Annotated in this window: 109 protein-coding genes and 9 pseudogenes (1 of these 118 only partly in view); 56 read left to right on the top strand and 62 right to left on the bottom strand. The window is 69.6% G+C overall.

What is annotated here, in order from left to right:
• Window positions 1-382 precede the first annotated feature (382 nt).
• Window positions 383-565 (top strand): annotated as a pseudogene (locus tag OHU89_RS03005) (ABC transporter substrate-binding protein); the annotation flags it as partial.
• Window positions 566-745: 180 nt separating this feature from the next.
• Here the strand turns inward: OHU89_RS03005 and OHU89_RS03000 are convergent.
• Window positions 746-1,438, bottom strand: a complete 693-nt coding sequence (locus OHU89_RS03000; protein ID WP_405639538.1) for a TetR/AcrR family transcriptional regulator — start codon at window positions 1,436-1,438, stop codon at window positions 746-748.
• A 101-nt stretch (window positions 1,439-1,539) separates the two neighbouring features.
• On the opposite strand from OHU89_RS03000, the gene OHU89_RS02995 reads away from it, so the two are divergent.
• The 5 genes from OHU89_RS02995 to OHU89_RS02975 all read left to right on the top strand — a co-directional run bounded on the left by OHU89_RS02995 (window position 1,540) and on the right by OHU89_RS02975 (window position 5,385).
• The gene (locus OHU89_RS02995) at window positions 1,540-2,475 is read left to right on the top strand and encodes an NADP-dependent oxidoreductase (protein WP_405639536.1); all 936 of its coding nucleotides are present in this window, start codon (window positions 1,540-1,542) and stop codon (window positions 2,473-2,475) included.
• A 28-nt stretch (window positions 2,476-2,503) separates the two neighbouring features.
• Window positions 2,504-3,184 (top strand): SDR family NAD(P)-dependent oxidoreductase, encoded by a 681-nt coding sequence (locus tag OHU89_RS02990; protein WP_405639534.1) that lies wholly within the window; start codon window positions 2,504-2,506, stop codon window positions 3,182-3,184.
• Between the two features lie 82 nt (window positions 3,185-3,266).
• Window positions 3,267-3,638, top strand: coding sequence for a DoxX family protein (locus OHU89_RS02985; RefSeq protein ID WP_405639532.1), 372 nt, complete (start codon window positions 3,267-3,269; stop codon window positions 3,636-3,638).
• 52 nt (window positions 3,639-3,690) lie between these two features.
• Entirely contained in the window at window positions 3,691-4,329 is a 639-nt protein-coding gene (locus OHU89_RS02980) for an NAD(P)-dependent oxidoreductase (RefSeq protein WP_405639530.1), read from the top strand.
• 15 nt (window positions 4,330-4,344) lie between these two features.
• Window positions 4,345-5,385 carry an LLM class flavin-dependent oxidoreductase gene (locus OHU89_RS02975; RefSeq protein ID WP_405639528.1) on the top strand — a complete coding sequence of 347 codons (1,041 nt, stop codon included), beginning with the start codon at window positions 4,345-4,347 and terminating at the stop codon, window positions 5,383-5,385.
• Window positions 5,386-5,504: 119 nt separating this feature from the next.
• Here the strand turns inward: OHU89_RS02975 and OHU89_RS02970 are convergent, their stop codons facing one another.
• Window positions 5,505-6,404: an aminoglycoside phosphotransferase family protein gene (locus OHU89_RS02970; protein ID WP_405639526.1), complete on the bottom strand. Its 900-nt coding sequence runs from the start codon at window positions 6,402-6,404 to the stop codon at window positions 5,505-5,507.
• A 184-nt stretch (window positions 6,405-6,588) separates the two neighbouring features.
• Here OHU89_RS02970 and OHU89_RS02965 point away from each other — a divergent pair, with 184 nt between their 5' ends.
• Window positions 6,589-7,242: a class I SAM-dependent methyltransferase gene (locus OHU89_RS02965; protein WP_405639524.1), complete on the top strand. Its 654-nt coding sequence runs from the start codon at window positions 6,589-6,591 to the stop codon at window positions 7,240-7,242.
• Between the two features lie 146 nt (window positions 7,243-7,388).
• Here OHU89_RS02965 and OHU89_RS02960 read toward each other — a convergent pair whose 3' ends face one another.
• Window positions 7,389-8,066 carry an SDR family NAD(P)-dependent oxidoreductase gene (locus OHU89_RS02960; protein WP_405639522.1) on the bottom strand — a complete coding sequence of 226 codons (678 nt, stop codon included), beginning with the start codon at window positions 8,064-8,066 and terminating at the stop codon, window positions 7,389-7,391.
• A 145-nt stretch (window positions 8,067-8,211) separates the two neighbouring features.
• Between OHU89_RS02960 and OHU89_RS02955 the strand changes: the two genes are divergently transcribed.
• From OHU89_RS02955 to OHU89_RS02940, 4 genes and pseudogenes are all read left to right on the top strand, one after another.
• Complete coding sequence (locus tag OHU89_RS02955; RefSeq protein ID WP_405639520.1) at window positions 8,212-8,913, top strand: TetR/AcrR family transcriptional regulator; 702 nt, start codon at window positions 8,212-8,214, stop codon at window positions 8,911-8,913.
• Between the two features lie 173 nt (window positions 8,914-9,086).
• Window positions 9,087-9,833 (top strand): IclR family transcriptional regulator, encoded by a 747-nt coding sequence (locus OHU89_RS02950; RefSeq protein ID WP_405639518.1) that lies wholly within the window; start codon window positions 9,087-9,089, stop codon window positions 9,831-9,833.
• A gap of 82 nt (window positions 9,834-9,915) precedes the next feature.
• Window positions 9,916-10,473: pseudogene (locus OHU89_RS02945) on the top strand (ferredoxin reductase); the annotation flags it as partial.
• Window positions 10,474-10,502: 29 nt separating this feature from the next.
• Window positions 10,503-11,201 carry a cytochrome P450 gene (locus OHU89_RS02940; protein WP_405639516.1) on the top strand — a complete coding sequence of 233 codons (699 nt, stop codon included), beginning with the start codon at window positions 10,503-10,505 and terminating at the stop codon, window positions 11,199-11,201.
• A gap of 110 nt (window positions 11,202-11,311) precedes the next feature.
• On the opposite strand, the gene OHU89_RS02935 is transcribed toward OHU89_RS02940, so the two are convergent.
• The 5 genes from OHU89_RS02935 to OHU89_RS02915 all read right to left on the bottom strand — a co-directional run bounded on the left by OHU89_RS02935 (window position 11,312) and on the right by OHU89_RS02915 (window position 13,594).
• Entirely contained in the window at window positions 11,312-12,025 is a 714-nt protein-coding gene (locus OHU89_RS02935; RefSeq protein ID WP_405639514.1) for a hypothetical protein, read from the bottom strand.
• A 49-nt stretch (window positions 12,026-12,074) separates the two neighbouring features.
• Entirely contained in the window at window positions 12,075-12,338 is a 264-nt protein-coding gene (locus tag OHU89_RS02930; RefSeq protein WP_405639512.1) for a PEP/pyruvate-binding domain-containing protein, read from the bottom strand.
• A gap of 91 nt (window positions 12,339-12,429) precedes the next feature.
• Window positions 12,430-12,753: an STAS domain-containing protein gene (locus tag OHU89_RS02925; protein ID WP_405639510.1), complete on the bottom strand. Its 324-nt coding sequence runs from the start codon at window positions 12,751-12,753 to the stop codon at window positions 12,430-12,432.
• Between the two features lie 33 nt (window positions 12,754-12,786).
• Entirely contained in the window at window positions 12,787-12,951 is a 165-nt protein-coding gene (locus OHU89_RS02920) for a hypothetical protein (protein ID WP_405639508.1), read from the bottom strand.
• Between the two features lie 10 nt (window positions 12,952-12,961).
• On the bottom strand, window positions 12,962-13,594 hold the full coding sequence (locus OHU89_RS02915; RefSeq protein ID WP_405639506.1) for a DUF5994 family protein: 633 nt from the start codon (window positions 13,592-13,594) through the stop codon (window positions 12,962-12,964).
• Window positions 13,595-13,848: 254 nt separating this feature from the next.
• Here OHU89_RS02915 and OHU89_RS02910 point away from each other — a divergent pair, with 254 nt between their 5' ends.
• Window positions 13,849-14,001, top strand: a complete 153-nt coding sequence (locus OHU89_RS02910) for a hypothetical protein (protein WP_405639504.1) — start codon at window positions 13,849-13,851, stop codon at window positions 13,999-14,001.
• A 393-nt stretch (window positions 14,002-14,394) separates the two neighbouring features.
• On the opposite strand, the gene OHU89_RS02905 is transcribed toward OHU89_RS02910, so the two are convergent.
• Entirely contained in the window at window positions 14,395-14,868 is a 474-nt protein-coding gene (locus OHU89_RS02905) for a DUF5994 family protein (RefSeq protein ID WP_405639502.1), read from the bottom strand.
• 307 nt (window positions 14,869-15,175) lie between these two features.
• Here OHU89_RS02905 and OHU89_RS02900 point away from each other — a divergent pair, with 307 nt between their 5' ends.
• Window positions 15,176-15,661 (top strand): DUF5994 family protein, encoded by a 486-nt coding sequence (locus OHU89_RS02900; protein ID WP_405639500.1) that lies wholly within the window; start codon window positions 15,176-15,178, stop codon window positions 15,659-15,661.
• A 6-nt stretch (window positions 15,662-15,667) separates the two neighbouring features.
• Here the strand turns inward: OHU89_RS02900 and OHU89_RS02895 are convergent, their stop codons facing one another.
• The 7 genes from OHU89_RS02895 to OHU89_RS02865 form a co-directional block, all read right to left on the bottom strand.
• Entirely contained in the window at window positions 15,668-16,426 is a 759-nt protein-coding gene (locus OHU89_RS02895) for a GAF domain-containing protein (RefSeq protein WP_405639498.1), read from the bottom strand.
• A 5-nt stretch (window positions 16,427-16,431) separates the two neighbouring features.
• Window positions 16,432-16,590, bottom strand: coding sequence for a hypothetical protein (locus OHU89_RS02890; RefSeq protein ID WP_405639496.1), 159 nt, complete (start codon window positions 16,588-16,590; stop codon window positions 16,432-16,434).
• A 304-nt stretch (window positions 16,591-16,894) separates the two neighbouring features.
• Complete coding sequence (locus tag OHU89_RS02885; RefSeq protein WP_405639494.1) at window positions 16,895-17,242, bottom strand: hypothetical protein; 348 nt, start codon at window positions 17,240-17,242, stop codon at window positions 16,895-16,897.
• A gap of 325 nt (window positions 17,243-17,567) precedes the next feature.
• Window positions 17,568-17,738, bottom strand: a complete 171-nt coding sequence (locus OHU89_RS02880) for a hypothetical protein (RefSeq protein ID WP_266898094.1) — start codon at window positions 17,736-17,738, stop codon at window positions 17,568-17,570.
• Between the two features lie 46 nt (window positions 17,739-17,784).
• Complete coding sequence (locus OHU89_RS02875) at window positions 17,785-18,141, bottom strand: PRC-barrel domain-containing protein (RefSeq protein WP_405639492.1); 357 nt, start codon at window positions 18,139-18,141, stop codon at window positions 17,785-17,787.
• 526 nt (window positions 18,142-18,667) lie between these two features.
• Window positions 18,668-18,841, bottom strand: coding sequence for a CsbD family protein (locus OHU89_RS02870; protein ID WP_267016922.1), 174 nt, complete (start codon window positions 18,839-18,841; stop codon window positions 18,668-18,670).
• A gap of 159 nt (window positions 18,842-19,000) precedes the next feature.
• A complete protein-coding gene (locus tag OHU89_RS02865; RefSeq protein WP_405639490.1) occupies window positions 19,001-19,198 on the bottom strand; it encodes a hypothetical protein in 198 nt (65 codons plus the stop codon).
• Window positions 19,199-19,587: 389 nt separating this feature from the next.
• Between OHU89_RS02865 and OHU89_RS02860 the strand changes: the two genes are divergently transcribed.
• Both OHU89_RS02860 and OHU89_RS02855 read left to right on the top strand, forming a co-directional pair.
• Complete coding sequence (locus tag OHU89_RS02860) at window positions 19,588-19,866, top strand: hypothetical protein (RefSeq protein ID WP_405639488.1); 279 nt, start codon at window positions 19,588-19,590, stop codon at window positions 19,864-19,866.
• Window positions 19,867-19,951: 85 nt separating this feature from the next.
• Entirely contained in the window at window positions 19,952-20,308 is a 357-nt protein-coding gene (locus OHU89_RS02855; protein WP_405639486.1) for an ANTAR domain-containing protein, read from the top strand.
• Between the two features lie 66 nt (window positions 20,309-20,374).
• On the opposite strand, the gene OHU89_RS02850 is transcribed toward OHU89_RS02855, so the two are convergent.
• Window positions 20,375-21,793, bottom strand: a complete 1,419-nt coding sequence (locus tag OHU89_RS02850) for a PP2C family protein-serine/threonine phosphatase (RefSeq protein WP_405639484.1) — start codon at window positions 21,791-21,793, stop codon at window positions 20,375-20,377.
• Window positions 21,794-21,835: 42 nt separating this feature from the next.
• Complete coding sequence (locus OHU89_RS02845; RefSeq protein WP_405639483.1) at window positions 21,836-22,486, bottom strand: hypothetical protein; 651 nt, start codon at window positions 22,484-22,486, stop codon at window positions 21,836-21,838.
• A gap of 361 nt (window positions 22,487-22,847) precedes the next feature.
• Between OHU89_RS02845 and OHU89_RS02840 the strand changes: the two genes are divergently transcribed.
• Complete coding sequence (locus OHU89_RS02840) at window positions 22,848-23,669, top strand: SigB/SigF/SigG family RNA polymerase sigma factor (protein ID WP_405639482.1); 822 nt, start codon at window positions 22,848-22,850, stop codon at window positions 23,667-23,669.
• A 399-nt stretch (window positions 23,670-24,068) separates the two neighbouring features.
• Here the strand turns inward: OHU89_RS02840 and OHU89_RS02835 are convergent, their stop codons facing one another.
• The 4 genes from OHU89_RS02835 to OHU89_RS02820 form a co-directional block, all read right to left on the bottom strand.
• Window positions 24,069-24,785 carry a GAF and ANTAR domain-containing protein gene (locus OHU89_RS02835; RefSeq protein WP_405639480.1) on the bottom strand — a complete coding sequence of 239 codons (717 nt, stop codon included), beginning with the start codon at window positions 24,783-24,785 and terminating at the stop codon, window positions 24,069-24,071.
• 79 nt (window positions 24,786-24,864) lie between these two features.
• Window positions 24,865-25,626 carry an ANTAR domain-containing protein gene (locus OHU89_RS02830; protein ID WP_405639478.1) on the bottom strand — a complete coding sequence of 254 codons (762 nt, stop codon included), beginning with the start codon at window positions 25,624-25,626 and terminating at the stop codon, window positions 24,865-24,867.
• Window positions 25,623-26,042 (bottom strand): hypothetical protein, encoded by a 420-nt coding sequence (locus OHU89_RS02825; protein WP_405639476.1) that lies wholly within the window; start codon window positions 26,040-26,042, stop codon window positions 25,623-25,625. Before OHU89_RS02825 ends, OHU89_RS02830 begins: the two co-directional genes overlap by 4 nt.
• A gap of 56 nt (window positions 26,043-26,098) precedes the next feature.
• Window positions 26,099-26,524, bottom strand: coding sequence for an STAS domain-containing protein (locus OHU89_RS02820; protein WP_405639474.1), 426 nt, complete (start codon window positions 26,522-26,524; stop codon window positions 26,099-26,101).
• Window positions 26,525-28,247: 1,723 nt separating this feature from the next.
• Between OHU89_RS02820 and OHU89_RS02815 the strand changes: the two are divergent.
• Window positions 28,248-28,565 (top strand): annotated as a pseudogene (locus OHU89_RS02815) (response regulator transcription factor); the annotation flags it as partial.
• A 78-nt stretch (window positions 28,566-28,643) separates the two neighbouring features.
• On the opposite strand, the gene OHU89_RS02810 reads toward OHU89_RS02815, so the two are convergent.
• The 3 genes from OHU89_RS02810 to OHU89_RS02800 form a co-directional block, all read right to left on the bottom strand.
• Window positions 28,644-29,501 (bottom strand): hypothetical protein, encoded by an 858-nt coding sequence (locus OHU89_RS02810; RefSeq protein ID WP_405639472.1) that lies wholly within the window; start codon window positions 29,499-29,501, stop codon window positions 28,644-28,646.
• A 107-nt stretch (window positions 29,502-29,608) separates the two neighbouring features.
• Window positions 29,609-30,475: a hypothetical protein gene (locus tag OHU89_RS02805; protein ID WP_405639470.1), complete on the bottom strand. Its 867-nt coding sequence runs from the start codon at window positions 30,473-30,475 to the stop codon at window positions 29,609-29,611.
• Window positions 30,476-30,480: 5 nt separating this feature from the next.
• Complete coding sequence (locus tag OHU89_RS02800; protein ID WP_405639468.1) at window positions 30,481-30,885, bottom strand: hypothetical protein; 405 nt, start codon at window positions 30,883-30,885, stop codon at window positions 30,481-30,483.
• Between the two features lie 259 nt (window positions 30,886-31,144).
• Between OHU89_RS02800 and OHU89_RS02795 the strand changes: the two genes are divergently transcribed.
• Entirely contained in the window at window positions 31,145-31,894 is a 750-nt protein-coding gene (locus OHU89_RS02795; protein WP_405639466.1) for an SDR family oxidoreductase, read from the top strand.
• Here OHU89_RS02795 and OHU89_RS02790 read toward each other — a convergent pair.
• Window positions 31,881-32,069, bottom strand: coding sequence for a hypothetical protein (locus OHU89_RS02790; RefSeq protein WP_405639464.1), 189 nt, complete (start codon window positions 32,067-32,069; stop codon window positions 31,881-31,883). The two genes, OHU89_RS02795 and OHU89_RS02790, sit on opposite strands and share 14 nt — an antisense overlap.
• A 153-nt stretch (window positions 32,070-32,222) precedes the next feature.
• Here OHU89_RS02790 and OHU89_RS02785 point away from each other — a divergent pair, with 153 nt between their 5' ends.
• On the top strand, window positions 32,223-33,062 hold the full coding sequence (locus OHU89_RS02785; protein ID WP_405639462.1) for a helix-turn-helix transcriptional regulator: 840 nt from the start codon (window positions 32,223-32,225) through the stop codon (window positions 33,060-33,062).
• Here the strand turns inward: OHU89_RS02785 and OHU89_RS02780 are convergent.
• Entirely contained in the window at window positions 33,052-33,435 is a 384-nt protein-coding gene (locus OHU89_RS02780; RefSeq protein ID WP_405639461.1) for a hypothetical protein, read from the bottom strand. The genes OHU89_RS02785 and OHU89_RS02780 overlap by 11 nt on opposite strands.
• Before the next feature lie 43 nt (window positions 33,436-33,478).
• Here OHU89_RS02780 and OHU89_RS02775 point away from each other — a divergent pair, with 43 nt between their 5' ends.
• The 6 genes from OHU89_RS02775 to OHU89_RS02750 all read left to right on the top strand — a co-directional run bounded on the left by OHU89_RS02775 (window position 33,479) and on the right by OHU89_RS02750 (window position 38,390).
• The gene (locus OHU89_RS02775; protein WP_405639459.1) at window positions 33,479-34,066 is read left to right on the top strand and encodes a TetR/AcrR family transcriptional regulator; all 588 of its coding nucleotides are present in this window, start codon (window positions 33,479-33,481) and stop codon (window positions 34,064-34,066) included.
• Window positions 34,067-34,178: 112 nt separating this feature from the next.
• On the top strand, window positions 34,179-34,913 hold the full coding sequence (locus OHU89_RS02770; protein ID WP_405639457.1) for an NADPH-dependent F420 reductase: 735 nt from the start codon (window positions 34,179-34,181) through the stop codon (window positions 34,911-34,913).
• A gap of 301 nt (window positions 34,914-35,214) precedes the next feature.
• On the top strand, window positions 35,215-36,555 hold the full coding sequence (locus tag OHU89_RS02765; RefSeq protein ID WP_405639455.1) for an NtaA/DmoA family FMN-dependent monooxygenase: 1,341 nt from the start codon (window positions 35,215-35,217) through the stop codon (window positions 36,553-36,555).
• 507 nt (window positions 36,556-37,062) lie between these two features.
• Window positions 37,063-37,266 (top strand): cold-shock protein, encoded by a 204-nt coding sequence (locus tag OHU89_RS02760; RefSeq protein ID WP_034275260.1) that lies wholly within the window; start codon window positions 37,063-37,065, stop codon window positions 37,264-37,266.
• Window positions 37,267-37,625: 359 nt separating this feature from the next.
• Window positions 37,626-38,030 (top strand): CBS domain-containing protein, encoded by a 405-nt coding sequence (locus OHU89_RS02755; RefSeq protein ID WP_405639453.1) that lies wholly within the window; start codon window positions 37,626-37,628, stop codon window positions 38,028-38,030.
• A gap of 51 nt (window positions 38,031-38,081) precedes the next feature.
• Window positions 38,082-38,390: an SCO5918 family protein gene (locus tag OHU89_RS02750; RefSeq protein WP_405639451.1), complete on the top strand. Its 309-nt coding sequence runs from the start codon at window positions 38,082-38,084 to the stop codon at window positions 38,388-38,390.
• A gap of 97 nt (window positions 38,391-38,487) precedes the next feature.
• On the opposite strand, the gene OHU89_RS02745 is transcribed toward OHU89_RS02750, so the two are convergent.
• The 3 genes and pseudogenes from OHU89_RS02745 to OHU89_RS02735 all read right to left on the bottom strand — a co-directional run bounded on the left by OHU89_RS02745 (window position 38,488) and on the right by OHU89_RS02735 (window position 41,038).
• Window positions 38,488-38,850 carry a hypothetical protein gene (locus OHU89_RS02745; protein ID WP_266898186.1) on the bottom strand — a complete coding sequence of 121 codons (363 nt, stop codon included), beginning with the start codon at window positions 38,848-38,850 and terminating at the stop codon, window positions 38,488-38,490.
• A 16-nt stretch (window positions 38,851-38,866) separates the two neighbouring features.
• Window positions 38,867-39,001: pseudogene (locus tag OHU89_RS02740) on the bottom strand (ATP-binding protein); the annotation flags it as partial.
• A 1,089-nt stretch (window positions 39,002-40,090) separates the two neighbouring features.
• Entirely contained in the window at window positions 40,091-41,038 is a 948-nt protein-coding gene (locus OHU89_RS02735) for a methionyl-tRNA formyltransferase (RefSeq protein WP_405639448.1), read from the bottom strand.
• 247 nt (window positions 41,039-41,285) lie between these two features.
• On the opposite strand from OHU89_RS02735, the gene OHU89_RS02730 reads away from it, so the two are divergent.
• The 8 genes from OHU89_RS02730 (at window position 41,286) to OHU89_RS02695 (ending at window position 61,310) form a co-directional block, all read left to right on the top strand.
• Complete coding sequence (locus OHU89_RS02730) at window positions 41,286-42,650, top strand: lysine N(6)-hydroxylase/L-ornithine N(5)-oxygenase family protein (protein WP_405639447.1); 1,365 nt, start codon at window positions 41,286-41,288, stop codon at window positions 42,648-42,650.
• A gap of 29 nt (window positions 42,651-42,679) precedes the next feature.
• Window positions 42,680-43,747 carry a FecCD family ABC transporter permease gene (locus OHU89_RS02725; protein ID WP_405639445.1) on the top strand — a complete coding sequence of 356 codons (1,068 nt, stop codon included), beginning with the start codon at window positions 42,680-42,682 and terminating at the stop codon, window positions 43,745-43,747.
• Window positions 43,744-44,826: a FecCD family ABC transporter permease gene (locus OHU89_RS02720; RefSeq protein ID WP_405639443.1), complete on the top strand. Its 1,083-nt coding sequence runs from the start codon at window positions 43,744-43,746 to the stop codon at window positions 44,824-44,826. The genes OHU89_RS02725 and OHU89_RS02720 overlap by 4 nt, the downstream gene beginning before the upstream one ends.
• Window positions 44,827-44,865: 39 nt before the next feature.
• Window positions 44,866-45,705 (top strand): ABC transporter ATP-binding protein, encoded by an 840-nt coding sequence (locus tag OHU89_RS02715; RefSeq protein ID WP_405639441.1) that lies wholly within the window; start codon window positions 44,866-44,868, stop codon window positions 45,703-45,705.
• 112 nt (window positions 45,706-45,817) lie between these two features.
• Window positions 45,818-46,879 (top strand): iron-siderophore ABC transporter substrate-binding protein, encoded by a 1,062-nt coding sequence (locus OHU89_RS02710; RefSeq protein ID WP_405639439.1) that lies wholly within the window; start codon window positions 45,818-45,820, stop codon window positions 46,877-46,879.
• A 2-nt stretch (window positions 46,880-46,881) separates the two neighbouring features.
• Entirely contained in the window at window positions 46,882-48,669 is a 1,788-nt protein-coding gene (locus tag OHU89_RS02705; RefSeq protein WP_405639437.1) for an ABC transporter ATP-binding protein, read from the top strand.
• A 61-nt stretch (window positions 48,670-48,730) separates the two neighbouring features.
• Window positions 48,731-59,623, top strand: coding sequence for an amino acid adenylation domain-containing protein (locus tag OHU89_RS02700; RefSeq protein WP_405639436.1), 10,893 nt, complete (start codon window positions 48,731-48,733; stop codon window positions 59,621-59,623).
• Complete coding sequence (locus OHU89_RS02695; protein ID WP_405639434.1) at window positions 59,610-61,310, top strand: ABC transporter ATP-binding protein; 1,701 nt, start codon at window positions 59,610-59,612, stop codon at window positions 61,308-61,310. The genes OHU89_RS02700 and OHU89_RS02695 overlap by 14 nt, the downstream gene beginning before the upstream one ends.
• An 8-nt stretch (window positions 61,311-61,318) precedes the next feature.
• Here OHU89_RS02695 and OHU89_RS02690 read toward each other — a convergent pair whose 3' ends face one another.
• Window positions 61,319-62,422 (bottom strand): alpha/beta hydrolase-fold protein, encoded by a 1,104-nt coding sequence (locus OHU89_RS02690; RefSeq protein ID WP_405639432.1) that lies wholly within the window; start codon window positions 62,420-62,422, stop codon window positions 61,319-61,321.
• 95 nt (window positions 62,423-62,517) lie between these two features.
• Between OHU89_RS02690 and OHU89_RS02685 the strand changes: the two genes are divergently transcribed.
• The gene (locus OHU89_RS02685) at window positions 62,518-62,733 is read left to right on the top strand and encodes an MbtH family protein (RefSeq protein ID WP_405639430.1); all 216 of its coding nucleotides are present in this window, start codon (window positions 62,518-62,520) and stop codon (window positions 62,731-62,733) included.
• Window positions 62,734-62,822: 89 nt separating this feature from the next.
• On the opposite strand, the gene OHU89_RS02680 is transcribed toward OHU89_RS02685, so the two are convergent.
• Window positions 62,823-63,428, bottom strand: a complete 606-nt coding sequence (locus OHU89_RS02680; protein WP_405639428.1) for a TetR/AcrR family transcriptional regulator — start codon at window positions 63,426-63,428, stop codon at window positions 62,823-62,825.
• A 90-nt stretch (window positions 63,429-63,518) separates the two neighbouring features.
• Between OHU89_RS02680 and OHU89_RS02675 the strand changes: the two genes are divergently transcribed.
• A complete protein-coding gene (locus OHU89_RS02675) occupies window positions 63,519-64,178 on the top strand; it encodes a class I SAM-dependent methyltransferase (protein WP_405639426.1) in 660 nt (219 codons plus the stop codon).
• Window positions 64,179-64,362: 184 nt separating this feature from the next.
• Here the strand turns inward: OHU89_RS02675 and OHU89_RS02670 are convergent, their stop codons facing one another.
• The gene (locus tag OHU89_RS02670) at window positions 64,363-64,950 is read right to left on the bottom strand and encodes a hypothetical protein (RefSeq protein ID WP_405639424.1); all 588 of its coding nucleotides are present in this window, start codon (window positions 64,948-64,950) and stop codon (window positions 64,363-64,365) included.
• Window positions 64,951-65,065: 115 nt separating this feature from the next.
• The gene (locus tag OHU89_RS02665; RefSeq protein ID WP_266898208.1) at window positions 65,066-65,455 is read right to left on the bottom strand and encodes a helix-turn-helix transcriptional regulator; all 390 of its coding nucleotides are present in this window, start codon (window positions 65,453-65,455) and stop codon (window positions 65,066-65,068) included.
• A gap of 134 nt (window positions 65,456-65,589) precedes the next feature.
• Between OHU89_RS02665 and OHU89_RS02660 the strand changes: the two genes are divergently transcribed.
• Together OHU89_RS02660 and OHU89_RS02655 are read left to right on the top strand one after the other, a co-directional pair.
• Window positions 65,590-67,572 (top strand): heavy metal translocating P-type ATPase, encoded by a 1,983-nt coding sequence (locus OHU89_RS02660; protein ID WP_405639421.1) that lies wholly within the window; start codon window positions 65,590-65,592, stop codon window positions 67,570-67,572.
• On the top strand, window positions 67,569-67,973 hold the full coding sequence (locus OHU89_RS02655) for a (2Fe-2S) ferredoxin domain-containing protein (protein ID WP_405639419.1): 405 nt from the start codon (window positions 67,569-67,571) through the stop codon (window positions 67,971-67,973). Before OHU89_RS02660 ends, OHU89_RS02655 begins: the two co-directional genes overlap by 4 nt.
• 23 nt (window positions 67,974-67,996) lie before the next feature.
• Here OHU89_RS02655 and OHU89_RS02650 read toward each other — a convergent pair whose 3' ends face one another.
• A complete protein-coding gene (locus OHU89_RS02650; protein WP_405639417.1) occupies window positions 67,997-69,322 on the bottom strand; it encodes an MFS transporter in 1,326 nt (441 codons plus the stop codon).
• Between the two features lie 130 nt (window positions 69,323-69,452).
• On the opposite strand from OHU89_RS02650, the gene OHU89_RS02645 reads away from it, so the two are divergent.
• The gene (locus tag OHU89_RS02645) at window positions 69,453-69,812 is read left to right on the top strand and encodes an ArsR/SmtB family transcription factor (protein WP_405639415.1); all 360 of its coding nucleotides are present in this window, start codon (window positions 69,453-69,455) and stop codon (window positions 69,810-69,812) included.
• A 254-nt stretch (window positions 69,813-70,066) separates the two neighbouring features.
• On the opposite strand, the pseudogene OHU89_RS02640 reads toward OHU89_RS02645, so the two are convergent.
• From OHU89_RS02640 to OHU89_RS02605, 8 genes and pseudogenes are all read right to left on the bottom strand, one after another.
• Window positions 70,067-70,300 (bottom strand): annotated as a pseudogene (locus OHU89_RS02640) (ArsR family transcriptional regulator); the annotation flags it as partial.
• The gene (locus tag OHU89_RS02635; RefSeq protein ID WP_405639413.1) at window positions 70,287-70,685 is read right to left on the bottom strand and encodes a (2Fe-2S) ferredoxin domain-containing protein; all 399 of its coding nucleotides are present in this window, start codon (window positions 70,683-70,685) and stop codon (window positions 70,287-70,289) included. The gene OHU89_RS02635 and the pseudogene OHU89_RS02640, both read right to left, overlap by 14 nt.
• Window positions 70,686-70,922: 237 nt before the next feature.
• Entirely contained in the window at window positions 70,923-71,936 is a 1,014-nt protein-coding gene (locus OHU89_RS02630; protein ID WP_405639411.1) for a CobW family GTP-binding protein, read from the bottom strand.
• Complete coding sequence (locus OHU89_RS02625; RefSeq protein ID WP_405639409.1) at window positions 71,933-72,223, bottom strand: hypothetical protein; 291 nt, start codon at window positions 72,221-72,223, stop codon at window positions 71,933-71,935. The genes OHU89_RS02630 and OHU89_RS02625 overlap by 4 nt, the downstream gene beginning before the upstream one ends.
• Before the next feature lie 14 nt (window positions 72,224-72,237).
• Entirely contained in the window at window positions 72,238-72,648 is a 411-nt protein-coding gene (locus tag OHU89_RS02620; RefSeq protein ID WP_405639407.1) for a Fur family transcriptional regulator, read from the bottom strand.
• 195 nt (window positions 72,649-72,843) lie between these two features.
• Window positions 72,844-73,872 (bottom strand): thioredoxin-disulfide reductase, encoded by a 1,029-nt coding sequence (gene trxB / locus OHU89_RS02615; RefSeq protein ID WP_405639405.1) that lies wholly within the window; start codon window positions 73,870-73,872, stop codon window positions 72,844-72,846.
• A 5-nt stretch (window positions 73,873-73,877) separates the two neighbouring features.
• Window positions 73,878-74,297 carry an arsenate reductase ArsC gene (locus tag OHU89_RS02610; RefSeq protein WP_405639403.1) on the bottom strand — a complete coding sequence of 140 codons (420 nt, stop codon included), beginning with the start codon at window positions 74,295-74,297 and terminating at the stop codon, window positions 73,878-73,880.
• 49 nt (window positions 74,298-74,346) lie between these two features.
• Window positions 74,347-74,982: a low molecular weight phosphatase family protein gene (locus tag OHU89_RS02605; RefSeq protein ID WP_405639401.1), complete on the bottom strand. Its 636-nt coding sequence runs from the start codon at window positions 74,980-74,982 to the stop codon at window positions 74,347-74,349.
• A gap of 102 nt (window positions 74,983-75,084) precedes the next feature.
• Here OHU89_RS02605 and OHU89_RS02600 point away from each other — a divergent pair, with 102 nt between their 5' ends.
• Genes OHU89_RS02600 through OHU89_RS02590 form a run of 3 tightly spaced genes read left to right on the top strand, consistent with a single transcriptional unit; the run spans window position 75,085 to window position 77,280 of the window.
• Window positions 75,085-75,399: an ArsR/SmtB family transcription factor gene (locus OHU89_RS02600; protein ID WP_405639399.1), complete on the top strand. Its 315-nt coding sequence runs from the start codon at window positions 75,085-75,087 to the stop codon at window positions 75,397-75,399.
• Window positions 75,400-75,436: 37 nt separating this feature from the next.
• Window positions 75,437-76,213 (top strand): aquaporin, encoded by a 777-nt coding sequence (locus OHU89_RS02595; protein ID WP_405639397.1) that lies wholly within the window; start codon window positions 75,437-75,439, stop codon window positions 76,211-76,213.
• A complete protein-coding gene (locus tag OHU89_RS02590; RefSeq protein ID WP_405639395.1) occupies window positions 76,210-77,280 on the top strand; it encodes an ArsO family NAD(P)H-dependent flavin-containing monooxygenase in 1,071 nt (356 codons plus the stop codon). The genes OHU89_RS02595 and OHU89_RS02590 overlap by 4 nt, the downstream gene beginning before the upstream one ends.
• Here OHU89_RS02590 and OHU89_RS02585 read toward each other — a convergent pair.
• Window positions 77,246-77,794: a DinB family protein gene (locus tag OHU89_RS02585; RefSeq protein WP_405639393.1), complete on the bottom strand. Its 549-nt coding sequence runs from the start codon at window positions 77,792-77,794 to the stop codon at window positions 77,246-77,248. The genes OHU89_RS02590 and OHU89_RS02585 overlap by 35 nt on opposite strands.
• Before the next feature lie 29 nt (window positions 77,795-77,823).
• A complete protein-coding gene (locus OHU89_RS02580; RefSeq protein WP_405639391.1) occupies window positions 77,824-78,183 on the bottom strand; it encodes an ArsR/SmtB family transcription factor in 360 nt (119 codons plus the stop codon).
• A gap of 83 nt (window positions 78,184-78,266) precedes the next feature.
• On the opposite strand from OHU89_RS02580, the gene OHU89_RS02575 reads away from it, so the two are divergent.
• Window positions 78,267-78,623 (top strand): ArsR/SmtB family transcription factor, encoded by a 357-nt coding sequence (locus OHU89_RS02575; RefSeq protein WP_405639389.1) that lies wholly within the window; start codon window positions 78,267-78,269, stop codon window positions 78,621-78,623.
• Between the two features lie 49 nt (window positions 78,624-78,672).
• Here OHU89_RS02575 and OHU89_RS02570 read toward each other — a convergent pair whose 3' ends face one another.
• A complete protein-coding gene (locus OHU89_RS02570) occupies window positions 78,673-78,906 on the bottom strand; it encodes a hypothetical protein (protein ID WP_405639387.1) in 234 nt (77 codons plus the stop codon).
• Between the two features lie 352 nt (window positions 78,907-79,258).
• Here OHU89_RS02570 and OHU89_RS02565 point away from each other — a divergent pair, with 352 nt between their 5' ends.
• The 4 genes from OHU89_RS02565 to OHU89_RS02550 all read left to right on the top strand — a co-directional run bounded on the left by OHU89_RS02565 (window position 79,259) and on the right by OHU89_RS02550 (window position 83,167).
• Window positions 79,259-80,638, top strand: coding sequence for an FAD-dependent oxidoreductase (locus OHU89_RS02565; RefSeq protein ID WP_405639385.1), 1,380 nt, complete (start codon window positions 79,259-79,261; stop codon window positions 80,636-80,638).
• A gap of 27 nt (window positions 80,639-80,665) precedes the next feature.
• A complete protein-coding gene (locus OHU89_RS02560) occupies window positions 80,666-81,136 on the top strand; it encodes an ArsI/CadI family heavy metal resistance metalloenzyme (RefSeq protein ID WP_405639383.1) in 471 nt (156 codons plus the stop codon).
• 7 nt (window positions 81,137-81,143) lie between these two features.
• Window positions 81,144-82,352: an MFS transporter gene (locus OHU89_RS02555; RefSeq protein WP_405639381.1), complete on the top strand. Its 1,209-nt coding sequence runs from the start codon at window positions 81,144-81,146 to the stop codon at window positions 82,350-82,352.
• A gap of 254 nt (window positions 82,353-82,606) precedes the next feature.
• Window positions 82,607-83,167 (top strand): DM13 domain-containing protein, encoded by a 561-nt coding sequence (locus OHU89_RS02550; RefSeq protein ID WP_405639379.1) that lies wholly within the window; start codon window positions 82,607-82,609, stop codon window positions 83,165-83,167.
• Between the two features lie 50 nt (window positions 83,168-83,217).
• On the opposite strand, the pseudogene OHU89_RS02545 reads toward OHU89_RS02550, so the two are convergent.
• From OHU89_RS02545 to OHU89_RS02535, 3 genes and pseudogenes are all read right to left on the bottom strand, one after another.
• A pseudogene (locus tag OHU89_RS02545) lies at window positions 83,218-83,370 on the bottom strand (peroxiredoxin family protein); the annotation flags it as partial.
• Window positions 83,371-83,527: 157 nt separating this feature from the next.
• Window positions 83,528-83,743, bottom strand: a pseudogene (locus tag OHU89_RS02540) ((2Fe-2S)-binding protein); the annotation flags it as partial.
• Between the two features lie 512 nt (window positions 83,744-84,255).
• Window positions 84,256-84,762, bottom strand: coding sequence for a MarR family winged helix-turn-helix transcriptional regulator (locus OHU89_RS02535; RefSeq protein ID WP_405639377.1), 507 nt, complete (start codon window positions 84,760-84,762; stop codon window positions 84,256-84,258).
• A gap of 138 nt (window positions 84,763-84,900) precedes the next feature.
• On the opposite strand from OHU89_RS02535, the gene OHU89_RS02530 reads away from it, so the two are divergent.
• Window positions 84,901-86,262, top strand: a complete 1,362-nt coding sequence (locus tag OHU89_RS02530; protein ID WP_405639375.1) for a pyridoxal phosphate-dependent decarboxylase family protein — start codon at window positions 84,901-84,903, stop codon at window positions 86,260-86,262.
• Between the two features lie 253 nt (window positions 86,263-86,515).
• On the opposite strand, the gene OHU89_RS02525 is transcribed toward OHU89_RS02530, so the two are convergent.
• A complete protein-coding gene (locus tag OHU89_RS02525) occupies window positions 86,516-87,355 on the bottom strand; it encodes a DUF2182 domain-containing protein (RefSeq protein WP_405639373.1) in 840 nt (279 codons plus the stop codon).
• A gap of 428 nt (window positions 87,356-87,783) precedes the next feature.
• Between OHU89_RS02525 and OHU89_RS02520 the strand changes: the two genes are divergently transcribed.
• On the top strand, window positions 87,784-88,437 hold the full coding sequence (locus OHU89_RS02520) for a DUF1326 domain-containing protein (protein ID WP_405639371.1): 654 nt from the start codon (window positions 87,784-87,786) through the stop codon (window positions 88,435-88,437).
• Between the two features lie 115 nt (window positions 88,438-88,552).
• Here OHU89_RS02520 and OHU89_RS02515 read toward each other — a convergent pair whose 3' ends face one another.
• Both OHU89_RS02515 and OHU89_RS02510 read right to left on the bottom strand, forming a co-directional pair.
• Window positions 88,553-89,485, bottom strand: a complete 933-nt coding sequence (locus tag OHU89_RS02515; protein WP_405639369.1) for a Ppx/GppA phosphatase family protein — start codon at window positions 89,483-89,485, stop codon at window positions 88,553-88,555.
• A gap of 348 nt (window positions 89,486-89,833) precedes the next feature.
• Complete coding sequence (locus OHU89_RS02510; protein ID WP_405639367.1) at window positions 89,834-91,363, bottom strand: hypothetical protein; 1,530 nt, start codon at window positions 91,361-91,363, stop codon at window positions 89,834-89,836.
• Between the two features lie 128 nt (window positions 91,364-91,491).
• Between OHU89_RS02510 and OHU89_RS02505 the strand changes: the two genes are divergently transcribed.
• The 4 genes from OHU89_RS02505 (at window position 91,492) to OHU89_RS02490 (ending at window position 96,434) form a co-directional block, all read left to right on the top strand.
• Window positions 91,492-92,172 (top strand): response regulator transcription factor, encoded by a 681-nt coding sequence (locus OHU89_RS02505; protein ID WP_405639365.1) that lies wholly within the window; start codon window positions 91,492-91,494, stop codon window positions 92,170-92,172.
• The gene (locus OHU89_RS02500) at window positions 92,159-93,670 is read left to right on the top strand and encodes a sensor histidine kinase (protein WP_405639363.1); all 1,512 of its coding nucleotides are present in this window, start codon (window positions 92,159-92,161) and stop codon (window positions 93,668-93,670) included. The genes OHU89_RS02505 and OHU89_RS02500 overlap by 14 nt, the downstream gene beginning before the upstream one ends.
• Before the next feature lie 389 nt (window positions 93,671-94,059).
• Window positions 94,060-96,027 (top strand): nitrate- and nitrite sensing domain-containing protein, encoded by a 1,968-nt coding sequence (locus OHU89_RS02495; RefSeq protein WP_405639361.1) that lies wholly within the window; start codon window positions 94,060-94,062, stop codon window positions 96,025-96,027.
• Window positions 96,024-96,434: a roadblock/LC7 domain-containing protein gene (locus tag OHU89_RS02490; RefSeq protein WP_266898236.1), complete on the top strand. Its 411-nt coding sequence runs from the start codon at window positions 96,024-96,026 to the stop codon at window positions 96,432-96,434. Before OHU89_RS02495 ends, OHU89_RS02490 begins: the two co-directional genes overlap by 4 nt.
• Before the next feature lie 746 nt (window positions 96,435-97,180).
• On the opposite strand, the pseudogene OHU89_RS02485 reads toward OHU89_RS02490, so the two are convergent.
• The 3 genes and pseudogenes from OHU89_RS02485 to OHU89_RS02475 form a co-directional block, all read right to left on the bottom strand.
• A pseudogene (locus OHU89_RS02485) lies at window positions 97,181-97,570 on the bottom strand (transposase); the annotation flags it as partial.
• Window positions 97,571-97,836: 266 nt separating this feature from the next.
• Window positions 97,837-98,148, bottom strand: a pseudogene (locus OHU89_RS02480) (alpha/beta hydrolase); the annotation flags it as partial.
• 63 nt (window positions 98,149-98,211) lie between these two features.
• A complete protein-coding gene (locus OHU89_RS02475) occupies window positions 98,212-99,435 on the bottom strand; it encodes an RNA-guided endonuclease InsQ/TnpB family protein (protein WP_405639358.1) in 1,224 nt (407 codons plus the stop codon).
• Window positions 99,436-99,720: 285 nt separating this feature from the next.
• Between OHU89_RS02475 and OHU89_RS02470 the strand changes: the two genes are divergently transcribed.
• Window positions 99,721-99,990 carry a hypothetical protein gene (locus tag OHU89_RS02470; protein ID WP_405639356.1) on the top strand — a complete coding sequence of 90 codons (270 nt, stop codon included), beginning with the start codon at window positions 99,721-99,723 and terminating at the stop codon, window positions 99,988-99,990.
• A 40-nt stretch (window positions 99,991-100,030) separates the two neighbouring features.
• On the opposite strand, the gene OHU89_RS02465 is transcribed toward OHU89_RS02470, so the two are convergent.
• From OHU89_RS02465 to OHU89_RS02450, 4 genes are all read right to left on the bottom strand, one after another.
• Window positions 100,031-100,759 (bottom strand): spermidine synthase, encoded by a 729-nt coding sequence (locus OHU89_RS02465; RefSeq protein ID WP_405639354.1) that lies wholly within the window; start codon window positions 100,757-100,759, stop codon window positions 100,031-100,033.
• 103 nt (window positions 100,760-100,862) lie between these two features.
• On the bottom strand, window positions 100,863-102,548 hold the full coding sequence (locus OHU89_RS02460; RefSeq protein ID WP_405639352.1) for a ribonuclease J: 1,686 nt from the start codon (window positions 102,546-102,548) through the stop codon (window positions 100,863-100,865).
• Between the two features lie 444 nt (window positions 102,549-102,992).
• Window positions 102,993-103,664, bottom strand: coding sequence for a response regulator (locus tag OHU89_RS02455; RefSeq protein WP_405639350.1), 672 nt, complete (start codon window positions 103,662-103,664; stop codon window positions 102,993-102,995).
• Window positions 103,639-104,814, bottom strand: coding sequence for a sensor histidine kinase (locus OHU89_RS02450; protein ID WP_405639348.1), 1,176 nt, complete (start codon window positions 104,812-104,814; stop codon window positions 103,639-103,641). The genes OHU89_RS02455 and OHU89_RS02450 overlap by 26 nt, the downstream gene beginning before the upstream one ends.
• A 203-nt stretch (window positions 104,815-105,017) precedes the next feature.
• On the opposite strand from OHU89_RS02450, the gene OHU89_RS02445 reads away from it, so the two are divergent.
• Window positions 105,018-105,233: a hypothetical protein gene (locus OHU89_RS02445; RefSeq protein ID WP_405639346.1), complete on the top strand. Its 216-nt coding sequence runs from the start codon at window positions 105,018-105,020 to the stop codon at window positions 105,231-105,233.
• A gap of 5 nt (window positions 105,234-105,238) precedes the next feature.
• On the top strand, window positions 105,239-107,422 hold the full coding sequence (locus OHU89_RS02440; RefSeq protein WP_405639344.1) for an MMPL family transporter: 2,184 nt from the start codon (window positions 105,239-105,241) through the stop codon (window positions 107,420-107,422).
• Window positions 107,423-107,639: 217 nt separating this feature from the next.
• Here the strand turns inward: OHU89_RS02440 and OHU89_RS02435 are convergent, their stop codons facing one another.
• Window positions 107,640-108,179 (bottom strand): NAD(P)H-dependent oxidoreductase, encoded by a 540-nt coding sequence (locus OHU89_RS02435; RefSeq protein WP_405639342.1) that lies wholly within the window; start codon window positions 108,177-108,179, stop codon window positions 107,640-107,642.
• Between the two features lie 143 nt (window positions 108,180-108,322).
• Complete coding sequence (locus tag OHU89_RS02430; protein ID WP_405654266.1) at window positions 108,323-109,282, bottom strand: aldo/keto reductase; 960 nt, start codon at window positions 109,280-109,282, stop codon at window positions 108,323-108,325.
• A gap of 111 nt (window positions 109,283-109,393) precedes the next feature.
• Here OHU89_RS02430 and OHU89_RS02425 point away from each other — a divergent pair, with 111 nt between their 5' ends.
• Window positions 109,394-109,972 carry a hypothetical protein gene (locus tag OHU89_RS02425; RefSeq protein ID WP_405639340.1) on the top strand — a complete coding sequence of 193 codons (579 nt, stop codon included), beginning with the start codon at window positions 109,394-109,396 and terminating at the stop codon, window positions 109,970-109,972.
• Between the two features lie 829 nt (window positions 109,973-110,801).
• Here OHU89_RS02425 and OHU89_RS02420 read toward each other — a convergent pair.
• Window positions 110,802-111,308, bottom strand: partial view of a DinB family protein gene (locus OHU89_RS02420; RefSeq protein ID WP_405639338.1) — the 3' portion only. The gene runs 57 nt beyond the window's last position; 507 of the gene's 564 nt are visible here — the last part of the coding sequence; its start codon lies off the right edge, out of view; the stop codon is at window positions 110,802-110,804.

Here is a 111,308-nt window from a genome sequence, read left to right as displayed (position 1 = left end):
TGGCGTGGGTGCCGCGCCCCCAGGCGTCGGGGTGGGCTGAGATCGGCGGGGCGACGGGGGCACCGCGGTCGGGCTGAGGCTCAGTTCGCTCGTCGGGGGTGGCGTCGGACTGCTCGACGCTGCCCGCGATGGACCCACCCGTCCGGCGATCCGCAGGGCCCGCGGGGTGCTGCCACTCGGCTGGGCGATCCGATTCCGCTCTGCCGGTCGCGCCCTGCATGATCGGTACGGTGATGCAGGGGCGAGTGGAGGGGGCGCAGCCGTGGATGGGGAAGTGGAGCTCGGGACGGTGAAGGAGGCTGCCGCCCGGGTGCGGATGCCATGTGGTGCAACGGGCCGTCGTCAGCCGATGGGTACCGGTGAGCCGCTTCCGCAGCGGGCCGTCACCCCACCGACGGGTCTGAAGCCCATCCGGCAGTACCTCAACGCCAACCTCGACGGCTTCCCCCGCTTCATGGCCGACCGCGCCGCCGTCGAGCGCTGGAAGCAGACCTTCGCCCTGTGCTTCGGCGAGGTCAAGCGCGACCCGTCGCCGGGCTCGCTCGGGCTGCACCCCGGAGCCTGACGCGGATCTCGGCGAGGAGCCGGCGCCGGTCCGTGGCCCGAGCTGGCACCCTCCTCGCCGCATAGGAAGCTGTCCGGGCCATGGGCCGCTCCGAGCCTGCTGTGGCGGAGCAGAGCGGTGCGCGTAGGCGACAGAGGTTCGTCATGGCGCGAACGCCTACCGCGGGCCAAGGCCGCCGTTCTAGCTGGGGCACGGGTCGGCTCGTGACAGGCGGACCATGGCTCGGTAGAGAGCGGAGGGCCTAGGGGCCTCGGGCAGTGGGGGGATCGGTGCGCCGGGCGTGGCGTAGGAGCGGATCATGTGGCCGACGAGGCGGCGCCAGGTGTCGGGGGCGTCTTCGCCGGTGGCGGTGACGACTCCGGCGTTGGCGATGAGCAGGATGACGACGTCCTGGTGGGTGAAGTCGTCGCGCAGGTGCCCGGTGTCCTTGGCGTGGGTGATGAGTTCCAGCAGCCGGTTGTATGCCTCGGCGCGGCGGGTCTCCAGGTTCTTGGCGGCGGGGAAGGCCATGGTGAGGACGTCGGCGAAACCGCGGTCGGCGGCCTGCATGGCGCAGATGGCGTGGAGGTAGCCGATGAAGCCGTGCCAGGGGTCGGGGTCGGCGAGTGCCTCGGTGACGGCCTCGGCGTAGGCGTCCATGCGGTCGGCGAAGACCGCGTTGACGAGTTCTTCCCGGGTGGCGAAGCGTCGGCCGAGCGTGGCCTTGCCGACGCCTGCCTCGCGGGCGACGGAGGCCATGGAGACGCTGAGCCCTTCGGTGGCGTAGAGGCGGCGGGCGGCGGCCAGGATGCGGTCGCGGTTGCGTTCGGCGTCGGCGCGCAGTCCCGTACCGGGCTGCGGGCACGGCGTCTGGTCGGAAGGTGGCGAGGTCATACCCCCACTCTACCGAAGTGGAACGGGTGGCCCGGTTCTCGTGTACGGTGGGCTGCCATGAAAGTGGGCCGCACGGCCCACTTAATCGAGAGGTTGTTTTTATGCGCGCTGTCACGCTCGAATCCGTCCCCTCCACCCCGGACGTGACCGAGGTGGACACGCCTCGCCCGGAGGCCGGGGAACTGCTGGTCAAGGTGGCCGCCGCCTCGCTGAACGGCTTCGACATCGCCGTCATGGCTGGCTACGTACAGGGGATGATGGAGCACCGGTTCCCGCTGGTACTCGGCCAGGACTTCGCCGGCACCGTCGAGGCACTGAGGGAGGGCGCGGAGGGTTTCGGCGTCGGTGACGCGGTCTTCGGTGTCGTGATGAAGCCGTTCCTGGGCGCCGGGTCGCTGGCCCAGTACGTCACCGTGCCCGCCGGACACGGAGTCGCCCGCATCCCCGCGGGCGTGACGACGGGGGACGCGGGCGCGCTGGGCGTCGCCGGGGCGACCGCCCTGGTGAGCCTGGACGCGGTGGCTCTGGCCGAGGGCGAGACCGTGCTGATCTCGGGGGCCTCCGGTGGGGTGGGCGCGCTGGCGGTGCAGCTCGCTGCCGCCCGTGGCGCGACGGTGATCGCGACCGCCCGGCCCGGCGCGCAGACCGACTTCGTCACCGGCCTGACCGACGCCGCGGTCCACGTCGTCGACTTCACCGGTGACCTTCAGGCTCAGGTCCGCGCGATCGCCCCTGACGGTGTGGACGCGGTACTGCACCTGGCGGGCGACGGTGCGGCGCTGGCCGCTCTGCTGCGGCCGGGCGGACAGCTCGCCTCCGTCATCGGACTGAGCCAGGACGACGTCAAGGGCCACGACGTCACCGTCCACACGATCATGGGCAGCCCCGATGCCAAGATCCTGACCTCCCTGGCCGAGCAGGTCGCCGCCGGTGCGCTGCGAGTGCCGGTCACCGCCACCTACCCGCTGGAGCAGGCCACGCAGGCGTTCGCCGCCTTCGCCGGGACCCCGGGCAAGATCGCCGTCTCCTGCTCCTGACCCACGGCCAACGGAAAGAGGAACCACTGTGCCCACCATTGCCATCGTCGGCGCCGGCCCCGGCATGGGCCTGGCCATCGCCCGCACCTTCGGCGGCCGCGGCTTCGACGTCGCCCTGATCTCCCGCACCAAGGAGAAGCTTCAGACCCTGGTCGACCAGCTCGGCCAGCAAGGCATCACCGCCGAGGCGTTTCCCGCCGACGTCCTGGAACGGGACTCCTTGGCCTCCGCCCTGGACGCCGTGAAGGCTCGCTTCGGCAGCATCGACGTACTGGAATACTCGCCGGCCCCGCAGTACCCGTCGCCCGGCGCCACCCTGGCCGCTCCCTCGGAGTCCACGGTGGACAATTTGCAGCCGCAGATCGAGTACATCTTCTACGGCGCCGTAGCCGCCACCCAAGCCGTGCTGCCCGCCATGCGTGAGGCGGGCGCCGGCACCCTGCTCTTCACCACCGGCGGCGGTTCGGTGGATCCCGTCCCCATGCTCGGCAACGTCAACGCCGCCGGCGCGGCCCTGCGCAACTGGGTGATCAACCTGGGCAAGGAGCTGTCCGGCAGCGGTGTCCATGCCGCGCACGTGGCGATCAGCGTGTGGATCGGCGACGGCGGCCCGGAGGGCTTCCCGACGGCCACACCCGAACAGATCGCCCCCCTGTACTGGGACCTGCACGAAAGCCGCGACCGCTCCGAGGCCGTCTTCAAAGCCTGACCTGACCGGCCGGTCCATCCCGCTCCAGGGAGGGGGCAATCGCCCCCTCCCTACCCCGTCCCCTCCCCGAAGGAATCCGTACGTGAACGTCTTCTTGTGGATAGTCCAGGCCGTGCTGGCCGCCATGTTCGCCATGGGCGGCGTGATGAAGTCGACCCAGCCCAAGGAGAAGCTGGTCGGCCAGTTGCCCTGGACGGCCGACTTCTCCCAGGGCACCGTCCGCTTCATCGGGATCGTGGAGTTCGCCGCCGCTCTCGGCCTGGTCCTTCCCGCGGCGACCGACATCGCCCCCGTGCTGACCCCGCTGGCCGCGACCGGTCTGGTCGTGGTGATGGTGCTGGCCGCGATCACCCACGCCCGTCGCAAGGAACCCGCCGGGATCGCCTTCAACGCCGTCCTGCTGATCCTGGCCGCGCTGGTGGCATGGGGCCGCTTCGGGCCGTACAGCTTCTGACCCTCTCCGTCCTGCCCCCAATCTTCCGAACGCCACCACGAGGAACCACCTGATGCGTGTCACTGTCTTCGGCGCGACCGGCGGCATCGGCCGCCTGGTCGTCCAGCAGCTCCTGGACGGCGGCCATCCGGTCACCGCCCTGGTTCGCACCCCGGCCAAGCTCGACCTCACCCACTCTCAACTCACGGTTGTCACCGGGCAGTTGTCCGACCGTGAGGCCGTCGAGCAGGCCGTCAGTGGTGCCGAGGCGGTCATCAGCGCGCTCGGACCGTCTCTGAAACGGTCCATGACCGGCACCCAGGTGACCGACGGCACCCGCACCATCGTGCAGACCATGCGGGCTCAGAAGGTCGACCGGTTCATCGGCCTGGCCACGCCCTCACTGGCCGATCCGCGGGACAAGCCGCACTGGAAGCACAAGGTACTGCCCGTCGCGGCCGGGCTGATGTTCCCCAACGCGCTGGCCGAGTTGAAGGGCTTGACCGAGGCCGTCACCGGCTCGGATCTCGACTACACCATCGCCCGCATCACCAACCCCACCGACAAGCCCGCCACCGCCCGCATCCGCTCGGGATTCCTCGGCCACGACAAGGTCGCCTCCGCCATGAGCCGCGCCGACATCGCCGCGTTCCTCGTCTCGCAACTCACCGACGACCGCTACCGGCGTGCCATGCCCGCCATCAGCAACTGAGGCCAGGACCCCACCATGACCTTCGAACTCGGCGTCTACTCCTTCGGTAATACCCCGCGTCTCGCGGATGGCAGCCGCGGCCCCACCGCCCAGGCCCTGCGCGATGTGCTGGAGGCCATCAAGCTCGCCGACGAGGTGGGCCTGGACTTCTTCGGGGTCGGCGAGCACCACATGCGGGCGATGCCGCTGTCCTCACCCACCTCCGTGGTCAACGCCGCCGCGGCCGCCACCCACCGGATCAAGCTCAGCACCGCGGTCACCGTCCTGTCGACCGATGACCCGATCCGGGTGTTCCAACAGCTCGCGACCGCCGAGTCCCTGGCTCCGGGACGCATCGAACTGGTCGCCGGACGCGGCTCGTCGACGATCATGTTCCCGCTGTTCGACCACGACGAGCGCGACTACGACATGCTGTACGCCTCCAAGCTCGCCCTGCTGATGGCGGTTAACGCCGGCGAGAGCGTCACCTGGAACGGCCCCCACCGCAGACGGCCGTTGGAGGGTGTCACTGTCTTCCCCCGCCCCGAGGAGCCGCTGAGGATCTGGCTGGGCACCGGCGGCAGCCCGGACTCGGTGTACCGAGCCGTCGAGTTGGGTCTGCCGATGTTCCTCGGCATCCTCGGCGGCACCCCGGAGCACTGGGCGCGCTACGGGCACGCCTACCGCGCCGCCTGGGCCGAGGCCGGCCACCCCGCCGAGCGGGCCGACATCGCCGTCGCAGTGCACGGCTTCGTCGCCGAGTCCGGCGCGCAGGCCCGCTCGACCTACCTGGAGTACGAGCACCGCATGATGGCCGAGGGCATGGCCGAACTGGGCCGCCCCGCCCCCTCACGCGCCGACCGGGCTGCGGCCGTCGAACCCGGCGGCATGGTCTTCGCCGGCAGCCCCGACGAGATCGCCGACCGCATCCTCCACCTGCACGGACTGCTCGGCCACACCCGCCAGATCCTTCAGATGGACGTCGGCGGCATGCCCCAGCGTGACTTCCTGCACGCCATCGAACTGCTCGGCACGAAGGTGCTCCCTCAGATCCGGGCCGAGCTGGCGAAACCATGAGCTGGAGTCATCCCCGCGGCGCGGCCACCTGCCGCGTCGTAGTCCCGGTGTGGTCTGCGCACCCGACCGGTGAGGCAGGCGAAGGGTGTCCCGTCTCGCCCTACGATCGGGGTGGGACATCACACCATGGACTCCATCGAATCCAGAATGCGGTCGAGTGTGCGGCGCCCCATTCTGCTCATCGTCGGATTGCTCTCGACGTAGTACCAGACCACACCCATCGCCTGTTCGAACGCCCAGGCCTTGCCGCGCTCCCACTCCAGATCGTCACAGTCCAGTGTCCGCCGGAGCACGTCCCGCGGGCCTGGCTGCAACAGGTGCCAGGCGCTGACCAGATCCAGCGCGGGGTCGGCCGGGCCGAAGCCGCCGGTGTCGAGTACGCCGCTGAGGCGGTCTCCCTCGACGAGTACATTGCCGGGAATCAAGTCACCATGGTTCATCACGTCGGCATCCGTGCGTGGCAACTCCCGAAAGTGGCTCCACAGTTGGCGCAGCCGGGGCACGTCGAGCAGCCCCTTGCTCTCCTCGAAGCACTCCGCCATCCAATCGTCGTGGTGAGCGAGAACGCCGCCACGGTTGTCGCCGTTGAAAAGCCGCCCCCGCGTGTCAGCGCCCCGCAGGCCTGCGATGAAGGCCGCGAGGTCCTCGGCGAAAGCGTCGGACCCACTCGGGTCGGCCTCCGAGGCGACCGTTCCCGGCAGCCATGTCTGGACCGACCACGGCATGGGGTAACCCGCGCCAGGCTTTCCCAGGGCGACGGGTTCCGGGACGGGGATCCGAGACACCTGTGCCAGCTCCGCGCCGGCCTGGGCTTCCTGTTCCAGAACCGCCAGCGCCTCGGCAGCATCGGCTAGACGCAGCGGGAAACGCGCAGAGAGGTCGGTGCCGATGCGGAAGATGGCGTTGACTGTCCCGGTCGATGACAGGTGTCGGATTGCCTTGCCGCTCCACTGAGGGAACTGTTCTTGGATCAAGGTCGCAACAATGTCGGCGGTCACGTCCACTTGGTCATCGTGCATGGTGATTCGCGCAGGCCCTTCCCCTAGTCCAACGCGAAACGCTGGAAGCAGACCAGAACTACTGAGACAACAGCCAGTATTCATAGGCCAGGGTTCGGATCAACTGAGATTTTCCCGAAGCCTCGCGGTCAAGGGGTGGCAGATTCCCATGTGCCCTCGGTGAACCTGCCACTAGGTTTGCGGGGTGACTGACACCGTCTACCTCGCCGCGGTCCGGGAGTCGTACGACACCGTGGCGGCCGACTACGCAGCAAGCGTCAAGGCCCCCGCCGAACTGGATCCGCTGTCGCGCGCGATGCTCGCCGCGTTCGCCGAACTCGTACAGGCAACAGGGGACGGGCCGGTCGCGGACGTGGGGTGCGGTCCCGGGAAGGTGACAGCGCACCTGACTGGACTGGGGCTCTCGGCATTCGGTATCGATGTGTCCCCGAAGATGATCGAACTGGCCCGGGAGGCCTACCCGGACCTGCGGTTTGCCGTGGGCTCCATGACCGCGTTGGAGATCGGCGACCACGATCTCGGCGGCATTCTGGCCTACTACTCCACTCACCACACGCCGCCGGAGTTGTTGCCGGTCGTGTTCGCCGAGTTCCACCGCACCCTGGCGCCGGGGGGCCACCTGATGCTTGTCTGCCGGGTGGGGAAGGGCGAGCACCTGCGTCGGACCCTTGCCTATGGCGACCGATCGGCGCCCTTCGAGTCCTATCGGCTGCCGGCGGATCGCATCTCCGAACTGCTGGAACAGGCTGGGCTCGTTGTCACCGCGCGACTGGTGCAAGCGCTCGACGAAGGGGCGAAGGGAACGATCGCCAGCTTCATGGTCCGCAAACCGGAGTAGCCCGGACTTGGTGTGATCCCGGCCTCGGTCCTTGATGGACCCTTCCCTGGATCGCGCCGCCGCGGCAGGGCGACAGGAAGCGCGGTGGCGCGATCCGGCTCCGGCAAAGGCGGGAGAGGCTGTGCTGCGGTTCCAGGGGCTGAAGTTCAGCCCCTGTAGACGATCTCGCCCTGGTCGCGCTTGGTGGTGTGCAGCTCCCAGTAGACGGAGGAAACCTCCTCGGGCGTGGCCGCCTTGAGTGTGGGGTCGATCGAGCCGCCGCCGAGCGCCACGTCGATGGCGATGTGAGCGGCCTGGATTCCGGTGCCGTCCAGCTCCTTGTGCAGGTTGACCACCCAGTTGCGCAGCGCCGCCGCGGCGGCGTTGACGTTGCCGACCATCGGCAGCGGGTCGAGGGAGCCGGCGCCGGTTGTGTAGAGCAGGGTGCCCGCGCCGGCCTCGCGCATCGCGGGCAGGACCGCCTTGGTCGCGGCCATGGCCCCGTACAGCTGGACCTCGATCTCGTGCTGGATGTGGGAGGGGTCGCTCTCGGCCGGAGTGGCCAGCACGGTGGATTCCATGGCGAGCGGGGAGTACTCCAGGACGTCGATGCCACCGAACCTGGCGGCGGCATCCTTGAGCGCCTGGCTGAGCGCGTCATGGTCGAGTACGTCCGCGGGGAACGCGGCGGCCGTGATGCCCTCGGCGGCGAGAGTGGCGACGAGGCCGTCGAGCTTGGCGCGGTTGCGGGAGATGAGGGCGACGTCGAAGCCCTGGGAGCCGAAGGTGCGGGCGATGGCCATGCCCATCTGAGGGCCGGCTCCGATGATGGCGATGCTGGTCACAGCGATCCTTTCGTAAAGCTGGTCGAAGCAAGCAAGTATTCGGATAGGTCTATCCGAATCAATTTCCGGATAGGCCTATCCGGTTCAGTGCTGTAACCGTACCACCAAAAATGGATAGGGCAATCCGGTTGCTAGGATGACCGGTATGAACCCAGGCGCCCAGCACTCCGACGTCCCCGCTGCTCAGCCGTTGCGCAGCGATGCCGAGCGCAACCGGGAGCGGATCATCGCCGCAGCGCGTGTGGTGTTCGCGCGAGACGGTCTGGGTGCCTCGATGGCCTCGGTGGCCCGTGAGGCGGGGGTGGGGATCGCCACGATGTTCCGCCGCTTCCCCACGAAGGCGGAGCTGGTCGACGCGGTCTTCTTCGACCGCATGGACGCCTACGCCAACGCGGTCGCCGCCGGGCTGGACGACCCCGATCCCTGGCACGGATTCGTCGGGTACATCGAGACCGCCTGTGCGATGCAGGCCGCAGACTCTGGCTTCGCCGACGTCCTGACCACGACCTTCCCCACTGCCAAGGCCCTGGAGCGCCGCCGCAACGAGGCCTACGAGGGGATGGTGGAGCTCATCGGCCGGGCCAAGGCGGCGGGCCGGCTGCGCGAGGACTTCGACTCCTCGGACCTCGTGCTGCTGCACATGGCGAACGCCGGCGTGGTCAACGCCACCAGCGGCGCCGCCCCCGACGCATGGCGCCGCGTCGTCGCCCTGTTCGTCCAGTCCTTCGAGGCCCCGGGCCGCGGCCCCCTGCCCGCCTCGCCTGAGCATGACGCCCTCTACAAGGCCATGCTCCGTGCCGGCCCGGCGGGCGGTGCGGCACCGGAGTCGAGCGCGGGCAACGACTGACCTGGGGGCTGGAGTCCGCTTGCGGTGCTCGACTCAGGGTCAGGTCGACGCCGTGGACGAAGCGGTCGTCGAAGCTCTCCTCGGTGAGGTGCGAGATCGTCCCTGTCCATGTGTCTGCGGACATGGACCTGCGAGGTCCCTGAGCCGATCATGTCTGTGGGAGGACACCACGGATGGGTGAGTCAGTTCTGTCTCGGGCGGTGCGGATCCTTGAGGTGTTCACACCCGAGGAGCCGGCTCTCACCGTCTCCGAGATCTCCCGACGCACGGGACTGCACCTGGCGACCGCGTCGCGGTTGGTGGCCGAACTGGTCACGCACGGTTTCCTGGCACGGGACGCCGACCGCCGGGTGCGGGTCGGCATGCGGCTGTGGGAGCTCGGGACGCGGGCATCGCCCACCCTGTCGCTGCGGGACACGGCGATGCCCTTCCTGGAGGGCGTGCACGACGTGGTGGGGCACCACGTCCAACTCGCCGTGCTGGAGGGCGAGGAGGTGCTGTTCCTCGAACGGCTCTCGGCGCCGGGAGCGATCATCAACTTCACCCGGATCGCGGGCAGGTTGCCGCTGCATGTGTCGTCGAGTGGCCTGGTACTGCTCGCGCACGGTCCCGTCGCACTCCAGGAACGCATCCTCACCGGACCCTTGAAGGCGTACACGCCGCACACCATCACCACCCCCACCGCGCTGCGCTCCACCCTGGCGGCCGTCCGGCGCCAGGGTTACGCGTTCTGCCCGGGATATGTGCACGAGGACGCCCTCGGCATCGCCGCCCCGGTCCGTGGACGGCAGGGGGAGGTGGTGGCCGCGTTGTCGGTGATCGTCCCGAACGAGGCCGCGGCGGCCTCCGTCGTACCCGTGGTGCGGACCGCGGCGCGCGGCGTCTCCCGGGCCCTGACGGCTCGCGGCCTGCCCGGCTGAGGAATCCCGCACCTTCGTCTCTCATTGAATGAGAGTCCCCTCGGGCCTCCCACTCACTTCCGCGCATGCTTCCCGCAATCCGATGACGGGAGGCGACGACGTGGTCGTGACTCTGGAAATCTCCGCCAAGGAGACCGTGGCCGAGGGCGTGGTCGCACTGGACCTCGCGCATCCGGCGGGCGCGCGGCTGCCGGACTGGACTCCCGGCTCCCACATCGAAGTCGTGCTGCCCGGCGGGACGATGCGGCACTACTCGTTGTGCGGGAACCGGTGGGACGCCTACACCTACCGGATCGCCGTCCTGCGCGAGCCGCACGGACGCGGCGGATCGGCGTTCGTCCACGACACACTGCGCCCGGGCGACCGGATCGGTGTCGGCGGACCGCGCAACCACTTCCCGCTGGCGCCCTCGGAGAGGTACCTGTTCATCGCGGGCGGCGTCGGCATCACCCCGCTGCTGTCGATGGTCCAACAGGCCGAACTGCTGGGCGCGGAGTGGCAGTTGCTCTATGGCGGACGAACCCGGGCCTCCATGGCCTTCCACGAAGAGCTGACGGCCGCCCATGGCGAGCGGGTGCACCTCGCCCCTCAGGACGAGGTGGGACTGCTCGACCTCGCGTCCTGGCTCGGCACCTCGCCTTCAACTCCTTCGGACCCGTCAATGACCTGGTGAAGGCCGACGCCCACCGAGTGGCCGAGCTGTCGGCGTGGGTGAGGGCCCAGTGCGCCCGCGCGGCACTGGCCGAGGACGGGTTCGGGGCGAGGATCTGGGCCGCCGCCGACCGCGGGGACCTGACTCACGTGCAGGCGCCCCTGGTGGTGCGCTCCCTGCTCACCGCCGGCGTCGACACCACCGTGCACGGGCTGGCGGCCTGCCTGTACGCCTTCGCCACCCATCCCGAACAGTGGCAACGACTGCGGGAGCGGCCGGAGTTGGTACGGGTCGCCTTCGACGAGGCGGTGCGCTGGCAGTCGCCGGTGCAGACGTTCTTCCGTACCGCCACCACCGATGTGACCATTGCCGGCACCGTCGTCCCGGAGGGCACGAAGATCCTGATGTTCCTCGGCGCGGCCAACCGCGACCCCGACCGCTGGGACGATCCCGATCGCTTCGACCTCACCCGCGACCCGTCCGGGCATGTCGGCTTCGGCATGGGCATCCACCAGTGCGTCGGCCTGCACGTCGCCCGTCTGGAGGCCGAGGCCCTGCTGACCGCCCTCGCTCGTCGCGTCGCGCACATCGAACTCACCGCGAACCCGCGCCGACACCTCAACAACACCCTGCGCTCCTGGGCGTCCCTGCCCGTTCGCGTCCGTCCGGGGGGCGCTGAGTCGACGACGATCGCCCACATCAGTTCTCCCTCGTGATCCGCCTCCACGCCCTGTCGCCTCCGTGGGGGAGCGAAGGACAACGGCGTTGAGATACGCCTCACCTCCATGATCGAGGTGGCGGGCGTGGGAAGCCGGCGTGCGGGGCGTCAGCGATCTACCGGCACTACGCATAGGAGGAGGTCGTCACCGCGCACGACCTCGACCTCGCGGCAGCGGTCACGGGCCGGATCGCCGTCAGGTACGCGGGAACCGGGGCTCCCGCTCGGCGAGGTCGGCCGGCAACCCCCTGCCGTCCGCCGCCTCGACCAGTTCCTTCCAGCGCAGCAGCACCAGTGGGGAAGACCCGAACCCGCACTCACCGGCGCCGACCCGCAGAGCGATCCGGTCCGTTGCGGCAGCGGCGGGCGGTCGCCGAGGGTCGGCGGCAGCAGGGCCAGCAGAACGGGGTGGCGTTCCAGGAGCTGCTCGTCGCTCAGGCCCCTCCTGCGGCCTTCCATCAGTTCGGCGAGCGCTTCGCCCGCCGCGGTGGCGCCGCTGCCCGCGCCGAGCAGTGCGCCAGCCAGGTACTCCTGGGCGTGCAGCGAAGAGAGCACCTGCCGACCCCACGCGATGGCGTCAAGGAGTTGGCCGCTGAGCATGTCGCCAGGCGGCGGAAAGTCGGCCGGCTGCCGGTCCACGTTCGCCATCAGGTCGACGGCCAGCAGTGGGAGCGCGGAACGCAGCCGTCCGATCCGCCAGGCGGACGCGCCCGCCCGGCGGGCCCCCGGTGCCGGGTTGATGAAGTCCAGGACCGGGTGGGCGGATGGGATGGCGCCCAGCAGTTGCAGATCGGCGGCGGCCCGTCCGTCCACGATGGTCACCACCGGCGATGTCGGGGGCGAGGGTGAGGCTGTGGGGCATCGGGGCCACTCACAGGTTCTCCAGCAGCTGGAGCACCCCGGGCAGCGTCTCGGCGACCGGACCGGGGTCCAGCAAGCGCGCTCCGCGCAAGGGCCGGGCCGCCATCGCGGTGATAGGCCGGGCCTGGAACAGCCACAGCTTCCCGGCGGCGTCGAATCCGAACTCCATGTCCTGGGGGCCGCCGAATGCCCGCTCGGTCTTCTTGGCCAGGTCCACCAGCCGCACTTGGCGCCGATGGGAGCAGGAGTCCTCCGGAACCAGGGCATGGCACATTTGGCGCGACGTGTGCTCTGTTCCGTCGTGAACGGTGCCGCACCGTCCGCTCACGCATCGCTCACGCAAGAAGGCTGGTTGAACAGCTCTTTCAATGCGGCCGAGAGAGGAGCACCCGATCGGAGCCGGTGTCCGCGAGGAGCCGTGCGGTCTGCGGGGAGGGGTGGTGCAGCTGCAGGGACGCACGGGCCTCGGCGGCGTGCCGCGACGCGTCGAGGAAGACGCTCAGGCCGCTGCCGTCACAGAGGCCGACGGTGGTCAGGTCGATGTCGATGACGGTGATGCCGTCATACAGGCACTGCTCCAGCGCGGCCTGCACCTGGGGCGCGGTGGCCGGGTCGATCTCACCGGCCAGGGTGATCAGCGCTCGTGTGCCCCGGTCGTGCCGGTAGATGTTCAGCTGCGGAAGAGTCATGACGCCTCGGATCGTTGGCCCGTCGGGCTCCTGTCACCTGTGGTGCTGCGGCGTGCCGCGTCCGCGGCGGACGGGCAGGGCGGCGCTGTACCGGTACAGGGCGATTCTGTCGGTCTGCTGGAGGTTGAGCCGGTGGATCACGTATGCCGCCGCTGCGATGAGGACGATGAAGGCGGTGGCCGTCAGGAAGGTGTTCATGGCTGCCGCCTCACATGCCGACGATCAGGCGACTGGGCGGACCGGGCTGTTCCGGGACGGCCACCGCGGAGACGCCGTGCCGGGCCTCGTCCGCGGCGATGAGCGCGCTCGCGGTCAGAGGCGGGCCGTCGCGGTCGGACGCGGCGGCCATCAGCCGGGCCGCCGGTTCCGCCCCGGTCTCCGGCGGGATGATCAGCAGGTCCCAGCGGCCGGTGCCGTAGGAGAGGAGCAACAGCTTGTGCGGGTCGATCTCCGGGGTGAACCAGCCGACCCTGACGACGTGGCCGTGCACGGGAACCTCGCGGGGGATGACCGGCCAGTGCTCCGGGTTGACGGCGATACGGGTGATGCGGCCCCACAAAGGGTCCAACACGTCGGTCAGTGCGGGCAGTTCGCGAAGCAGATCCCGGGAACGGGGCCACCAGGCACCGTCCAGGAGGCCATGGGAGGCGCCTTCGCTCTTCAGGGCGAGACGTACGTCCGGGGCTGCGACGGGCACGGGATGCGGCAGGGTGGGGTACAAGGTCGCCGACATGATGCCGACCCGTCTCCGGGCCACCTCTGCGGCAGCCCGGGTTTCATCTCTCGCCGAGGACGACCCGGCGTGGAAGCCGGTGTGCGAAATGCCCTGGGTAGTGTCCACACTACTCCGCGCACCGGAACAGCGCGGAGCAGTGGCCGTCCAGAGGTGGAGCAGTCGCTGGGTGATCTCCCGGTACTGCCGCAGTGCGAGCCGGAGATCGTCGGACTGTGTGTCGGGATCCTGGTCCTGCCACCCGGCGCGCAGGACACGCCGCCGTTCCGCGAGGGCGTTTGCGAGCTGGGCGGTGGCTTCGTCGTAGGCGCTCTCGGCCTCTTCCAGCGCCTCGCGTGGGGTGTCGGCGAAGGTGTGAGGGCGTGCCGGAGGCGCTGGAGGATCTTGTCCTGTCCGTCCGACGGGAGCAGCGGTTCCGGGCCCGGCCTGCGGCGCTCGGCGGGGCGCAGGGCTTGGCCCGTGGGCTCCGGGCGCGCGTCTGGTCGTACATCATCGAGTGCTTCCGTTCCGCCTGAAGGCGTCCTCGGTCTTCTCGACGGCCTGTTTCAGGCTTACGGAGTCCCGGTCGGTCCTGCCCCGGCGTCGCAGTCGCCTGTTGCGGGTGACCCGGCCGAGCTCTTCGGTGACCCTGCCCCTCATCGTCTACGTCTGGTTCCTGACGGTCCGTGAAACGGTCATGCCGGCCTCGCTGTTGTCCGGTGGGTGGGTTCTCGCGGGCTCCGGGCGGGGTGGGTCGGCGGAATCTTCGCCGTGTGTTCCGGAGTCGCACGGCCCCGCACCGTGCTGCCGGTCCGTGTCGACGCGGTGGCCACGTGATCCGGGCCGCCTGGTCACGACCGGAGCGGTGACGCAGGCAGTCACACCCCCGCCGCCGGCCGGCTGGGCCGTCCGGCATCGGCGTCGCACGGCTAGGAGGCGTGGTCGGCTTGTTCCGCCGCCATGAGAGCGGTCGCTGTCGACCGCGGGGCGGTGCTCGCGCCTGCCACGGCCATCAGCCGGGCAGCCGAGGGGGCGGTGGTCTCCGGGGGAACCACCAGGAGGTCCCAGCGGCCCGACGTACCGGACAGCAGCAGGATCTTGTGCGGATCCAGCTCCGTGGTGAACCAACCGACCCTCACCACATGGCCGTTGACGTAGATCCTGGGCGGAATCACCGGCCAGTAGCGGGGGTTGACGGCGATACGGGTGATCCGTCCCCACAGCGGGTCCAGCACGTCGGCCAGCGCGGGGAGTTCGTGGGTCAGGTCACGTGAGCGGGGCCACCACGCGCCGTCCAGTTCGACACGGCTCGGAGAAGGGTTCACGGGTTTGAGGGCGAGACGCGCGGTCGGTGCCCTGAAGGGCACGGCGCGCGGCAGGAGAAGGTCGGTGGTCGCGGACATCGTGCGAACCCGTCCCCGGACCTCTGCGCGTGAGCAGTTGTCCGGTGTCGTTGCTCACCAGGAACGACACCGGCAACGGGGCCGGTGCACGAAGTACTCCCGATGCCTTGACGCTACTCCTCGAAGAGGCCGGACGGACCGCTGGTCGTTCCCCTTGGGCACGGAACCACGGACCGGATCTTTCCCCCTGCTCCGGCGTGACCCGCGGTCGCCGTGTGTGACCAGCGAGCGTTCCGGCCGCTGCGGGTCCGCGGAGTACCGTGAAACGAGGAAGTCACTTCATATCTCTCGCAGACAGGCGAGCGTCATGTCCGACTCCGGTTCCCCGCGGGTGACCCGGCTCCTGCCGGACTCCGTCCACCAAGCCGTGAAACCCGGGACGGCCGTCGTACGGCTGGAGACGACGCACGACCGCCGGGGCCTTCTCGACGGAGCGTGGTGGCCGCGCTCCCGTGACATCTCCACGGAGCTTCCCGCCCTGATCACCGCGCTCACCGACTACCTGGGTCCGATCACACGGGTCGGCCTGGACGCCGCAGCCTGGGACGCGCTGCCGACCCGGCTGGTCATCGAGGACCGGGTCGTCCGCATCGACTCCTTCCCGGTCGGCGACGACACCGTCCTGGTCACCCGGGGCGAGGCGGACCACTTCTCCCTCCTCGTGGTCCCGCCGCAGACGGCACCGGACACGGCCCGCGCCGCGATGGCCGAAGCGGTACGCGCCGACAACCTCACGCAGGCCGAGCAGATCCTCATCGACACCGGCACCGGATGGGCCGCGCCGAGGACGTGACGGCGGTCAGCTGTGGTGATCCCGGAGCTCGGCCGTCGCGGGGGCCGGGATGACCGCGGTGTCGAAGTCGCCCGCGATGATCTGCGCGGCGAGCTCCGACAGGCGCAGGTGACGGGCGCGGGCGTACGACCGGAACGCATCGAAGGCGTCGTCGACGGAGGTGCTCCAGCGCTCCGCCAGGACGCCGTTGACCTGCTCGACCAGGATGCGGGAGGTCAGCGCGTTCTCCAGCCGGTTGTTCTCGACGTACGACTGCTCCAGCGTGCGCTGCTGAAGGATCGCGATCGTGGCCACGTCGGCGAGTGCCTGGGCGAGCGCGATGTCGTCCTCGCCGAGCTTCCGCGGAGTGTTCTGGCAGAGATGGAGGGTGCCGACGACGCGGTTGCGCAGGCGCAGCGGGATGGCGTGGGTGGCCGCGTGCCCCGTTTCGCGGGCGCGGGCGGCGAAGCGCGGCCAGTCGGTGGCCGACTCCGGCCGCGCCAGGTCGATGTTGGTGCGGGCGGCGCCGGTGCGGTAACACTCGACGGACGGGCCCTGGTCGTGCTGGAGCGCGAAGAGTTCCAGCAGGCGGGCGTGCTCGTCCGAGGCGGCGACGATCTGCAGTTCGCCCTGCGTGTCGGCGAGCAGGGTCCCGGCCGCCGACACGTCGAGCAGCTCCAGGCAGCGCGCGGACAGCCGGTGCAGCAGGTCGATGACGTCGAAGTCCTCGACGAGGGAGTCCGCGACCTCCACGAAGCTCTCGGCCAGACGTCGCTCGCGGGCCATGGCACTCACCCCGTTCCACCGTCGGGCGAGTACGGCCCGTCCCCATCGTCGTCGAAGTCGTCGTTGAAGCGCAGCCTGCGGGCAACCACGTCCGCCGCGATCTCGCCGAGGAGGCGCCCACCGCTGTACGCGTGGGCGCGCAGCCGCAGGAGGCCCTCCTCCATGGACACTGATCATCCCCGTGCTCTGGTGCACGACCGCGCGGCGCAGCCCCGCCGGCGGCTCCAGGGAAATGCCGAACCCGGGAATGCGCCCGTCCCCGCCACGTGAGCCGCCGTCCACGAAAGCGCTGGTCAGCACGGATGTCAGAGCGGTTGCGCCCGAGTACTGCTGATCACTCAGCCGCCGACCCCCGTCGCACGACGCGGTCAGTTCCCCGACCCGGATCGGCGACGGGCGAGCCCGTGCGGGTCGTGTACGGACCCGGGCCCTCACCCGGCGTGAACCGAAGCTCCTCGAACCGCGCGCTCAGCTCGGAATGGGACCGCCTACTTCGCCCAGGCTCAGCGACCGCAGGACCTCGGCCATGCCATCGCTGATCACCGGTCTCCGCCCGCGCCGACTGCGGGACTTCAGGGCGGGGCGCCGTCGGCTTCCGCCGTACATCACGCGGGCCGGGTGCGCCCCCGCACGGTCCGCGGGTACGCCCTGCCAGGCGTCCTCGGTGCTCGCGTACCGCGGGAAACGGTCCTGCAGTCCGCCGGCCCGGAACACGAGACTCGCGCCTGGCCGGTGGTGCACGACCCGCATCCACCCGAGCCGCCCATGACAGTCCTCCCACGCCGCGCACAGCGGATCCAGCGCGCTCCCGTCCATGAACGGGACACCGCGCAGATCTACGACGAGGAGCAGCCGCCCGCTGCCGAAACTCGTCGCACAGGTCGGGACGCGACTTCACGTACCCCATCCCCTCCGTCACCGGCGTGGATTTCGCCTTGCGCAGGGCCTCTGTTGCGCGGAACTGGACAGCACGGAGAGGGCCGGGGCCACGGGTGGGCCGTATGACGAGCCTACTGCCCGCAGGAATCGGCCGATCGGCCTTTCTCCAGGCATCCACGAGGGCGGTCGAAAGTGTCGCCCCCGGTCGGTTCCTGACGGAATCGAGAGCGAAGGTGCAAGAGAGTGGTGCGGGCTGCCGGTGCTATCGGACGGGGCGACGACGGGAGCGCTGGGACCAGCGCGCGGCGGTGAGAGCCAGCGCGGCCACGAGGACCACGATGCCGATGATCAGCAGGTAGCTCAGCCCATCCGCTGCGACCCCGATGATTCCCAGCACGACAGCGACCAGAACGAGAAACAGCAAGAGAGCCATGACGCGAACACCTCCCTGGGGCCTTGGGCGGCTGAGCGCCGGACGGTCAGCGGCGCGCGAGTTGCCGCTCGCCGCCTGCGCCCGTCCGGTAGGGCATGTCGTAGTGCTGGAAGATCGCTTCCTCCGACTCGACGGGCAGGATGTCGTCCACGCCGAGCGAAGGCGCCTTTTTCACCAGCGCCTTGGCGTAGGAGACCTTGACGTAGCCGGGCCCGAGGGTCACCTCGTCGAGGGGTACGAAGGCCAGGCGGTGGCGGGTGGGGAGCCCGGTGCGAACCGTGGCCATGGCCGGTTCGTCGGTGGCGGTGTCGACGTAGACCGCTTCGAATATGCCGATCTTGTGGCCCTTCGGATCGACGACGCTACAGTTGCGCCACTCGCGGATATCGGCTGCATGGATCATGGCCTGCCTCCCGAGCCGTCGATCCGGGCCGGTACGCCCTGTGTCCTCCCAGGTTAATCCGGGAATCTCCGCGTCGCGCCCGCGCGTGGCGCATATTGAGAACGAGCCGACGGGCAGGCGCCGAGAAGACGGGGGACCCGCTCCACGGAGAGCCGGCGCTGGTGCCGTCGTAGCCCCACACCGTCGTGCTGGTGAGGGCCGTGCGGTCTGCGCGGCGGCAGCTGCGGGGCTGTACGTCAGCACCGACCGCCGGGGTCGGAAGGAAGGGCCGGGTCGGTCGGCTGTTCGGTGCGGCGTGCTGCGGTGATCGGACGAACTGCTCCTGGACAGCAGCCCATTGAGGACCGTAGTGCTCGCGCCGTCGTGGCGGGCGACAGCAAGGGCGTACTCGGGGCCGGAGCACCGCATCAGCCCGCGCCCGCGTCCGAGGTCGAGGAGGTGTCCGTCAATTCCCGTCGGCCCATTGAGCATTGAGGCCAGCCGGGTGGTGTCGAATCGACGTGGGTACCACCCGGGGCGCATGTGGTCAGCGCCTGAAAGCTTCCTTGGCCTTGTCTCCGGCCTGCTTCAGGCTTCCGGAGGCACGGTCGGTCCTGCCTTCGCGCTGTAGTCGCTGGTTGCGGGTGGTCCGGCCGATGCGTTCGGTGATCCGACCCTTGAATTGCTGTGTCTTGTACTTGATCGTCTGTCCAACGCTCACGACTGCTCTGTGTCGGATCAGCAGAAGGGAAGAATCCAGAACATCGCCGGGCCTCCAGATCGCGGGGATTTCCTGATTCCGCGGGGTCCGGGCGAAGCAGAAAGGTGGAATGCGTCGCCCGAGTGATCCGGAGCGGCATGGCCTACGCCGTGCTGTCAGTCAATGCGTGGCGACTTCCCTTGTCAACGCGGAGTCGGCACTGGGGAGTTCTGCGGGCTGGGCAGGGACCGCCGGGACAGACAAAGCCTCGGCGGGAGTGTCGACGGGTTCGGCCGGCGCCGCCGGCAGGATGTGGTCCTCCCACCAGGACAGGCCCATCACGGTGGCGAGCAGGACGAAGGGGACCGAAGCTGGCACGATCAGCGCGTACATGTGTACCGCCTGTTGTGGGATGCGGCGGCGGGCAGCAGAAGGGTGCCCGCATGGAGCGCATCGAGGCTGCGCCGGGATCGCGTAGCGACGGCGAGTGCAGGAGCGGCCCGTTGGCGGACGCGGCAGGTTCCGGCACCGATGCGCAGGTGCGCCCTCGAAGGGACGCGAGAGGTGATCGACGCTGCCGGGGGCTCGGGCCGTACCGCGCACGCTAGCCCTCGCCACACCCCCTGAACAGACGGCAAGTGGCCATCCGTTCCCAGCGGAAGACGCTGACGTGGGCCGCTGTCCGCGACCTCTGGGGAGAGCTACGCTGTGCGCACAGGCCCCGGCCCCCGGCAGTGATGCCTTGTTCTGCTCCGGGGAGGCCCGCCGTGTTCGTATCGCTTCTCGTCCTCATCGTGGTCTTGTTCGGCCTCGGCTTCCTCAGCCCTCTCTGGTGGGTGGCCGCAGCCGTGTTGGCCTACGGCGCCACCCGCCACGGCCGCGATCGAGGGGGAGGCTGGATCCGCGGCGACGGTTCCGATCTCACGGATTACCGGGACTACGAGAACAGCCGGGACCGTCAGGACCGCTGGAACCGTCGCTACAGCCGACGGAACCGGGCGCGCTGGCGGCGTGAGGACCGCCGCGACCATGAACGCCGCGGTTGACCGATGAAGTTGTCCGACATCCAGAGGCTCCGGGGCGGCTTCGGCCAGGCCCGGACGTGCCGAGATCGTGGAGAGGGTGCGTGCCATGCATCGCACGACCATGCTCCCAGAGGACGGATGGCATTTGGCGGCCGGGGCGCTGACAGGGAATGCGGTCGGTCAGGACGTCGAGGCACTGCGCGCCGAGAACGATCAGCTGCGGCGGGCGCTGGCCGGCCGGGCGGTGATCGACCAGGCACGCGGCATGGTGATGGTCCTGGCGCCGTGTTCCAGCGAGCGGGCGTGGGATCTGCTGGTGGGCGTGTCGCAGCACTGCAACATCAAGCTGCGGGACGTGGCCGCCGCCCTGGTCGCCACCACACGGGACGAGACGCTCCCGGAACCGATACAGCGGGAGCTGCGCCGGGAGCTGCGGCGCCTTCACGCGGCGGACCGCGGGTGACGGAGTGCGCGTCCGCCGGACGGCACGGGGAGCTGTGCACTCAATCCTCCGGTGCCTTCGTCCAGGTCACGCGCTGTCGGGCAGCGGAAAGGGCAGGCTGGTGTGCGCGGTGCCCGAAGCGCCGGAGGGTGCCGTGACGGGTGTCGCCGAGGTCGCGCTGAGGGCGAGGAGCGCGACGTCGTCGGCGGGTCCCGCGGGGAAGGTGTCCAGCAGCGAGGTGAGGTCGCTGATGATCGCGGCGGCCCCGAGGGCCCGGTTCGTGGCGGCATGGTGGGTGAGGTGGGCGGCCAGGCCGCTCTCGCCGAACCGGGCGCCTCGGGCGGTGCGGGCCTCGGTGAGTCCGTTGCTGTAGAGGAAGAGCGCCTCGCCGGGCAGGAGTCGAACGGCTCGGGAGACGAAGTCCGCGTGGCGCAGCGCGCCGACGAGCATCCCTCCGGCCAGGCTCACCGGCTCGGTGCGGGCGGCCGCCCGGTCGGACCCGTCGCGCCGGGCGGGGCGCAGATGGTGGGCCGGGAGATGGCCGCCGCCGGCCAGGGTGAGGACGAAACCGCCCGTGGGCTCGGGGGCGAGGGTGCCGAAGACCAGAGTGCAGAAACCGGTGCCGTCGGACGATGCCGACAGCAGTTCGGAGTTCAGCGCCCGCAGTACGGCACACGGGTCGCGCTCCAGCAGGGCAGTGGTGCGCAGGGTGTAGCGGATCAGCGAGGTGAGCGCGGCGGCGGGTGCGCCCCGGCCGCTGACGTCACCGAGGAAGAACGCCCACCGCTCGGCGCCGAGCGGGAAGACGTCGTAGAAGTCGCCGCCGACGTCGTGGACCGAGGCGGTGCTGTAGTGGCAGGCGGCTTCCAGTCCGGGCACTTCCGGCAGTGCCGGGGGCAGCAGGGTGCGTTGCAGGGTGGATGCGTACGCGGCGATCTCCGACCGGTCCCGCTCGGCGCGTCGGCGTGCCGCGTGCTCGACCTCCACCAGTTCCCGCTCCACACGGAGCATGCGCAGCGCGGACAGCCGCAGTTCGAGTTCGTCCATCACCAGCGCGGCCAGGTCGGTCAGGGCGGTGGCCTGGTCCGGTGTGACGCGGCGCGGTCTGGTGTCCAGGACGTCCACGGTGCCCAGCCGGTGGCCGTCGCCGGTGGTGATCGGGGCCGCGGCGTAGAAGCGCACCCGGGCCGGACCGGTCACCAGACAGTGGGCGCGGGCGACCGGGTCGTCGAGGGTGTCGGGCACGACCAGAGGGCCGCCGGCGAGGATCGCCGAGGTGCACAGACCCGGGTCCCGGCCGATCTGTGTGACCCCCGCCAGGCCGTACACGGCCTTGAACCAGACCCGGTCGGTGTCCACGATCGTCACCGTGGCGGCCGGAGCGTCGAACAGGCGGGCGGCCAGCGCGGCGATCCGGTCGAAGGCACCGTCGGGCGGGGTGTCCAGGATGTCGTAACGACGCACCGCGGCGATCCGCCGCGCCTCCTGCTCGGGAGACAGATCCACCCGCTCCTCCACGCCTCGGTCGCGGCCGGCCGGTGCGGGTGGCTATTCGGGCCGTTGGGTGCGGTCGTTGTGGGTGAGGCCGTCCGGATGGTCCTCCGTGCGCTCGCCGAGCGGAAGAACCATCACCTGGAGGGTCGTCGGGCCGGGCATGCGCTGGATCCGTCCCGCCTCCTGCCAGCCCCGGTCCTTGTAGGCGGCGCGGACCGATCCGGCGGACCGATCCACCAAGGTGACGCCGAGCGAGGACTGGTGGTCGGCGAGCAGACGCTCCTGGAGCCGGCGGGCGAGCCCGTGGGCGTGCCGGTGCGGATGGACGACGGTCTCGAGGATCGCGAAGACATGCCCGGAGGCGGTCAGTTGCTCCAGGTTCTGCGGCATCGGCCCGTCGAACCCCTCCCACCAGGAGCCGTCGCGCGGCACGGGAACCCCTGAGACACAGCCGGTCAGGCCCTCCGCCTCGGCGACCAGCATGTCGAACCCCGGCAGTTGTACGTCGTGCTCCAGCCGGCGCAGGAACTCCTGTCGGTCACGGAACTCTTCGCCGGGCGGGGTGACGGACGACTCCACGTACAGATCCGCGAGGTCCTCCCGCATGCCTTCGGCCTGCCAGCGGTTCAGCCGGCGCAACCGCACCGTGTCCAGGACGGGACGCTCCGAGCCTTGGGGTTCGTGCGGGTGCCGCGGGCTGCTCATGGGGCGCCTCGGTTCAGAAGACCGGGAGTTGTACGGGAGTGCCGTCGTGGCCGACGGGCGGTGCGGCGCCTGGGGCCGGGACGTCCACAGCAGCATAGCCCCGGATCGGCGCCGTCCCGGGGCCCGTCGGGAGCACGGGGCCGCTGGGGCGCAGGCAGCTGAACGATGGTGCCGTATGCCCTCCGTGGGCAGCCGCGGTCGGGATGCGGAAGCCTGTTTGAAAGCGGGCTGTCCGGGAACCCGTCCGCGGTGCTTCAGACCGGAGGCACCCCCGTGGGAGCGGTTCTCGCTGCTCCCCTGTGTGTTGCGGTCTGCCGGCTCCCACGGTGAGTGACGCCACCGATCAGGGAGCAACGTGCCCATGCCGTACGTACGCACGCAGAGCCCACGCAGCGCGCACCGCTACGCCGACGCACCGGACACCGACGCGGCCTTCCGCCGTATCGCCGCGCTGCCGGACGGCCCGGAGCGGTCCGCGCTGCGCCAGGACGTGGTGTGCGCCTGGATGCCGATGGCCGTACGGCTGGCCCGGCGCTTCCGCCATCGCGGTGAGAGCTTCGAGGACCTCCAGCAGGTCGCCCAACTGGGCCTGGTAAAGGCGGTGTCCCGCTTCGACCCGGGTCTGGGCACCGCCTTCCCGAGCTTTGCCATTCCGACGATCCTCGGCGAGGTGAAGCGGCACTTCCGTGACGAACTCTGGATCGTGCATGTGCCGCGGCGCGTACAGGAGCTGCGTGGCCAGGTCCGCTCCGCCGACCGTGAACTGAGCGCTTCGCCGGGCGGATCGGCACCCGCCGTCCACGAGATCGCCGCGCACACGGGACTGACCGAGGCGGACGTACTGCTGGGCCAGGGGGCGCTGGAGAGCTTCACCGCCCAGTCCCTGGACGCCCTGCCCGGCCGCTCCACGGACGGTCACCCGCTGACCGACACCCTGGGCCGCATGGAGCCCGGCTTCGACCTGGTGATCGACCGTGAGGCGCTACGACCCCTGCTGCGGGCCCTGCCCGAACGCGAACGCCAGATCCTGTACATGAGGTTCTTCTGCGAGATGACGCAGGCCCGCATCGGCCTGCAGCTCGGTATCTCCCAGATGTACGTCTCCCGTCTGATCACCCGCACCTGTGGCCGCCTGCACGACCAGGTGACGGCCGACCCGCGCGTTCCGAGAAGTCCCGCGTGACGACGTCCTGGGTGCACGGGCGGCGCCTGCGAACGGCCCTGTTCCGCTTCGCATGTATCTGCTCTACGCTCCACGCAGGGAAGGCGGCACCGCGACCGTGTCAGGTACCAGCAGGTCTTCCCCACCAGGCTCCCTGCCCCCGAGTCGGAAACCAGGCCCGGCCGGAGCCGCATCGTCGCAATGCGCGGCTCCAGCCTCCGTCCTCCCGGCATTTCCAGACGGGGTGTTCTCATCGAATCCCGCCGCCACGGAGGACAGCGCGCGAGGACACGGTGGAGGGGGGCCTCCCAGCCTCGCGCCACGTACGGCCGCCGCCGCACCGTGGCGGCGGCCGTACGGACCGCGAACCCCGGTGCGGGGGCCGCGGTCGGCGGCGCGCCGACTGTGGCGCCCAGTGGCTCAGGACCCCAGGCCGGGGAGGGGTTCGGAGTCGTCGATGAAGGCGCGGGCCAGGTCGGACAGGCGACGGTTGTGCGCGCGGGCGTAACCACGCAGCGCGGTGAACGCCCGTTCCATGTCGATGCCCTGGCGTTCGGCGAGTTTGCCCTTGGCCTGTTCGATCAGTACGCGGCTGTTCAGTGCGGTCTGCAGCTGCTCGTTGAGGATGTTGCTGCGGTGAGCGGTGCGTTGTTGCAGGAGGCTGATGGTGGCGACGTCGGCCAGGGCCTGGGCGACGAGTGTGCCCGCCGGGTCGAAGGGCCCGGGGGCGGCGCGGAAGAGGTTCAGGGCGCCGACGACCTCGTCCCGCAGGCGCATGGGCAGCGCCTGGACCGCCCCGAAGCCGCCGCGGTGGGCAGCTGTGACGAAGCGCGGCCAGCGGGCGGCCTCCCGGGTCAGGTCGGGGACGATCACGGGGGTGCCGGTGCGGAAGCACTCCAGGCAGGGGCCCTCGTCGTTCTGGAGCTGGAAGAGTTCCAGCAGCCGTACCTGTTCGTCGGAGGCGGCCATCACCCGCAGTTCGCCGTCCCGGTCCGCGAGCAGCACCCCGGCGGCACTCGCGCCGAGCAGCCCTACACAGCGGTCGGTGAGCAGGCGCAGGAAGTCGATCAGATCGAAGTCGGCGACCAGGTTGTCCGCCAGCTCGACGAAGGTCTTGGCCAGGAGCTGCTGATTCATCGTGTCACCCTCGATGGAGACTGGGCCCGCCGGGAAGCGGCGGGAGGTATGGGCGCGTCAGTGGGATGGCACCGGTGCATCAGGACTCCTCTTCGGTCCGTCGGGGTTCCGAGTCCGGGGAGAAACGGAGCCGGCGGGCCACCACGTCGGCGGCCACGTCGGCGAGCCGGCGTCCCTGCACGAAGGCGTAGGCGCGCAGCCGGACGAAGGCCTCGTCGATGCCGACACCGAGCTGGACGGTGAGGATGCCGGTCGCCTGGTCGATCTCCGCCCGGTACGCGCCCAGATCCTCGAAGCCGCGGTCCGACGACGCTCCGCCGGCCGGCGCGCCCGTCTCCTCGATCCGCGCGTCGAGCAGGAGCAGCGTCGCGAGATCGGCGAAGGCCAGCGCGTCCGCCAGTTCCTCGGCGTCCAGCACGGTCGGCACGTCGGCGTACAGGTCCAGGACTCCCGGGCTGATCGCCCCCATCTGCAGGGGGAGCGCGAAGACCGCGCGTGCCCCGGCTTCCAGGGCCGCATCCGCGAACACGACCCAGCGATCCTGCAGCGCACCGGTCAGCAGATCGGGCGTCAGGACGGCCGAGCCATGGGTGAAAGCATCCACACACGGCCCCTCGCCCAGCATGAGCTGCAACTCCTCCAACTGCTCACTGATGGTGTCGGTGCTGCACAGCGGATGGCTCGCCGTGGTCCGGGACATCGCCGACAGTCCGGCCCCGCCGACCGGGAGCGCGGCCACGGCCGCGGTGCACACGTCCACCACACCGACCCGGGCACCGCGTCGCGCCGCCTGCGTGGCGACCAGCGCCTGGATCCGCGCCGAGCGGCTGTCGGACCTCATCCCGGCCACCATGTCCAGGCACCGTGCGCACGTCCTGCCGACCGAGCCGGGGTTCGTTCCCCGACCTGAAGGACCAGCATCCGGAGCAGTGTGGCTTTGACCGGCCTCCAGATCTCTCCCACGTCCAGCCATCCCCAGGAGCGGAGCGCGGCGAGGGCCTGGTGATCGAACCGGTCCACCAGGGTGGCGCCGAGCGCCGCATGCTGGTCGGTCAGCAGCCGCTCCTGCAACCGGCGGGCCACGTCCCGGTCCTGCGGGTGCGGGCGGACCAGGACGTCGGTGATCGCGAAGACTCCACCCGACTCGGTGAGCCGCTCGATACCGCGCGGCAGCGCCCCGTCGAACCCGAGCCACCAGAAGCCGTCACTGCGCACCGGGGACCGGAACACGCCTCCCACCAGGCCGTTTGCGTCCATGGTGGCCGACTCGCTGCCGCAGGGCGCTCGTTGCCGGCCCCGCTCCGACCGGGCCGTCATCGCGCATCACCCGAGACGACAGAGCCCAGCGGCACGGGCCGGTGCGGCGTGGCCTGGGCGGTTGGGGTGGGGACGGCCCCGACGAGAGGTGCCCGAGGCCCGAGCGGCGGGCCGAGGAGCAGGGGCCCGCAGCCGGTGAGGTCGAGTATCCGGCCCAGTGTCGGTGGCGGGTGGTGCAGTCGCAGGGTCCCGCCTGACTCGGCGGTCTGCTGCGCGGCGTAGAGGAAGGCGTTGAGGCCGGCGCAGTCGCAGAAGGTGACGGAGGTGAGATCGACATCGACGGAGCGGATGCCGTCGCGCAGGCACCGCGCCAGTGCCGTGCGCACCAACAGGACCGATTCCAGATCGATCTCACCAGCCAGAGTGACCAGCGCCCGGTTCCGTCGAACATGTCGGTAGACGGTGAGCTGGGGGAAGGGCATGACGCCTCAGTTCACAAGACCATCCGGCGGTGCACGCGGTGACGCCGGTGTTCCCGGCTCTCTCGGCGCACTCCCGGTAGGCGCGTACATTCGACGGAGGCGGAGCGATGGCCGGCCCTGCAGCTTGTACGACAGGACAGCGGACCCACCCAGTTCCCTCCAGGGATGCGCCGGGTGACGGACGAAAGGTCCGCTCCCCGCAGCCATCTGTATCGAGCAACGACAAGCCGTCGGGGTCTGGGACGTCCATACAGCAGCATAGTCCTCAACCCGCTGCGGCTGACGCCTCGAAGCCCTGCGATCCCGGAATGCGGACGGTACCGAAGGCCCGGGGTGCGCTCATATCCGGTGCGCTGAAAGGCACTTGGGGGAGCGGCACCAAGGCGACGGCCGACAGCCACTCAGGCACGGCAGTCCGTTGTTTCGGCCCCCTGTCCAAAGCGGCTGGAGCCGCATCGCCGACAACGCAGTTCCAGCCCTTCGTCCTCCCCAGCCTTGTTCGAGTCCTTCAGCCGCAGCCGGTGATCCCGGCAAGCGGTTTGTCCGCCCTCGGTGTCCTGGTGCGCGGAGGAGGTACATACGACCAGCGGCCGTTCCTCCGCTCCGGCCGGCGCCCGCCACGCGGAGCGCACCGCGTCCTCCCCGGTGGCCGCCCAGGGCGCGCGGTCGGCGGGCACCAGCACGAACCCCGGCAGCACAGGCAACCCCGCCACGGCGGCACGGGCCAGGTTGGCGGCTTTCGCGCCGGAGGTGTCCTGCGGCGAACCACGCCAGAAGGGGTACGGTCACGGCCGGCAGCGCTGCGAGCCAGGGGCTGCCCCCGGTCGACGTTCCCGCCGCTGTCGCGGTCAGCGCGGTGAGCAGTACGGTCACCCGCGGCCAGGTCTTCGTGGTGGTGGTGAACACCACGAGCACCATCAGCACGTACCAGCCCGCGGATGCGCCGGGCAGCGCCAGGTAGTCATCGAACAAGGAGGCCTCACGCACCGGCCATCCCCGCACCACGGCGAGGACAGCGAGCCCGGCCGTGCCGGACAACAACAACGCGATGGCCAGGCGCAGATAGGCCTGCTGATCCCGCCGGGCCAGCCAGAGCAGACTCAGCACCGCCAGGGGCAGCGGGGCGAGGGCGAGGATCCAGGTCAGCGTCTGTGCCACTTCGTGGACGAACGCCGCTCCTCCAGCCACTGCGGCGGTTCCATAGGTGCGCAGACCTTCGGCGGCGGATGACGTCCAGCCGGCCTTGACGAAGGGTTCCTCCTCACGGACGGACACGGCTAGGAGGCCGGAATACACGAGCAGCGTCACCGCCAGACCCGCCATCGTGCGCCGCAGGCTCCGCCGGACGTGCGCCTCCTTCGACGCGGTCCGGCTGACAACCGGAGCGCGCCGGGAGCCGCGGCTGCGAAGACCGCAGGCGGCGACGCAACTCACCGGGTCGCCCCGCCATCGTGCGCCATGCTCCTCAGGCGCCTCGTCCTGGCCGCTTCCCACAGCGGCACGACGCGTTCGGTCTTCTTCCTCGACGCGCTCGACTGCAGGGATATGCCGTCCCGAAGGGCTGCGGACTGGGTCACGGCAGCCTCCTGATCAGTCAGGGGCGCGTCATCCGGGGGCGCGCCGGGTATTCCTGCTCATTGATCAAGATAAGTGGGAATCCCGGTCCATTTATTTCTTGCGTCGAGTGTGATGTGCAGTCGTGGCGCCCGACTCGGGCGACCAGCTGGTCGGCCTCGCCGACGTCACCCGTCCGCCCGGCGGCGGCTCCGAGGCTTTGTACGGCTCCCCGGGCCGCGCCGAACTCATCGAACGGCTGGCCACCTTGACCGTCCGGGAGCTGGAGATAGCCGAGCTGGTCGCGCAGGGGCTCACCAGCCAGGCCATCGCGGACCGGCTCTACGTCAGCCGGCGCACAGTCGAGACCCATGTCTCGCGCGCCTTCCGCAAAACCGGGGTCTCCTCGCGTACTGCCCTGGCCACGCTGATGGCCCGTCGGCGCGCCGGGAGCCGTTTCGGGGACACCCGCGCGGAGCAGGACTGAGCCTGACCCGGGTGCCCCCTCGGCGGTGATCAGTGGGCCTCTGCAGCCCGGCGACCGTGGTCTCGGTGGGGTAGCGGCCTACTTGACGTCGACGAAGTCGCCGGTCGCCTTCGCGGTGCCGGTCGTGGTGGTGCCGGCGAACGCGAAGCGGTAGTAGCCGTCGGAGCCGGCCTTGGTGGTGGTGCTCAGGGTGCCGGTGCTGCTCGTCTTGACCGTCTTGAGCGTGGTGTAGGTGCTGCTGCCCTTCTTGCGGAACTGCAACTGCACCGGCTGGGTCGCGTATCCCGCGTACTTGCCCGTGGTCCAGTTCGCGCGGCTCAGCTTGCCGGTGACCGTGATGGTCTTGCCCTTCTTCACCGGCTCCGGGGAGGCGTTTGCGGTCAGCTTGGCAGCGCGCTTGATCTTGGTTCTGGCGACGTCGTCGTCGTAACTGGCGTTCGCGTAGAGGTCGTAGGCGCCCAGGAAGAGTTTCCAGGTGCCCGCGGTGCCGTTGCCGTCCTTGAAGGCGACCGCGGGGTCGATGGTGAAGACCGTCTTGCAGCTGTAGCTGTAGCCGCCCTGGACCGGCGTCTCCGTGCAGGTGGGGTAGTCGTCCGACTCCAGGCCGCCGGTGATGGTGTCCGTGCTCGAACTGTCGGTGCCCTGCCACAGGAACGCCTGGGTGATGGCTACGCCTTCCACGTCGAAGGCGGTGAACGTGACGGGAACAGCCTTCTTGCCGGTGACGCCGAGAACGATGTCCTTGCCGGCGTTGACGACCCCGTCCGTGAAGGTGGTGCCGCCCAGCGCGTCTCTCGGCTGAACGCTCTGCGAGGTGAAGGCGAAGAGATCCGTCGCCGCCCCGGGGTGCTCCGCCGCCTGGGCGGCACCCGGAAGAACGAACGCCGAGAGTACGACGGCGCCGGAAAGGACAGTGGCAGCAGCGCGTATGCGCATGTGATTCCCCAAGGTGAGGTCGGGCGGCCCTGCCGAACTGTCTTTGCGACAGGGCCTGTTGATGTGGTGAAGAGGTCGGTGCACGCTCGGCTTCCCGCCCAAGAGGCTCAGGGCTTGGGAGAGCGCAGGACGTCGTCGATGTCGAAGCTGATGTCGGGCGATGGGTAGAGGTCCGTCGGGTAGAGGTCTGTCGGCTGGGAGCCCGGTGTGGGTATATCGGCCGGGTCGGCGGTGGGCTTGCCGTCCGGGCTGCACACCTGCGGTGCCGAGGGCTCGGACAGTTCGTAGTCGGCGACTCGCTTCGACCGGAAGTCCACGTTGGTACGCCCCCAGAGGTCCTCGTCTGCGCCGACCGCGATCTCCTTGGGCAGTTCCTTGCTCGTCAGCGGCTTGCCCACGGTGATCGAGAGGAGGGCGCCTTCGCAGAAGCTGCGGTCGGTCGCGTAGAGGGACGTGGGCAGGGCGATCTTCCGCTCGTTGCTCGCGTCGGCATGGAGTTCGATGCGTTTCACCCGGCGGATGTCGAAGTAGTAGACGGGTTTCGTTCCGTCCGACAGGCGTTCCCCGTCGGCGCCGTCCGCGACGCCGTACACGAGCTTCCAGAACTCGACCTGCACGGTGATCTTGCGGCAGAGCGGGCCGTTGTACCCCGGCAGGCTGACCACCCTCACCTTGTCGTCCTCGTAGTTCTCCTTGGGCGTGTCGAAGACGAGCCGAACCCAGTCTCTGGATTCCTGGGCCGTCCACCCCTTGTTGTCGTGGCAGCCGGACGCCGCGGTCGGATACGGGGGAGTGAGGGACGGGGTCGGCGAAACGCTCGGCGACTCGGACGCCACCGTCGCGCTCTCGGACGGGTCCCCGGAAAGGGACGTGCCGTCGGCGCTGGAACAACCCCCGGTGAACAGGACGGCCACGGCGAGGGCCGCGACGACAGGTACGACGGAGTCTTTCGCCTCGGGTATGCGCCTCGGCATGTACCTCACCGGCCGAACCAGTTCCGGGCTTCCGCGGAGCTGAAGCCCCGCAGCATGCCGAGCGCGAAGGCGATGCCCGGGAGAACCGAGGCGCCGCCCCCCTTCAGCAGGCCCACCACACCGCTCAGCAGGCTCAGCACCTCGATGACGATGACCGTGACCCGTATCCCGTTCGACCGCTTGCCCGCGAAAACGCCGCACAGCAGGAGCGCCCCCGCGATCAGCAGCGACAGCACCGCCACGAACCGGAGCAGGCCTGCCCCTTCGTCCTGACCATGATCCGCCGCGTTGTTCACCACGGCCAGCAACAGGGCGCCCGCCGCCAGGTTCAGCAGGGCCTGGACCCATACCCCCACCACCGCCAGCCGGACATTCCTCGGCATCGGCGCCTTCACGCTCGGTGTCGTCATGAGCGCAAGGAAACGGCACAGATGTCTGGGGCACATCGGTAGGAGTACGTAATCCGTGTACGTATGTGCCAGCGCCGACTGTCCGTCGCGACCTCAGGGCCGTGATGAGGATTGGTCCGGGCGGCTGTGGCGCCTTCTACGGCTCAGCCAGAGACCGCCGATCCATGGATAAACCTTCCTCTCCCGCCCCAGCGAGGGCGCTTCTACGGTCGAGGCTGCGGGCGCTCACCGGCCCGCCGTACCGAAGGAGCAAGACCCGATGAAGATGACCGGCAACACGATCCTGATCACTGGCGGAACCTCGGGCATCGGCCTCGGTCTGGCCCTGCGTCTGCACGAGGCCGGCAACAAGGTGGTCGTCGCCGGCCGGCGCAAGGAACTCCTCGACGAGATCACGGCCGAGCACCCGGGCATCGACGCCCTCGTCCTCGATGTCGCGGACCCCGACTCGATCGCGCGGGCCCGTGAGACCGTGGCGGTGAGCCACCCGGGGCTGAACGTGCTGGTCAACAATGCCGGCATCATGCTGCGGGAGAATCTCCTCGACCCGGCCGAACTCTCGGTCTCCGAGGATCACGTGACGGTCAATCTGCTCGGCACGATCCGGATGACGTACGCCTTCCTGCCGTTGCTGGTGGGCAAGGACGACGCGGTCGTCATGAACGTCACCTCCGCGCTGGCGTTCGTCCCGTACCAGAGCACCCCGACCTACAGCGCGACCAAGGCCGCGCTGCACTCCTTCTCCGAGAGCCTGCGCATCCAGCTCGCCGGTGCTGACGCCGGTGTCCAGGTGATAGAGGTGGTCCCGCCGGGCGTGCGCACGACCCTGCTGGGCCAGCAGGACAGCGACCAGTCCATGCCGTTGGACGACTTCCTCACCGAGACCCTCGACCTGCTGCGTGAGAAGCCCGATGCGAAGGAGCTTGTCGTCGAGCGCGCCAGTTTCATCCGCGACGCGGTGGCCAACGGCTCCTACGACGACATCCTCGCCATGATCAGCAGTAGCTGACCGACCTGGGAAGCATCTTCGGCTTCGCTCCGGGCGTCGCACTGGAGGCGACCGGCTCCGTCGCGAGTGCCGAGGGGCACGCGAAGGCCCCGGCCGACACGGCGAACATCGTCGTGTCGGCCGGGTTGGGCGACGAGGCTCGTTGGACGTCGTCGACGGGGGACCGTCGCCGCATGCCGTCTTCCATACCGGCGGCCTGTGGCGCACCACCGTTGGGGGTGCCTTCGGCGTCGGCCCCCTGAGCAGCTTCACGCGGGCGGGAGAGGAGCGCTCATCCACGGATCGGCGGTCTCTGGATAGGCGGGCGGGATGCGGCGAGGATGGGGGAATGGACAAGAAGGAACTGGCGGCATTCCTGCGCCACCGGCGTGAGACGCTGCGGCCCCGCGATGTCGGGCTGGTCGGGGGGCCGCGCAGGCGCACGCAGGGGCTGCGCCGCGAGGAGGTCGCGCAGCTCGCCGGCATGTCCACCGACTACTACGTCCGGCTGGAGCAGCAGCGTGCTCCGCAGCCCTCCGTCCAGATCACCGCGGCTCTCGCCCGGGCACTGCGGCTGTCCCTGGACGAGCGTGACCATCTCTTCGTGCTCATCGGCCACAACGCCCCGGCCCGCTTCCACCGCTCCGAACATGTCAACCCGCCGCTGATGCGGGTTCTGGACCGCCTGGACGACACCCCGGCCCTAGTGCAGACCGACCTGCTCGACACTCTCGCGATGAACCCCTTGGCCGTCGCGCTGCTCGGCGACCAGACCCGCCACACCGGTCTGGCCAGCAGCGGCTACTACCGCTGGTTCATGGACCCCGCCGAGCGCCTGATGGTTCCCGAGGAGGCCCGCGAACTCCATGGCCGTGCCCAGGCAGCACGCCTGCGGGCCGCGCTGACAGCCGGCAGCGACACCCCCCGAGCCGCCCGGATCCTCGCCGAACTCCAGGAGCACAGCCCCGAGTTCGTCCGCATGTGGGAACTTCAAGAGGTCGCTCAACGCTTCGAGGACTGCAAGACGATCCTCCATCCCGAACTCGGCCGCATCGATGTCGACGCTCAGGTCCTGTTCACCGAGAACCGCGCTCAGGCTCTGGTGGTGTTGACCACTCGCCCCGGCACGGAGAGCCACAGCAAACTCGAACTGCTCTCCGTCATAGGGCACCAGCAGCTCACCCCCTGATGTCCTGGGCCGGGGAGGGGTTTCGCGTGTACGCGGCCATGCCATCGTCGATGCCCTCGGTCCGCTCGCCGTGGTGGCCGTGCTCGCGGACGGCGGTTTGGCGCTCGAGGGGCTTCTCGCGGATGTACTTGCGCTCGGACTCGGCCATGCCGCCGAAGGACGCGAGGAGGACGGTGCCGTGTCCGGGAGGGTCGGAGACGCCTTGGCGGGGGTCGGTGAGCAGCTCGAGCGGGATGTCGTGGTGGCACAGGTGCTCGGGGATGGCCAGGCGCTCAGCGGCGTCACGGCCCAGGCGCTTCCTCTTCGTGATCGGGCCGCCGGTTTGACCGGACGCCGCCTCCGTTTTACTCTCGAAGGCATACGGAGGCAGCATCCGCTTTGATGCGGCCGCAGGATCACGGCAGACAGGAGGGCACATGAGCGCCAGCGAGCAGCGAGGACGCAGGCCCCGCGCGGACGTTCAGCGCAACCGAACGGCCCTCCTGGAAACCGCGCAGCGTCACTTCCTGCAGCACGGGGTCGGCACCTCCCTCGAGGCGGTGGCCAAGGAGGCGGGCGTCGGGCCGGGCACCCTGTACCGGCACTTCCCCACCCGGGAAGCGCTGCTGGCGGCCGTGCTCCAGACGCGCTCCGAGGAGCTGGTGGCCCGCCAGGCGGACATCGATCAGCTCGGCGACCCGGCCGAGGCGCTGGAGCAGTGGCTGCGGGCGATGGAGGAGTACTTCAGCGCCTTCAGCGGGCTGCCGGACCCGCTCATGGCCGCGGCCCGGGCGCAGGAGCCGGACAACCCGCTCACGATTCCCTGCGACATCCTCATCTCCGCCACCGATCAGTACGTGCGAGCCGCACAGCTCGCGGGGCGCGTGCGCGCGTCGGTGCGGGGGAACGACCTGTTCCTCGCCGCCTGCTCCGTTGCCTGGATCAAGGGCACCGGTACTGAGGAGGAGTCGCTCGACCGGCTCCGCACGCTCATCGCGAGCGGCTACCGCGAGCGGGACACCTAGGCGTAAACCGCCAGACACCCCGCCCCGACCCTCGCAACGCCAGTCAGCACCACCACACGGCCATCACATCGCGCTGCCCTCAGGGGCGGCGCAACCTTGCAAGGAACAAATCATGAAAATCACTGTCATAGGTGCCGGTGCCATCGGCGGAAACCTTGCCGCCAAGCTGAGCGCGGCGGGTCACGACGTCCAGGTGGCCGTCCGCGGGCCCGAGGGCGTCCGGGCGGAGGTGCTGGAGTCCGGGGCCCGCGCGGTGGACCTCGCCGACGCCGTCCAGGGCCGGGAGGTCATCGTCCTGTCGATCCCGTTCGGGGTGGCGGACCAGCTGGCGGACCTGTTCGCGTCGGTCCCCGTCGAGACGGTGGTCATCGACACCGCGAACTACTACCCCGGCATGCTCAGCGAGCCGATCGAGGCGGTGGACAACGGCCAGGTGGAGAGCGTGTACACCGCCGAACTGCTCGGCCGCCCCGTGGTCAAGGCGTGGAACGCCGCGCTGGCCGAAACCCAGCGGACCAAGGGCGTCCCGGCCGGAACGCCCGGCCGCCTCGCCATCCCCGTCGCCGGCGACAGCGATCAGGCGCGGAAGGTGGCCATGAGCCTGGTGGACGACACCGGCTTCGACCCCTACGACGTCGGCACGCTGGCCGACTCCTGGCGTCAGCAGCCCAACAGCCCCGCCTACTGCACCGAACTGACCCTCGACGAGCTCCCGTCGGCCCTGGCCGCCGCCGACCGCGCCAAGGATGCGGCCGTCCGCGACAGCCTCCCGGAACGCTTCGCCGCCCTCGGCGCCAACCCCACCGTCGACGACGTCGTCGAGATGAACCGCGCCGCCCACCGCTGAACCACCCGACGCCGCTCTCATGCACGCAACCGAACGAGAGCGACAGCGCCAGCACGCCACGAACCCACACGACGAACACGAGATCGCACAGTCCCCCCGCTGCAGCCCGCAGTCTCGGCATGCCGCTGCCTGCGAGCATCCGCCTGCCTGTCGGTACCCGCAAAGGTGCATCCCGAGCCCGGCCCTTGCGTCGGTTGCCTCGTCGCCTGGCCCGCCGTGCTGCGTTGTGCCGCGGCCGCCGTGGCGGTGACTGCGACGGAGGCATTCTCCGTTTTTCATCGCCTGGTCTGGAGAAGTAACCGTGACAAGCCGACAGATGGTCCTGGGCATGCAGTTCAGCGGCGGATACGGGGCTGCACCCGGGGCCTGGCGGCTGCCGGGTGCGAACCTGCACAGCTACACGGACATGGACCAGTTCGTGCGCTACGCGCAGGCCGCCGAGCGCGGCAAGATCCAGCTGCTGTTCATCGCCGACACCCCGGTCCTGGACGTCGACCTCGACCACCATGCCCCGCACCACATGATCGACCCGCTGCTGACCCTGACCGTTCTCGCGCGCGAGACCGAGCGGATCGGCCTGGTCACCACCGCCTCCACTACGTTCACCGAGCCTTACAACCTCGCCCGCCAGTTCAAGGCCCTGGACGTGATCAGTCACGGCCGGGCCGGCTGGAACGCGGTGACCACCTCGGCCCCCGCCGCCGCGGCGAACTTCGGCGCGACGATCCCGCCGCGCGCGGAGAAGTACGAGCGGGCCCACGAGGTCATCCAGATCGTGCAGGGGCTGTGGGGCAGCTGGGAGAAGGACGCCTGGCTTCTCGACGTCGACGGCAAACGCTTCGCCGACATGGACAAGATCCAGCCCGTCAACCTGCAGGGCAAGCACGCCGCCTCCCGCGGCCCGCTGCCCATCCCCCCGTCCGAGCAGGGCCAGCCGGTCATCTTCCAGGCGGGCGGCGGCACTTACGGCCTGGAACTCGCGGGCCGTTACGCCAGCGGCGTTTACGCCAACCCGTACACCATCGAGGACGCCCGGGCCCAGCGCCAGGCCCTGCGGGACGCCGCCAAGCGCGCCGGACGCGACCCGGACGAGGTGAAGATGCTCGTCGGCTTCATGCCGACCCTCGCCCCCTCCCACCAGGCCGCCCTGGAACGGCGACGCTTCCTGGACGAGGTCGTCGACCTGAACCAACGCGTCGCCTACCTCGGCGCCATGATCGGCCTCCCGCTCGGCCCCGCCCAGCTCGACGAGCCGCTGACCGCGGACCAGCTCGCCGACGCCATACCCAGCCCGCACGACCCGCGCTCCGTCCGCGCCCTCGAAGTGGCCCAGCAAGGCTGGAGTCTGCGCGACGTGCTCGCCCACGGCGTCATCGACTACCACCCGGTGGTCGCCGGCACCGCCGCTGACGTGGCCGACCACATGCAGCAGTGGTTCGAGGCAGGGGCCTGCGACGGCTTCTCGATCGCCATCGACAGTTACCACGACGGCTTCGACGCCTTCGTCGACCAGGTCGTCCCCATCCTGCAGGAACGCGGCCTGTTCCACGACGACTACGAGGGCCCCACCCTGCGCGAGAACCTCGGCGCCCACGAGCAGTACGGCCTCGACCCGCGCCTCACGCAGCCGGCCCGGGCGTGACCACCACCACGCAGCCCACCACCGCCCAACGTCCGACACCGCGGCCCCGCAGACGTTCCGCGACGCCATGACAGCCGCCGCCATCAACATGGTCGGTGCGCTCGCGTAGGACCTCAGCGACGTGACGCCCCGTGTCCGCCCAGGTGAGGCCGTCGCTTTGCTGATCGCGGTGGGAGGCAACCGGGAACGGCTGGACAGTGAGGCTTCCTTCGCCGCGCTGTGCGCCAATATCTGCACTGGTGACGGGAGAGTCTTACGGGCCGTGCAGTGAGAGTTATTGCAGCCACGTCCGGAGCGGAATTGTTCGACGTACGCAGGTCGTTGCGGCGTGCTACTGTCGATCTCAGTTGTTGCAGTTGTGGTTCCCGAAACTCCAAGTGCCCTGCCTCGGTTCTTACCGAGCGGAAGCACTTTTGTATTTCCGGTCATTCCGGGCGGGGCAATCATCGCGGCGACACGGTGTCCGCGCAGTGCGGATTCCATGTACTGCCCCAAAGGAGATATGACATGGCTACTGGTACCGTGAAGTGGTTCAACGCGGAAAAGGGCTTCGGCTTCATCGAGCAGGACGGTGGCGGCGCTGACGTGTTCGCCCACTACTCGAACATTGCCGCTCAAGGCTTCCGCGAGCTTCAGGAAGGCCAGAAGGTCAGCTTCGACGTCACGCAGGGCCAGAAGGGCCCGCAGGCCGAGAACATCGTTCCGGCCTGACGCTGACGCACACTTCGTAGCTGGGGCCCGCATCCTTCGGGGTGCGGGCCCCAGCTGCACGCATTTCCCGCAGTGGTTTCACCTGCGGGACAACGCGGCTCGCCCTTCAGGGGTGCATGCGCGTCCTGAATGAGCTGCACCGCGGTCATCGTCCAGGTTCTACTTGCCTCTCGCGTCACTCATTTCTGCACCGGCACCCGGCGTATATTTTCGCCGACTGGAGCTATTTTCTATTTCCGGTCCAGATCTGTAATTCTCTGTTCTGCTCATCGCTGCGGGAATTCTTTGATATGTGCCGTAACGTGGTGGCCTAAACCTTCGTGATCAGGAAGCTGACGCATCTCTGCAGGAGGCACCTTGTGACGCTGGTCCAGATGCAGTCCCGTCCGGCGAGCTCCGACCTCACGCGTGGGACGGTGGTTGACGTCATGGAGGCGGGCGGACCGCAGGTCTGTGACGACATGAGCGTCGAGGTGGCGCTTTCCGTCATGGACGCCGCCCGCACGGGTCGGCTGGTCGTCTGCGACCTGGACGGTCAGTGCGCCGGCCTGGTCACCCAGACCGAACTCACCGCCGTCCGCGACAGCTCCGCTTCCACGGACCGCGTCCGCCTGCGCGACATCCTCTGCGACCACGGGTCCTCCGTGTCGCCCGTGACCGCTGCGGCCGAAGCCGAGCACACGATGCGCTTGCTCCGGCTCGGTGCCGTGCCGGTGGTCGACGAGCAAGGCCGCGCCCTGGGCGTCCTCGCCCTCTCCCGCTGAACCGCCTCACCCTGGTCGGACCATCCCCCTTCTTCTCTCCTGTGAGGTCACATGCGCTGCGTCATCGCCCGCTTCCCCTTTGAACTCACCAAGAGCGGCGTGCTGGAATCGATGAAGGGCATCAAGCCCGAGCCGGGAACCGGCGAATCTGTGATCGTCGGCCGCCGCCTTTACCCCGTCAAGCAAGTCGGCCAGGTCATCACCCGTCAGGACCGCCGTGACTTCAGCGCAGCCGAAGTCCTCCGCGCCATGGCCCAGCTCGGCTTCACGTGCCGCACCCTCCCCGAGGTCGCACCCGTCCGCGCCCTAGATGCGGTTCAGAAAGCTTCCGCGATGCTCGGTAGCCCCGTATCCGTCTGACCGAGGGAACAAGCGCACACCGGCGTTGAACAGCAGTGGGGCCCACCGGCGCACGCCGGTGGGCCCCACTGCTGTTCAACGCCGGTGGTCTGGTTGCTCAGTGATCGGAATAGCTGAAGTCGCCCACGGTCCAGGCGTTGATGTCCTCGATCGCGACGCGGTACATCCCGCCGGTTTCCGGGATCCCCACCGTGCCCTGCAGGATGCGGGCGACGTGGAAGTGCAGATGCGTGGGCGGCCCGTTCTTCTTCTCCGCGGCGGTATCGAAGATGACGGAGAACTCTCCCAGGCGGGTGGAGTCCGTCAGGACCTCCGAGACACGCTGGCGCCACGCTGTTTCAGGAGCCAGCCGACCGGTGATGACAGCGCCACCGGTGACGACGGTCAGGGACATCTGATTGCTCTGCCCGGACTCCACCAGGGCGGCGATGGCGACGAGCAGTTCATCATGCTTCGACATGGGTGAAGTGTATTCGCAGGTCGGGAGCGCGTATGCGTGGAGGCTGCGGACCGCGGTCACGTGCGGCTACCTCGGCGCTGCCCGGGTGTGAGGCCAGGTCCAGAGTGCAGGTACCGCCGCCGTGGCGCAGTGCGTTGGTCACGAGTCCCGAGAACGCCTTGTTCCCACCCCCCCATCACTACTCGAGGTCGGTTGTCTCGCTGCTGAACATGCAGAAATCTGCATCGACGAGAGTAGACATTGGGTGGTGTGGTGGTTACGGTTTCTCTCGTAACCGAGATCAAGCAGGGCCCGGCAGAGATGAACTGCCGGGCAGCAGTAGCCGCTAGTGCAGTACGCAGGACGGTGCGGTGGTGGAGTTCCGAAGCCAGGGTTGTTGCAGGACGGCGACGGGACTGACGACCGGACCGGGTGGCCCGCAGTGATCAGGGGCCGCCATGAGCAGGACCGCAGTTCACGCAAGTGCAGTACTGATAAGTGCAGTTCGCAGTACCCAGCAGTGAAGGCAAGAGAGCAGTACCTCGGTGAAGGCGTCGGCTGCGGGCGCGCGCACCGGGAGGTTCGGCAGTGGGGTTCTAAGCCAGAGCAGACGTAGAAAGGGCGACGGGGCTGGCTGCCGAAGAGTGGCGCTTACTCAGGTCACCAGTAGTTCGCATCACCAGCAGGGCAGAGCACCACGCAGTACCAGCAGTACGCTGTCCCGTTCGGTGAGTAGTTGATCAAGAGGGAAGAACGGAGGAGCCTCGCGCCATCAGGATCGCCCGGGCGGAGTGGCAGAGCCCGGGTACCGCAGGACATCGATAGTGAGGTGGTCTCCGGTCACGCAACCGCGATCCCCGCATTCCCCCTCTCCCAGGTGGGTGTGCGGAAACAGAGGGCCGGCGCAGTATCAGGGCCGGCAGATGGTGTAGCAGTCCCTTCGGGGCCCGGGTGCCAGTACGGCACCCGGGCCCCTCCATGCGTTCCACGGAGAGGTGCAAGTGATGGCGGCGCGGAGCGTCGCCGCACTGGTCCGGCGGAGCCGGGCAATGTGTGCTCGCCACCCGTGGCCCGGAGCGCCGCGAGGGCTGCTCCCGGCTGAGCCAGCCGATGCGGAGGGCGAATCTGGCACCGGACTGACCTTGAGCTGCGCCAGTGTCGTCGCCGGAGTGCTTCACGGCCCTTCCCCCTTCTCCCGCTTGAATGGCCGACTTGCGATCAGGGAAGGGCGAGGCAGAGCAGGTGCCCGGTCCGCGGTGACTCAGGCGTGGCTGGTGAGGTAGCCGCCCATGGAGGTGAAGTACTCGGTCGCGCCCAACTCCCGCCCGTCTTCCGTGCGTACGCGCGTGATGGCCAGGCCGTGATTGCGGCCGGTGCGGGCGTCGGCACCGGCGACGATCACCACGCCGTCGCCCTCGCGATAGAAGATGCGGCCGGGGGTGCCGCCGTAGAGGCCCTCGGAGACCACGGCGGCGAGGATCTCGAGTCGTTTGCCCTTGTGGAAGGTGAAGGTGCTGGGGTACGGCTCGGACTGGGCGCGGACCAGACGCTGAAGGTCCTGCGCAGGCCAGGTCCAGTCGATGCGGCTGTCCTCGATGGACCTCTTGTGGAAGAAGCTGGCCTGGGAACGGTCCTGCGGGGTGAACTCCGTCTGGCCGGCGGCGATGAGGTCGAGTGCGCCGATGGTGACCGGTGCGATGAGGGCGACGGTCTTGTGGAAGAGATCGGTCGCGGTGTCCGTCGGTTCGACCGGCACCGACTCCTGGCGGACGATGTCGCCCGCGTCGAGTTCGTCGTCCATCATGTGCGCGGTGACGCCCACTTCGGGCTCGCCGTTGATCAGGGCCCAGATCAGCGGGGAGAAGCCGGCGTACTTCGGCAGCAGCGAGTCGTGCACGTTCAGGGTGCCGTGGTGTGGGAGGCCGAAAATGTGCGGAGGGATCCAGGTCCGCCAGTTGTTGGCCACGATGACGTCCGGGTCGGCCTCCTTGAGGCGCTCGAACAGCTCGTCGTCGTCCGGGCGGTTGCGGATCACCACCGGGACGCCGTGCTCTTCGGCCAGGTCGGCGACGGAGTCGCTCCAGATCTTCTCGTACGCATGCTCGCTCTTGGGGTGCGTCACGACCAGGACCACGTCGTGTTCGGAGTCCAGGAGGGCTTGCAGGGTCCGGTGCCCCCAGGTCTGGTAACCGAACATGACGACCCGCATGGGCTTCCTCCTCAGAGCAGGGATTGACCGAGAGAAGTAAAGCAAGGCTTGCCTTAGTGCACAACGGGTGTGTATGAACGGACAGTTGAGCGATTTTTGACACCTCGTTGCTCGTTCGGTCCTATCGACAGCCTCACAGGTTTAGCTTAGGCTCACCTAAGTTCCCGGTTTGGCGCTCCGTCAGCGTGCCTGATTTTCCGTCCTTCCTCACGCCTGACAGGCGACTGCCCCGCACGATGGGAGAGACATGTCACGGGTTCTTCCTGGTGACGCAACACCGGTTCACGACCTCATCGGCATCGGCTTCGGACCTTCCAATGTGGCCATGGCGATTGCGCTCAGCGAGCACAACGCAGGTGCCGACAGGCAGGAGTCGATCACCGCTCACTTCTTCGAGCAGCAGCCGAGCTTCGGGTGGCACCGCGGCATGCTCCTCGACGACGCGACCATGCAGGTGTCCTTTCTCAAGGACCTGGTGACGCTTCGGAATCCGACCAGTGAGTTCAGCTTCCTCTGCTACTTAAAGAGCAAAGGGCGGCTGATCGACTTCATCAACCACAAGAACCTCTTCCCGCTGCGGGTCGAGTTCCACGACTACTTCGAGTGGGCCGCGGCCCAGGTCGAGGACATGGTCTCCTACGGTCACGAGGTCGTCGGTGTCGCGCCCGTGATCCGTGACGAAGCCGTGGAATACCTGGAAGTGACGGTCCGTTCGGGGGAAGGGCTCGTGGTTCACCGCGCCCGCAACCTCGTCATCGGTACCGGGCTGCGTCCCCGCATGCCGGATGGTGTGGACCGCGGCGACCGTGTCTGGCACAACTCCGAACTGCTGACCAGAGTCGATGAGTTGGAGGCGGTCACCTCGCCCTCGCCCACCCGGTTCGTCGTCGTCGGAGCCGGTCAGAGTGCCGCCGAGAACGTCGCCTATCTGCACCGCCGTTTCCCCGAGGCCGAGGTCTGCGCGGTCTTCTCCCGCTACGGCTACAGCCCCGCCGATGACAGCAGCTTCGCCAACCGGATCTTCGACCCCGAGGCGGTCGACGAGTACTTCGCCGCGCCCGAGCACGTCAAACGTCAACTGATCGACTACCACGGCAACACCAACTACTCCGTGGTGGACATGGATCTGATCGACGACCTCTACCGGCGGATGTACCAGGAGAAAGTCCTCGGTACCGAGAGGCTCCGCTTCCTCAATGTTTCCCGGCTCAGCGACCTCAAGGAGACACCGGACAGGGTTCGGGCCACGGTCACGTCCCTCGTCAACGGCGAGGAGACCCTCCTCGACGCGGATCTGGTGGTCTTCGCCACCGGCTACCTCCCCGCCGACCCCCTCGGCCTCCTCGGCGAGGTCGCCGACCGCTGCCTCCGCGACGACGAGGGCCGCGTCCGTGCCGAACGTGACTATCGCATTGCCACGGACCCCGAACTGCGCTGCGGCATCTATCTGCAGGGCGGCACGGAGCACATCCACGGCATCACCTCGTCCCTGTTGTCCAACACCGCCATCCGGGTCGGCGAGATCCTGGACTCGCTCCTGGATCGAGGGCTCAAGTCTGCTTCGGACGAGGCCCGCACGGTCGCCGACGGAACCGGCAGCGCCGCCCGCTAGTCATCGAGCAGGGGATAACGTACGTCGACATGGGCACGACTGCAGTCGAGCGCCCCGCGTCCAGGGGTACATCAGGCACAACTTCCGTCCGTCGGCGGCGGGTTGTGGGCCTGGGCATGCTTGTGATGGTCCTGGTGATCGCAGGCGTGGTGTCGTTGGCCGTCGGGGCGCGCGCGTTGAGCCCGGCCGAGGTGTGGCACGGGCTCTTCGCGGCGCCGGAGTCCGACCGGCGGCTGACCGAGATCAGGCTCATCGTGGAGACCGTCAGGGTGCCCCGGACGGTGCTCGCGATCGTGGCGGGCGTCGCCCTGGGCGTCGGCGGTGCCCTGATCCAGGGGTACACGCGCAACCCGATCGCGGACACGGGCCTGTTGGGGGTGAATGCCGGCGCCTCGTTCGCCGTGGTGACGGTGATCGCCGTGTTCGGGTTCACCGACCCGTTCCAGTACGTCTGGTTCGCCTTCCTCGGGGCGGCGGTCTCCGGTGTGGTCGTGTTCGGGCTGGCCAGCATCGGCCGGGGAGCCGGCAATCCGCTGACGCTCGCCCTGGCCGGACAGGGGATCGCCGTGTTCCTGGCGGCGATGACGACAGCGATCTCGCTCTCGGACCAGGCGGCGTTGAACGCGCTGCGGTACTGGAACGCGGGCTCGTTGGCCGGTGTCGGGTTCGATGTCATCTGGCCGGTGACCGGATTCATCGCGGTGGGGCTGGTGCTGGCGCTGATCACACTGCCCGCCATCAATCTGCTCAACCTGGGTGACGACGTGGCGCGGGGTCTGGGAGTGAACATCGCCCTGAGCCGGACCGTCGGCATCGCCGCCATCACGCTGCTGGCGGGAGCGGCGACGGCCGCGTGCGGTCCCATCGCGTTCCTCGGGCTCATGGTGGCCCATGTGGCCCGGTATCTGACGGGGCCGGACTATCGCTGGCTGGTGCCGTACGCGGGTCTGCTCGGCGCCATCGTCCTGTTGGTCTGCGACATCGTGGGGCGTCTGGTGGTGCGGCCGGGAGAGTTGGACGCGGGCGTGGTCGTCTCCCTTCTCGGAGCCCCGTTCTTCGCGGCTCTGGTCTGGCGCGGAAAGCTCAAGAACGCATGAGTGGGGCAGACGTGAAGCTGATCGGGGCGGAGACGAAACCGTCTGTGCTGCCGGGCGTGCGGTTCAGGGGGGTGTCGTTCGTCTGGCGGCCCTGGCTGGTGCTCGTCACGCTCCTGCTGGCTGTGGCGACCTTCCTGTTGTTCTGCTTGTCCATCGGCGTGGGGGACTTCCCCATCGGTCTGTCCCGGGTGATGGCCACGATTGTGGGGCGGGGGGAGCAGGTCGACGAGTTCGTGATCATGGATCTGCGGATGCCGCGGGCCCTGGCCGGACTTGTCGTGGGCATCGCGCTCGGGGTGTCCGGGGCCATCACCCAGTCCATCGCGCGCAATCCGCTGGCCAGCCCGGACGTCCTGGGGATCACCGGGGGCGCCAGTGTGGTCGCGGTCTTCCTGGTGACCGTGTCGGGCGGGACCGCCGCCGCGATCACGGACTCCGTGGGGCTGTCCGCGGCGGCGCTCATGGGCGGTCTGGGCACAGGGCTGCTGGTGTATCTGCTGGCGTGGCGGCGCGGCATCGACGGCTTCCGGCTCATCCTCATCGGCATCTCGGTGACCGCGGTGACCCAGGCGATCACGACGTGGCTGTTGGCCACGGCCGACATCAGGGACGTGGCCCGGTCCCAGGCATGGCTGATCGGCTCGCTGGACAACCGGTCCTGGGGCGAGGTCCGGGTGGCGTCGTGGTGCACGCTCGCCCTGCTGGTCGTCGTGGCCTGCGTCGCGTTCCAGTTCCAGCCCCTGCACCTGGGCGACGAGGTCGCGGCCGGGCTGGGCGTGCGCTTCTCGGCTGTCAGGGCGGTCATGCTGCTGTGTGCGGTCCTGCTGGCCGGCGCGGCGGTGAGCGCGGCCGGCCCGGTGCCGTTCGTCGCGCTGGTGGCGCCGCAGGTGGCGATGCGGCTGGCGAGGTATCCGACGCCGCCGATGGTGGCCTCCGGCCTGGTGGGGGCGTTGCTGCTGATCGGCTCGGATCTGGTCGCACGGGCGGTACTGCCGGTCAGCCTGCCGGTCGGCGTGGTCACGGCCGCGATCGGTGGCCCTTTCCTTGTCTATCTGCTGGTGCGGGCAAACCTCAGATAGCCGGTGCAGACGTCAGGAAGCGTAAGAGGAGGGGGCATTGTGGTCGCTCAGGACATCACCGAGATCAAGTCCGAGGTCGTCGGCACCTCACGACTGGAGGCCAGAGGCGTCACGGTCGGGTACGGCGACAGGACGGTCATCGACGATCTCGACGTGGCGATCCCGTCGGGGTTGGTCACCACGATCATCGGCCCCAACGGCTGCGGGAAATCAACCCTGTTGCGCACCCTGTCGCGCCTGCTCAAGCCTGCCAGGGGGACAGTCGTCCTCGACGGCGACGACATCGCCAGGCTCAGGACCAGGGAGGTGGCGAAGAAGCTCGGCCTGCTGCCGCAGGCGCCCGTCGCGCCGGACGGGCTGACGGTCGCCGACCTCGTCGCCAGGGGCCGTCATCCGCATCAGAGTTGGCTGCGGCAATGGTCCTCGGACGACGCCGGCGTCGTGGAACGTGCGCTGGTCATGACCGGTGTGGCCGACCTTGCCGACCGCCCGGTGGACGAGCTGTCCGGCGGCCAACGCCAGCGCGTCTGGATCTCCATGACCCTGGCCCAGGGCACCGACCTGCTGCTCCTGGACGAGCCGACCACCTACCTGGATCTGGCGCACGCCATCGACGTACTCGACCTGGTGAACGACCTGCACACGTCGGGGTGCACCGTCGTCATGGTGCTGCACGACCTCAACCTGGCCACGCGCTACAGCGACAACCTCATCGTGATGAGGGAGGGGGAGATCCTCGCCCAGGGAGACCCGCGTGACGTGATCACCGCCGAGCTGCTGCACGAGGCGTTCGGGCTGCGAGCCCAGGTGATCGACGATCCGGTGGGCGACCGGCCGCTGATTGTGCCGATCGGCCGCGTCAACGTTCAACTCCCGTAGATCACTATAAAGTTGGAGAAGTTAGGCTAGGCTTACCTCATCCGCTCACGCTAAGGTTTGCCTGCCCTTATACGGGGGTGTAGCGGACAGCATGAAAGCAAGGGGATTACGGATGCTCCTCCACAGAACGACGCGCAGGAAGCCCTGGGGGCGGTTGGCGGCGGTGCTGTCCGCCGCGGCCCTCGGCGTCGGCCTTCTCGCGGGCTGCGGCGACGACTCGTCCGACTCGGCGGACAAGGCGAGCGACAACACCTCGACCACCGCAGCCGGCGCGTTCCCGGTCACTGTGGAGCACGCGTTCGGATCCACGACGGTCACCAAGACGCCCGAGCGGGTCGTCACCGTCGGCTACACCGACGACCAGACCGTCCTGGCCTTCGGCATCAAGCCTGTCGGCATGACCGACCAGTACCCCAACCCGGCCGGTCAGAGCCCCGACGTCAACACCCAGTGGCCCTGGACGAAGGACAAGTGGGGTGACACCAAGCCCGAGGTCATCATGAAAAACGGTGACTCCGGCCCCAACTTCGAGAAGATCGCCGCCCTGCGCCCGGATCTGATCATCGCGGTCTACTCCGAGGTCGATCAGACCGCCTACGACAAGCTCTCCAAGATCGCTCCGACGGTAGGCCGAACCAAGGCCGAGAAGGAGCCGTTCAGCGCGCCCTGGCAGGACAACGCCCTGCAGATCGCCACGGCCCTCGGAAAGGCCGAGGAGGGCGAGAAGATGATCGCGGACATCCAGGGGCAGCTGGACGCGGCCAAGAAGGCACACCCCGAATTCGCCGACCAGAAGGCCGTCGTGCTGTCCTGGTACGAGGACTCGGTGGCGCCGTTCACCTCCACCGACGTCCGAGGCCGACTGGTGTCAGGCATCGGCTTCCCGTACCAGACCGAGATCGACAAGGTCGCGGACGGCAGCTTCTACACCAAGCTCTCCCCGGAGCGCATCGACCTGGTCGACGTCGACCACATCTTCGTCATCAACGACAAGGCGGACACGGAGGCTTTGAAGAAGTTCAAGCTGTTCGCCAACCTGGACGCCGTGAAGAAGGGAAACGTGTCCTACCTCCTGGACAGTGAGGGCCCGGCGATCGGCGCGGCCATCTCCCAGGGCACCCTGCTCTCCATGCCGTACGCCATCGACGAGCTCGTGAAGTCGGCGGCCGAGTAGGTGTGAGCAGCACCGACACGCGCGTCGCCCCGGCGAAGCTGCACACGGCGACCGGACGCGAGGCCACCCGATGGGTCACCGCCCACTGCCGTGAAGTGCCCTGGCCGGCGGTCGCCACCGTGCTCACCACGGTGGCGGGCGCCGCACTCCAGGTACTCCCCGTCCTTCTGCTCGGCCGGGTGGTCGACGGGGTGGTCGAGGGCGAATCGCGCTCGGTCCTGGTCACGATCGGGGCGTTGACGGTGGCCGCCGCCCTGTTGGGCGCGGCCGCCACCGCGGTGTCCACCTACCTGATCGGACGGCTCGGCGCCGACCTGCTCGCGCGGCTGCGCGAAGGCGCCGTCCGCGCGGTGCTCGGGATGCCGAGCGCCCGCATCGAGCAGGTCGGGCGCGGGGACGTGCTCTCCCGGGTCGGCGACGATGTGGCCGTCATCTCCAAGGGCATCCGCATGGCCATCCCGACGGTGTTCTCGGCGGGCGTGCTGGTGGTCATCGCCACGGTCGGCATGTTCGGGCTGGACTGGCGGCTCGGCCTGGCAGGCGCCGGCGCGCTGCCCGCGTACGCACTCGCCCTGCGCTGGTACCTCCCCAGGTCCGCCCCGCTCTACCAGCAGCAGCGGGCGGCCCAGTCCGACCGCGCCCAGGCACTGATCAGCGGCCTGGACGGGATCGACACGGTCCGGGCCTACCGCCTGGAGGAAGCCTTCCGCGAGAAGGTCACCGCAGAGTCGTGGCGGGTGCGCAATCTCGGCATCGACGTCTTCCGGTTCTTCGGCCGGTTCGTCGGCCGGGAGAACCGCGCCGAGTTCATCGGCCTTGTCCTCCTCCTCGTCGTCGGATACGCCCTGCTGGAGGCCGACGCGGCGACCCTCGGCGAGGTGTCCGCCGCCCCGCTGCTCTTCCACCGGCTGTTCGTTCCACTGGGCGCCATCATGTTCACCTTCGACGAGGCGCAGAAATCGGGTGCGAGCCTGACCCGGCTGGTCGGAGTGCTGGGGGAGGCGGCGGAGGAGCGGCTGGTGGGCGATACGGCCGTGTCGGCAGCGGGAGTCGGCTCCTATCCGGTGACGGTGGAGAGCCTGACCTTCAGCTACCCCGACACCGAGGAGCCGGTTCTCAAAGACGTCACTCTCTCGATCCCCGCCGGGAGTTCGCTCGCCTTGGTGGGAGCGACCGGCGCGGGCAAGACGACGCTGGCCGCACTGATCGCCGGCATCGGGACCCCGCAGGCCGGATCGGTGCGCATCGGGTCGACCGACCTCGCCGCTCTGGACGAGGCCGGGGCACGGGCCCTGGTGAGCATCCTGACCCAGGAGACGCATGTGTTCTCCGGCCCGCTCGCCGACGACCTGAGACTGGCCGCCCCGGAGGCGACCGACGCCGAGCTGACGGACGCGCTGCGCACGGTCGGCGCCGATGCATGGGTCGACGCCCTGCCCGACGGGCTGAAGACCCTGGTGGGGGAGGGCGGCGAGCGCCTCGACGTCACCAAGGTCGCCCAAGTCGCTCTGGCCCGGCTGGTGTTGGCGAAGACGCCGGTAGTAGTGCTCGACGAGTCCACCGCCGAGGCAGGCAGCGCGGGCGCCGCCGAACTGGAGCGCGCGGTGGTGGCCGCCTGCTCCGGCCGCACCACCCTGCTCGTGGCCCACCGGCTCACCCAGGCGATGGCCGCGGACCGGATCGCGGTCCTGGACGCGGGACGCGTCGTGGAACAGGGGACACACGAGGAACTGGTGGCTCTGGACGGCCGGTACGCACGGCTGTGGCGGGCCTGGCGAGAGGGCAGTTGAGCACCCCCCCGGATGTGAGTTGGGCCGACCTTCGTACGGTGAAAGGAACGCGGAGTCTTCGATGACCGATCCGAGCGCTCGTCACGTACTGCTGTCCCCCGAGCAACTGGCCGACGTACGCCGCCGAACCGGCGACCATTCCGACCGGACCATCACCGAGGCGTGCGCCATCGGACTGGCGTACTGGGCGACGGGGCTCGGCCCCGACGGCATCGATCTCACCCCCGGCACCTTGTTCACCGAAGTCCTCGGCTGGGTCGACAACGGCGGTGACGGCCCCGGGGGTTGGGAGGTCGGAGCGGAGGGCCGGAGCATCGGCGTTCCGGACGGGGTCCAGGTGGCCGACGCGCAGCTCGCGCTGGATGATCTGGCCGACTTCCCGGACCGGCCCGTCGGGACCATCGGCCCGTCCAGTGTGGCAGCGCGGCTCGAAGCCCTGGCCGAGTGGAACGACACTCGGGCCGACCGGGTGCGCCCGACGATTGTGGAGATGTTCCGTGAGCAGGTGCGCACCAGGCCGGACGCGGTCGCCGTCGTCGACGAGCACCGATCACTGACGTATCGCCAGACCGCCGAACTCTCCGGTCAGTTGGCCCATCATCTGGTCGAGCGCGGACTCACCGCCGAACAGGTCGTCGGCATCTCGCTGGGGCGCTCCGCCGACATGGTGATCGGGCTGCTCGCCGTGCTCCAGGCCGGGGGCGCGTTCGTGCCGCTCGATCCGCAGTGGCCGGCCGCACGCAGAGCCGTCGTCATCGAGGACGCCCGGGTCGTGGTCCAGTTCAACGAGTCGGGCGAGCACACCCCGGACGAACCGGAAGCCGTGGCCGTCGACCTGGACGACTGGCGGTTCGACTCCTATCCCGTCGAGGGGCCCGAGGTCACCCTCCTCGGCGACGCCCTGGCCTACGTCATCTTCACGTCCGGTTCCACCGGGCGGCCCAAGGGCGCGATGATCCGGCACGAGGCGATCAGCGAGCGGCTGCTGTGGCAGGTCCACGAGATCCTGGGCTTCGGCCACGACGACGCGTCGCTGTTCAAGGCGCCGTTGTCCTTCGACATCTCCATCAACGAGATCTTCCTGCCGCTGGTGTCAGGCGCCCGGCTGGTCGTCCTGCGGCCCGCCGGCGAACGCGACCCGCACCACCTGCTCGGCGTCATCGCCGAGCAGCGCGTCACCTTCACCTACCTGGTGTCGTCGATGCTGGACGTGCTGCTGGAGATCGCGGGCGACTCCGGGAAGCTGGACAGCCTGCGCCATGTGTGGTGCGGCGGCGAGGTGCTGACGCCGGAACTGTACGAGCGGTTCCGCACCCAGCTCGACATCCCCATGTACCACGGCTACGGCCCGGCCGAGACGACGATCGGCGTCTCGCACGTCATCTACCGGGGCGCGGCGGAACGCCTGTCGACGTCGATCGGCAAGGCCAACCCCAACACCCAGCTGTACGTGCTCGATGACGAGTTGCGCCCGGTCCCGGCCGGGGTCGGCGGCGAACTCTACGTGGGCGGGTTCCTCCTGGGACGCGGGTACGTGAACGCGCCCGGCCTGACGGCTTCCCGGTTCGTCGCGAACCCGTTCGCGAACGACGGGTCCCGGCTGTACCGGACCGGTGACCTCGCGCGGTTCGCTCCGGACGGGTCGCTGGACTTCCTCGGCCGCGCCGACAACCAGATCAAGATCCGCGGTATGCGGCTGGAGATCGAAGACGTCGAGGTCGGTCTCGCGGAGCATCCCGGCGTACGCCATACCTGTGTCGTCGCGAAGAAGAACGCGGCGGGCGGCACCTACCTGGTGGGGTACGTGATCCCGGCCGCCGCAAGCCAGGAGCTGCGGGCAGACGAGGTCAAGGCGTGGGCCGCCGCGCACATGGTGGAGTACATGGTGCCCGCCCACATCGTGGTGATGACGGAGTTCCCGCTCACCGCGAACGGCAAGCTCGACCGCAACGCGTTGCCGGAACCCGTGCTGACGACGGGCTCGTTCGTCCGGCCCACCACCGAGAACGAGCGCGCGGTGTGCGCGGCGGTCGCGGCGGTGCTGCGGCTGGACGAGGTCGGTGTCGACCAGGACTTCTTCCAACTCGGCGGCGACAGCATCCTGGCGATCTCGCTGCTCGGCGCGCTCCGCGATGCGGGACTCCATGTCACGACACGGCAGATCTTCGCCAACAGCACCGTGGGGACACTGGCGGCGGTGGCGAGCCGCCAGGAGGCCGCCGCGGCGGACCCCCGCGATGTCGCGACCGGTCCCGTCGTGGGATCACCCATCGTGCGGTGGCTCGGCGAGACGACGGACGCCATCGACGGCTTCGTCCAGTCGGTCGTGCTGAACACCCCGGCCGACCTGACCGCCGACGCCCTCGACGCGATCCTCACCGCCCTGGTCCGGCACCACGACATGTTGCGCGCCAAACTGGTGCGCGGGGACCACTGGAGCTTCGACATACCCGAGGCCGGCGAGGCCACCGTGGCCTGGCGGGAGAGCGACCGGCCGCTCGACGAGTGCGTCGCGCTCGCCACCGACGGTCTGGACCCGGTGGACGGTGTGATGCTGCGGGCCGTCTGGCGCCGCGAGGCACGGCAACTGGTCCTGGTCGCCCATCACGTGGTGATCGACGGTGTGTCCTGGCGGGTCCTGATGGAGGACCTGGCCACCGCCTGGCGGCAGTTCACCTCGGGCACACCGATCGAGCTGCCCGCGGTGGGCACGTCGTTCCGGCGCTGGACACGGTTGCTGGAGCGCACCGCGTTCGACGCGGACAGCTCCTACTACCGGCGTGACCTGCCAGGAGCGGACCAACCGGTGGGCAGGCGCGCGCTGTCCGCGGCCGACACCGTCGCGCGGGAGCGGATACGGACCATCACGGTCGGCCCGGAGGTCACGGGCGCGCTGCTGGGCGAGATCCCCGCGAAGTTCCACGCGGGCGTCAACGACGTACTCCTGACCGCGCTCGCCGTCGCTCTCGCCCGGTGGCGCCGCGACCTCGGGCAGGAGCAGACGTTCGCGCACATCGAGCTCGAGGGCCACGGCCGCGAGGCACGGTTCGTGGCGGGCTCCGTCGGCTTCGAGCCGGAACTGTCGCGGACCGTGGGCTGGTTCACCACCCTGTTCCCGGTGGTCGTGGATCCCGGGGCCGCAGCCGACTTCACGGCGCCCGACTATCTGACCACCGCGCTCAAGGCGGTCAAGGAGAACCTCGCCCAGGTGCCGGACAACGGCGTCTCCTATGGCGCCCTGCGCTACCTCACCCACTGCGAGTTCGCCGCGCCCGCACCGCAGGTGCTCTTCAACTACCTGGGCCGCTATGACGCGGGCGCCGCCGGCGAGTGGCAACTCGCGGGCAGCACAGGTCAGCTGGGCGAGCGGCGCGACCCGGAGATGTGTCTGCCGCGGCCCTTGGAGTTCAACGCCATTGCCGAGCCCGCCGCCACCGGCGGGTACGAACTCGTCACCAACATCTCCTGGCCCGACGGCATGTTCACCGACGAGGACATCGTGACCCTCGGCGACTACTTCCGGGTGGCACTGGCCGGACTGGCCGGACTGGCCGCGCTCGAGCGGGGCGGCCACTCGCCCAGCGACTTCGCCCTGGTACCGCTCACCCAGGCCGACGTCGACGACCTGGACGGCCCGGATCTGCGGGACATCCTGCCGCTGACCCCGTTGCAGGAGGGCCTGTACTTCCACTCCGTCTTCGACGACGACTCGGCGGGCGCCTACGTCGAGCAGCAACTGCTCACCCTGGACGGCGAGGTGGACGCGGGCCGGCTCGCGGCGGCGGCCACCCGTCTGCTCACGCTGTACCCGAACCTGGCCGCGCGGTTCGTGTCCCTCGCCGACGGCCGCGTCGTCTCCGTACTGGAGAGCGGCGTGGAGGCGCCCTTCACCACGCTGGACCGGCCCGGCATCACCGACACCGAACTTCGCGAGCTCGCCGAGCGGGACCGACGCGCCGGGTTCGACCTCGCCACGGGCCCGCTGATGCGGTACACGCTCATCCGCGCCGGCTCCGGCCGCAGCGTCCTGGTGCAGACCGTGCACCACATCCTCGCCGACGGCTGGTCGGTGCCGCCGATGCTCCGCGCGCTGCTGGCCGAGTACCACGCGCCGGGGACCGTGTTCCCGGTCGGCGGCTTCCCCGACTACGTGCGCTGGCTCGCCGGACGCGACGACGACGAGAGCGACGGCGTTTGGCGCGAGCAACTCGCCGATCTGCCCGGCCCCTCGCTGGTCGCCGAGGGGCACACCCCGTCCGAGCGATTCGCCGACACGGCCGTGGCGCCGGAGGGCGACATCGACGCGGCCGCCCGCACAGCCGACGTGCCGCTGAGCGTGGCCGTGCACAGCGCCTGGGCACTCACGCTGGGCTCCCTCCTGCACGGCAGAGATGTGGTGTTCGGCTCCACGGTCTCCGGGCGGGACGCCGAGGTGCCGGGCATCGAGAACTTGGTGGGTCTGTTCATCAACACGATCCCCGTGCGCGCGCGTTGGGCCGCCGACACCACCGCGCGCGACCTGCTCGCCTCGGTGCGCGAACACCAGAGTGCCGTGCTGCCGCACCAGCACGTCTCGCTGGCGAGGACGGGCCGCCAGGCCGGCTCCGGCTCGCTGTTCGACACCCTGGTGGTGTTCGACGTGGCGACCGACGTGGACGCCCTGCGGCGGCCCGGTGACACGCTGGTCATCACCGACGTCGTGAACGAGGGTGCTCCGCACTACCCGTTGACGCTGGTGGTGGAGCGCGCGCTCGACGGCCGTCCCCGCTTCAACCTGATCTATGACGGCGAGCTGCTGCGAGAGACGACGGCCCAGGCGGTCCTGCACACCTTCACCCGGACCCTCACCGGCCTTCTCACCCGGCCGGACGCCCTGATCGACGACCTCGCGACCAAGAATGCCCGGCCTCCCGAGCGGATCACTCCGACGACCCTGGGCGCGCTGTTCGACGCCGCCGCCCAGCGTGACCCGGCGGCCACCGCCGTCACGCAGTGCGGCCTGGAAGGTGGCACCCGTTCCCTCACCTACGGCGAACTGGCCGACACGAAGAACGAGTTGGCCTCGGCCCTGCGCGCGGCCGGTGTCGCGCCGGGCAAACGGGTCGCCGTCGCCGTCCCGCGTTCCGTCGAGCAGGTCGTCGCCCTGGTCGCGATCGTCAGCGCCGGCGGCGCGTACGTACCGCTGGATCTGGCGTACCCGGACGAACGGCTGGAGTACATCCTCGCTGACGCCGCTCCGCAGGTCGTCCTCGTGGACCGTGAGCAGCGCGACCGCTTCACCGAGCTGCTGGCCAGGGCGGGTGTGCCGGCCCTGGTGCTGGTGCAGGGAGACGAGTTGCCGTCGGCGGAGACCGCCGCGCCCGAGGTGAGCTGGCACGACGCCGCGTACGTGATCTACACGTCCGGGTCGACCGGGAAACCCAAGGGCGTCGTCGTCCCGCACTCCAGCGTGGTGACGCTGCTCGCCAACACCCAGCCCGACATGGACTTCGGACCGCACGACGTGTGGGTCCAGTTCCACTCCTTCTCCTTCGACTTCGCGGTCTGGGAGCTGTGGGGCGCGCTGGCGTACGGCGGTGAGCTGCTGGTGCCGGAGTACGGGCTGACCCGGTCCCCGGTCGACTTCCACCGGCTGGTCAGCGAGCGCGGGGTGACCGTGCTCAACCAGACTCCGTCGGCGTTCTACCAGTTCATCGAGGCCGACCGGCAGGCCGACGAGCCCCTCACCGCACTGCGCCGGATCATCTTCGGCGGCGAGGCGCTGGACCTCGGGCGGCTGCGCGGCTGGGCCGAGAGGTACGGCACCGGTTCGCCCGAGCTGGTCAACATGTACGGCATCACCGAGACCACGGTCCACGTCACCCACCGGGTGCTGACCGACGGCGACTTCGCACTCGGCGACGACGCCAGCCCGATCGGCGGCCCGATCCCGGGTCTGGTCACGCACCTGCTCGACGACCGGCTCCGGCCGGTGCCGCCGGGCCGGGTGGGTGCCATCTACGTCGCCGGCGACCAGGTGTCGCTCGGCTACCTGGGCAGGCAGGGGCTCACCGCGGGCCGGTTCGTGGCGGATCCGTTCGCGGGTGACGGGTCCCGCATGTATCACACGGGTGATCTTGCCCGCCGTACGCTCGACGGCGAGCTGGAGTTCGTCGGGCGTGCCGATGACCAAGTCCAACTCAAGGGGTTCCGGATCGAGTTGGGCGAGGTGGAGTCGGCGATCAGGGACCTGGACGGCGTGGTGGACACGGCCGTCACCGTGGCGGACGGCGGCGACCACCTGGTCGCGCATGTCGTGGGCAGGGTTCCTGATGCCTTCACTGAGCTGCTGTCCGCCAAGCTGCCCGTGCACATGGTGCCGGGCCGGGTGCTGTCGGTGGACGCACTGCCGCTGACGGTCAACGGCAAGCTGGACCGCAAGGCCCTCATCCAGCAGGCCGCACAGGACGACACCCCGGTGGCCGGGAGTGATTCCGCGCTCGCCGCGCTCGTCGACATCTTCGCCGAGACACTGCCCGGTTGCGCCGCGGACGGCGACACCGACTTCTTCCGAGCCGGGGGCGACAGCATCGTCGCCATCACCGTCGTGAACCGGGCCAGGGCCCTCGGTCTGCCGATCGCGCCTCGGGACGTCTTTCTGCGCCGGACGCCGCGCGCGCTGGCCGAGAACCTGGGCACCCACGCACCGCAGCCCGCCGCGCCCGTCCCCGTCCGCCGCGAGGACGGACCGCTGACGCCGACGCCGATCATCCTGCGCCAGCGCGAGCTGGACGGATCGCTAGCCCTATTCGCCCAGGCCAGGACGCTATTCGCCCCCGAGGGCACCGGCTTCGCCGACGTTGAACGCGCCGCGAACGCCATCGTGGCCGCGCACCCGGTGCTGCGGCTGCGGCTGCGCGTCGAGCACGGCATCTGGGCCCTGCGCACCGAACCGGCCCGCGCGGTCACCGTCGTACGACCGCACACGACCGACGCGACGACGGCGGCGAACGAGGCCGCAGGCCGCCTCGACCCCGAGGCGGGAGACGTCATCGCGTTCTCCTGGCTGGAGACGAGCCGGACCCTGGTCGTCACCGTCCACCACCTCGCCGTCGACTCGGTGTCCTGGCTGGTCCTCCTCGACGACCTGACCACCGCCCTGCGCGGGGAGCCCTTGGCGCCGCCGACCACGTCCTATGCCGAGTACGCCGAAGCACTGACGCTCCAGTGCACCCACGCGACCGACGACCTCGGGCACTGGATCACCACCCTGCAAGCTCCCGCGCTGCTGCCCACGGTCGACGGCCTGCGCGAGACCACGGTCGTACTCCCACCCGAAGCGAGCGACCGCGTAACCCGTACCGCACCCGCCGCCCTCGGAGTCGGCCTCACCGAGCTGCTGTGCGGCGCCCTGCGCACCGCACTGACACGGATCCAGCCGATGCCCACCGACCTCGCGATCGACCTGGAACGACACGGCCGGGTCCCGGTCCTCGAACACCACGACTACACCCGTACGGTCGGCTGGTTCACCTCCATCGCGCCCGTACGGATCGCCGCGCACACCGATCCCGTCGTGGCCGCCCACGAGATCGCCGAACGCCAGCCGGACGAGCGCGCGCACGTCGCCTACGGCCAGCTGAAGTACCTCCACCCGCAGACGGCTCCGCTGCTGCACGCACGCCCGCAGGTGCTGTTCAACTACCTCGGCCGAGGCAGCGAGTCCCAGGCACTGCACATCACCGGCGGCGAACAGAGCAGCCCGTACGCCGTAGAGGTCAACGCGTGGCTGGACGAGGCCACCGGAGGCCTGCACGCGGCCTTCACCCTCGCCGAGGGCATCGGCGACGAGATCACCGAGCACTGGCTCAGCGCACTGCACGCCGTCGCGGACGCCTCCGCGACGGCCGAGCGCACGGCACCGGTCACCCCGCTCCAGCGCGGCCTGTACTTCCAGGCACAGATGGCGGGCACGGCCGGACACTACGTCGCGCAGAGCTGGTTCACCTTCGACCGGCGCCTGGACACCGACGCGCTCGCCGAGGCGATGGCGCACGTGATCGCTCGGCACCCGGTCGTGGGCGCCGGCTTCACCACCGACGACGACGGAAGCCCTGTCCAGGTCCTCAAGGCGGGGCGCCGCGTCCCTGTCCGTACCATCGCGCTGTCCACGGACGCGGAGGTCGAAGCCCTGCGCGCCCGGGACCGCGACACCGGATTCGACCCCGGTGAGCCACCGCTGATCCGGATGACCGTGGTGCGCCGTCCCGACGACCGCGACGGCCTGCTGCTCAGCTACCACCTGCTGCTGTGGGACGGCTGGTCCCGCGAGATCGTGCTGCGGGATCTGTTCGACGCCTATCAGGCCGTCCTGACGGGCGACCTGCTCGATCCGACCCCGGCCACGCCGAGCTTCGAGGAGCACGCCCGGGCACTCGACGCCAAGGACGCCGCCGTAGCGGAACGCTTCTGGGCGGAGCACCTGGCGGGCGTCCCCGGCCCGACGCTGCTCGCCGGTCCGGCACCATCCCTCTCGGACGACCTGCCGAGCGCCCTTGTACACACGCTCTCCACCGAGCAGTCGGACCTGCTGCGGGAAGCGGCCAAAGCGCACGGCGTCACGCTGAACTCGGTGCTGACCGGCGGGTTCGGTCTCTTGCTGGGCGCTCTCACGGGCCGCAGTGACGCCGTGTTCGGTGTGACCGTCTCCGGCCGGGAAGACGAAGGGCTGGACGGAATCGTCGGCGTGCTGCTCAACACCGTGCCGATGTGGACACGCGCCCGGCCGGACGACACGGTCCGGGAGTACCTGGCGGCCGTGCAGGCGGCCAGGGTCGAGGCGATGGAGCATGAGCACCTGGGGCTCGGCGAGATCCAGCGGGCCAGCGGGCACGACACCTTGTTCGACAACCTGTTCGTGCTCCAGAACTTCCTGGACATGGACGCCTTCGCCGAGATGAACGCCAAGCACGGCATCACCTCGGTGAAGGCCGACGACTCCACCCACTATCCGTTCACCTGGGTCGTCACGCCCGGCGACCGGCTCACGGTCAAGCTGGAGTACCGCGACGACGACACCGACAACGCCCGGTGTCTCCTCGACGGCTACCTGCGTGTACTCGAGGATCTGGCGCGGGCGACCGGACCGGTGGGCGCGCTGCGGGGGTTGGGGCCGGAGCCCTCGCCGGGCGAGCGTACGGACGTCGGCACGGACACTGTCGTCGACCGGTTCGACCAGGCGGCGGATCGCGACCCGGAGCGGATCGCGCTTGTCGCCCATGGTTCCACCATGACCTTCGCGGAGCTCCGGGACCGCAGCCGTGCGGTGGCGGGGGTGCTGGCCGGGCGCGGTATCGGCCCCGAGACGACCGTGGGTCTCGCGGTCCCGCGCTCCCTCGACTCGATCGTGGCGCTGTTCGCCGTCCTGCGTGTCGGCGCCGCGTATGTGCCGCTGGAGTTGGATCACCCGGACGAGCGGATCGCCGTGATCGTCGAGGACGCCGGCCCGGACGTGATCCTCACCGTGAGCTCTGTGTCGCCCCGTCTGACGGGCGAACTGATGGAGCTCGACCGTCCGCTGCCGGAGGCAGAGCCGTTCGTGACGTTCGCGCCCGACGATCCTGACCGGCTGCGGCACCCCGCGTACACGATCTACACCTCAGGATCGACCGGCAAACCCAAGGGTGTGGTGACCGAGTACGCCGGGCTCACCAACATGCTGATCAACCACCAGCGCCGCGTCTTCGAACCGGTGCTGGCGGAGCACGGGCACCGGGTCTTCCGGATCGCGCACACCGTGTCGTTCGCGTTCGACATGTCCTGGGAGGAGCTGCTGTGGCTCGCCGACGGGCACGAAGTGCACATCTGTGACGAGGAGCTGCGCCGTGACGCGCCCCGGCTGGTCGAGTACTGCCTGGAGCACGGCATCGACGTCATCAACGTGACGCCGACCTACGCGCAACAGCTGGTCGCCGAGGGCCTGTTGGACGATCCGGAGCGACGGCCGCCCCTGGTGCTCCTCGGCGGCGAGGCGGTCACCCCGACCCTGTGGCAGCGGCTCGCCGAGACCGAGGGGACTGTCGGCTACAACCTGTACGGACCCACCGAGTACACGATCAACACCCTCGGCGTCGGCACCTTCGAGTGCCAGGACCCGGTCGTGGGCGTAGCGATCGACAACACGGACGTCTACGTGCTGGATCCGTGGCTGCGACCGCTGCCGGACGGAGTCCCCGGGGAGCTGTACGTGTCGGGCATCGGCATCGCACGCGGCTATCTCGGCCAGTCCGCCCAGACCGCGCACCGCTTCGTCGCATGCCCCTTCGGCGCACCCGGCGAGCGCATGTACCGCACCGGCGACCTGGTGATACGGCGGCCCGACGGCAACCTGATGTACCTGGGCCGCACCGATCAGCAGGTCAAGATCCGGGGCCACCGGGTCGAACTCGGCGAGGTCGAGGCCGTGTTCGCGGCGCACCAGGCGGTGCGCTTCGTCGCCGCGGTCGCCCAGCCCGACCCGCAGGTGGACGGCGCGTACCGGCTGGCCGCCTATTTGGTGCTGGATGGAGCGGAGTTGGCGACGGTCGCCGCACAAGTGGGCGCCGGGCTGCCGGACTTCCTGCGCCCGACGCACTACGCCCAGGTCGACAGCATCCCGCTGACGGTGAACGGGAAGGCTGACACGAAGGCGTTGCCGGAGGCCAAGCCCCTCGGCGCGCTGACCACGGCGGGGGAGCGGGGCCCGGAGACCGAGACCGAGACCGTGGTGTGCGAGTACTTCGCCGAGGCACTGGACCTGGACGACGACGAGGTGAGCGCGGTGAGCGACTTCATGGCCCTGGGAGGGCATTCCATGCTGGCGGTTCGGCTGACCGGGCTGCTCCGCCGTGAGTACGGTCCCGTACTCACTATCCGAGACCTGTTCACCCTGCGCACCCCGGAAGCGATTGCCCGCCACCTCGATGACCACTCCTGACACGCAGCGGCCCCGCCCGGGGTCCGACATCCTCCGCACCGCCCTGCGGCGCAACCGCGCCGCCATGGTCTGGGGCACCGTGCTCATGGGCCTGTACCAGGCGGGCGAGACGGCCTTCCCCATCGCACTCGGCCTGATCGTCGAGCACACGCTGAGAGACCGGAGCCTCGGCTCGCTCGGCCTGTCGATCGCCGTGCTGGCCGTGATCATCACGACCGTGTCGCTGTCGTGGCGGTTCGGGATGCGCATCCTGCAGAAGGCCAACACGACCGAGGCGCACCGCTGGCGGGTGGAGGTCGCTGCCTGCGGACTCCAGCCGGTGGCCAGGGACACCGAACTGAAGTCCGGCGAGGTGCTGACCATCGCCACCGAGGATGCCGACCAGACCGCCGACATCATCGAGGTGGTGCCCCTGCTCATCAGCTCGCTGGTCGCGGTGGCCGTCGCGGCCGTCGCGCTGGGCCTGGCCGACCTCCGGCTCGGCCTGCTGGTGATCGTGGGAACCGCCGCGATCATGTCGATCCTCAGTGTGCTGTCCAAGCGGATCGGCTCCAGCACCCAGGAGCAGCAGGCCCGGGTGGCGCGGGCGGGCGCGAAGGTCGCCGACCTGATCACCGGCCTGCGCCCGCTGCACGGCTTCGGCGGCAACCACGCGGCGTTCCGGTCCTACCGGAAGGTCAGCACGGAGGCGAGGCACCAGGCCATCGCCGTCGCCAGGATCAACGGTGCATACGCGGGCGCCTCATTGGCCCTGAACGCGGTCCTCGCCGGTGCCGTGACCTTGACGGCGGGCTGGCTGGCCTTCGACGGTCAGATCAGCATCGGGGAACTCGTCATGGCCGTGGGGCTGGCGCAGTTCATCATGGAACCGCTCAGGCTGTTCTCCGAGATGCCGAAGTACGTGATGATCGCGCGCGCGTCGGCCGAGCGGATGGCGCTGGTGCTGACCGCGCCGCCGGTCGCGACCCCTGGGCCGGAACGTCCGGCTGCGGGCGGGGACGTGGAGATCGACGGCGTCCGGCACGGAACCCTGCGCAAACTGAAGTTCCAGGTGGCCGCAGGGGAGTTCGTGGCGATCGCCGCCTACGAGCCGCGTGCGGCGGCAGACCTCGCGTCCATCCTGGCCGTGAACGTCTCGCCCGATGCGTACGAGGGTGTCGTCCGGGTCAGCGGACAGGACCTCGCGGAGTTGTCGATCGAGGCGGTACGAGAGCACCTGCTGGTGAACCCGTACGACGGGGAGATCTTCGCGGGCAGCCTCCGCACGAACATCGACCCCTCGGGCACCAGCCGGACGGTTGCCGAGGCGGTCGAGGCGTCCCTGCTGACCGACGTCGTCGCCCTGCACCGCGAGGGTCTCGACCACCCGGTCCGCGACCGTGGCGCGAACCTGTCGGGGGGACAGCGCCAACGGCTGTCCCTGGCCAGGGCGTTGGCCGCCGACACCGACATCCTCGTGCTGCACGATCCGACGACAGCCGTCGACGCGGTCACCGAACAGCTCATCGCGCGCAACGTCGCGAAACTGCGCAGGGGCCGCACCACGATCGTGCTCACGAGCAGTCCGGCCCTCCTGGACGTCGCCGACCGCGTCCTCGTCCTGGACGACGGGGTCATCACCGCAGAGGACACGCATCGCAACCTCCTGGCCACCGACGAGGGTTACTGCCTGGCCGTGGCCCGGTGACCCGACCGCTAACCGAGTGCCCAGGCGACATCCCTGAGCAGGGCGTGCCGCCAGCCCGCCCGGTCGTGGCCCGCGGCCGACCGGGAGACCCGTACGGTCGCACCAGCCTGTTCGGCGAGGGACTCGGTGAGTTCGCAGTGGGGCAGCATCCCTGTCTCGTGCTCCCCGACGTCGAACGCGATCCGCAGACCGGACAGTCGGGGATGCTCCCGCAGACGCGCGGCGATGCTGCCGCCGACCGGGCCGCTCATCGGGTCCGGCAGGTCCATGGCGTCGGGCGTCCACCAGAACGACCCCGACTGGCAGGCGACACGGGACACCAGGTCCGGGAAGTCCAGTGCCGCGTACAGCGCGCTGAGCCCGCCGAGGCTCTGCCCGGCGACCACCAGCCGCTCTGGGTCGGCGGGTACGCCGGACTCCGCGACCAGCGGCAGCAGTTCGTCCCGGATCGCCTCCCACAGCACGGGCCGGCACCCGAACTCGGCCGCCCTGTCCTTGGCCGGCAGGAAGACGAGCGTGACCGGGGGCATCTCGCCACTGGCGACGGCCGAGTCGAACGCGGTCATGGCCGGGTGCAGGTACAGCCAGTCGTCTCCGTCGAGCAGCAGGACCACCGGTCCACCGGCGCCCGCCGGATGGACTGCTACGGTGCGTCGCCCGCCGAGTCGTTCACTGGCCCAGCGGATCCGATTGCGGGGGAGTGGCAGGACGTCGGTGGCGCCGATGACGGGCCAGTGCGGCTGGTCCGGGGCGTCCGGGGTCGCGGCGATGGACCGGTCACCGCCCGCGCCGACCGGGTTGAACGGGTCGGCGTACGCCGCGTCACCCGCGAGGAACTGATAGGTCACCCGCAGCCTCGCGGGCATGCGCACCTCGGCGTACCAGCAGTCCGTGTCGCCCCAACGGCGCAGGGGAACCGGCGTCGACCAGCTCTCGAAGTCGATGCTCGCCGCTTCCGAGCCTCGCCACAGGAACAGGGTGGTCCAACCGCCGTCGTCAGCAGGCACCGACGCAGGTGTTCCTGCCGCCGCCCAGAACTCGTCGGTGCCGGGTTTGCCAGGCCGTCCGAACGCGGCGAAGGGGTTCTCCATGTCGGCTGCGACCGGGCGCATGAACGTCTCCTTGTGAGAGGGAAACGGCGACAGCTAAGCTGCTGGCAATTAGGTCAGGCTAACCTAATGTTGACGTTTCTGAGGAGGCGCCGAGTATGAGCACCAACCCCTTCGACGACAACGAAGGCCGTTTCCGCGTCCTGGTGAACGACGAGGGCCAGCACTCCCTCTGGCCGGCTTTCGCGGAGGTGCCCGGCGGGTGGACGGTCGCCTTCGAGGAGAACACCCGAGAGGCTTGCCTGGAATACGTCGAAGCCCACTGGACCGACCTGCGTCCCCGATCCCTGCCAGGGCGGATCGCAGCGCTCTGACCCGCGCGTCAACATGGTGGCCCTGTGCTTCGCTCTCGGCCTGACAGCGGCGCTGACGGGACCGACCTGAAATCGGGATTCCAGCCGGCCTAGTGGCCGGTCAGCGTGTCCAGCGTCATGGCCACCAACTGGCCCTCCAGTCCGGGCTGTTCCGGCATGAAGGCTGCCCGGAAGGTTCGGGCGTGCAGCAGGGACAGCAGCCACCAGGCGGCGGCGTGCGGGTCGAGGTCGGTGCGTAGAGTGCCCTCCCGCTGTCCCGCGCGGACCAGCTCGGCGAAGGTGTCGGCGAATCGCTGGTGCGCGGCCCGGACCGCCTCCTGCAGTTCCGGCTCGCCGCTCAGGGCGAACGCGTCCGCGAAGAGGAAGCCGAGCGACCCACGGGAGTGGAAGCGGGCCATGTGGCCCGGCTCCAGGAACCCGGTCAGCAGATCGGTGACGGACTGGCCGGCCGCCACTGCCTCGGTGAGCGTTGTGCAGACATGGGACACCGCCCGGTCCAGGACCGCCTGGTACAGCGCGGCCTTGGTGCCGAAGTTCTGGAAGACCACCGGTTCGCTCACGCCGACGCGGGCCGCGATGACGGAGACCTTCGTGCGCTGGTAGCCGGTCTCGGCGAAGACCTCCGTGGCAGCGGTCAGGATCGACTCCCGGCGCTGGGCGGGAGTCAGCCGTACCCGCTTCGTCGACTCGCTCACACCGGCATCGTACGGCCTCTTGCCGCTCTTACTTAGTCGCGACTAAGCTCGAAACATGTACTTAGTCATGACTAAGTAAGGAGCTTCGTCGTGAGGAATCTCGGACAACTTCTCCAACACGGACATCCCCACCCCGACACCGAGGGCGTGACCATCGCCCACCCCCGCGGCTACGAACTCTGCGGTGCCGTCTGCTTCGGCGGCCTGCGGCCGTGGGCCTACAGCCGCCTGGCCCGGCTCAGCGGCGCCCGCCCCGGCGACCGGGTCCTCGATGTCGGGTGCGGCACCGGCTATCTGACCCGGCGCATGGCGAAGGCCGTCGGCCCCACCGGCGCGGCGCTCGGCATCGACCCGGCCACCGAGGTCGTCGAGTACGCCCGAGGCAGGACACGCGAGGCGCACTGCTCGTACGAGACGGGGGTCGGCGAGGCGCTCAGTGCGGCGGACGGCTCCTTCGACGTCGTCGTCAGCTGTCTCGCCGTACATCATCTGCCCGAAGACCTGCGCCCCGCAGCCCTCCGCGAGATGTACAGGGTGCTGCGCCCCGGCGGGCGGCTGCTGGTCGCCGACTTCCGGGCGCCGCGCACCCGGCCCGTACGGCACGTCATCGCCGCGACCACCGGACACGTCATGGCCGACTACCGCGTGGACCTGCTCGACGGGCTCATCGCGGACGCGGGCTTCGAGGTGCGGGGGTGCGGGGACGTGCGGCCGTGGCTGCGGTACGTGCAGGGGGTGCGCCCCGAGTAGTCAATTCCGGTCGGACGGTGACGCGGGCACGCTCTTTGCCCCGTGCCATCGCGGCAGGGTGCCGCGTGTGGTGCCGGTGGTCGTCGTGCGGGCGGGGCAGCGCAGCACTGGCGCTGTCGTAGCGGACGCTGCGCGCCGCCCTGCTGCTTACTGGTGGATTCCTGCCGTGACGGCACACTGCGCCTCAGCGGGGTAGGGCGGACGGTTCGTCGCAGCTCGGTGCCTCGGGGGCGTCCTTCGCGTGTCGCGTGAGGTCACAGACCGTACGTAGCGCGATCTTCCAGGCGTCGTCCTGAAGGACGGCCGCTCCCGGGCCCCGGGTGTCGAGTCGTCGGCCATCGCGGGTGAGCGTGTAAGCGACATCGGCGTTCAAGTCGGAGGTGTACGACACCGAGGTCACGTCGGCGCGGAGCTTGCTGCCGAGGGGGTCGCGGAAGAGGTTGTCGATCATCAGGGCGTTCTCGTCGCCGCTCTCGACGACCTCGCTGCGCTCGGTGAGGGAGGAATCCGGGGCGAAGAAGACCTGCCAGGCATCCCTGATGCCCTGCTCGGCCTGCTCCCGGTCCTCCGGTGCCGTGTCGGTCGGGACGGCGGACTCCGAGACCGACGGCGAGGTGCCGGCCTCGGTCGGTGAGGAGGAGGCGGTGGCAGCCGGGCGGCTCGTCTGCGGCGCGCCCTTGCCGCCATCGCCGCCACTGTCGCAGGAACTGGTGAGCACCAGCGCAAGGATGGCCGCCATCGCGCAGGCCTCGCGTCGTGTCGTAGCGGGCATGGAGCTTCACCTCCGAGTTGGCCCTTCGTCCGGGCTACCCGATGCCGGCCGGTTCATCCGAGATCGGCGGCACGCTCGCCGACCGCTACGGCTGGTGGCTGTGCCGGGGTGAGGCTCAGTGGGCCCCGGCGACCTCCGCCGGGGTCTTTGTCGTCGTGTCGCGCAGGCCGAGGCGCAGGTGTTCGACGTGGTAGAGGGCCTGCTCCAGGAGTTCGGCGACGTGGTTGTCGTACAGGGCGTAGATGACCGAGCGGCCCCGGCGTTCGCCGATGACCAGGCCGAGGTTGCGCAGCAGGCGCAGTTGGTGGGAGCAGGCGGACTGTTCCATGCCGACGGCGTCGGCGAGTTCGGTGGCCGCGCAGGGGCCCTCCTGGAGGCGGGCGAGGATCCGCAGCCGGGAGGGGGTGGCGAGGGCCTGGAGTGTGGCGGCCACGTCGGCGGCGCCCACGGTCTCCAGGCGTTCGCGTGCGGTGGCGGTGGTCTTGGCGTCAGCTCCGTGGCCCATGGCCCACATCCTACGGAGAGACGTCCATGAACGTATGAATGGGTCTTCATGTGGTCCTGTACGGTGGAGTGAGTGGCGCCGGATGTTCCGGCTGCCGGTACTTCGTCATGCCGTCGTGAAGGACTTCCGCTCCGATGACCTCCACCCTCACTCCGCCCGCGGTCGACCCGGCCGCGCCCCCGCGCCGCAGCGACGCCTCCGGGCGCCGCACCCGGGTCCTCGCCCTGCCCGAGGCGCGCTGGGCGGCCGCCGCCACCGCCCTCTTCCTGCTCGCACTGCCTCTCCAGCTGACCGGTGCTCCGGCCTGGACGTGGGGTTCGCTGTACGCGTTGTCGTACGCGACCGGCGGCTGGGGGCCCGGCTGGGAGGGGCTGAAGGCCTTGAAGGAGAAGACGCTCGACGTCGACCTCCTGATGATCGTCGCCGCGCTCGGGGCCGCCGCGATCGGGCAGGTCATGGAGGGCGCCCTGCTGATCGTGATCTTCGCTACGTCCGGCGCCCTGGAAGCGCTCGCCACCGCCCGGACCGCCGACTCGGTGCGCGGTCTGCTCGACCTGGCCCCGGCGACCGCCACCCGCGTCGAGGACAACGGCAATGAGGCGACCGTCGCGGTCGAGAGCCTGTCCGTCGGCGACACGATCCTCGTACGCCCCGGCGAACGCATCGGCGCCGACGGCCGCGTCCTCGACGGGGCGAGCGACGTCGACCAGGCCACCATCACCGGTGAACCGCTCCCCGTGACCAAGGAGAAGGGCGACGAGGTCTTCGCCGGAACCCTCAACGGCACCGGCGCGCTGCGGGTACGGGTCGAGCGGGACGCCTCCGACACGGTGATCGCCCGGATCGTGCGGATGGTGGAGGAGGCGTCCGAGACCAAGGCGCCGACCCAGCTCTTCATCGAGAAGGTCGAACAGCGCTATTCGCTCGGCATGGTGGCGGCGACCCTGGCGGTGTTCCTCGTGCCGCTCGCTTTCGGTGCGGACCTCACGGACTCGCTGCTGCGGGCGATGACGTTCATGATCGTGGCATCGCCCTGCGCGGTGGTTCTGGCGACGATGCCGCCGCTCCTGTCGGCCATCGCCAATGCCGGCCGCCACGGCGTGCTGGTCAAGTCGGCCGTGGTGATGGAGCGGCTCGGGCAGGTCGACGCTGTGGCGCTGGACAAGACGGGCACGCTGACCGAGGGCACCCCGCGGGTCACCGACATACGGCCGTTCCCGGGATCCGGACTGGACGAGGGTGAGCTGCTGGCGCTCGCGGCGGCTGCGGAGAACCCGAGCGAACACCCGCTGGCCAGGGCCGTGGTGACCGCGGCCCGCGACCGGGGGCTCGCCCTCGCGCCGGCGGAGGACTTCACCTCCACGCCCGGAGTGGGAGTGACGGCCACTGTCGACGGCCACGTGGTCGCCGTCGGCGCCCCGGCCCGGCTGCTGAGCGGAACCGCCAGTGCCGACTCCGCCCGCGCGGCCGTACTCGCCGGCGAGTTGGAGGAGGACGGTCGGACCGCGGTGCTGATCACCCTGGACGGTGTCCCGGCCGGTGTCTTCGGCATCGCCGACCGCCTCCGCCCCGACGCGCGGGAGACCGTGGCATCGCTCGCCACCCTCACCGGCACCGCACCCCTCCTGCTGACCGGCGACAACCCTCGTGCGGCCGCCCGCCTGGCCGCCGAGGTCGGCATCGAGGACGTGCGGGCCGGGCTGCTGCCGGAGCACAAGGTGCAGGCGGTCCGGGAGGTGGAGGGCGGCGGGCGCCGGGTGATGGTCGTCGGCGACGGCGTCAACGACGCCCCGGCGCTGGCCGCCGCACACACCGGGGTCGCCATGGGTCGGGCGGGCTCCGACCTGGCACTGGAGACCGCCGACGTGGTGATCGTCCGCGACGAACTCGCCACCGTCCCCGCGGTGATCGCTCTGTCGCGCCGGGCCCGTACGCTCGTCGTGCAGAACCTCGTCATCGCCGGGGTCTTCATCACCGGCCTGGTGATCTGGGATCTCGTCGGTCACCTTCCGCTGCCGCTCGGCGTCGCCGGGCACGAGGGTTCCACCGTCATCGTCGGCCTCAACGGGCTGCGGCTGCTGCGGGAGTCGGCCTGGCTGCGGGCTGCCGCCGGATGAGCCGCCGTAAGACTGCGAAGGCCGCCGCAGAGGCGGCACCCCGGTGCACGGTCACCGTCTGCCGGGGCTGCTGCTGCGGCACGGCCAAGGTCCCCGGCGTCGACCACGCCGATCAACTCGCGCAGCTGAAGGTGGAGTTCGGGTCTGTCGCGCAGGTCCGGGCGGTGAACTGCCTGGACGCGTGCGAGCAGGCCAACGTCATCGTTGTCCAGCCCTCGCCCGAAGGGCGGGCCGCGGGAGGCCGACCGGTCTGGCTGGGGCTGGTCAACGACCCCGATGCGACGGCCGACATCGCCGCGTGGGTCCGTTCCGGTGGGCCGGGCCTCGCCGAACCGCCCGCGATCCTGGAGCTGTACGAGTTCGGGCCGTCCCGGCGGGTGCGGCGGGTCCTGGAGGGCTGAGCGTGACCCGGAGGAGCCCCTCGTCACATGTGTGCGTGCAGCGTGTCGGTGAGACCGGCGTGGCTGTGCCGCCAGCCCGCCCGGACCCGCCGGGCATCCCGCAGGTGGGGGTGTCCGACCGGCAGGTCGGCGTGGACGTGTGCGGCCCGCGTCGGCCACAGCCGCACCGCAAGCAGCGAAGCGCCCAGCGCGATCGAACCCAGGGCGACGACCGCCCACTGGAGACCGCCCGCCATCCCGAGCCAGCCGGCCAGCGGATACGTCAGCAGCCAGCAGCCGTGTGAGAGGGAGAACTGCGCCGCGAACGCCGCCGTACGCTGTTCGGCCGGCGCCGAGCGGCGGATGAGCCGCCCGGCCGGGGTGAGAACCATCGAGCACGCCGCACCGAACGCGGCCCAGACGACCAGGAGCGCGGGCCAGCGCCAACCTCCGTCCCGCACGGCCGTGATGGCGCCGAGCCCGGCGAAGACGGCGGTGAGCGGCAGGGCGCCGCGCAGCATCACCGTCCGGTCGGAGACCCTGTCCAGCGCGCGCGGCAGGACGAGCGCCACGACCATCGACCCGGCGCCGTATGCGCCGAGCGCGAGGGCCACGGCGCCCGCCGACAGCCCCAGGACGTCGCGGACATACACGACGGAGTTGACGGTCACCATCGCGCTCGCGGCGGCGACCGCGAGGTTGAGGGCAAGCAGCGCACGGAGTTGCGGGACGGAGAAGAAGAGCCGCGTGCCGGCCGTCGCCTTGGCGTGCGCACGGCCGGTGCGTGGGGCTGCCGGGGCGGGCTTGGGGAGTACCGCCGAGACCACCAGCGCCGCCGAGGCGAGGAAGCCGAGCATCGTCCCCGTGAACAGCCAGTTGTAGGTGATCACCGACAACAGCGCGGCCGCGAGGGCGGGGGAGAACAGGCTCTCCAGGTCGTACGCGAGCCGGGACATCGACAGCGCCCGTGTGTAGTCCCGTTCCTCCGGGAGTACGTCCGGGATGACTGCCTGGAACGTCGGTGTGAACGCCGCCGAGGCCGACTGGAGGAGGAAGACCAGGACGTACACCTGCCAGACCTGGTCCACGAACGGCAGGAACAGCGCGACTCCGCCGCGGGTGAGATCGGCGCCCACCATCAGGGCCCGGCGCGGCAGCCGGTCGGCGATCGCGCCGACGGCCGGGGCTATCGCGACGTACGCCACCATCTTGATCGCGAGCGCGGTACCGAGCACCGAACCGGCGTCGGCGCCCGCGATGTCATACGCGAGCAGGCCGAGGGCCACCGTCGCCAGTCCGGTGCCGACGAGGGCGATGACCTGGGCGGCGAAGAGGTGGCGGTAGGTGCGGTTGCGCAGCACGGCGAGCATGCGGGCGGCTCCCTGGGCGCGGCTGGAGGGTCGGGTTCGACTCGGTTCCGACAAGTGTAGCCTTCATGTGCGCACCTGCGCACATGAAGGCTGGAAGTGGCCGGCTTCCCGGTGGCTCTAGGCTGAGCCCATGCCTGAAAGCCACTCCGTCTCACCTGCGGCCGATGCGCATTTGCGTGCCCTGGACAGCGTGCGGCTCGCCGAGGCCGCCGGGGTGTTCGCGATGCTCTCGGACGCCACCCGACTCCATCTGCTGTGGCTGCTGGCGCAGGGTGAGTCGGACGTCGGCTCGCTCACCGAGCGGATCGACGCCTCACGCACGGCGGTCAGCCAGCACCTGGCCAAGCTGCGGCTTGCCGGACTCGTGGACACCCGTCGCGACGGGCGCCACATCTACTACCGGCTCAGCGACGGGCATCTGCGGCGCCTGGTCGTCGAGGCGCTCAGCCACGCCGACCACCGGGTGAGCGGGAAGGCTCCGCACGACTGACCTGCGCGGGCCCTTGGCCACCGAGATGACTCGGCGGCCACTCGCCGTTCTCGTCCAGCTCGATCCAGCGGCCGGCACGCCCGTCGCTGTAGGACTGCAGTGGCTTGAACGCCAGCTCCTTCGTGTCCGGCAGCTGGCGTACGGCGATCGAGTACTCGGCGTTCACACCGGCCTTCTCGACGTTCTCCGCGAGGGCCTGCGCCTGAGCTAGCCCGGGTCGCGGATGCCGGGCGTAGATGCTCGATGTGGTGGTCCAGGGCGCGCAGCAGCCGTAGCTGGTGGGAGACGGCGGACTGTTCCATGCCGATGGCGGTGGCGAGCTCGGTGACCGAATACGCGGCGTGGCGCAGCGTCGTGAGGATCAGCAGCCGGGACGGGGTCGCCAGGGCCTGGAGCGTGGTGGCCACGGAGGATGCTGTGGCCTCATCGAGACGGGCGGCCGCGATGGTGTCGCGGCCGCCTCCCGACTCGGGCTCAGCGGCGTGCACGCGACCGGGCCTCGCGCGGTGGAGCGACGAACTGCAACTCCAGCGTGGGTGGCGGTACCGCGACACCCGGTCCGCCGTCGGCGGCCCAGATGAGCAGGTCGTCCGTGCAGGCGTCGTCCATGGCGAAGCCGATCCAGATGGCCCGGCCACCGGCTCTGCGTCCTGCGGTGGAGGGCTGGACGACGATGACGTTGGCCTGGTCGCAGGGGCCGAGGCAGTCCGTCGTACGGACCTGGAAGCCGTGCTCGGCGGCCCCGGCCCGCAGCCGGTCCAGCTGCCAGGTGTGGTCGGTGCCGGGGTACTTGCGCGGGTTGCCGCAGCAGCAGCCTCGGCACACGACCAGGGTGCAGGGGCGGTTCACCGGCCGGAGCACCGAGCGGTTCACAGCGTGTGGGTCCGGTGACCGCCAAGCGCACGGCGGTGGGGGCGAGCTCGACCTTCAGGGCGCCGCTCGGCAGCTCGAGCGCTCCCATCTCGGCGCCCATTGCCGCGTCCAGGACCCGTACGGTCCCTTCGGCACCGGCGACGGCCACGAGGTCGCCGCGCGCGCTGAGCGAGGCGGGCGCGTCGTCGACACTGATTTCCCAGGCGGGGGACAGTGCGTGGTCGGCTGTTGCGATGCTCACGCGGCGGCCCCCGCCATGACCAGGCAGTCGGCGAAGTCGCGCTCCAGCTCGTCGCGGTCGAGGTTGCGGCCGATGAAGACGAGCCGGTTGCGGCGCGGTTCGTCGGTCCGCCACTGGGCGCCCTGCTCGCCCATCAGCAGCATGTGGACGCCCTGGAAGACGTACTGCCTGTTGGACCCTGCGATCGCGAGGATGCCCTTGGAGCGGAAGATGTCGGCGCCCTTGGTGCGCAGCAGGGTGCTGAGCCAGGCGTTGAGGCGGCGTTCGTCGACCTCGCCCGCCAGTTCGATGCCGACCGAGGTGACGGTGGTGTCGTGCTGGTGCTCGGTGTCGGTGAGGAAGGACGGGTCGTCCTTCAGGACCCGGTCCAGGTCGAAGGCGCCGACGTCGAGGATCTGTTGGAGGGCGACCTCGGCGTGCTTGGCGCGAAGGATCTGCACGGGCGCGTTGATGGCGCGGATCCGAGACTCGACCTCCTCGAGCGCGGCCTCGTCCACGAGGTCGGTCTTGTTGAGCACGATCCGGTCGGCGAAGGCGATCTGTTCGACGGCCTCGTTCTCCACGCCTTCCGGTTTGACCTCGTCCAGGTGCTGGAGGACGTGGGCGGCGTCGACGAGGGTGACGATGGCGTCCAGGCGCAGTTGGGCGGCGATCTCGTCGTCCATGAAGAAGGTCTGGGCGACGGGCGCGGGGTCGGCGAGGCCGGTGGTCTCGATGAGGATGTGGTCGAACTTCTCGCGACGCCGCATCAGGGCGCCCAGGATGCGGATGAGGTCTCCTCGGACGGTGCAGCAGATGCAGCCGTTGTTCATCTCGAAGATTTCTTCCTCGGCGTCGAGGACGAGGGCGTCGTCGATGCCGATCTCGCCGAACTCGTTCTCGATGACGGCGATACGCAGACCGTGGTGCTCGGTGAGGATGCGGTTGAGGAGGGTGGTCTTCCCGGAGCCGAGGAAGCCGGTGAGGACGGTGACGGGGACGCGGCCGTCGGTCGGGGCGGGGGTGCTCATGCGGGGTGGGCTCCTTCGGGTGCGGTGGTGAGCAGGGCGGCCCTGAGGTCGTCCTCGGTGATGTCGTCGGTGGGCTGGTGCAGGGTCCAGCGGCGGGCCGGGCCGTTCATGGGCAGGGCGGCGACGACCGTCTCCAGGGGCGGGCAGCCCGGTTCGGTGCAGGCGAGCTGGCGGATCACGACGGCGGTGTCCTCGTCGAGGTCCAGCAGGATGCGCACGGTCTCTTTCAGTTTGCGCAGGTGGGGGCTGGGTGTCGCGGGATGTCCCGGCCCGAATGCCAAGGGCATGGCGGCGGTTCTCCTCAGTTCGTGGCGGGTTGGCAGTCGGTGCAGACGCCGGTGAGTTCGACGATGTGCTCCACTCCGGCGAATCCGGAGTCGGCGGCGATCCGTCCGGCCCACTCCTCGACGACCTCGGCCTCCACCGGCCGGTTGAAGCCGCAGGCGCGGCAGATCAGGTAGTGGCGGTGCCCGGTGCCGGGCCGCCAGCGGTAAAGCCGTTCCCCGGCCGCGGCTTGGGCGACGTCGACCTCGCCCGCGGCTTCCAGGGCGCGCAGCGCGCGGTACACGGTGGTCAGCCCGATCCGCGTTCCGTCGCCGGTCATACGGGCGTGCAGGTCCTGTGCGGAGACGAAGTCACAGCAGTTCGCGAGGGCTTGCACGAGAGCCGACCGCTGACGGGTCGGTCGCTGTCCGACGGTGGGGGCGCTCACACCGGGTTCACCTCCAGCACGGGTGCCGAATCGCTGACACCGGAAACGCTAGATGAAAATGAATCCCATGTCCATATGAATGTTGACTCATGCGTCTCGGCGAGCCCCAGTCCGTGACCGGACAGGCCTGCGCCCGAAACAGGGCAGCACTTTGCCCCGGCAGAGTGTGCTCTCTGCCGGGGCAAGTGTTGGTGCTCAGCTGACGGCGCTCTCGAGGTCGAGATCTGCAGTCGCGGGGGTGGTGTCTGTGTTGTCGGCGAGAGCTGCGAGGTGGCGCTCGGCCTCGAGGGCGGCCTGGCAGCCGCTGGCGGCGGCGGTGATGGCCTGGCGGTAGGTGTGGTCGACGACGTCGCCGGCGCCGAAGACCCCCGGGATGTTCGTGCGGGTCGACGGCGACTGCACCTTCAGGTAGCCGGCGTCGTCCAACTCCAGCTGGCCGGTGAAGGGTTCGGTGCGCGGGTTGTGGCCGATCGCGATGAACAGGCCGGTCACGTCCAGGTCGCGGGTCTTGCCGGTGAAGACGTCGCGCAGTACGACTCCGGCGAGTTTGCCGTCCATTTCCTTGATCTCCGCGATCTCACTGTCGAAGGCGAAGGAGATTTTGTCGTCGGCGAAGGCGCGGTTCTGCATGACCTGGGAGGCGCGCAGGGTGGAGCGGCGGTGGACGACGGTCACCGAGCGGGCGAAGCGGGTCAGGAAGGTGGCCTCCTCCATGGCGGTGTCGCCGCCGCCGACGACCACGATGTCGCGGTCGCGGAAGAAGAAGCCGTCGCAGGTCGCGCACCAGGACACGCCCCGGCCGGACAGTTCGTCCTCGCGTGGCAGGCCGAGCTTGCGGTAGCCGGAGCCGGTCGCGACGATCACGGTCTTCGCGCGGTGCACCGTGCCTGCGGTGTCGGTGACGGTCTTGATGTCGACGGTGAGGTCGACCTCGACGATGTCGTCGTCGATCATCTCGGCGCCGAAGCGCATCGCCTGGGCCCGCATGTTCTCCATGAGGACCGGGCCGTCGATGCCTTCGGGGAAGCCAGGGAAGTTCTCGACCTCGGTGGTCGTGGTGAGCGCGCCGCCGACAAAGATCGCGCCGCCGAATACGAGGGGCCTGAGCTCGGCGCGGGCGGTGTAGAGGGCGGCGGTGTATCCGGCGGGACCGGAGCCGATGACGATGACGTCACGTATGCCGTCACTGTCGGCCGCGTCGGTCCTGCCGGTTCCGTCGGTCACTGGGATCACGCCTCCTGCTTCGCGTCGATCTCGGCGATCAGGGCCTCGATGCGCGTCTTGATCTCGTCCCGGATCGGGCGGACGGCCTCGACGCCCTTGCCTGCCGGGTCCTCCAGGGCCCAGTCGAGGTACGTCTTGCCGGGGAAGATCGGGCAGGCGTCGCCGCAGCCCATGGTGATGACGTAGTCGGACGCCTGAACGGCCTCGGTGGTCAGGATCTTCGGCTCGGCTGCGGAGATGTCGACGCCGATCTCCTTCATCGCCTCGACCGCGGACGGGTTGACCTGGTCGCCGGGGATGGAGCCGGCGGAGCGGACCTCGATCCGGTCGCCCGCGAGGTGGGTCAGGAAACCGGCGGCCATCTGGGAGCGCCCGGCGTTGTGGACGCAGACGAACAGCACGGAGGCGAGCGGGCTGGAGGACATGGGTTCTTCCTTAGCGCGAGGAGTGCGAGGAGTACGGGGTGTACGGGGTTCAGGCGCTCGGCAGCGAGTTGAGCAGTTCGGTGATGTGGGCGTCGATCTCGTCGCGGATGCCGCGCACGACGGCGATCGGGGCGCCCTCGGGGTCGGTGACGGGCCAGTCCAGGTAGCGGCGGCCGGGCACGATCGGGCAGGCATCCCCGCAGCCCATCGTGATGACGATGTCGGCGGCCTGCACCACCTCGTCGGTCAGCGGCTTCGGAAAGGCCTCCGTGAGCACCACACCGGCCTCGGTGAGCACCTGCGCGACGACCGGCTCGACTTCGGCGGCAGGGTGCGTGCCCGCGGAGGAGACGGTGACGTGGGCGTGGGCGCGGTGGGTGAGGAGGGCGGCGGCCATCTGGGAGCGGCCGGCGTTGTGGCTGCACACGAACAGCACGCGGGGCAGGCCGCTGCCCGGGGCGCTCTGGATGTGGGCGAGCGCGTCGAGTCGCTCGGTGGCAAGGTGCTCGGTCAGCACGATCAGGTGGGTGTGGACGCGGGCGTGCTCGGCGAGGCGCTCGTAGGAGTCGTTGACGAGGCGCTGGATGGTCTCCGGCGAGAAGTGCCCGCGGTAGCGCAGGGCCAGGCTCGCGATGCCGGAGGCGAGGCGTTCGTCGGGCAGGACGGGGAGCGGGGATGCGGTCATGGGAAACCCCTTCGGGGCGTGGGCCCCACGGGTGTGGGGATGTGGGTCCCAGGGTTCAGCCCGGACTGGTATCAGCCCGAAGTGATGTGAGAGTATCAGCCCATGATGACGTCAGTCGACACTGATCTGATGCGGGTTCTCGCGGACCCGCTCCGCCTCCAGATCGTCACCCTGCTCGCCAAGGAGACGCTCTGCAGCATGCACCTGATCGAGGAGACGGGGGCCAAGCAGACCAACCTCTCCAACCATCTGAAGGTGCTGCGCGAGGCAGGGGTCGTGGAGACCGAGCCCTGCGGCCGGTTCACCTACTACCGGCTCAAGCCCGACGTCATCGCCACCCTCGCGGGCCAGTTCGCCGACCTGGCGGAGACCGCGCGCGCCACCGCCGAGAACAACGTCAAGCGGTCCTGCCCCTGATCACCGTCGCTACGGCGAACGCACTGAAGGAGTCCTGTTGACCGCCACCGAGGCCACCGAGCACGACAGAGCCGGGGAGGCCGCCATAGACGGCGAGCCACAACCCGCGCCGGGCGCCACGCCACCCCGTACCCCGCTGACGTCCCGGGCCGCGGCCGAACTGCTCGGCACCGCCCTCCTCGTCGCCGTCGTGGTCGGCTCCGGCATCCAGGCCACCGAGCTCACGCAGGATGTCGGGGTCCAGTTGCTGGCGAACTCGATCGCCACCGTCTTCGGCCTCGGCATTCTGATCCTGCTGCTCGGGCCGGTGTCCGGAGCGCACTTCAACCCCGTCGTCACACTGGCCGAGTGGTGGACGGCCCGACACGGCGGCGACGGTGTCACGGCCCGCGAGGTCGCGGTGTACGTCCCCGCGCAGATCGTCGGCGCGATCGCGGGCGCCATCCTGGCGGACGCGATGTTCGGCAAGCCTTTGGTGGAGTGGTCCACTCACGACCGCTCGGCCGGTCATCTGCTGCTGGGCGAGGTGGTGGCCACCGCCGGGCTCATCCTGCTGATCTTCGGCCTCGCCCGCACGAACCAGCTCCGGTTCGCGCCGGTGGCCGTGGCCTCGTACATCGGCGCCGCCTACTGGTTCACGTCCTCCACGTCCTTCGCCAACCCGGCGGTGACCATCGGCCGTACATTCAGCGACACGTTCGCGGGCATCGCGCCGGGGTCGCTGCTGGGCTTCATCGGCGCCCAACTCGTGGGCGGGGTCGTCGGTCTGGCACTGGTGGCGCTCATCTTCGTGCGCGGCCGGTCCGCTGAATGACCCGTAAAACGCAGGTGGTGGTGGTCGGCGGCGGCCAGTCCGGCCTCGCCGCCGGTTACCATCTGCGCCGCCTCGGCGTGGACTTCGTCATCCTCGATGCCCAGGCGGCGGCGGGGGGTGCCTGGCAGCACACGTGGGACTCGCTGCACCTCTTCTCGCCTGCGGCCTTCTCCTCGCTGCCAGGCCGGCTCATGCCGCCGCAGGCGGGGGAGGAGTACCCGGACGCAGAGCATGTGGTGGCGTATCTGGGGGACTACGAGAAGCGTTACGAGCTGCCGATCGAGCGACCGGTGCGGGTGGCCGGAGTGCACCGGGACGGTGAACTCCTGCGCGTGGAGACCGGCTCCGGCACCTGGCGCGCCCGCGCGGTGATCAGTGCGACCGGCACATGGTGGCGCCCTTTCCTCCCTGCCGTTCCAGGCAGGGGGCTCTTCGGGGGGCGCCAGCTGCACACGGTGGAGTACCGCAGCCCGCACGACTTCGCGGGGCAGCGCGTCGTGGTTGTCGGCGGCGGCAACTCCGGCGCTCAGATCGCCGCCGATCTGGCGTACGACACCGAGCTGACCTGGGTCACTCAACGCCCGCCCCGCTACCTGGCCGACGACATCGACGGCCGCGCCCTCTTCGACGCGGCCACCGCCCGCCGCCGCGCCCTCGACGAGGGTCGCACGGACTCAGGCGGCGTCGCGTCACTGGGCGACATCGTCGCCGTGCCGCCTGTGCGCGAGGCCCGCGATCGGGGCCTGCTCAAGGCGAGCCCGATGTTCACCAGGCTCCTCCCCGGCGGAGTCGAGTGGTCCGACGGCACCCGTGCCGACGCCGATGCGATCATCTGGTGCACGGGATTCCGCCCGGCCCTGTCCCACCTGGCCCCGCTCCAACTCCGAGGTCGACGCGGGCACATCGCCACCGAGGGCACCCGTGCGGTCGACGAGCCGCGACTGCACCTGCTCGGCTACGGCGACTGGACCGGGCCTGCCTCGGCCACCCTCATCGGCGTCGGCCGCCCAGCCCGCGAAGCGGCCCGCGAGATCAGCGCGCTGCTTGCGGACCGGCAGGCAGGGTGAGTTGGCGACGGTGGAACTCGAAGTGCCGGGTCGGGTACCGGTACAGGTCCGCGGTCGTCATGACGTCCCGGAAGAACGGGTCCCAGCGCGTCGGGTAGTGCATGCCCAGCGAGAATTGGGCCTCCTGCTCGGCGTCGAGCCGCCGGTGCAGCCCGGCGATGACGCGGTCGAATGCCGCGCCCAGGCCGCGGCGTCCGAACATCCTCGCGCCACCGAGCGGGCCGAGGTAGTTCACGACGTCGAAGGGCCGAGTGCCTGCGTCGAGGACACGGGCGAAGGCCCGGCTCGCACCGCGCGGCAGTCGTCCGAAGAATCGCATCAGGACGAGCAGCGGCTTCACCAGGATGTAGCCGAAGAGCATGTGGAACAACAGTTGCTCGTTGGTCCACCGGGTGCCGTCGGTGGGCCGGCGCAGGTCGGCGTCGGTGGCGGCGTCGAGAAGCTCGTGGAATGCCGTACGGGCCGCTTCCAGTTCGTCGTGGACCAGCTGCCGGTCCACCGACGCCTCGTCCATCGCTTTCACCCGCTTCCCGTGCGGTGGGCTCAGCCCAGGGAGCTGAGCATCCTCCCCATCGCGGCCACCACGGACGGCTCGACGCGGTAGTACACCCACGTACCGCGCCGCTCGGAGGTGAGCAGGCCGGCCTCCTTGAGCTTCTTCAGGTGGTGGGAGACGGTCGGCTGGGAAACCCCGACGTCGGAGATGTCGCACACGCACGCCTCGCCGCCCTCATGTGAGGCCACTGCGGAGAACAGCCGCAGCCGCACCGGGTCTCCGAGCGCCTTGAACATCAGGGCCGTCTTCTCGGCCTCGTCGGCGGTCAGAGGTCGCTCGGTGAGCGGTGGGCAGCACGGCACCACGGCCTCGGGTTCCAGCAGCGGCAGCACCTTCGTGTTCGACATGTATCTATGTTGACACATGTCGAACCAGTCGGCGAGGGGTAGGGCTATCGCGTGCCTCTCGCATCGACTATCGTCGATTATCGATGAAAGACTTTCTGGAACGTTCCGAGGCCGAGCGTTACGCGAGCTGGTTCAAGGCGCTGGCCGACCCCACGCGCATTCAGATCGTGACGCTGCTGGCGCGCGGCGGTGAGCCCATGACCGTGGGGCGGATCGTCGAGGCCGTGGAGGTGGGGCAGTCGACGGTCTCGCACCACCTCAAGGGGCTGGCGGAGGTGGGCTTCGTGCAGGTGGAGCGAAAGGGTGCTTCCAGCTGGTACCGGCTGAACGAGGAGTGCGTCCACGCCTTCCCCTCGGCGGCCGATGTCGTCATGGGGCGCCCCGCGCCGGCCCGCAGTGAAGGCAGTGCGGCGCGAGAGCGCCCGCGCGGCGAGCCGTGAGCACCGGCACCGACCAGACGGAACGGGCGTCGGTGTGTTGGGGTGCGGTCTATGTCCTGCTGCTGGGGCGAGGCGCGCTGGACGCGGTCGGGTGCAGCCTGATCGTTTCGGCGCTTCCCGGCCTGGCCGCGCACGGCGGGGCCAGTGCAACGGTGCTGGGGATGCTGGTCGAGGCGTTCCCGCTGGGGATGGTCGACGGCTTCGCGCTGGGCGGGGTCGTCATCCAGCGCGGCAGTTCGGCGCGACTGCTGTTGGCGGGGCTGACCCGGGTCGCGTCGGGCATGAGCCGCGTCCACGCCGCCTACTCCGCCGGCGGCCTGCTGGGTTCGCTGCTCGGGGCGATCCGCGGGGTTCGCAACCCCTTCGCCGCCTACCTCGCCCTCGTTCTCGGTCGTAGTGGTGCAGCCACGATGCGGTGGGCAGATCGGACGCCTCCGGAACGACCGGCACCATCCGTTGCCTGCGCAGGGCATGCGCCGCGGCCAGTCCGGATTGGTCTGCCTCGGTCGCGGCTGCATCCGCGCGTTCCGTACGCCCCTCCGGATTCGATGAATGTCTATGTTGACGCCTATCGATACAGGTGCCATGCTTGGCAGCGTAAGAGATCGACGGATGTCGAAGTAAAGGGGAATCCAGTGGCTGTGTCCATCAACGGCGTGCCCGCCATCGACCGTCTGCCCGTCGTGGTCATCGGCGCCGGACCGATCGGCCTGGCCGCCGCCGCCCACCTGCTCGAGCGCGGCCTGGACCCCCTGGTCCTGGAGGCCGGCCCGACCGCGGGCAGCGCCGTGCGGGAGTGGTCGCACGTCCGTCTGTTCTCCACATGGGGCGAGCTCGTCGACCCGGCCGCGGAGAAGCTCCTGGCCCCGACCGGCTGGGTTCGCCCCGACTCCGCCGCCTACCCGACCGGCGGCGACTGGGCCGAGCACTACCTCCAGCCGCTCGCCGATGCCCTCGGCGACACGGTCCGCTACGGCGCCCGGGTGACCGGCGTCGCCCGCGCCGGCCGTGACCGCATCGTCGACGCGGGCCGCGACGAGCAGCCCTTCACCGTGCACATCGAGACCTCGGACGGCCGCGAGGAACGCCTCACCGCCCGCGCCGTCATCGACGCCTCCGGCACCTGGACCACGCCCTCCCCGGTGGGCGCCGACGGCCTGCCCGCCCTCGGCGAGAAGGTCGCCGCCGACCGCATCTCCTACCGTGTCCCGGACCTCAACGACCCGGCCGTACGCGCCCGTTACGCGGGTAAGCGCACCGCCGTCGTCGGCTCCGGTGTCTCCGCGTTCACCGCCCTCGCTCTCCTCGCCGACCTCGCGAAGGAGGAGGACGGGACGCACGCGGTGTGGATCCTGCGACGCGCCATCGGCTCGAACACTTACGGCGGCGGCGAGGCCGACCAACTCCCGGCACGCGGCGCCCTGGGCCTGCGCGCCAAGGCCGCCGTCGAGGCCGGCCACGCGAGCGCGGTCACCGGTTTCCGTACCCAGGTTGTCGAACGCGACGGCAACCAGCTCGTCCTGATCGCCGAGGGCGGCCGCCGCACGGACCCCATCGATGAGGTCATCGTCCTGACCGGCTTCCGCCCGGACCTCTCCTTCCTCTCCGAGCTCCGTCTCGGTCTGGACGAGCGCCTCCAGGCACCGACGGCCCTGGCGCCGTTGATCGACCCGAACGTGCACTCCTGCGGCACCGTCTACCCGCACGGCGTGAACGAGCTCTCCCACCCCGAGCAGGACGTCTACCTGGTCGGCATGAAGTCCTACGGCCGCGCCCCCACCTTCCTCGCCATGACCGGCTACGAGCAGGTCCGTTCCATCACCGCCGCGATCGCCGGTGACCAAGAGGCCGCCGAGCGTGTCGAGTTGACCCTGCCGGAGACCGGAGTCTGCGGCGGCGCGGGCCTGTTCGACGGGCCGGGGACTGCCGAGCAGTCCGGCGGCGGATGCTGCGCCGCCCCCACCACGCTCCAGATCGGCACCGGTGCCCCGGCCTCCACGTCCGGCGGCTGCTGAACCCGCACCCACACCAGGAGGTTCGCCATGACATCCCGTGTACAACTCGCCCTCCGCGTCCCGGATCTCGACGCGTCCATCGCCTTCTACAGCAAGCTCTTCGGCACCGAACCCACCAAACTCCGCGACGGCTACGCCAACTTCGCCATCGCCGAGCCACCGCTCAAGCTCGTCCTGATCGAAGGCACCCCGGACGAGGCGACCCGCATGGACCATCTCGGCGTAGAGGTCGACAGCACCGAGGCCGTCCACGCCGCCACCACCCGGCTGAGCGATGCCGGCCTGGCCACCGACGTCGAGAACGACACCACCTGCTGCTACGCCCTCCAGGACAAGGTCTGGGTCCACGGCCCCGGCCAGGAGCCCTGGGAGGTGTACGTCGTCAAGGCCGACGCCGACTCCCTGGCCAAGCAGCAGGGCAGCACCTGTTGCGCCGACCCGACGACGGCCGACACCAGCGGCGCGAAGGAACCTGTCGCTGCGGGCGGCTGTTGCTGATCCGCCGATGACCGACCTTCACACCAGCGAGGCCGCGACCGGAACGGGAGACCGGTCGCGGCCTCGCGCCGCCCTGCCCGCCCTCTGCGCCAGTCAGATCACCAGCTGGGGCATCGTCTATTACGCCTTCCCGGTCCTCAACGCCCGCATCACGGCCGACACCGGCTGGTCGACGACCGCCACCACCGGAGCCTTCTCCGCCGCACTGATCGTCTCCGCGCTCGCCGGGGTACCCGTCGGTCGCGTCCTTGACCGTCGAGGCCCACGTGCCGTGATGACCCTCGGATCCGTCCTCGGCGTCGCCGCGGTGCTGGCCCTCGCGTACGCACCTAACCTGACCGTCTTCACCCTGGCCTGGCTGCTCGCGGGACTGTCCATGGCGGCCACCTTCTACCAGCCGGCCTTCGCCGCACTCACCCGCTGGTGGGGAGAGGACCGCGTCCGCGCACTCACCATCGTCACGCTCGCCGGGGGCCTCGCCTCGACCGTCTTCGCACCCCTGACGGCGGCCCTCGCCGAACACCTCAGCTGGCGCACCACGTACGCCATCCTGGCGCTGATCCTCGCCACGGTCACCATCCCGGCCCATGCCCTCGGCCTGCGAGCCCCCTGGCCGCCGGCCCCCGCGCACCCCACCGGACAGACCGACGGCAGCCGATCGGTTGCCCGCAGCCGCCCCTTCCTCCTGCTCGCCGCCGCGCTGACACTGAACGGCTTCGCGATGTACGCCGTCGTCATCGCCCTGGTTCCGCTCCTGACCGAACGCGGCGCGAGCCCCACCGCGGCGGCCTGGGCGCTCGGCCTCGGCGGCGCCGGCCAGACGCTGGGCCGCACACTGTATTCCGCCCTTGCCCGCCGCACCGGCGTCACCACCCGCACGGTCACTCTGATCACGGCAGGCGGCGCAACAACCGCAGCGCTCGCCGTCGTATCAGGGCCGTACGCCCTCCTGCTCCTCCTGGCGGTCACAGCGGGCATGGTCCGAGGCAACCTCACCCTCCTCCAGGCCACAGCGGTCAGTGACCGCTGGGGGACCAGGCATTACGGCCGCCTCTCCGGCCTCCTGGCCGCACCCGTCACCATCGCCTCCGCACTGGCTCCCTTCGCGGGAGCAGCCCTCGCGGGCGAACTCGGCGGCTATCCAGCGCTCTTTGGACTCCTTGCCGGGATCTCTGTCATTGCCGGTGTCCTGGCCGCGACGTCCGCCAGTCGCTGAGGGAATGTCCTGGGCAGAGACCGAGCAGCGAGGTGCGGTGCCGGAGCACCAGCAGCGCCAGATCACTGACGAGTAGTTCCACGACGACGCGACGGGACTCCGCCTGGAGCCGAGGCGGCACTCGGACAGTGCGTTTTGAGTGAGGCCCGCTTCCGTCCGGGCGTAAGACTTCCGTCATCGTTCGCGGGCCGTCCGAGGGCCGAGCGTTGCGTTGAATGGGCAGTGACAGGAAGCTTGCGGGAGGCGAGGCGGTAATGGGGCGGACGCAAAAGGTCCTGCGTGGGCGGCTGTTCATCGGTGGCCTCGTGGTGGCCGTCGCCGCGGTGGGGTTCGGGCTGTACTGGTTCCAGCCGTGGAAGCTGTGGCAGGACAAGACGGTGGACGAGGCGCTGCCCGGTGCCGTGGTCGGCTCCGGGCCTCCCGCAGTCGCGCCCTCCGCCAGCGACTCCGCGGCTGCGGGGCCGCGGATGCTGGCGAGCGGCGAACTGCTCAGCCATGAGCACGCCACCTCGGGCATGGTGAAGCTGGTACGGCTCGCCGACGGCACGCACGTCGTCCGGTTGGAGCAGCTCGACACGAGCAACGGCCCGGACCTGCGGGTGTGGTTGACCGACGCGCCGGTGAAGGAGGGGCGGGACGGCTGGCGGGTGTTCGACGACGGGGAGTATGTCAGTCTCGGCAAGCTCAAGGGGAACAAGGGCAGTCAGAACTACACCGTGCCCGATGACGTGGACCTGTCCCGCTATACCAGCGTCAGCATCTGGTGCGACCGTTTCGACGTCTCCTTCGGAGCGGCTGAACTGGCGCGCGCCTGACGGAGGTTCACGGTCACTCGGGCCCGGGCCCCAGAGTCGTGGGTTCGGCTCAGCTCGTCCAGTGCGGCGAGGATGTCCGACGGTTCGGCGCGGGCCGTGTAGTCCGTGTCGACGAACGCCCAGCGGATGGTGCCGTCGGGGTCGATGACGTACGTGGCGGGCAGGGGGAGTGTGCGCGAGTGGCCGTGGTTGACCATCTCCAGCCTGCTGGTCTCTGGGGCGACATCGATGGAGCTGCGCGGCCTCGCCGAGCGCAGCGGAGTTCTTGTCTGATCAGGAGCCCCTGGGATGCCGCCGAGACGCATACGACCACGCGCTGACTGTGAGGCCCCGGGCCCGCAGGCTGCATGGGGCCGGACCTCATTTCCCACGGGTGGCGGTCTGCTCGACCGCGCGCACGATCTTCACGTAGCAGCCGCAGGGGCAGATGTCGCCGCTCATGAACTCCCGGATCTCCTCCGCGGAGCCGTCCTGGTCGATGAACGCCTGTTGCAGCGGGTGGAGTTGGTCGCCCTTGGCCAGGCCCTCGATGAGGGTGACCTCGGCGCCGTCCAGCCGGACCGCCGGCGTCAGGCAGGGGGCTGCGGACTCGGGGGCGATGGACATGCCCACTGTCTTGGTCGACGGCAGACGGGCAGCGTCACCAACCATCGTCGTGTGCGCGAATCGGCATGCGTACGGGCATCACGGCCGTCTTCGGGAGGATGCGACAGCGCACATACAGGTGGTGACGCGGCACCGCAGGGCGGGCGCCGCGGTGGAGGAGTCGGACCGTCGGCCCAGGAGAGTGCGGCGGCCGATCGTGTTCGACTCCCGGCCGCCGCACTCTCCTGGGCCGACGGCGCGGCACGAGATCCAGCGTGCCGGACGCGGCGCGATACAACGAGCCCCCGCTGCTGGGACGACTCCGGCAGGTACCACCGCCGTTGGTACGTCTGGCAGCAGCAGCCAGAGCGGTCCGACCGCCGGCCGTGGCCGCCTGCCGTCATATCCGCCTGACCAGGACGTACGCGGACGGGAGCGCAGGTCACCGTGGTCGGTCTCGCCCGGGCGGTCAGCCGGGACGGTTTTTCGCCGGGCGCGCGATGTCAGTCGGTAGCGCCGCGCAGCGACTCGTTGATGTCGCTCAGCGCGCCGGTCAGCCGTGGGTAGTCGTCACGGCCCACGGGCGTGACGAAGTGCCGCTCGACGACGTGAGAGTGAACGGCCGCGGCCTGAAGGAAGACGGTTCGGCCGTGATCGGTCGGCTCCACCAGGATGCTTCTGCGGTCCTCCGGTGACGGGACGCGGCGGACCAGACCGGCCTCTTCCATGCGGTCGATCAGCCGGGTGGTACCGCTGCTGGTGAGGATGAGGTCGTCGGCGAGCCGGCGCTGGGAGACCTCCTCGCCCGGCTCTCGGCACAGTCCGATGAGGACCTCGAGCATCGTGTGGCTGATCCCGCACTCCCGTCGCAGGGCGGCGTCGATCCGCTGCTCCAGGCGGGTCGCGGCTTTGATCAGCAGCCCGAAATCGTGAACTAGCTGGGTGTTGGCGGCACGGGCGGCCTGGTCGCCCCGCCGGGTCGCGGCATTCACCTGTCCGGGTTCCCCCATCCTCGACGGTCCTGGCCTCCGAGTTTAGTGCCACATCACCTACTGATGTCTCAATTACTGAGCAGTCAATTGCTGACTGCTCAATCAAATCCTATGGTGGACGCCATCCCGTCGGCCATATCGGAGAGAGGGGCCTCCATGGACCTGCAGCACTGGCTCGGCCGAGCCACCCACGCGATACAGGACTGGGCCGACACCTTCGGCCCCTATCAGCCGCACCCCTCCCTCCAGGTCGACGACGACCGCTTCGCCGCCGCCTTCGAGGAGTTCACCGGGAGACTGAGGGACAACTACCCCTTCTTCCACCCGAGTTACGTGGGACAGATGCTCAAGCCCCCACACCCCGCCGCGGTGGCCGGCTACCTCACCGCCATGCTGATCAACCCCAACAACCACGCCCTGGACGGCGGCCCCGCCACGGCCCGGATGGAACGCGAGGCCGTTGCCCAGCTGGCCGCCATGTTCGGCTACGACACCCACCTCGGCCACCTCACCACCAGCGGCACGATCGCCAACCTCGAAGCCCTCTTCGTCGCCCGCGAACTCCACCCGGGTCGAGGTGTCGCATACAGCGCGGACGCCCACTACACCCACGGCCGTATGTGCCGCGTGCTGGGGATGGAGGGCTACGCGGTCCCGACGGACAACAGAGGACGCATGGACCTCGACGCGCTGGCGGACCTGCTGCGCAGCGGCCGGGTGGGCACAGTCGTACTGACCGCCGGAACCACCGGCCTGGGGGCCGTCGACCCGATCCATGACGCCCTGCACCTCAGAGAGCGTTACGGCGTACGCCTGCACGTCGACGCCGCCTACGGAGGCTTCTTCACGCTGCTGGCCGGCGCCGACGGACCCGAAGGGCTCCCGCCCGAGCCGTGGCGGGCGATCGCCCAGTGCGACTCGATCGTCGTCGACCCGCACAAACACGGGCTCCAGCCCTACGGCTGCGGCGCCGTCCTCTTCCGCGACCCGGACGTCGGCCGCTTCTACCTCCACGACTCGCCGTACACCTACTTCACCTCCAGCGAGCTCCACCTCGGCGAGATCAGCCTGGAATGCTCACGCGCCGGCGCATCGGCCGCCGCGCTGTGGCTCACCCTCCAGCTCCTGCCGCCCACCGCCGACGGTCTGGGCCGGGTGCTGGCGGCGGGCCGCCGGGCCGCCACGAAGTGGGCACAACTGATCACCGCCTCCGACCACCTGGAGCTCTATCAGCAGCCGGAACTGGACATCGTCAGCTACTTCCCCGTGGTCGACCCCGCCACCCTGACCGGCATCGACACGGCCTCCGCCCGCATCCTGGAGGACGGCATGACGAGCCCCGACCCGGTGTTCCTGAGCACCCTGAGAGCCGACCGCGAGGCGTTCACCGCACGCCACCCCGAAGTCACCGCGGACGCGGACAGTGCCCGCATCCTCCGCAGCGTGCTGATGAAGCCCGAATCCGAGCACCACGTGGAGCACATCCACCACCGAGTCGAACAGCTCGCCCGAAACTGATGTCGATGTCCCCCGTGATGTTTTCCGCGGTTCTGCAAAACGGGTTCAGCCTCGGACGGCATGCCGGGGCCGACGCGAGTGACACTGGTGACTGCTTCGAAGCTGGTCAACCAGGGCACCGTCATCGCAACCGGGGACACCGGTGCGGCCACGGCCATACGCGGCGCCGTGAATTTCGTCGCACCGTTCTGTAGCGCGAGTGCCGGCTTCCTCAGCTGCCGCCGGGCCGCCTGGCGGGCCGAACGACGACCGGTCAGCGACTCCGGTCGACCATCTTGTCCATCTCGTCCATCGACGGATCGGACATCTCCAAGCCCGGCAGCAGCCAGTCTTGGAACGGCGCGAGCGCGGCCAGGACGAGGAAGGCGAGGCCGACCGCCCAGCTGAGCCAGGGGCCTCCCCGCCACAGCTTCTCCAGGAAGATCACGGTCGCCAGTCCCGCCATTGCGGCCACGTTCATGACACCAAGGGGGATCAGCACGATCATCAGGCCCCAGCAGCAGCCGACGCAGTAGAGCCCATGGTGCGCGCCGACCCGCAGGTCCTTCGCCCACGGTCGGAAGCGTGCGTACCGCAGCAGCTGGAACATGGGGTTGCGGCAGTGCCGCAGACAGACCCGTTTCAGCGGGCCGAACTGCTGCAGGCCCGCGAGCAGGAACGCGCCCGCACCGATCCAGCGGCCCGCATCCGGGTCGCTGTCGACGAGACGCCCGGTCGCGGCCAGGGCCCCGTACACGAGCAGCCCGAACCCGGTCCAGGTGAGCAGGTAACCGCCGACGAACTCGGCGATGCGCAGGGCCCGTGCGTGGCCTTCGGTGGTACGGCGGATCGCCTGCACCCAGGTGAGGGCGACGGGCGCCAGCGACGGCAGCATCATCGCCGCCATCATGACCACCCACAAGAGGAGGAACAACGGGAGCGCCAGGCCCATGGTGCCCGGCTCCATCCCCATGTCGCGGGACTGGGCGACCGTGAGCAGCCAGGCCAGAGCGGCGATCAACACCAGGACGACCCAGCCGAGAGCGAGATCTCGCCTCGCCAGCAGCACCCCCGGCCGGGTGGGCACCGGCGGGGCGAACCGGAGATGGGCCATGGCACGCCTCCCGAGGCCGCCCGCTGCCCGATCAGTGCAGCGGCCCGCGCAGCTGCGGGGCTGCGCAACGCCGGGAAGCGTGGCGAGTACTGCGAGGACATCTCCAGCAGAGCACAGAATCGGAGGGCCCAAAAGCGGAAGGGGGTGCCCGGACCGGTTCCGTGCGGCGGCCGACGGGCTGTCCGTCAGACCGGCAGGGCAGCTGCTTGCCGGTCTTGATCTGCTCAGCTCAGTCCAGTACCTGGGTCTGGTCCGGGCCGGGGGCGGTGTGCGGTGAGGCGGCGACCCTGCGCAGGGCTGGGATTTCCTGGCCGGGCAGGCGCATGCTGGAGATGAGGCCGCTACGCCGTTGTGGGCGCGGGCTCTGTGCGGGACAGCCTCGCCGATCCCAGAGCCTTGCGGTAACGGGGGAGGAGGAGGTCAGTGAGATGACCGAAGCAACCACCAGCCCGGCCTGGCGCCTGGTCGGCGACTGGTTCGACACCTGTAAGTGCGCCATACCGTGCCCCTGCACCTTCGCCCAGCCCCCGACCGAGGGCGACTGCGAGGGAGTGCTCGTCTGGCACATACGCGAGGGCCGGTTCGGGGACATCCGGCTCGACGGGCTGAACTTCCTGATGCTCGGGTCCTTCACCGGCAACATCTGGGCGGGCGCCGCCACCGACTCGTATGCGGCCTTCTTCGTCGACGAGCGCGCCGATGAGCAGCAGCGCGCCGCGCTCGGCACGATCTTCAGCGGTGCGGTAGGAGGCTGGCCGAAGGAGTTCAGCGAGCTCGCCCCCTTCGAGGTGCGCGGCATGGAAGTCGCCCCCGTCATCGTCGAGATCGACGACGACCTGGGCTCGTGGAGCGTCGAGGTCCCTGGCCGGGTCACCGCCCGCGCGGAGGCCCTGGCCGGTCCCACCACGCCCGCCGGGGCGCGGGTGCAGGTCCACAACGCCGGCGGTGCCGAGGTCGGCCCGGGCCAGATCGCCACGTGGGGCCGCGCCACGACGGACCAGGCCGATGCCTTCGGCTTCAACTGGGACCGCAGCGGCAAGTCCAGCAAGCACTTCCCGTTCGACTGGAACGGCCCCGACTGATTGCGCGTGACCCGTGCCGTCGGGCGAACGAGGACCTGCATCTGCGGTGACTCGTGCCCGTTCATGCCGGCCACGGTGATGGTCCGGATGCCGACGCTTTCGACATCCGGAGGGCTCAGCCGGCGAGGCGGCCGACTGCCGGGTGGGACACACCGAGGCGTTCGAGCAGCAGTCCTTCCCGGGTGGACCAGGGGCTGATCTCGACGCTCGTGACCCCGCAGGCTTCCATGAGGGCTTGAGCGATCAGGGCTCCGGCCAGGGATTGTTCAGCGCGGTGCCGGGAGATGCCCGGCAGCTTGCTACGGCGGGACGGCTTCGCCCCAGCCAGCAGGGTGACCGAAGCGCGCAGTTGAGGCAGGGCCAGCTGCCGCCCGGCTCGAGGCGCCGTGCCCCGTGCTGCGGCGAGCCGGGCGAGCTGTTCGAAGGTCTTGGAGCAGGCCAGTACCCGCCCGCCCGGTTCGGCCTGCGGCAGGCCGGGAACGGCTGCCAGGGACTGACGCAGGAACTTCCGGATCTCGGCCAGGCGGCGTTGGGACGGTGCGGCGCCACCGGGCAGCCAGTCCCGGGTGATCCTGCGCGCGCCCAGCGGCAGCGAGTACACCGTGTGGGGCTGGTCTCCGGTGCCGGCGGCGATCTCCACGGTGCCGCCGCCGATGTCCAGGACGAGCAGGGGGCCGGCCACCGGGCCCGCCCAGTGGCGGGCGGCCACGTAGGCCAGCCGCGCCTCCTCCTCGCCGGTCAGCACGCGCAGGCGGGTGCCAGTGGTGCGAGCCACACTCGCGATGATCGCGTCCCGGTTGGGGGCGTCCCGGATGACGGAGGTGGCGAACGCGAACACTTCCGGTCCGCGCAGAGCAGGGTTTGCGGCGACGGCCTCGGCCACTGCCCGCTCGATGCTTTTCACGCCGGCATGGTCCAGCCGCCCCTTGCGGTCGAGGGCATCGCTCAGACTCAGCCGCACCTTGCGGGAGAACACCGGCTCCAGCACAGCACCCGGGCGCCGCCGCACCACCGTCAGCAGTGCACTGTGGCACCCGACATCGAGCACGCCTGCCTGCCGCACCTCATCGCCCCCCTGGTCCTGTGCTCGCCCGGACCGGCGTTTTCCCCACCCTCCGGCAGCCCCGACGGCAGCGCGACGGGATTCCGGCCCACCGCGTGAGCATATCGTCACAGCTCGTGTGCCCTCCGACCCATCGACCACTCACGCCGGCACCGCTGACCGGAACGGAGTCAGGCTACACAGGCCCTAATGGGGCATACCGGACATGGTTTGGTGGCCGGGAGAACAGCCGCAGCCTCCCACGGCAGCAGCGACCGGCAAGTCAAGGTCCGTGGCTTCCGGGTCGAGACAGTGTGGCGGCGGTGGTGCCGACCGGGCCGGGGCCAGTCGCGGTCACCTCATCACCCCACCGCTCGCGCCCGAGCTGTTGGATCCAGGACCGGCCTTCGGGGACCGGTCGTGGTCTCGGACATAGACGGTGACTCGCGCCCCGTGGGCGCGGGTTGTTCCGTACTCGCGGAAGTGGCGCCGCAGGGTGCTCGTTTTCGCTTCCTCCCGCGGGTTGGTCGGCGAGTGCGCACCCGGCGCCCGGACCGCGACGATCCGGTCGAATTCCAGCATGCGTGCCGCAATTTCCTGGGCGGGAAGCTCGACACCTCCAAGCGTGTTCGACGAAACGGCATCCTGTGCCAGGGCGAGATCTGTCAGAAAACGGGTGTCCTCGGGGATGGCCGCAATCCAGATCCGGTGCTGGCCGGCGAGATAGAGCAGCCCGTCGCCGGGGCGGCCTTCCTTGCGTATGGCGGCGCCGATGGCAGTGACGTCATTGCTCCGGCTCTGGGGCGTCCTCAGCGACAGGCTCGGCGGGACGAGCGCGGCCAGTACGGCAACCGCCGCGATCCACGCGTTGCGAGAAGACTGCTGTCGCCGGAGGAAATAATCCATCCAGGCTCCCAGCAGCAAGGCGATTCCGATATTGCTGTAGAGCACATACCGGTCGACGAAAAGGGGCTTGACCAGGGAGGCGGTCAGCAGCAGAAGCCCTGGAAGCACAAGAATCGGCACAGCCAGCGCGGAAAGCCGCACGGGCCCCCTCACTCCCAGGGGTGCTCGGGCACACGCCACACCCACGACCGCCACAATCAGGAGATAGCGAAGCCGCACTGGTCCGTCGATCCAGGACACCTGCCCCGACTGGCCCGCACTGCAGATCGCCAGCGGCAACAGCCCGGCCACAACGCCTGCGGCAGCCACGCTCCACGCCGTCAGCACCGGTCGTGGAACACGGGAGACGACCAGTGTGACGCCGTGTGCAACCAGGGCGAGGACCGCGAACTCATGGAGCAGACAGGCCAGCAGCATGGTGGAGCCATAGACCGCCCACCGCCACCGGGCGCGCTGCGGGACGCTGACCACGAGCGCATAGGTGGCCCAGGTGACCAGGGCGCACACCATGGCGTACGAGCGGCCTTCCTGGGCGAACTTCTGCACCTGGGGAAGGAGCGGAAACACCAAGCCGGCCAGCAGCCCGGCACGGGGTCCCGCCAGGCGTAGCGCCAGAAGCCCGATTCCGCTCGCCGCCACGGACATGGCCAGCACAGACGGCAACCGCAACGTCAGCAGCCCTGGGCCGAAGAGGCCGAAGAGCTCGTGCATCACGGCGTAGTAGAGGGCATGGACCAGATCAACATGCTGGACGGTGAGCCAAATCTGCGAAAGATCGCGGTGCGCGAGCTGATAGGTGACGGACTCGTCCCCCCACATGGTGTTCTTCCTGCGGATACCCCAGAGCCCCAGAGCGATGGTCAGCGCCAAGGGCGCGATGACGACAACGGCTTTGGCCGGGCCCGGTGATGGTCGACGGGCGGGTACGGGAGGGGAAACCGGCCTGGCCACGGCGGGGCCACGTTCATCAACGGACATCGGCGACAGGGCCTTTCAGCAGTGGCGAAGAAACTCCGCCAGCGTGCCGGGACCTCGTTGACCGGATGCTGATCCAACCTGACCGGCCGATCAGGAAGGCGGGCAGGCGCTGTGCGAGGCTGCACCGCATGCGCATCCTGGTGGTCGAAGACGAGGTGGACCTTGCCCACACCCTGCACACCGGTCTGACCGCCGAGGGCTACAGCGTCGACCTCGCCCATGACGGCCGGCAGGGACTGTGGATGGCCCGGACCGGCGAATACGCCCTTGTCGTACTGGACTTGATGCTGCCCGGACTCAACGGCTACAAGGTCTGCGCCCAGCTGCGACGGGAGGGCAACGCGACCCCCATCCTCGTACTCACCGCCAAGGACGGGGACTGGGATCAGGCAGAGGCCCTGGACACGGGGGCCGACGACTACCTGGCCAAACCCTTCTCCTACATGGTGCTCGTCGCACGGCTGCGGGCCCTGGTCAGACGGGCCGCCGCGGTCGCCCCGCCCGTCCTGGCCGTGGGCGACCTCTCGTTGGATGTCGCCGGCCGGGTCTGCCGCCGGGCCGGGGCCCGGGTGGATCTCACACCCCGGGAGTTCGCCGTGCTGGAGTTGCTCGCCCGCCGAGCGGGCCAGGCGGTCTCCAAATCGGATCTGCTCTATCACGCGTGGCCCGACGAAGCCCTGGATCCCAACCTGGTGGAGGCGCGCGTCAGCGCACTGCGCAAGAAGGTGGACGCCGCGTTTGACCGGCAGTCCCTGCAGACCGTACGGGGTACCGGCTACCGGCTGGTGGACGACCGTGAACGCGACTGAGCCGCGACGCCGCTGGTGGCCGCGTTCGGTACGAGCCCGCACCGCCCTGGCCGCCGCATCAGCCGCCGCCGTCATCCTGGTGAGCATCGGCTGGTGGGTACACCGCGACGTCTACCGCGAGAGCACGCAGATCGCCGAAGGGCAGGCGCAGGAACAGCTCTTGGCTCTCGTCGAGCAGCTGAAGGAGGGTGCGGTTCCCGTTCGCCGAAGCACTGTGCCGTACGAGGTCGTCGCGACCGGCCGCCGCGCCGCTGTCGCCTACGGCGGAGGCATGGAGGAGTTCGATCCCGGCACCCGCCATGTGCTGCCCGCCCCACCGAAAGCCGAGTTGCCCGCCCCACCGGATGACGGGGCAACCTGGGGCTATACGACCCGTCCCATGCGCATACCGGCGCGCCACGACTCCAAGCCCGGGGACCGTTTCGGCAAGGACGGTGGGACCTACCCGGTCATGTACGACGATGTCAGGGCCGATGAACTGAGCAGCGACAGAGTCGCCGCTCTGGGTGTCGCCGCCGACGCCCAGCTGCGGGTCTATGTGGTGGTGCTCCCGCACGCAGCCGAGGACATCGCCTCGACAATCACCAAGGCCACCGACCGCCTGCTGCTGCGGGCCGGGCTCGTCAGCCTCGTACTGATCGCCGCCGTCGCCTACTTCGCCGTCCGCATCGCGCTGCGGCCGGTCGAAGCCATCCGTGTCCTCACCGCCTCGGTCACCGCGAGCGATCCCCGCGAACGCGTCACCGTCCCCGCCACGGGACACGAGATCACCGCCCTGGCCACCACCATCAACTCCACCCTCCAACGCCTCGACAACGCCGCCACCCAGCAACGCCGCTTCGTCGCGGACGCCGCCCACGAACTGCGCAGCCCCCTCACCACACTGCTGGCCAGCCTGGAAGTCGCGCTCGCCTACCCGGAACGCACCGACTGGCCCGCCGCGGCCACCACCGCCGCACGACAGACCCGCCGCCTCCAGGCCCTCACCGAAGACCTGCTGCTCCTCGCCCGCCTCGACACCCGCACCCCCATAGCCGGCCCCGAAACCGTCGACCTGACAGCGCTCGCCTCCCGGCTGACCGAGCAATACCCCCTCACCGAACGACCGTTGACCCTCACCTGCGACAGCACCGAGCCTGCGCTCGCACACGGAAACCCCGACGAATACGAACGGCTGCTGCGCAACCTCATCGACAACGCCGCCCGCCACGCCGCACACCGCATCCAGATCACCATCCGAAACCAGGACGACTGGGTCGTCCTCACGGTGCACGACGACGGACCGGGCGTGCCCACCGAGGACGCCGAGCGCATCTTCGAACGCTTCGTCCGGCTCGACGACGCCCGCTCCCGCGACCACGGCGGCACCGGCCTGGGCCTCGCCATCGCCCGCGACCTGGCCCACCGCCACCGAGGCACCCTCACCCTCACCCCCCGAACCCTCGGAGCATGCTTCCAGCTACGCCTTCCCCGAGCCGCCGCCCCGGCCGAGGAATGACGCGGCAGCCCTTTGGGAACCGGAAGACCACCAGCTGACCACGCCCACCGCGACTCCCAGCGCTCATCACCGGCTACAAGAAGCCCAAGGGCATGATGTTCCCGCCTGGGCAGCCCGTCCACCTGTCGTGTCCTGCGCGGTCACAGTCTCTGAGCCCGCGCTGTGAGGGCGGCGCAACTGAAGTTCCCACGCGGTCTAACAGGTCGGAAACCGGCGGCTACCGCGGTCGGACTAACTTCGTGACTATGAGATTGTGGAGGCCAGTACGGCCGCTGCTCGGCGAAGTCGGCAAGGGCACTTTCGGCAGGGGTGGTTCAGGGCGCCGCCACGGTGGCGGAACGTCTCTGGATCGCCGGCCGATGCCGGGCTGGCGCAGTATCAGAGGCCGTGTGGCGGTGGTCATCACGGTCCCCGTCTGCCTGCTGCTGGCGGTCGCCGGTCTCGCCGTGGCCGGCCGCGCCGAGGCCCTCGGCGATGCACGGACGACCCGTGCCGAGGTCGGCCTCAGCCTGCGCATCCAGGCCCTGGTGCACCAGCTGCAACGCGAACGCGGCCTGACCAACGGCCTGTTGGGCGGTGAGGAGGAGTTCCGCACATCACTCGCCGCTACCCGCAAGCGCGTTGACACGGCGCTGCGCGCAATGCGCCCCGAAAGCGCGGTCGAGGATGTCATCCAGCGGCACCTGCGGCGCCTGGCCGACATCCGCGCCGCTGCCGACGGCGGCACCGCCGACCCCGCCGCGGCCCTCACCTTCTACACACGCGCCGTCGATGCCCTCAACGCCGTCGATCCGGTGGCGGAGACCGCGACGGGTGCCGACCGTCAACTGCGCGACAGTCTGGCGGCGTTGAGGGAGCTGGCCGCGGCCAAGGAGTCCGTCGCTCTCGAACGCGGACTCCTCAACGGAGTGTTCGCCCAAGGCGCCTTCCGCGGCCACGCATACCTCGACTTCAGCGATGTACGCGCCACACGCGTCGCCGCCCAAGCCCGCTTCCGGCAGGTCGCCACCGCACCCCAGCGCGCCGCTCTGAAGAACGCCTTCGCAACCCAGGACGCCCAACGCGCCGCCGCCTACGAGAAACAGGCGGAGGGCGCCGCCGACGGCTCAGCGCTGCACGTCGATGCCGGCACCTGGTGGGATGCGATGACCGTACTCGTCGATGACCTGTACACCGTCCAGCAGTTAGTCGGTGACGACGTTCGGGACCGGGCCGACCGGCTCAGCCACGACGCCGAGCTGGCCCTCGCCGCCTATCTCGCCGCCGGAACGCTCATGGCCGCCCTCGTCGTAGGATTCGCCGCCTTCGCCTCGCGTTCCCTCACTCGCCCGCTCGGCGCGCTCGCCGAGGCCGCCCACGACGTGGCTCGACGCCGGCTGCCCGAGGCCGTCGCCCGGATCCAGCAATCCCCGCACGACCAGGGGGAGTTCCTCCAGCCGGCCGATGCCCCGGCCAACTCCGATGCACGGCAACTGGGCGGGACTGCGGAGATCGCCGAGGTCGCCGCATCCCTGCACCAGGTGGAAAACACCGCCCTCCACCTGGCCGCCCAGCAGGCCGGCCTGCGCCGCAACACCACCGAATCACTCGCCAATCTCGGCCGCCGCAACCAGAACCTCGTGCGTCGCCAGCTCGGCCTCATCACCCGCCTGGAACGCAAGGAACTCGACCCGGACGCCCTCGCCGAGCTCTTCGAACTCGACCACCTCGCCACCCGTATGCGGCGCAACGCCGAAAGCCTGCTGGTCCTGGCCGGGCAGAATCCGCCGCGGCCCACGGCAGCACCCGCCGACGGCCTGGAAGTCGTCCAGTCCGCCGTCGCCGAGGTGGAGCAGTACCGGCGGGTCCTGATCTCGACCGTGGAGCCGGTGCGAGTACGCGGGCACGCCGTCGCCGATGTCGCCCACCTCCTCGCCGAACTCATCGAGAACGGGCTGACCTTCTCCCCACCGACCGAACCGGTCGAGGTGCACGGCTGGTACGACACCGAGGACGACACGTACAGCTTCGCCGTCGTCGACCACGGCGTCGGCATGCCCGAGGCCGACAAGGAACGCGCCAACGCCCGCATCAGCGATCCCGGGCAGGAGGCCCTCCTCGCCGCGCCCACGCGGTTCCTCGGCCACCTCGTCGTCGGCCGGCTCGCCCACCGCCTGGGTGAAGGCGCCCAGGTCCACCTCTTCGACACTCCGGGCGGCGGCTTGTCCGCACTCCTTGCCCTCCCCGGCCGACTGCTCGCCCCCGTGGAAGACCCCTCACCCCCGCCTGCCCGACCCGCTGTCTCCTCCCTGCTCAACGGCTTCAGAGCAGGTGTCGCCCGTGCCGAGGCCCGACCCACACAAGGAGCGTCATCGTGACCACCGCCGTCCAGAGTTTCGGCTGGCTCATCTCGGAGTTCGCTCGCACCACCGACGGTGTCACCGACGCCGTCGCCGTCTCCTCCGACGGCCTGCTCATGGCTGCGTCGGACACACTCGGCCGAGACCGCGCCGACCATCTCGCCGCCATCGTCTCCGGCATCACCAGCCTCGCCCAGAACGCGGCGACGACACACGGTTTCCGCGGCATGAAGCTCGTCATGATCGAAATGTTCGGCGGTTTCCTCATGGTCGGCCGCATCCGCGACGGCAGCTGCCTCGGCGTCCTCGCCGCCGAAGGGTGCGACGTCGGCCTGGTCGGCTACGAAATGGCCGTCCTCGCCGACCGCGCCGGCGAACTGCTCACCCCGCAGCTGGTGCGCGAACTCCACGCCGCGCCCGCGTGAGTCACGGTGTGGGCGTCACGGGCGGCATCTTGACGCGGAAATGACGCTCGTGACGCTTGATCTGTGATTGCTGGTGAGGACCCATACGGCGCGGCTCTTTGTGGTGCGCCGCTGGAGAACGGCGTATCGGTGGTGGCCTCTGAAGGAACCGCAACGCGCGCCTCTCGTGCGTCTCGCGGTCGGTGAGGTGCGGCCGCCCGCTCGTCCTGCTCGCCGATGCGCAGCGGAATCAGGTCGCGATCCTCGGTCCGCTCGCCAGTCCTCTCTGACCGCGCGCGGCATGTTCTGCGAACTCGACATCCCACGCCGGGTGGCCCAGATCGAACTGTCCCTCGCCGTGATCTCCTCGGCCGTAGAGAACATCCAGATCGTTCTGACGTCCGGGTGGGCTATGGTGCGAGCATGTGCTGCTGCGCTGCTATGACTACCCGTACCGCCGCTTAGCGGCGGTACCCGAGGTTGCCGTAACCACGGCCCTTTGCTGATGTACCGCCGGATCAGTGTTCTGCCGGCAGTCACACACCTTGTTCTGTGCTGCCGGGCCATCCTGCCTGATCAGGGGAGACATGTCTCAGCCGCAGCGTTTCGATTCACAGCACGAAAACCCGCTCCCGTTCCCATGCCCGCATGCAGCCGGACCCGTTGTCACGCAGGCCCCGGGTGTCGCCACCCTGCTCCTGATGGTCGGGCTCCCCGGAGCCGGGAAGACCACCCGGGCCAATGAGCTCGCCGCAACGCACCGGGCGCTGCTTGGACACCTCGGCGCCGTACACCTCGGCGAGATGAGCCGATATCTCCCCGTGCGTGAGGCCCTTCGCGGACAAGGAGAGCACCATCTCGTCGATGCCGGTCAGGCGCCGCTGTCGCTTCTTGACGATCTGCGGCTCGAAACTGCCGGCAGTGTCGCGAGGCACCTTCACTTCCACCGGCCCGACGTCGGTCAGCACGGTCTTGGCCCGACTCCCGTTGCGGGAGTTGCCGCTGCCCCGGCCGACAGCATCGTGGCGTTCATAGCCGAGGTGATCGGTGATCTCACCTTCCAGAGCAGATTCCAGGACCCGCTTGGTCAACTGCTGCAGCAGCCCGCCCTGACCGGTCAGCTGCAGCCCCTCCGACCGGGCCCGTTCCACCAGCATCGCGACCAGTTGCTCGTCAGACACGGGCTGCCCGGACGGGCCACTCTCGACAGGTTCCACGGTCTCCAACTCCACGGCGGTATCAGTCACTTGACGTCTCTCCCATGATCGTCGGATCCGCCGTTAGATTTACACTCCCCTTCGAGGCCGCCATCGCCGGGCTCCGGGTGGAGTAGCAGCGTGAGCAGTCGTTGAGCCCGTCCTGGCGCCGCGTCAGGCGGCGTTGGCCCTGGCGATGCGCGCGTCACGGAGTACAGGTGGCGGTATCAGCCAAGGTGGCGGGCGAAGAAACGTAGCGTGCTGTCCATTTCGAATGCCGGGACCTCACCGTGCTTGCCGGGGTTGGCGTGCAGCGTCTTCTCGGTTGAGGCGAAGGCGTCGAACAGTGCCAGGTTCTGGGGCCGTGGCACTCGCTCATCGTCCCACTGCACGAGGAATTCCACGGGGACGGTAATCCGCGCGGCGGTCTCGGTTGACACCTCAGCACCGGCCAGGCCCAGCACCGCTGCCCGGACCCGGGCCTCAGCGGCAATAAGCGGGACGCCGATCACACAGCTAGAGCCCAGCGACACACCCCATTGACTTGCTCCTCGGGCTGAAGCCTGAGGATTCTGGCCTTCTCTTCCGTCGTTGCTGTGCCGCTACGCGGCACAGGGTTCGGGGGAGAATCCGTGGCTTCCTGCTTCGCTGCGCTGTGCCAGGACGGGTCCTGGTCTTACCTGCGCTCCACAGGCTTCGACCGCCAGTCCGGCGGCCGTTTTCACATTCTTCGCGGCATTGTGGTCCCGGTCGTGGACCGCTCCGCAGGCAGCACAGGTCCACTCCCTGATGTGCAGGGGCTTGGGCCCGTCCCTGACCCCACACTCCGAGCAGACCTGACTGGTCGGCTCGAACCTGCCGATCTTCACCAGGGCGCGCCCGTACCGGGCGGCCTTGTACTCCAGCATGTGAACGAACGCCGACCATCCGGCGTCATGCACACTCTTGGCCAGCCCGGTGCGCGCCAGTCCTTTGACCGCCAGGTCCTCCACGCCGATCGCTTGGTTGTCGCGAATCAGCTTCGTGGAGAGCTGGTGGTGGAACTCACGGCGGGCGTCGGCCACTTGTGCGTGGGCGCGGGCGACCTTGAGGCGGGCCTTTTCCCGGTTCCGGCTGCCCTTCTGTTTACGGGACATCTCCCGCTGGGCCTTCTTCAGTTTCTTCTCCGCGCGGCGCAGGAACCGCGGGGAGTCGATCTTTGTCCCGTCGGAGAGGACCGCGAAGTGGGTCAGGCCCAGGTCGATGCCGACCGTCTGGTCGGTGTCGGGCATCCGGGCGGCGTCAGCACGGGGGTCGGTGTCGATGACGAAGGAGGCGAAGTACCGTCCGGCCGCGTCCTTTAGGACGGTGACCGACGTCGGGGTGGTGGGCAGGGCGCGGGACCATTTCACCTTCACCGCCCCGATTTTGGGAAGGTTCAGCTTCCCTGAGTCGGTGATGGACCAGCGGGCGTTCGCGGTGAAGCGGATCGACTGACGGCTGTCCTTGCGGGACTTGAAGCGGGGTGCACGCAACTTCGGCCCCCTGCGCTCGCCCTTGAGGGAGGCGAAGAAGTTTTTGTATGCGGTCTCGGCATCGCGTAGGGACTGCTGGAGCACCACCGCGGAGACCTCAGCCAGCCAGCACCGCTCCACGGTCTGCTTCGCCTCGGTGATCAGCTTCCGGGACAGCTCGCCCGCCGTCGGGAACGCCGCACCCGCTTTGCGGGCGTCCTCACGGGCGCGCACCACATCGTTGAACACGACGCGGGCGCACCCGAACGCCCTCGCCAGAGCGGCGGCCTGGACGGTGTCCGGGTACAGGCGAAAGCCGTACCGAAGCTGCATGACGGCCACGCTACATATTTGCGTGATCGGTGAGATGCAGAACATCAGAAATCGTCGGCACTGTCTTTTTGTGCAGCCTGTCCACTCGGTCCTCGTCACCGAATCCCGGCACAAGGGGTTCACCGAGACCCATCTGACACGCATGGAGAAGAGCAAGCGGTCGGGGTGTGCGGACGGCGAGTGCGATCTGGTGAAAATTCAACGGCAAGGACAACCACCTCCACCCGATCAAGTGCTAGATCCCCACCCGACGAGGCGAGCCGCGCCCTGCCCATCCTGTGGACCTTGTGCGCGATCCTGGCGGTGACCCTCGAACTCGCGGCCGAGTCCTTCGCGGAAGGGCCGGAACGCCTGGAGGTCCAACTCGCCGTTCTGCTGCGGCAGGCACAGACGGTTGGTGCCATCGACGCACGCACGGAGGCGAGCGTCGAGGCCGTACGCCTGCTCGCCTTCAGTCACGGACTCGGTACGAGTGTCCTGGTCGGCCGGCGTCCCGGAGTCCGTCTCGCAGGTGCTGGGCTACCCACCTGGAAACGGCTGTTCTGCTGTACGTGAGCGGGCGCGCCGCCCCTCCGGCTCCCGTCGAGCCGTCGTCCTACGGTGTGTCCGGTGCTGTGTTGGCGAGGTAGATGGTGTTGGCCGAGGTGCCGCCTTGCAGGGGGTTGTCGAAGTTGACGACATGGGCCGCTGCCTGTGTGAAGACGTCCGTGAGAGTGGAGGTGAAGTCCTCGTCCGGCGGGTCGTTCGACCACAGGGCGAATACCCCGCCGGGGTGCAGGTGATCTGCGAGAGCGCGGAGCCCGGCAGGCTGGTAGAGGTCCGCGTGGCGGGGGTGGAGGACATGGCGTGGTGAGTGGTCGACGTCCAGCAGGATGGCGTGGAAGTGACGGCCCGGCTCGTTCGGGTCCAGGCCGCGGGGGTCGGCGGCCAGCGCGAAGAAGTCGCCGTGCACCAAGCGGCAGCGGGCGTCCGACGTCAGCCGGGCTCCCAGGGGCACCAGGTGCCGCTGGTGCCAGTCGATGACTTCGGCGAGCGCGTCGATCACGGTCAGTGAGCGCACCCGGGGATCGTCCAGGGCCGCCTGGGCGGTGTAGCCGAGCCCGAGTCCGCCGACAGCGACGTCCAGTTCGGTGTCCGGCAGCTTGGCCAGGCCGAGTTCCGTGAGCGCGACCTCGCCGGCGGTGAAGAGACTGGACATCAGGAACTCATCGCCGAGTTTCACCTCGTACACGTCGTCTCCCGAGACCGGGTGGCGGCGCCTGCGCAGACTGATCTCGCCGATCGGCGTCGGTTGCCAGTCGATCTCCTCGAAGCGCAGGCTCATCCGTTCACCTTTCTGACGTGCGTGGATGCACGGGGGCTGTTGCCGGTGTGGCGACGCATGCTCCGCCCGGGTGTGAGAGCGGGGAGTTGGTGCGGCGGCTCGGTCAGGCGTCGATGATGACGGGGATGATCAGCGGCCTGCGGCGGTAGGCGCGGAACGCCCAGTTGGCCACGGCGCGGGCGATGAGCTGTTCGAGCTGGTGGGCGTCGCCCACGCCTTCCTGGGCGGCGGTGGCCAGAGTCTTTTCGATGACGGGGATGACCGGCTCGAAGGTGGTGTCGTCGTGGACGAAGCCACGGGCCAGGAAGTCGGGGGCCTCGGCCAGGGCGCCGGTGTCGGCGTCGACGATGGCCACGACCGTGATGACGCCCTCCTCGGCGAGGGTGACGCGGTCCTTGAGGGACGCTTCGGTGGCGCCGCCGACTTCCATGCCGTCCACGTAGACGTTGCCGGCGGGTACCTTGCCGGTGATGGAGGCGCGGCCGTCGACGAGGTCGACGACGACACCGTCCTCCGCGATGACGACCCGGTCGGGGTCGACGCCGGTGCGGATGGCGAGGTCGGCGTTGGCCCGCAGGTGACGGAACTCGCCGTGCACGGGCATGACGTTGCGGGGGCGGACGATGTTGTAGCAGTAGACGAGCTCGCCGGCGCTGGCGTGGCCGGAGACGTGCACCTTCGCGTTGCCCTTGTGGACGACGTTGGCGCCCCACCGGGTCAGGCCGTTGATCACCCGGTAGATGGCGTTCTCGTTGCCGGGGATGAGGGAGCTGGCGAGCAGGACGGTGTCGCCCTTGCCGATGCGGATCTGGTGGTCGCGGTTGGCCATCCGGGACAGGGCGGCCATCGGCTCGCCCTGGGAGCCGGTGCACACCAGGGTGATCTTGTGGTCGGGGAGCTTCTCCAGCTCCTTGGTGTTCACGATCAGGTTGGACGGGACCTTGAGGTAGCCCAGGTCACGGGCGATGCCCATGTTGCGGACCATGGAGCGGCCCACGAAGGCCACCTTGCGGCCGTGCTGGTGGGCGGCGTCCAGGACCTGCTGGATGCGGTGCACATGGCTGGCGAAGCTGGAGACGATGACCCGCCGCGGGGCGGTCCGCATCACCTGCTCGATCGCGGGGTTGAGTTCGCGCTCGGAGGTGGTGAAGCCGGGAACCTCGGCGTTGGTGGAGTCGGTGAGGAACAGGTCCACGCCCTCCTCGCCGAGCCGGGCGAAGGCGCGCAGGTCGGTGATCCGGTCGTCCAGGGGGAACTGGTCCATCTTGAAGTCACCGGTGTGCAGCACCAGCCCGGCGCCGGTGCGGATCGCCACCGCGAGACCATCCGGGATGGAGTGGTTGACGGCCACGAACTCGCAGTCGAAGGGACCGAAGCCGCGCCGGTCGCCCTCTCGCACGCGCACCGTGCGCGGGGTGATCCTGTGTTCCTTGAGCTTGGCCTCGATGAAGGCGAGGGTGAGCTTGGAGCCGACGACCGGAATGTCCGCCCGCTCCCGCAGCAGGTAGGGCACACCGCCGATGTGGTCCTCGTGGCCATGGGTGAGCACGACGGCCACGATGTCGTCGAGGCGGTCCCGGATCGAGGTGAAGTCGGGCAGGATCACATCCACGCCGGGCTGGTTCTCCTCCGGGAAAAGCACCCCGCAGTCCACGATCAGCAGTTTGCCGGCATGCTCGAAGACGGTCATGTTCCGGCCGATTTCGCCCAGGCCCCCCAGGGCGGTCACCCTCAGTCCGCCGTCGGGCAGTGGAGGGGCGGCTTTGAGTTCTGGGTGCGGATGGCTCATACCCTCACGTTACCGGGGAGTCCGCCGGAATGATCCACTGCCTGCCCGGTCGATGCGAGTCACGGTGCGACGCCGGGCGCCCCGGTCACCGCAGGGGCAGCGTGCGATGCAGGTGGGTCCCGTCGTACGACACGGGTGCGGCGCCCGGGCGGGCAGGTGTCTCCGCCCCCATCGGCGCCGTCGCGGCCCGGGGAGGTCGCGCTTCTCCCCAAGTGCGGCACGGGCACTCTTCCCGGCACGACAGTGCGCCTTGCGGCCAGCTGGTCCTTCGTCGAAGCCATGCCCAGCAGCTGGGATCGGTGTCTCACGCCGCGGCCCGGGCGGTCAGTGTCACTCCCGTGGAGGAACCCGCCAGTTCTGGCCGTGCGAGACGAGCGGTGGACCTGAAACAGGTGACGTCTGCGCGGCTGGCGCGGGTACCAGATGCTGGCGGCAGTCGGGGACTCAGTCCGTGAGCCAACCGGGGTTGACCATGCGGTACTCATAGGCCATGACGACGACTTGGGACCTGTCGCGGGCGCCGAGTTTGGCCATGATGCGGCTGACGTGGGTCTTCGCGGTCAGCGGGGAGACCACCAGTTGTGCGGCGATTTCGTTGTTGGTGCGTCCGGCGGCGATCAGCTGCATGACTTCACGTTCGCGGCTGGTCAGGGCATGAAGGCGGTCGTCGGGCTCCCGGGTGTTGCCCGGGCGGTTGGCGAATTCGGTGATGAGCCGACGAGTGATGGAGGGGCTGATCAGTGCGTCCCCTCGGGCTGCGACGCGCACCGCGTGCAGGAGTTCGGCTGGTTCGGTGTCCTTGACGAGGAAGCCGGTGGCGCCGGCCCGCAGGGCTCCGTATACGTATTCGTCGAGGTCGAAGGTCGTCAGCATGACCACCTTTACTGCCGCCAGTTGCTCGTCGTCGGCAATGTGGCGAGCGGCTTCGAGCCCGTCCATGCCCGGCATGCGGATGTCCATCAGCACCACGTCGGGCTGGAGTTCGCGGCAGGCGGCGAGGGTGGCCTGTCCGTCGGCGGCCTCGGCGACCACATGCAGATCGTCCTCGTCGTCGAGGATGCCGCGGATTCCCGCGCGCACGAGCCGCTGGTCATCCGCCAGCACGATCCTGATCATCAACTGCTCCGCCGATCAGCTTGTGGTGGTCTGAGTACGGTAGCTGGCCGCGGACGACGAACCCGCCCGCGCTGTCTCGCTCGGCGCTCAGCGTTCCGCCCAGTGCGCGCGCCCGCTCCTTCATGCCCGCGATCCCGCTGCCGCCCGTCTGACCGGCGCGAGCCACGCCCTGGCCGTCGTCCTGGACGCTGAGCGTCAGTTCCCGGTCCCCGCTGTGGAGACGGATGACGACGTGCCGGGCGCCGCTGTGCTTGACGGCGTTGGTCAGTGATTCCTGCACGATGCGATATGCGGCGAGATCCACCGCTGCCGGCAGCCCGGTGAGGGTTCCGCTCTGCTCAATGCGCACCTCCAGGCCCGCCCGAGCCGCTGAGGAGACCAGATCGTCGATCCTGGACAGCCCCGGTGAGGGCGCGGTGGGTGCTTCTTCGTCGACCTGGCGCAGTACGCCAAGGGTGGCACGCAGTTCCTGCAGACCCTCCTTGCTGCCCTGTTTGATGGCAGCCAGTGCCTCTTGTGCCTGGACGGGGTCCTTGTGCAGCCGGTGCAGCGCGGAGGACGCCTGCACGTGGATCATCGACATGTTGTGGCCGATCACGTCGTGCAGTTCACGGGCGATGCGCAGCCGTTCCTGCGTGGCGCGCAGCCTTGCCGCCTCCTCGGCGTAGGCGACCCGGCCGTGACGCATCGCGCCCAGCGCCACCACCGCGACCAGCCAGCCGGTCAGCATGAACACCGCCGTGCCGTTGACATCACCGGTGCCGGCCAGAGCGCCCGCGCCCATCCCGATGACCATCACCGCGGCCATGGCGACCGATGTCTGGATCCGTCCCTGCGCCGCCAGCGCGTACAGCGCGGCGATCGGGATCACGACGAGCGGACCGTCGACCGTGCTCAGCAGGTAGTAGACACCGGTGCCGAGCACGGTGAACCAGCCCACCACCACCGCGTGGCGGCGGCGCATCGGTAGCGCGGCACACACCGCTACCGCCAGGAGCCAGGAGACGAGCGTCGATGTGGTCGCGCCCCAGTTAGCGCCCAGCCGCTGCCCCTCAGCCACCCCCGCCAGCACCAGCACGACCGCGGCGAGCGCCAGGTCGGCACGCGGCCCACTGGGCAGGCGGAGGCGGGTGACGTCGAGATGCGGCATTGCTTCATTCTGCCTTCGGCGCGACGGGGCCTCGGGATGTATGTCCTCATTCGCGTCGAGAGTGCGTGCTGGAGAAGTACGCGGCAGCCGGGACGTACATCTGCTGGTGTACGTCCCGGCCGTCGCCTCCCACTGCTGGTGCAGGCCGACTGTCAGCCGCAGGCCGACGCCCGCATCCGGGGTGCGCGAGCACGATCGAGGGCATGTCGTCGTCTCTGACTCCCACCCGGATCAGTGCTGCCTTCGTCGGCGCACTCGTGGGTGCCGCTGCCGGAATTGTGCTGGTCACCGCAGCTGAAACGTTCTCGATCACGGTCAGTGGTGCGTTCGCCTGGCTGGCGCTCGGTGTACCCGGACTTGCCGGAGCGGTCGTGGGCGTGGCGATGACCCCAGGCAACACTCGCTCGAATCCGAGGTAGGCATCATGTCTTCCCCCCGCGGCTCCGCCGCGTCCCTTGCCCCGCCTGCGCCACAGGGCGCCGCGTCTGCGCCCGTCGGACGGTTCGGTGTCCTGGCAGGCTGGGCGCAGCGCCATCGCTGGGCCGCCCTCCTGCTCTGGGTGGCTGTGGTGGCCGTCATCACCCTGGGCTCCACCGCTGTCGGCTCCGCGTACAGGAACGACTTCTCGCTGCCGGGCACCGATTCCCAGGCGGCCACCGACCTGTTCAAGAAGCATGGCAGCGACCAGGCGGGCGACAGCGTCGAGATTGTCTTCAAGGACACGGCCGGCATCGAGGGCGCCCAGGACAGCGTCGCGCCGATGCTTGCCGACGTGAAGCAGATGGCGGGGGTCGCCGACGTACGGAGCCCCTTCGCCGACGCCTCCGCGGTGTCCAGGGACGGGACGATCGCCTACGCGTCCGTCACGCTGGACGGCAAGGCCGAAGACGTCCCCAAGCAGGACGTCGCCAAGATCATCGACACCGCGCAGAGCATCGCCACCGAGCACCTCCAGGTCGAAGTGGGCGGCGAGGCTGCGCGCAACGCGGAGGACAAGGCGGGCCCGACCGCCGAACTCGCCGGGATCGTGGCCGCCCTGGTCATCCTGGTGCTGCTGTTCGGTTCGCTGCTGGCGGCATCACTGCCGCTGATCACCGCACTGTTCGCGGTCGGCGGCGCCATCGGCCTGATCGCCCTGGCCTCGCACATCTTCACCGTCGCCGACTTCACCCCGCCCATCCTGATGCTGGTCGGTCTCGGCGTCGGCGTCGACTACGCCCTGCTGATCTTCTACCGCTACCGCCACGAACTCCTGGCCGGTGCCCAGCCCGCGGAGGCCGGCCGCAAGGCCCTCGACTCCGCCGGCCGCACCGTGTTCTTCGCCGGCTGCACGGTCATCGTCGCCCTGCTCGGCCTGGTTGCCCTCGGACTCGGCTCACTGCAGGGCATCGCCCTCGCGGTGGCCATCACCGTCCTGATCACCATGGCCGCCTCCCTGGTGCTGCTGCCCGCCCTGCTGGCGCTGTTCGGCAGGCGCATCCAGCGCCATGTGTTCAAGCAGCAGACCAAGGCCACCCAGAAGGGCAAGACCGAAGGCAACCGCTGGCGCGCCATGGCACGCGTCGTGCAGCGACGCCCGATCCCCACCCTGCTGGTCGGCGTGATCGCGCTCGTGGCCCTGTCCGCACCGGCACTGGGCATGCGCCTGGGCTTCGCCGACTCCGGCAACGACCCCGAGGAGACCACCTCCCGGCACGCGTACGACCTGCTCGCCGAGGGCTTCGGCCCCGGCTTCAACGGACCGCTCATCGTCTTGGTCACGGGGGATGAGGAAGTCGGCAAGACCGTCCAGGCCAAGCTCGCCACCACCGACGGCGTCGCCGAAGCCAGCCCCGCGATGCCTTCCGAGGACGGCGCCCTGTCCACCGTCTTCGTCTACCCGACGACCTCTCCACAGGCCGACGGGACAGTGGACCTCGTCCACCACCTGCGTGACGACGTGGCCCCGGCCCTGGAGCACAGCACCGGCGCCGACGTCCTGGTCGGTGGCGCCACGGCTGCCTCCCAGGACGTCTCTGAGACTCTCGCCGACCGGCTGCCGGTGTTCGTCGCCGTCGTCGTCGGCGTCTCCTCGCTCCTGCTCCTGTTGGTCTTCCGGTCCGTCTGGATCCCCGTCAAGGCCGCCGTCCTGAACCTGCTGTCCATCTCCGCCGCCCTCGGCGTGATCACCCTGGTGTTCCAGCACGGCTGGTTCGGAGCGCAGCCGGGCCCCATCGAAGCGTTCATCCCCGCGCTGATCTTCGCGATCGTCTTCGGGCTCTCCATGGACTACGAGGTCTTTCTGATCTCGCGCATCCACGAAGAGTGGATGCGCACCAAGGACCCTGCGCAATCCGTGCTCGAAGGACTCGCTTCCACCGGCAAGGTCTTCACTGCGGCCGCGGCCATCATGATGTTTGTCTTCGGGGCGTTCGTCCTCAGTTCCGACCGCATGCTCCAGCAGTTCGGGCTCGGCCTGGCCGTCGCGATCCTTCTCGACGCCGTGGTCATCCGGTGCCTCATCGTCCCCGCCGTCATGCAGATGCTCGGCAAATGGGCCTGGTGGCTGCCTGCGCCGCTGGCCCGGAAACTGCCCATGGTGTCCATCGAAGGCTCTGAGCACAGTTGAAACTGGACCCGGTCGACGAGGGCCGCAAACGCTGGGCCACGCGCTGGAAGGCACCCCTGAACGCATTCCAGATCGCCTTCGAAGGCCGCCTGACCCCGAGCAACAACTGACCACTCAACAACCAAGACCAGCCGTTGAATTGGCCCTGTCTCACACTTGCCGAATGTGAGACAGGGGCGTTGACCGTACAGACGCCTTGGCGCCGATCCGGCGAAGGTCAGGCGGCGAAGGAGGCGAGCAGTTCGTTGTACTGCTTGGCGGCAGCGGTCAGGTCGTTTTCGGAGAGGCCGAAGGCGGTGCCGTACAGCTTGACCATCGGCTGGATGTCGAACTGGCACAGCCGCAGGGTCGCGTGCCAGTTGCTGAGGAGGGTCTCGATGGTGGCCTTGTTGGTGCCTTCGGGGGTGTAGCGCTCGGCGGGGACGCCCGCGGTGACGGCGACGACGGCCTTCTTGCCGGCCAGCTGTGAGGCAGAGCCGTCGATGGTGAAGGCCCAGCCAAGGGTGAAGACCTTGTCCTGCCACTGCTTGAACAGGGGCGTGGTGTTGTACCAGAACACCGGGTGCTGGAAGACGATCACATCGTGCTCGGCGAGCAGCGCCTGCTCGGCGTCGACGTCGATCTGGAAGTCGGGGTAGGCGGCGTAGAGGTCGTGCACGGTGACATGGGCCAGATCGCGGACGGCGTCCACGAGCGCCGCGTTGGCCTTCGACTGGGACAGGTCGGGGTGACCTACGACAAGGAGAACCTTGGACATAACGAGAAGCCTCTTCAGTGATCAGTGAAATGGGGGAATGGACGCAGGTTGGCCGGGTGTGAGGGGTCAGGACCTTCGCTGGGGCGTCAGTCCTTCGCGAAGTCCAGGAACGTGGGCGGAGCCGGGCGCGGCGGCGCCGACGGTCAGCGGTCGATGCTGGCCATGTTCGCCTCGTCGTGGCGTTCGCCCGCGGCCGGTGTGAGGGTGTTCAGGCGGTCGAGCTGAGCGGCGCTGAGTTCGATGGCGTCGGCGGCGGTGTTCTCTTCGACGCGCGAGACCCGCCGGGTTCCGGGGATGGGGGCGATGTCGTTGCCGCGGGTCAGCAGCCAGGCCAGCGCGGTCTGTGCCGGGGTCGCTCGGATTTCGGCGCCGATGGCCCGCACTTCGTTGACGATGCGCAGGTTGCGCTGGAAGTTCTCGCCGGTGAAGCGCGGGTTGGTCTTGCGCCAGTCGTCGTCGGTGAAGTCGTTGACGGTGCGGATCTGCCCGGTCAGCAGGCCGTGGCCGAGGGGGGAGTAGGGGACGAATCCGATGCCGAGCTCGCGCAGCAGCGGGAGGATCTCGGCCTCGACGTCGCGGGTCCACAGCGAGTATTCGGTCTGCAGTGCGGCCACCGGATGCACGGCGTGTGCCCGGCGGATCGTGTCGGGGCCGGCCTCCGAGAGTCCGATGTGGCGTATCTTGCCGTCGGCGACCAGCTCGGCCAGCGCGCCGATGGTCTCCTCGATGGGCGTGTTCGGGTCGACTCGGTGTTGGTAGTAGAGGTCGATGTGGTCGGTGCCGAGCCGCAGGAGCGAGCCTTCGACCGCGGTCTTCACGTTGGCGGGGCTGCTGTCGATCACGCCGGGGCCGTCGCCGGCGTGGGAGACGAGGCCGAACTTCGTTGCCACCACGACGTCGTCGCGGCGGCCCTTGATGGCCTTGCCGACGAGGTTCTCGCTGTGGAAGGGGCCGTAGATCTCGGCGGTGTCGATGTGGGTGACCCCGAGGTCCAGGGCCCGGCGGATGGTGCGGATCGACTCGGCGTCGTCGAGTCCTCCGCCCGGCTGGAGCGCGGCAACGCCACCGGCGTCTCCGAGAGCGTCATCGAAGGCATCGCTCAAGCACTTCAGCTCGACGAGGCCGAACGCATCCACCTGCTCGACCTCCTGCGCGGCGCCGGCACGACCCGTCCGCCACGCCGCCGCCCGGCCCAGCACCGGGTCCGGCCCGCGGTGCAGCGCGTCCTCGACTCGATGGCCGGAACACCCGCGTTCATCCTCAGCGGACGCGGGGACATCCTGGCCGCCAACCACCTCGGGCGCGCCCTGTTCTCCCTCGTCTACGCCGACCCCGTACGGCCGCCGAACAACGCCCGGTTCGTCTTTCTCAGCCCGCACGCGACCGAGTTCTTCCGCCACTGGGACGAAGTCGCCAACGACACCGTCGCCATGCTGCGCGCCGAGGCCGGCCGCGACCTCTACGACCGACGGCTGACGGACCTGATCGGGGAACTGTCCACCCGCAGCGAGGAATTCCGCCGCCGCTGGGCCGCCCACAGCGTCCGGATGCACACCACCGGCGTGAAGCTCCTCCACCCCCCGGTCGTCGGCGACCTCGACCTGCCCTTCGAAACCTTCCCGCTCCCCGACGGCCCCAGCCAGTTCCTCCTCACCTACACCGCCGAGCCCGCATCCCCCTCGCAGGACGCCCTGAACCTGCTGGCCAGCTGGGCCGCGACCAACGACGACATCGAGCGGTCCGCCCCGGACAACGACTCCCAGCCCGCCGACTCGGGCGAGACCCCCGACTGATAGACGAGCCAGGTGAGTTGATCGGCGGCAACATTTGTGGAGTGGCGACGGTATCCCAGCGGCTCGCGTCGACGGCTGTGCCGATCCTGGCCTCGATGTATCGGCGGCGGACTTGGGCTCCCCGACTCACCCCGGCGGCAGGGGTCGGCCGGAGTGGGGGAGCGGTCAGGATCGGCCGGGGACGGTCCAGGTCGTGGACCATGCCTGCCACCAGGGATGTTCACCGCTCGAACAGCCCGGTTGGGACGCACGTTCCTCGAGGCTGTCGCTATCACTGGATTAGGAGGCTCCGATGTTGCAAGGAAGTAGGGGGGCGGGGTTACGGCAAGATACCTCCAGTCCCGAGCTGGATGCCGGGGCCTGTGCGACCCACCCCCCATGGCCGCGAGTCCCTCACGATCTCCGTCCGGCCCATCGAGGCCGTGATCGTATCTCGAGCCACTGACAACACAGCCGGTCCGAGGATCAGTGGGTACGAACCACCTGCACGGCGCCCAGCCGTCGGCGGCGCGGATGGTGGAGCGGCTCACGGCGTACAGGTGAGCTGGCGCGCCGCAGTGCCCGTGCTGCCGGCGGAGGGACTCCCCGGAAGCGGGGAGCGGGGAGCGGGCGCGGTGCCGAAATGCGTCGTCGAGGCCGACGGTGCCCAGGAGGAATCCCACGACGTCCACAGCGGTCGGAACATGACGTCCGTGAAGTCGGGAAGCACCCTCAAGCCACCACCCTGACCAGCTACTTCAAGAGGGCCCAGCTTCTCTGAAGCTCGCTGCCACGGAGCGGCACGGAGTCCACGTAGGTTTCCGAAGCTCGATCGCCGGTTGCCGGAAAGTCATATTCGGCGCGGTACGACTCCGTCCTGCCAGCGGTAGAGGTCGCGCAGCAGGGAAATCTCGGCGCCGTGATGAATCAGCTCCCTGTTGACGTGCAGGACGATGCCCTCCATGGGAAACCGCTCGGGACCCACCGTGGGTGGATTCTCCAGGTCAGCGTCCGAGAGCTCGCGGACCCCCGCGTTCCACCTCCCGTACATCTCATCGAGCTGCTTTAGCGCCTCGTCAGCGGTCCCCGCATAGGCGAATGTCTGGGAGTCGACGTCCTGGCCGCCGAAGTGCCATCCGACCCGATAGCCCAGGCAGGAGACGATGATGTGCGCCAGCCGCCAGGCAATCGTGGTCACCGGCGCCGGCACCGGGGCAGGGGACGCGGAGTCCATCGTCCATTCCCCCGAACCTGCCGACATCGGTGCGGCCGACGTGCCACGTGGGCGGATGCTCCAGCAGCCGCGCACCGGCTCCCAGAAGTACTCCTCATCGGCAAGACCGTGCAGCCGCGGCCG

The organism is Streptomyces sp. NBC_00019 (assembly GCF_045041015.1).
Classification (GTDB): domain Bacteria; phylum Actinomycetota; class Actinomycetes; order Streptomycetales; family Streptomycetaceae; genus Streptomyces.
Note: the sequence above shows the minus strand (reverse complement) of the source record. Positions and strands in the feature narration are given on the sequence as shown.

Coding starts and splice junctions, on each gene's coding strand:
- OHU89_RS02790 (WP_405639464.1), bottom strand. CDS start 32,069: ATGCGGCGACGGTCCCCCGTCGACGACGTCCAACGAGCCTCGTCGCCC.
- OHU89_RS02465 (WP_405639354.1), bottom strand. CDS start 100,759: ATGAGCCTGCGCTTCGAGGAGATCGACTGGCAACCGACGCCGATCGGC.
- OHU89_RS02885 (WP_405639494.1), bottom strand. CDS start 17,242: ATGGACGGGAGCGCGCTGGATCCGCTGTGCGCGGCGTGGGAGGACTGT.
- OHU89_RS02660 (WP_405639421.1), top strand. CDS start 65,590: ATGACCTCCACCCTCACTCCGCCCGCGGTCGACCCGGCCGCGCCCCCG.
- OHU89_RS02725 (WP_405639445.1), top strand. CDS start 42,680: ATGGGCACGACTGCAGTCGAGCGCCCCGCGTCCAGGGGTACATCAGGC.
- OHU89_RS02735 (WP_405639448.1), bottom strand. CDS start 41,038: ATGCGGGTCGTCATGTTCGGTTACCAGACCTGGGGGCACCGGACCCTG.
- OHU89_RS02775 (WP_405639459.1), top strand. CDS start 33,479: ATGAGCGCCAGCGAGCAGCGAGGACGCAGGCCCCGCGCGGACGTTCAG.
- OHU89_RS02580 (WP_405639391.1), bottom strand. CDS start 78,183: ATGTCGAACACGAAGGTGCTGCCGCTGCTGGAACCCGAGGCCGTGGTG.
- OHU89_RS02455 (WP_405639350.1), bottom strand. CDS start 103,664: ATGATCAGGATCGTGCTGGCGGATGACCAGCGGCTCGTGCGCGCGGGA.
- OHU89_RS02525 (WP_405639373.1), bottom strand. CDS start 87,355: ATGGCCCATCTCCGGTTCGCCCCGCCGGTGCCCACCCGGCCGGGGGTG.
- OHU89_RS02980 (WP_405639530.1), top strand. CDS start 3,691: ATGCGTGTCACTGTCTTCGGCGCGACCGGCGGCATCGGCCGCCTGGTC.
- OHU89_RS02670 (WP_405639424.1), bottom strand. CDS start 64,950: ATGCCCGCTACGACACGACGCGAGGCCTGCGCGATGGCGGCCATCCTT.
- OHU89_RS02995 (WP_405639536.1), top strand. CDS start 1,540: ATGCGCGCTGTCACGCTCGAATCCGTCCCCTCCACCCCGGACGTGACC.
- OHU89_RS02665 (WP_266898208.1), bottom strand. CDS start 65,455: ATGGGCCACGGAGCTGACGCCAAGACCACCGCCACCGCACGCGAACGC.
- OHU89_RS02610 (WP_405639403.1), bottom strand. CDS start 74,297: ATGTCCTCCAGCCCGCTCGCCTCCGTGCTGTTCGTCTGCGTCCACAAC.
- OHU89_RS02905 (WP_405639502.1), bottom strand. CDS start 14,868: ATGTCCGCGACCACCGACCTTCTCCTGCCGCGCGCCGTGCCCTTCAGG.
- OHU89_RS02570 (WP_405639387.1), bottom strand. CDS start 78,906: ATGCCCGACGCGACCCGGGTCAGCCCCGCCAACAGCAGTCGCGCCGAA.
- OHU89_RS02535 (WP_405639377.1), bottom strand. CDS start 84,762: ATGGGGGAACCCGGACAGGTGAATGCCGCGACCCGGCGGGGCGACCAG.
- OHU89_RS02800 (WP_405639468.1), bottom strand. CDS start 30,885: ATGACGACACCGAGCGTGAAGGCGCCGATGCCGAGGAATGTCCGGCTG.
- OHU89_RS02720 (WP_405639443.1), top strand. CDS start 43,744: ATGAGTGGGGCAGACGTGAAGCTGATCGGGGCGGAGACGAAACCGTCT.
- OHU89_RS02810 (WP_405639472.1), bottom strand. CDS start 29,501: ATGCGCATACGCGCTGCTGCCACTGTCCTTTCCGGCGCCGTCGTACTC.
- OHU89_RS02835 (WP_405639480.1), bottom strand. CDS start 24,785: ATGAATCAGCAGCTCCTGGCCAAGACCTTCGTCGAGCTGGCGGACAAC.
- OHU89_RS02930 (WP_405639512.1), bottom strand. CDS start 12,338: ATGTGCCATGCCCTGGTTCCGGAGGACTCCTGCTCCCATCGGCGCCAA.
- OHU89_RS02880 (WP_266898094.1), bottom strand. CDS start 17,738: ATGGCTCTCTTGCTGTTTCTCGTTCTGGTCGCTGTCGTGCTGGGAATC.
- OHU89_RS02440 (WP_405639344.1), top strand. CDS start 105,239: ATGTCTTCCCCCCGCGGCTCCGCCGCGTCCCTTGCCCCGCCTGCGCCA.
- OHU89_RS02845 (WP_405639483.1), bottom strand. CDS start 22,486: ATGAGCAGCCCGCGGCACCCGCACGAACCCCAAGGCTCGGAGCGTCCC.
- OHU89_RS02460 (WP_405639352.1), bottom strand. CDS start 102,548: ATGAGCCATCCGCACCCAGAACTCAAAGCCGCCCCTCCACTGCCCGAC.
- OHU89_RS02795 (WP_405639466.1), top strand. CDS start 31,145: ATGAAGATGACCGGCAACACGATCCTGATCACTGGCGGAACCTCGGGC.
- OHU89_RS02585 (WP_405639393.1), bottom strand. CDS start 77,794: ATGGACGAGGCGTCGGTGGACCGGCAGCTGGTCCACGACGAACTGGAA.
- OHU89_RS02625 (WP_405639409.1), bottom strand. CDS start 72,223: ATGCCCTTGGCATTCGGGCCGGGACATCCCGCGACACCCAGCCCCCAC.
- OHU89_RS02760 (WP_034275260.1), top strand. CDS start 37,063: ATGGCTACTGGTACCGTGAAGTGGTTCAACGCGGAAAAGGGCTTCGGC.
- OHU89_RS02695 (WP_405639434.1), top strand. CDS start 59,610: ATGACCACTCCTGACACGCAGCGGCCCCGCCCGGGGTCCGACATCCTC.
- OHU89_RS02975 (WP_405639528.1), top strand. CDS start 4,345: ATGACCTTCGAACTCGGCGTCTACTCCTTCGGTAATACCCCGCGTCTC.
- OHU89_RS02770 (WP_405639457.1), top strand. CDS start 34,179: ATGAAAATCACTGTCATAGGTGCCGGTGCCATCGGCGGAAACCTTGCC.
- OHU89_RS02955 (WP_405639520.1), top strand. CDS start 8,212: ATGAACCCAGGCGCCCAGCACTCCGACGTCCCCGCTGCTCAGCCGTTG.
- OHU89_RS02970 (WP_405639526.1), bottom strand. CDS start 6,404: ATGCACGATGACCAAGTGGACGTGACCGCCGACATTGTTGCGACCTTG.
- OHU89_RS03000 (WP_405639538.1), bottom strand. CDS start 1,438: ATGACCTCGCCACCTTCCGACCAGACGCCGTGCCCGCAGCCCGGTACG.
- OHU89_RS02510 (WP_405639367.1), bottom strand. CDS start 91,363: ATGTCCGTTGATGAACGTGGCCCCGCCGTGGCCAGGCCGGTTTCCCCT.
- OHU89_RS02560 (WP_405639383.1), top strand. CDS start 80,666: ATGACATCCCGTGTACAACTCGCCCTCCGCGTCCCGGATCTCGACGCG.
- OHU89_RS02900 (WP_405639500.1), top strand. CDS start 15,176: ATGTCCGACTCCGGTTCCCCGCGGGTGACCCGGCTCCTGCCGGACTCC.
- OHU89_RS02950 (WP_405639518.1), top strand. CDS start 9,087: ATGGGTGAGTCAGTTCTGTCTCGGGCGGTGCGGATCCTTGAGGTGTTC.
- OHU89_RS02875 (WP_405639492.1), bottom strand. CDS start 18,141: ATGATCCATGCAGCCGATATCCGCGAGTGGCGCAACTGTAGCGTCGTC.
- OHU89_RS02650 (WP_405639417.1), bottom strand. CDS start 69,322: ATGCTCGCCGTGCTGCGCAACCGCACCTACCGCCACCTCTTCGCCGCC.
- OHU89_RS02685 (WP_405639430.1), top strand. CDS start 62,518: ATGAGCACCAACCCCTTCGACGACAACGAAGGCCGTTTCCGCGTCCTG.
- OHU89_RS02555 (WP_405639381.1), top strand. CDS start 81,144: ATGACCGACCTTCACACCAGCGAGGCCGCGACCGGAACGGGAGACCGG.
- OHU89_RS02750 (WP_405639451.1), top strand. CDS start 38,082: ATGCGCTGCGTCATCGCCCGCTTCCCCTTTGAACTCACCAAGAGCGGC.
- OHU89_RS02700 (WP_405639436.1), top strand. CDS start 48,731: ATGACCGATCCGAGCGCTCGTCACGTACTGCTGTCCCCCGAGCAACTG.
- OHU89_RS02920 (WP_405639508.1), bottom strand. CDS start 12,951: ATGAACACCTTCCTGACGGCCACCGCCTTCATCGTCCTCATCGCAGCG.
- OHU89_RS02590 (WP_405639395.1), top strand. CDS start 76,210: ATGACCCGTAAAACGCAGGTGGTGGTGGTCGGCGGCGGCCAGTCCGGC.
- OHU89_RS02830 (WP_405639478.1), bottom strand. CDS start 25,626: ATGAGGTCCGACAGCCGCTCGGCGCGGATCCAGGCGCTGGTCGCCACG.
- OHU89_RS02450 (WP_405639348.1), bottom strand. CDS start 104,814: ATGCCGCATCTCGACGTCACCCGCCTCCGCCTGCCCAGTGGGCCGCGT.
- OHU89_RS02895 (WP_405639498.1), bottom strand. CDS start 16,426: ATGGCCCGCGAGCGACGTCTGGCCGAGAGCTTCGTGGAGGTCGCGGAC.
- OHU89_RS02605 (WP_405639401.1), bottom strand. CDS start 74,982: ATGACCGCATCCCCGCTCCCCGTCCTGCCCGACGAACGCCTCGCCTCC.
- OHU89_RS02805 (WP_405639470.1), bottom strand. CDS start 30,475: ATGCCGAGGCGCATACCCGAGGCGAAAGACTCCGTCGTACCTGTCGTC.
- OHU89_RS02630 (WP_405639411.1), bottom strand. CDS start 71,936: ATGAGCACCCCCGCCCCGACCGACGGCCGCGTCCCCGTCACCGTCCTC.
- OHU89_RS02710 (WP_405639439.1), top strand. CDS start 45,818: ATGCTCCTCCACAGAACGACGCGCAGGAAGCCCTGGGGGCGGTTGGCG.
- OHU89_RS02890 (WP_405639496.1), bottom strand. CDS start 16,590: ATGGAGGAGGGCCTCCTGCGGCTGCGCGCCCACGCGTACAGCGGTGGG.
- OHU89_RS02925 (WP_405639510.1), bottom strand. CDS start 12,753: ATGACTCTTCCGCAGCTGAACATCTACCGGCACGACCGGGGCACACGA.
- OHU89_RS02690 (WP_405639432.1), bottom strand. CDS start 62,422: ATGCGCCCGGTCGCAGCCGACATGGAGAACCCCTTCGCCGCGTTCGGA.
- OHU89_RS02820 (WP_405639474.1), bottom strand. CDS start 26,524: ATGCCCTTCCCCCAGCTCACCGTCTACCGACATGTTCGACGGAACCGG.
- OHU89_RS02825 (WP_405639476.1), bottom strand. CDS start 26,042: ATGGACGCAAACGGCCTGGTGGGAGGCGTGTTCCGGTCCCCGGTGCGC.
- OHU89_RS02520 (WP_405639371.1), top strand. CDS start 87,784: ATGACCGAAGCAACCACCAGCCCGGCCTGGCGCCTGGTCGGCGACTGG.
- OHU89_RS02655 (WP_405639419.1), top strand. CDS start 67,569: ATGAGCCGCCGTAAGACTGCGAAGGCCGCCGCAGAGGCGGCACCCCGG.
- OHU89_RS02475 (WP_405639358.1), bottom strand. CDS start 99,435: ATGCAGCTTCGGTACGGCTTTCGCCTGTACCCGGACACCGTCCAGGCC.
- OHU89_RS02445 (WP_405639346.1), top strand. CDS start 105,018: ATGTCGTCGTCTCTGACTCCCACCCGGATCAGTGCTGCCTTCGTCGGC.
- OHU89_RS02575 (WP_405639389.1), top strand. CDS start 78,267: ATGAAAGACTTTCTGGAACGTTCCGAGGCCGAGCGTTACGCGAGCTGG.
- OHU89_RS02840 (WP_405639482.1), top strand. CDS start 22,848: ATGCCGTACGTACGCACGCAGAGCCCACGCAGCGCGCACCGCTACGCC.
- OHU89_RS02530 (WP_405639375.1), top strand. CDS start 84,901: ATGGACCTGCAGCACTGGCTCGGCCGAGCCACCCACGCGATACAGGAC.
- OHU89_RS02645 (WP_405639415.1), top strand. CDS start 69,453: ATGCCTGAAAGCCACTCCGTCTCACCTGCGGCCGATGCGCATTTGCGT.
- OHU89_RS02505 (WP_405639365.1), top strand. CDS start 91,492: ATGCGCATCCTGGTGGTCGAAGACGAGGTGGACCTTGCCCACACCCTG.
- OHU89_RS02435 (WP_405639342.1), bottom strand. CDS start 108,179: ATGTCCAAGGTTCTCCTTGTCGTAGGTCACCCCGACCTGTCCCAGTCG.
- OHU89_RS02745 (WP_266898186.1), bottom strand. CDS start 38,850: ATGTCGAAGCATGATGAACTGCTCGTCGCCATCGCCGCCCTGGTGGAG.
- OHU89_RS02550 (WP_405639379.1), top strand. CDS start 82,607: ATGGGGCGGACGCAAAAGGTCCTGCGTGGGCGGCTGTTCATCGGTGGC.
- OHU89_RS02780 (WP_405639461.1), bottom strand. CDS start 33,435: ATGCTGCCTCCGTATGCCTTCGAGAGTAAAACGGAGGCGGCGTCCGGT.
- OHU89_RS02855 (WP_405639486.1), top strand. CDS start 19,952: ATGCATCGCACGACCATGCTCCCAGAGGACGGATGGCATTTGGCGGCC.
- OHU89_RS02730 (WP_405639447.1), top strand. CDS start 41,286: ATGTCACGGGTTCTTCCTGGTGACGCAACACCGGTTCACGACCTCATC.
- OHU89_RS02785 (WP_405639462.1), top strand. CDS start 32,223: ATGGACAAGAAGGAACTGGCGGCATTCCTGCGCCACCGGCGTGAGACG.
- OHU89_RS02600 (WP_405639399.1), top strand. CDS start 75,085: ATGATGACGTCAGTCGACACTGATCTGATGCGGGTTCTCGCGGACCCG.